A 114,471-nucleotide genomic window follows, 5' to 3' on the forward strand; every position below is an offset into this window, starting at 1 on the left:
AGCTGATTGTTTCCGCTAAAGGGCTTGACCATGACAAAGCGAAAGAGCTTGTTGAGGCTGCACATGAATTCTGTCCATATTCAAAAGCAACAAGAGGAAACATCGAAGTAGAGCTTGAAGTGGCGGAATCATGAAAAGAAAAAAGGGCTAAAATTTAGCCCTTTCTCACTGACACCTGCTGTGGAGCAGGTGTCTTTTTTTAATATTCTTTCTTTTTGTCGTATGTGTCCCATGCTTCAAATGGAGCATGGGTTTTTTGAAGGGTCAGCTGGTAAAATGGAATGTTTCTTGATTCGTATTCTTTGTTGATTTCTTCATAAATAAAGGAGTCATCAAAACCAGAAGTCGCTGCATCCTTGTGTCCAGCGGCAAAATATACGGCCTTTGGTCTAGCCCAATAGATAGCACCAAGACACATTGGACAAGGCTCACAGCTTGTATACAAAATACAGTCTTCTAATTGATATGTATGTAGTGTTTGGCACGCCTTTCGAATAGCTGTCACTTCTGCATGTGCAGTTGGATCATTACTCGTTGTGACATTGTTGCTTCCCTCTGCAATAATCTGACCGTCTTTGACAATGACCGCTCCAAAAGGGCCGCCTGTGCCACTATTTACTCCTTCTACTGCAAGATCAATTGCGCGTTGTAAAAAAGCTTCGTGATTCATTGTCTTCCTCCCTTTGTTCGACTGACTTCTCTAGTATAAACGAATCATGATAGAAAAGGAATCATTGTAGGAGGAGATCGAACAGGACAATTTACGCATAAAAAACCCCTGCCAAATGTTCAGCAGGGGAAGAGTGAGTCCATTATGCGTGCTGCGCTAGCTTTTTACGAGCGACTTCAGCAGCTGTCACCATGTTTTTCAAAGCAGCAATGGTTTCAGGCTCTTGTCTTGTTTTCAGTCCACAGTCAGGGTTGACCCAGAAGCGATCTGTCGGACATACGTTCAGTGCATCATCAATGATTTTACTCATTTCTTCAACAGATGGAACGCGCGGGCTGTGGATGTCATATACCCCAAGTCCAAGACCTTTCAAATACGGGTGTTTTTCTAAATAATCGAGGAACCCGCCATGACTGCGTGAATGTTCAATCGTAATCACGTCTGCATCAAGGTCTTCAATCGTATCAACAATATCCTCGAAGTTGCTGTAGCACATATGTGTATGAATTTGCGTTTCATTTTGAACAGACGATGTCGATAGACGGAATGACTCTGCTGCCCAGTTTAAGTATGCTGCCCAATCACTCTCTTTTAAAGGAAGACCTTCTCTTAGCGCAGGTTCATCCACTTGAATCACTTGAATACCCGCTGCTTCTAACGCTTCTACCTCTTTGCGTAAAGCAAAAGCGATTTGGAAGGCAATGTCTTTACGAGAGATATCTGTTCTTGGGAAAGACCAGTTTAAGATCGTGACAGGCCCTGTCAGCATTCCTTTGACTTTTTTCTCTGTTAAGCTTTGAGCGTAAACCGTCTCTTTCACTGTCATTGGCTCTGTAAATTCTACATCTCCATAAATGATCGGCGGCTTCACGCAGCGTGATCCATAAGATTGAACCCAAGCGAATTTTGTAAAGGCAAATCCAGCGAGTTTTTCACCGAAGTATTCAACCATGTCTGTACGTTCAAATTCTCCATGAACGAGTACATCTAGGCCAATCTCTTCTTGAATATCAATCCATCTTTTTGTTTCTTTTTTAATAAATTCATCATACTCTGCATCTGTCCACTCATTTTTGCGCCATTTTTGACGAGCACTGCGCACCTCAGCTGACTGAGGGAAGCTTCCGATTGTTGTGGTTGGAAGAAGCGGCAGTTCAAGAGATTCATTTTGAATGCGTAGTCGTTCTTCAAAAGCAACTGGACGTTTAAAATCTTTTGATGAAAGATTATTGCGTTCTGCTGTCAGGTCCGCATTCGTTCCTTTCGCGAATTCTTTTAACGTCAGAAGTGCTTCATTTGCTGCATGGATGTCTGCATCAATGGCAGCCGCTCCTTTTGATAAGCCTTCTTTTAATAGCGTTAATTCAGCCAGTTTTTCAGTGGCATAAGAAAGTCCGTTTAATAGTTTTTCTTCAAGCTGTTCGCTTGGATGTTTTGCAACTGGGACATGTAGCAGGCTGCTTGAAGGCTGCAGCCATACTTCTTTTGGCTGCACGTCAGCAATCACTTCAGAAATAAACGATAATCTTTCTCCTAGATCTGATCTCCAAATATTTCTGCCGTCGATGATACCGGCTGCTAAAATTTTATCTTTTGGGAAGCCGTGTTTTTTCAATTGTTCAAGGTTTCGTCCTTGATCATGGACAAAATCAAGACCGATGGCTTCAACAGGATACGTCACAAGCTCTTCATAGGCATCTACTGAGTCAAAGTATGTTTGAAGGAGAACGTTTAAGGCAGGTACAGCTTCTTTAATCGTTTGATAGATGGCTTTTACTGCTTTCACGTCTTCACTTGAAGCTGTGACTAAAGCAGGCTCATCAATTTGAACCCATTTTACACCGGCTTCTTCAAGCTCTTTTAACAACTGAGTATAAAGCGGCACTAGGCGTTGCTGAATCTCTTTCACTTCATTGGCTTCATAGCCTTTAGAAAGAGAAACAAATGTATAAAGACCGAGAACGACAGGTTTTGTTTCAACACCAAACGCTTTTTTCACCTTTTCGTATGCTTCAAGCGGTTTGTTATGTGTGAGTTTGAATTCTGTGCTTTTTTCATATTCTGGAACGATGTAGTGATAGTTTGTATTAAACCATTTTGTCATTTCACTTGAGACAGCATCTTTTGTTCCTCTTGCTATCGCAAAGTATGTATCTAGCGGGTCTTTCAAGCTGCGGAAGCGCTCTGGAATCCAATTGAACATAACGGCAGTATCCAGCACATGATCATAGAAGGTGAAGTCGCCAGAAGGAACAACGTCAATTTGTTGATCAATTTGAGTTTTAATAGCGGCTAAAAATTGTTCATCGAGTGTGCTTAAGAGGGTTTCTCGGTCAGTTTGACCTTTCCAATAAGACTCAAGTGCTTTTTTCCATTCTCTGTTTAAACCAATTCGCGGGAAACCTAGATTACTTGTTTTAACAATTGTCAATTCCAATTCCTCCTCTAAATATAAAAAGACACTTACACTCATGGTCAAGATTGATGAGGGCAAATGTCTGGTTTAAAAAGACAAAATGTGTGTGCGAAAGAAGGCGTAAGTATCAATGACGAACGCTTTTCCGACATCTCCTATCAACCGTAGGGGGTTTGATGTGATAGAGCGGCTGGTATCCTGGCTCGTGAATCTGCAAGCTTTTCATCCTTCCCATCTTTACGACAGTGGATGATTAACGAAAAGCTCTCCTCACTTACAGTGGCGGGACCGCGCCGGATTTTCACCGGTCTTCCCAATTAAAATTCGACGTGTGATCGAATTACCGACTCTCAAACTATGAATTTATTGTGTTCGATTATATAACGTTCACTTCATTTCGTCAAAGTAAATTTTGAATAATTTTAATTAAAAAAATCCTGAGAAAATTCTATCTTTTCTCAGGACCTAACATGTACCTATAGAGACAAAAGTTCTGCTTCCAATGTTTTCTCAAGAAGCACATCTGGTGCAGTTAAATATAAAAACCCGTTTCCTACAAGGGTTTTTGATTGTTTTAGCGGAAGGGTTCTCCGTACGAGCTGAGCATATACCTCAGGTTCTGTCAGCTTACGCTGGAACGCTTCTTCTTCGGCATTTTTAATAATGGCGAGTGCACCGCTCACATGAGGGGCAGCCATGGAAGTGCCTGTTAGTCTTCCGTATTTATGGTTAGGGAGAGTGGATAAAATGTCTTCACCTGGAGCGACGAGGTCGATTTCTTTATTCGCATTGGAGAATTCAGAGGATTCTCTTGCAAGAGAGACAGAGCCGACGGCAATGACCTCATTGTATGCAGCTGGGTAGGAGAACTCTTCAGTACGCTCGTCTCCGTCACCTTCATTTCCTGCTGCGCAGACAACAAGCACACCGCTGCTTACCGCATGTTGGATGGCCTTTTGCAGTTCTGGTTCATTGCTTGGCCCACCGAGAGACATGGAAATGATATCAACCTTCTGCTCAACCGCATAGTTAATGCCATTGATAATCCATTCGTATTTCCCGCTGCCATTTTTCCCTCCAAGAACTTTTACGATCAACAGCTTGGCTTCAGGTGCAACACCTAAAATGCCGCCATTTTGATCCGTTGCTGCAATCGTTCCTGATACATGGGTACCATGCCCGTTGTAGTCTTTTACATTCTCAGCATCTCCATTGTCATCATCGGTAAAGTTTTTTCCTCCGATAATCTGATCTTTTAAATCGGGATGCTCCGTGTCGCAACCTGTATCAAGGACAGCAATGGTTATGCCTTTTCCTTTGAAGCCACTTGACCAAAGTTCGGGTGCTTTAATCTCCTGAATACTTTCCGGCGTCTCTTTCGCTTCCATCACATTGGCTTTTACTTCATACGGAATTAAGCGAATTTCACCTTTCATAAGAAAGCCCTCCTTATTTTGTTTTCAAAGTAGATTCAGGTTGCGTAATGTTATTGTATAAAACAAATGTTTGATCGGAAAGGGTCAATTGTAATAATTTTTCAAATAATCAAATAATTATTTATTGTGCAGTTCTCCTCATATCTTGCCGAAAGAAGTCACCTTTTGAAGAAAACTCTTAGTATCATATGAAAAAGAATGAAATGCTGCATAGTGAGCTTGCACCTGTACAGATGAAAATGGGTGAAAAGAACTAAAAAAGGCAGATCGAAAAAAACATCATATAAAGAGATAGAGGATGACAGAAAAGAAAAAGGTACATGCCATGTGCAGATGATTGTTTTTTCATTATAATGATCGAAAGAATATAGAATGTAAAAAGTATTTGACATTTTTTAAGCGGATGATATGATTAAAATGTAAAAAGTATTTGACATTTTGATTGGGAGGGGACTAACCGTTGGATGTTGTCAAAGTTGTGTATTCAGTCATCTTATTAGTGGTCGGACTATTCATCTTTATCGCGCCTATGATTCTAAAGGGTGATGAAAGAAAGAGATTTATCTACTCAAAGGCTCAATCGTATGCATTTATGGTGGTCATTGGTATGCTTTTATTAGAAGTCGCACAGTCCATATTTTTAACGACCCAAGGGAACAATTCTGATAAGGGGTTTGGGATTTCTCCCATCATGTTCCTAACTGTAATTTCGGTCATATATTTAGTTACATTACTCATATACAGAAAAAAATATGGTGATTAAATTGCAAAATCATATAAGAGAACTAAGGAAATCCATTAAATTATCCCAAGAAGAACTTGCTAAACGGTGTAAGGTCTCGAGACAAACCATCAATGCCATTGAAAACGATAAGTACGACCCTACTTTACAATTAGCCTTTGACATCGCCTCTGTTTTGAATACGACTGTAGATGAGCTTTTTGTCAGTCAACCTAAAAAGAAGTAAAGGACCAGCCTCAGAAAAGAGGCTTTTTTTGTTGATTTGTGTAATGTGAAAGGATCAGCTGAAAATAAAAATCAACCATATTACATAACAATTCCTCATTCATGAAAAATAAGATATGAAGATTGTGACTGTTCCAATGGAGAAAGGCAACATATAATAATGGAAAGACAAGCTTGCCTTTCAGATAGGAGAGATAGAGATGAACAAAGGGAAGATACTCGTGGTCGAAGATGAAAAGAAAATTGCAAGAGTGCTGTCATTAGAACTTGAATATGAAGGATATGAGGTCACAGTCCAAGATACAGGGATGAAAGGGCTCCAGGCGCTCGAGGAGGAGAGTTTTGATTTAGTGCTTCTAGATGTCATGCTTCCAGAATTAAGCGGACTTGAAGTGCTTAGAAGGGTTCGAAAGACAAATACGGCAACACCGATCATTTTGATTACCGCAAGAGGAAGTGTTCCCGATAAGGTCAGTGGTCTTGATCTTGGGGCAAACGATTATATTACAAAACCCTTTGACATAGAAGAATTATTAGCGCGAATTCGTGCACAGCTGAGGTTCAATCACAATGCGCAAGAGGAAAAGGACATTGAGCTAAGTATTGCAGATTTAACGGTGAATGAGAAAACAAGAGAAATTCAAAGAGGCGGTCAGACGCTTGAGCTGACACCGAGAGAATATGACCTGCTTGTTCATTTATTGAAACATCAGCAGCAAGTGCTCACAAGAGATCAGCTTTTAACAGCTGTTTGGGGTTTTGATTATTTTGGTGACACGAACGTGGTTGATGTCTATATTCGCTATTTAAGGAAAAAAATCGATTACCCGTTTGAAAAACAATTGATTCACACAGTGAGAGGTGTGGGTTATGTGATGAAAGGATAAAGCATGAGATTAAAAAATAAGATCCAGCTTTATACATCGTTGTCCTTGTTTTTAATGGTGCTGCTGTTTCATACAGCGATTTATTTTATTTTTTCGATGACCTTGACGCAAAAAGATATGTCCAGACTGTCGGAAGTAGCTGAAAATATTGCGATTGCACTAAAGAAGTCAGAAGAAGAGGGCCTTCCATCTTCAGAGCTTCTGAAAGCGTATCTGCCTCAAAATGGTATGATCCGTGTCGTCACAGAGAAAGGTGAATCAAAGCTGACCGTCACGAAGGAATCTACGTTCAGCTCACTTCCTTTTACATACGAATCTGGTCAGACAGCAGAAATTCAAGAATACAATAAGCATATGATTGCGTTTGCGGCTATCCCTGTCATTTGGACAAATGGGGACATTGTGTCGCTGCAAGTATATGAAGAAATTGAAAATACAGAAGAGAACTTGGCGTTATTAAAAATGATTTTAATCACTACTGGCGTTTTGTTTATTGTGCTTTCTTATTTTGCAGGCCACATTTTAACGAAACAAATTGTCCGCCCAATTAGCCGAATGACCAATACGATGAAAGCAAGTATGAGAGAAAAGGCATTTAAACGAATTGAATTAACAGGCGATTCAAAGGATGAACTGTATCAAATGGGTCAAACCTTTAATGAAATGGCCGAAATTCTCGAGAAACATTATGAGAAAGAGCAGCAATTTTTACACGATGCTTCTCATGAATTGAAAACACCCATTACCGTCATCATGAGCTACAGCAATTTACTAAAACGCTGGGGGCAAAGCCGACCAGAGGTCGTAGAAGAATCCTCTCAAGCCATTCATGATGAGGCAAAAAAAATGAAAAGGCTGACAGATCAACTACTCACACTGGCGAAAAATGGGCAGCCGCTTTACTTGGACATGAAGCCGGTTGATCTTGGTCAATTGTGTAGCCAAGTCGGCCATACACTTGAAGTGGCAACCAATCGAACCATCCTTACTCATATACAAACCGATCAGCCTGTGATTGCTGAAGGAGACGAAGAGAAGATCAAACAGCTTTTGACCATCTTGATTGATAATGCGGTTAAATATAGTGCAGAGCCAGTTGATGTGAACTGCGGACGAGCAGGAGAGAAACCGTTTATTTCGGTTGTTGACAAAGGAATTGGCATAAAAGAAGAGGATCTGCCGAAAATCTTTGACCGCTTTTTCCGTGTGGATGAAGCGAGAAACAGTGAGACGGGCGGGACTGGACTTGGCCTGTCAATTGCGAAGCAAATTGCTGAAGAGCATGGGGCTGAGCTAAAGGTAGACAGCCGTATCGGTGAAGGAACCGTGATGACCATTCTTTTTCAGAAATAAGTAGGTCTTTTCTCATCAATTTCTCATTTCCTCCTTATAAAATAGGAAATAGGAAGGAGGCGCTGCATGTCTAAAAAAATGAAAATGCTGCTTACGCTCGCAGGATGTCTTTTCATTCTTGCGGCCTTTGCAATGCTCATGATTCAAACCATTGACCAAAAAATATTAAGCGAAGCAGACATTAAAAAAATCATCGCAAAAGACTACAATGGAAACATCACAAACATTGATCTGATCAATCATAAACAGGACTATACATTGACGCTTGAAAATTCAAATGGCATCTATCAAATCATTGCATCTTCCTCAAGCGGTCAAATGAAAGAGATGAAACAGTTAAAGAGCTATCAAAAACCAAATGAGAAAAATGCCGAACTTCAAGCAGAAGAAGCGGCAGTGAAAAAAGTGAAGGGTACTGTGATTCAAAAGAAAGAAAAATCGGATCGCTTTATCTTTACGATTCAATCAAAAAAAGAACTGTATCAAGTGGATGTTGAGAAAGACACGTTCAAGGTGATTGAAGCAGAAAAGAAAAAGCCAACCTCTAAAGAAAAGAAGCTCACAAAAATAACGGTAGAAGAAGCCATTCAGATTGCCGTAAAAGAAGTGGGCGGCACAGTGGATGATGCAGATCTTGAAACTTTTAGCGGAATGCTGGTGTTTGAGGTAGAGCTCGATTTGCCGGATGGAAGAGAGGCAGAGGTGTTAGTGAATGCCTATACAGGAGATATTGAAGGCATTACGTACGAAAACTAATCATTTTCTCATGATTTTCTCATGTTCCTTTCCTTCCTTTATCATCTTGTTTTTTTAAGATAAAGGAGAAATCAAACAGAGGAGGAATTAAGCATGATAAAAAAAGTACTAGTCGCTACAGCATTCACAGGAGCACTTGTCGCAGGTGGTTTCACCCTTCAAGCGCAAAATACAAATCAAACGGCAAATGCCGAACAAGTGGTGCAAAAGAAATCTTCATTTGTCTCAAAGAAACAGGCTGAAAAAGCAGCATTAAAAGTTGTGAAAGGCTATGTAGATGATGTAGATCTTGAGCGTAAAAAAGGAAAATGGGTATATGAGGTCGAGATTAAAAAAGGCGGCTTTGAATATAAAGTATATGTCGATGCCAAAACAGGCAAAGCGCTCAATGATCCAGTCAAAGAAAAGAAACAAAATGTAAAAATCACCAAAAAACAGGCTGAACAAATTGCCCTTGCAAAAGTAAAAGGAACAGTCACAGATTCAGAATTAGATAAAGAAAATGGTGTGTACTTGTATGAAATCGAAATTACGACACCAAGCGGCGAAGAAGTTGATTTTGAGATTTCCGCTAAAACAGGCAAAATCCTCAAGCAAGAATGGGACGATTAAGCCATAAACGAACCTTTGAGCGGGATAGAAAACCTTTGCAGCCCTAGGAAGGACGAGTACTGGTGCGGAGCGAATTTGACATTCGTGAGCACCAGCACGCACACGCTGAACCTTACACTTTTATGTGTAAGGTTTTTTCATTGGGACAAACTACTTGAAAGGAGGCGAGAGAATATGATGAAGAAAAAAGAAGAAGAACAGACGATGGATCGTGCGGAATATGTTCCCCATCCTGATGGAGAAGGATATGCTTTGTTTTTGCATGATTCCTTTCATCTCCTCTCCCAAGAGGATATGAATCAGCCGGAAGAAGAATAAAAGACATGAAAGGGCGATGGTCAACTTGTCGATCGCTCTTTTTTTGAAAAGAAAGCGAATACATCAGGAAACTTGGCATCTTGCTTATTGACATCATTGCGCTTTTTCTGTAATCTCAGTGTGTCAACAATATGAGACTTCGTTAGGTGAGGCTCCTGTATGGAGATACGCTGCTGCCCAAAAATGTCCAAAGACGCCAATGGGTCAACAGGAATCATCGACATAAGGTGATTTTTAATGCAGCTGGATGAATCCTATGCCATACAGTGCTAAAGCTCTACGATTGAAGGAGCAAGTGTTTATTTGTCATGCTTACAAAGCGCCTTCATTCGGTTGAAGGTGCTTTTTTATGAGAAAAGGAGGTGTGGGGATGGATCATCCCGATTCGAGACACATAGAGAGTATGTCAAAAGATCAGATTGACGCATCAGATAGAGGAGATCCTGACCCCCGCACAATCTAAGGGATTCGGGTATCTCCTGATTTTGGGGAGGTAACAGCGATGATACAGAACATTACGTACGATGAACTCATTTTACGCATCATTATTTTACTAAGAGATGGAAAACGTAAAGAATTTAAAAACATTATGGAAGAACTTCAGCCTTATGATATGGCCTACTTATTCAAGGAGCTTCCAGAAAAACACCGCGGCCGCTTTCTCAGCTTTTTAACAGTCGATGACGTGACGGAAATGATGGGTGAACTGGAGCGGGAATATCAAGAGATTGTTCTTGAAAAAGTAGGGAAAGACAAAGCCACCTTCGTCACAAACAAAATGGATAACGATGATCTAGCCAACTTGTTTGATGAGATGGAGGATGAGCTGAAGGATCAGCTTTTATCTAACATGGAAGCAGAGGAATCCAAGGCCGTCCAGCTTCTCATGAATTATCCTGCTGAGACAGCAGGTCGGATCATGACCAATCGGTACGTTTGGATTCCGCAGCATTATACGGTTCAGGATGCCGTGGTGAAGCTGAAAAGCTTTGCTGAAATTGCCGAATCGATCAACTACTTATATGTCATAAATGATCAAAAACAGCTTGTAGGGGTACTCTCATACAGGGATCTTATTTTAGGTGAGCCAGATGAAAAAGTGCAGGATCTTATGTTTACAAGAGTCATTGCCGTTGGTGCCTTTCAAGACCAGGAAGAAATCGCAAAGCTCATTGAACGATATGATTTCCTTGCCATCCCTGTTGTAGAAGAGAACAATGTCCTAGTCGGAATTGTGACAGTCGATGATATCATTGATGTTGTGATTCAAGAGGCAGGAGAAGACTATGAAAAGTTTGCTGCCTCTGGTAAAGATATCACGTTCGACACACCGGCATTTGTGGCGGCATACCGTCGTCTTCCGTGGCTTATTTTACTCTTATTCATTGGGCTGATTTCAGGCAGTATCTTGAATTATTTTGAAGATACTTTGCAACAAGTCGTTGCTTTAGCGTTCTTCATGCCGATGATTGCAGGTATGACAGGGAATACAGGGACACAGTCTCTAGCGGTTGTCATTAGAGGATTGTCAAAAGAAGAATTAACGAAAAAAACCATTATGCGCTTGATTTTCAGAGAGCTGAGAACAAGTATTTATATTGGGATTGTTTGTTCAATCATTATTACGGTCGTTGCCATGGTATGGCAGGGCAATATGATTTTAGGTTTTGTTGTTGGTTCCTCGCTTCTTGCAACACTGATTATTGGGACAATGGCAGGTACGGTCGTGCCGATTATTTTACACAGATTAAACGTGGACCCAGCCATTGCATCTGGACCACTGATCACAACATTGAATGATATTTTATCCTTACTCATCTATTTTGGAATTGCAACAGCATTTCTTCATACACTGATGTAGTCAAAAGACTGTAAAATGTAACGTTTTACAGTCTTTTTTGAATAAAGATTGCATATAGCGCTTCCATCCTTTACATTTTAAGGAGAAGGTGGGAGAGAAAAATGAAGAAGTTTTTATTCATTTTCATGTGCATTGTTTTGCTAAGTGCATGTTCAAGAGAAGACGAGGGGAAAGACAGAAGACTGGTGGCATCAGAGCATATGCTTGAAGCGATAACTGAAGGAAATAAACGAAAAATGGACAATGTCTATGTCGAAGGCGCAGTCCCAAGCCCAAATGACATTCTTAAATCGAAAAAGGAATGGGGAATTGAGACGCTTTCTTATGAAGATTTTCAAATGGAAGAAGCCAGCATCCACGTCTTTCATGCAAATTATAAAGATGCAAACACTGGAGAAAAAAAGGCGCTTGCCTTTCGGGTGAAAGAAGATCCTGAAAAAGGCGGCGTACGAATTGACTTTGTAGGGGTTGTTGAAGGAACTGACGCTTCATCTAAATAAAAAGAATCGTTCATATGCTTTATGATCAGTCAGGCATAAGAAGGATAGAAGAGCTGAAAGAATGTCGCTCTATCTATCCTCTTTTTTTATCACACATGATCTTATTTATGAAACAATGATCTGTCTCAGATCACTTATTCGTGATGCCCATTAACTCCATAAATTGTGACAGGGCACTGGTCATGTACGAATCACGTCGCCTGATCAACACAGTGGGCACGATTCGATGTGGTTCTGGTAATGGATGACAGGTAAATTTGCCTTGTCCCCGAGATTCAACCATAGATTTTGGTAATACGGTCACTCCCAGCCCGCTTTCAACACATTTAAGGACGCCCTCTAACGTACCATATTCCATGACCTTCATAGGAGGATAGCCGTTGTTCTCTAGCCACTTTTGCCATCGTCCTAAATAAATACAATGGGCGAATGACGAGAGCAACGGCTCATGTAAAATAGATTCTACCTGGAATTGCTCCGTGGAGTAGCTTGTAATGAGAACGAGGGATTCTTCCAATACAGGATACTCGATGATTTCTGGATGAAGAATTGGCCCATCTACCAAGGCGCCGTCTACTTTGTAGTTGAGGATAGCGCTAACTTGATCGACTGTAGGTGCCATATACAAGCTCAATTCTACTTGTGGAAATTTTTTGTGATATTCTGTGAAAATGCTGGGCAATCTTGTAGATGCGGTGGACTCTATAGATCCAATGTGTAAAGATCCCCGCGGAGTAGAGGAAAGCTTTACTGCTTCTATCGCTTCTTCGTAATCGTATAGTAATTTATTTACATAGGGAAGCAATTCACGTCCTGCAGGCGTTAAAGATATTTTCTTATGATATCGATAGAGAAGAGGTACACCTAACTCTTGTTCAAGACGTTGGATTCTTGCGGTGACATTGGACTGCACATAATTTAATTTTTGAGCAGCTTTTGTGATGCTTTGTTCAATGGCAACGGCTTTAAATACTTCCAAAGATTTAATATCCAAACTAACTCTCCTTTTTTGCATCACAAATTGAGATGATCTATATGCTATTTTTTGATTTTACGTGATCCAATGAAGTATGTAAACTGAATGATAGAAGAGGTTGATGCTCATTGCGTCCCTTTTATTTGATCGAGAGGAGAAAATGAGAATTTTTTAGCTGTGGCAATTAAAACAGACGTTTCCATTTAATAAGGAGGGGAATCGATTGATTTCAAAGGTAAATATCGAAGAAAAATTTTCGCAAATAAATGATTATTGGAATCCTAGAATAAGTGGAGAGTTGAACGACTCATACATGAAAATGGTGAAAATTAAGGGTGAATTCATTTGGCATCACCATGATGATGAGGATGAAATGTTCTTTGTGTGGAAAGGCAATCTAGTCATCCGTTTTAGGGATAGGGAAATAACGCTTCATGAAGGAGAATTTCTTGTGATTCCAAAAGGAGTTGAACATCAGCCAATTGCTGAAGAAGAAGTTCACTTGCTCTTAATTGAACCCAAAACGACGCTAAACACGGGGAATGTGCTCAATGAACGAACTGTTTCGATTCCTGAACAAATTTGAAAAACTAAATCGTTAAAGATCAAGCATCTTAGGTGATAAATAGTTGAATGGTTGTTTTAGCTAATAACGAGGCTGCAATTGCTGCCTCGTTTTGCTGTTTCAATGATTCATTGGCTTTCGTTGTCTGAAATAGACTCTTCTGCAAGAATCGGTCTTTGGGTAAGTTCGTGCTTTCATCGTTCCATATTCAGGTGCTAAGTCAATTTTGCCGAGTAAGCGATTTTTATTTAGTTCATCGATTCTTGTACCGGAAGTGCGCGTTAATTTGACCTTCCAGCATCTTTTTCTTATATTGTCCGCTTTTTAATGCCTGTTCTTTTTTCTTCATGTCTTTCAAAATCTCCGCTGTCTGCACACCATCTTCCCGTTTATTGGCGATATCCATTAAACGTTCTACATCAGAAAAAGAATATTTCCGTGTGCCTCTTGTTGAGCGCTGGGGATAGATGAGTTTACGTTCCTCATAATATCGGATTTGCCTGACGGAAAGTCCTGTTAATTCACTGACAATCCCGATTGAAATGACTTTTTTATCTTTATAAGATACATCTTCCTGCGTCATATCCTCACCCCTGCAAGTCTTTTCTTCATATTATATCCAACAGTCAGTAAAAAAACCTAACGTTTGTTAGATAATATAACACAAAAATGAATAAAGTGAAAAACAATGGAAGGAAAATTGACATATAAAGTGCAAATCATATCACGTGAACATATGATAAGAAAAAGAAAAAATAAGGAGGGGGCGCACTTGATGGAGAAAACACAGATCATCCGTATGGCAAAAGAAATCATCGCATTAGATGTGAAGAGGGATGAACTGCTGGAGCAGTTCATGCAGGTTGCGGGTCAGAATGCACATGCTCTTCTTAGAGCCGTACAAAATGATTTGTATAAAAAGTCCTCATAAGCACCCGATCCATATCCATTGATAGGAGGGGAGATGTCGTGCGGCGTATATTAAAAGAAGCTTTAGCGAAAGAAAGACATTATTATACGAAGCAGCTTTGCTCACTTGGGGTGTATAGCCCTGATATGACCAAGAACATGACAATTAGTGACTTAAAAAAAGAGTATCATTTCTTTTTCAACAAAACCGATCGCTATCTTTAACATCCCTTATCATGTGCACTGTCACATGAAGGGTTCTTTTTTTGTGTGTTTAATATTATAGCAATATTGAATTTTGTAGAAATTTGACGAATCAAATGTAAGAAAATATAGAGTCTTTACAGATTATGTTAAAATTTGTCGTAACATGATGGTTTGCTGGAAAAGCTTTTTTTCGAGATGATTGTGAAAAATAAGAAGGATTTTAAAAGTTTATATCGAAATCTTATACATAACACGAATGGAGTCACTTATGTGGTTGAAAGGGTTTTCAAAAACGTACTTCTATTTTTTACGAAAGGCTCCAACTGCACCGCAAGAAAGCCTTGAAGTTAAAAAAATATTATAAGAGGTAGATATGTGATGAGACTATCGTTTAATGAAGAAGAAGTAGAACGTTCAATGACGCTTTACAAAGTTTTTGCAAGGGCATTTAAAAGCGTTTCCGAACACAGTATTAGAGACAGCAAGGAGCATGGATTCAATCCAACTGAATTTGCCGTTCTCGAATTACTGTATACGAGAGGTGCTCAAAAACTTCAGCAAATCGGCTCAAGACTCCTGCTTGTCAGCGGGAATGTGACGTACGTAATTGACAAGTTAGAACGAAATGGTTTCATTGAAAGAGAACAGGACCCAAAGGATAAGCGGTCAGTTTATGCCCATTTAACGGATAAAGGGCGCAGTTATCTGGATAAAATTTATCCAATCCATTCTCTTCGAATTGCGCGGGCGTTTTCTGGTCTTTCGCGTGAAGAACAGGAGCAATTAATTAGTCTGCTGAAAAAAGCAGGTATTCACAGTCAGCATTTGTTATTTAGATAAAACGAAAAGGTGCCATGGTTGGCACCTTTTAGATTGTTGACAAAGGGCTAAAATGAAATTGATTTTAGCCCTTTGTCTTCTTTTCAGCCCAGCGTGATAGAAAACCTTTGCAGTCTAGGAAGGACGAGTACTGGCGCGGAGCGAATTTGTCATTCGTGAGCACCAGCACGCAGGACTGACAAAGAATGCGAGGGTTTGTCTACACGCTGAAAGGTGCCATGGTTGGCACCTTTTTTATGTATCCAGCTGATGAGCAGGATAGGCGATAAATTTTTCAATATCACTAGCTGGAAGTGGCTTGGCATAATAAAAGCCTTGTAGATCGTCACAGCCCTGCGCAGATAAAAGTTGTGCTTGTGCAAAAGTTTCAACACCTTCAGCAATGACTTCTAGAGATAGCTGGTGCCCCATTGCAATAATAGCCCCTGTGATTTGCTCAGACTTTGAATCACTCAAAATATCCTCGATAAATGATTTATCAATTTTCAGACGGTGAATCGGCAAATCCTTCAAATAGCTTAAAGAGCTGTGGCCTGTACCAAAATCATCAATACTAATGCGGACGCCAAGTTGTTTTAAAGACGTCAGTACTTGTTTTGACTGCTTGATGTTGTCCATTGTCATGCTTTCTGTCACTTCAAGCTCAAGAAGTGATGGTTGAAGGTCGTATTTTTTTAGCGTTAGTTTGATCAAATCAATTAAGTCTTCAGAGTTAAACTGCTTAGCAGATAAATTGACTGCTACAGGGATTTTCAATTGCTTGTCATACCACAATTTTGCCTGCTTACATGCCGTGTCAATGACCCACCTTCCAATATCGATGATCAGGCCGGATTCTTCAGCAAGTTCAATGAAAGCCTCGGGTGATTTTAGAGAACCGTCTGGTGCTTTCATTCTTAAAAGGGCTTCAACACCTGTCATCTGTCTTGTTTTGGCGCTGATTTGCGGCTGATAATGAAGCACAAACTGCTTTCTTTGAATGGCATCTCGTAGCTCCAGTTCGCGATTAAGTCTGTCCTCACTCAATCTCTCCATAGATTCAGTAAAGAATTCATAGCGGCTTTGTTTATGTTTCTTTGATAAGTACATGGCCATATCTGCTTTTCTCATCAATTCCATGCCATTCTTTCCGTTTTGCGGAGAGATGGCGATTCCAATACTAATGGATGTAATGAGCTGATGGTTTTGAATGAAAAAAGGTCGTTCAAATTGGCGAATGATGTTTTTCGAAAGCTGTTCAATTTTATGTGTACCATGCTCCAGGTGAGGAAAGATCATTAAAAATTCATCCCCGCCAATTCTTGCAATAAAGCCATTGTCAGGCAAACATTTGGTTAATCTGTTTGCGGCGGCTTTCAACAGCAGATCGCCTATGTTATGACCAAGGGCATCATTAATAATTTTAAACCGATTTAAATCAAGAAAAAGAACTGCCGTTGACGTTTTTGTCTCTTCTTGAGCGGATAAAACATCATTTAAATGATTAATTCCATGACGACGGTTGGGCAGTTCAGTTAGTGCATCATAATGTGCCATCACATGAATTTCTTTTTCAGCAATCTTCTGCTGGGTTAAATCCTTTAAAACGAGATAAATGCTGTCAAGTGTATGGTTGACGTGTACGGGTATGTATGTAACATGATAATAATAAAAACGATCTGCTGCTTTCAGTTCTGCTTCACGCGTAATTGCTTTTTTTGATTGATCAATAAAGTCTTCCCACATCTCAGTCGGCATGACGTATTGACTCACATCATCACCAATCCAGGAATTGCACATTTTCAAAATGTGTTTGCCTGGGTCATTCGCAGATATCACTTTTCGATCAACAGATAACACGATAATCCCATCTATATTATGTTTGATCAGTGATTGGAACCGCTGTTCATTTTCTTTTAGCTGATCGGATTGTGACATAATCCGGTGATCAATATAGGCGCCGAAAATCATAAGTGATTGGACGATAAGCGTCATCAGGCCGATGAAAATGGACAGGCTAAATGGTGACATTTCAAGAGAACCACCCGCAGCGGCATGACCATCTGAATGAAAAAACATCGTCGAAGACGCCATGCCAGTGTAATGCATGCCCGCAACAGCACCGCCCATCATCAGTGCACCCGCTATTTTTAACAGCTGATCCTCCCGCCTTTTCTCAGAGCGATGGAGCCGGAAAAAAAGGTGTAATGAAAAGAATGAAGCGAGCGCACCAATAAAAAACGAAAGAAAAAAGAGAACAGGGTCATAGCTGATGGTGACATTCGCCATTGATTCCAATCCGAGGTAGTGCATGCTGCAAATAGCTGAGCCCATCGTGATCGAACTAATCAAAAGTCGTCTTGTAGAAAGTTGCTGCTGAATACATATTGAAAATGCAATGAAAGAACCGATAAAAGAGGCCAAAATCGATAAAATGAGTAAGGGTGTTTCATATGTGATACCAGAGCGTAGATGAAACGCCATCATGCCAATAAAATGCATTGACCATATTCCCATCCCCATGATCATCGCACCAATGATCAACCATACTCTTTTCTTTGCGCCGCTCGACTGGATCACCCGGCTGGCTAATTGAAGAGCTGAGTAGGAGGCGACAGCGGCGACAGCGACTGACAGAAAGACAAGCCATCCGTTGTAGCTTCCTGTTAAATGTGTCATGTAAGAAAACCTCCTGTATCTAAAAACAGACATATACTTAATATATCGGATCAAGTGGCGCCTGTGTTCACTTTTCCTTTACTTAAAAAGGGCATTTAGCATTTTTTTTGAACATTTTTTATAGTAAAATCAAATTTAATGTAAAAAAACGAAGAAAAGTGAATCGTTTTTGGTTTTTTATTCGTTTAATAGGTGGCACGGTACGATTTGCAAGCATAGCCTGTCAAACTGATTATGTGTGAAAGGGATTGATAAACATCGAAGATTTTATTATTTCATTAGCTGATGCCTTTAAGAATTTGTCGTACTTCGGCATCTTTCTTGCATTATGCATTGAATTTGTTCCTGCTGAAGTGGTGTTGCCTCTTGCAGGTTACTGGGTTTCAAAAGGGGACATGGCCTTCATCGGTGTTGTGGCTGCCGGTTCTATTGGCGGTGTTGCAGGCCCCTTGACCTTGTACTGGTTAGGGCGTTATGGAGGGAGACCCTTTTTAAATAAATATGGGAAATATTTCTTTGTGAAACCTGAGTCACTTGATAAATCGGATGCCTTTTTTGAAAAACATGGCGGATTTGTTGCGTTTAGTGGCCGGTTTATTCCAGGGATCAGAACCCTTATTTCCATTCCGTGCGGGATTGCGAAGATGAATGTGTGGGTTTTTTGCCTGTATACGTTTTTGGCGATTACGCCAATTACATTTGTATATGTGTACCTAGGATTTGTCCTTGGGGAGAACTGGCAAGAGGTTGGAACCATTTTAGAACCATATGTATTGCCGATTGGAATTGGTATGCTCTTATTGTTTGTTCTCTACGTGTGGCTGAAACGAAGAAAAAGAAAAACAGAAACACCAACGGCTTAATCAATGGGTGGAGATAAAAAGTCACCTGTTGACAATCCGGGGTCTGTTGATTATGATATAAGTAATCTAAATATTCTTAATCCCACCAAAGGGGAGTAGCGTCCGGTTTTTACCGGAAACAAAGTCGTCATTACATGGAACCTCATTCCATCGGCTTTGTTGGCATGATTTACATATCACATGTCTAGCAAGACCTTTGCCATTACAGGCAAAGGTCTTTTTTGCATTCATAAGCCTTTGTCTGTTGTGGGACAATAGATAAAAAATAAGGAGGAATGATGATGGATGCAGCAATTATTTTAGAGTACGGGTGGGTTCTTCTCGTATTGATTGGGTTAGAAGGGATTTTAGCAGCTGATAATGCGCTGGTTATGGCTGTGATGGTCAAACACCTTCCTGAAAAACAAAGAAAAAAGGCATTGTTTTACGGACTTGCGGGAGCATTTGTCATGCGATTTGGTTCTCTTTTTCTTATTTCGTTTTTAGTAGATGTGTGGCAAGTTCAAGCCATTGGCGCAATTTATCTTCTATATATTTCGATTCACCATATTTTAAAATCGCACGTATTTAAGAAAAAGGAAGCAGACACAAACATGAAACAAAGCGGCTTTTGGGCAACCGTCGTGAAAGTTGAGCTTGCTGACATTGCATTTGCAGTAGATTCTATTTTAGCAGCTGTTGCATTAGCTGTGACTCTGCCAGCAACAAACCTTCCACAAATTGGCGGGCTTGATGGCGGTCAATTTATTGTCATTCTATTGGGCGGTATCATTGGTCTAGTGATCATGAGGTTTGCGGCGACTGTATTTGTGAAACTGCTTAAAACGAGACCAAGCCTAGAAACAGCGGCATTTGTCATTGTCGGATGGGTTGGCGTGAAGCTGACGCTCTATACACTTTCTCATCCAGCCATTGGGGTCGTGTCCTCTCATTTCATTCATTCAACATTATGGAAAATCATTTTCTGGACGGTCCTTCTCGCAATTGCAGCATTTGGTTGGTTTTTATCAAGTCCATCAAGAAAAGGCAGCCAGCAAAGCGAGGAAAAACAAGAGATGCGGCTGGAAGAGTAGGTTTTTTGAAAGAAATATCATTTCATTTTCATAACACGTATATTACAAAAAAGGGGGGGGTACCCCCTTATTTCTTTGCTTTTAAACGAAACGTTGTAAAGTAGATAGAGAAATACATGTCACAATTGAGTAACAGGAAATGAATTCCTCATTTCTTCCTTTGCGCTTCCCTCATAAATTAGCTATCATAAATGAGTAATATAGGGAGAACTGAGGTGAAACCATTGCTTAGCCTTTTGTTTAAAAAGGGAAAGAAAAAGCAAACATTAGAGCAGTCGGCAATCAACATCCAACAGGGTGATACCGAGCTGCAAAATGCATTAATAGAGCAATACAAACCATTTGTCGCTAAGACGGTTTCATCCGTTTGTAAACGATATATAGATGAAAAAGATGATGAATTTAGCGTAGGCTTAATTGCCTTTAATGAAGCGATAGAAAAATACTCTGCCGAAAAAGGCAACTCACTCCTTGCATTTGCGGAGTTAATTATTAAAAGAAAAGTAATCGACTATATTCGAAAAGAAGCAAGAAACGCGCCAACGGTTCAAATGGACCTTCAAGAAAGTGAGAATGGCGAATACTCGCAAAGCATGATTGAAGCAGAGCTTTCTGCAAATGAATATAGGCGTTTAATTGAACAAGAACATAGAAGAGAAGAGATTGAACATTTTAAAGAACGATTGAAAGTATATGGTCTTACGTTTCAAGAACTGCTTGAGCATTCACCAAAGCATGCGGATGCGAGACAAAATGCCATTAAAGTGGCCCATACACTCGTGAAGCACGATGAACTGAGAACCATTTTATTTCAGAAAAAACAATTGCCAGTCAAACAGCTGGAAAAGCTAGTGGAAGTCAGCCGCAAAACGATTGAGAGAAATAGAAAATATATTATTGCGATGGCGATCATTATGACAGGTGATTATGTGTATTTGAAAGATTACCTTAAAGGGGTGCTTAATTCATGAGAAGAGGCATTATAGTAGAGAAAAACAAAAAATATGTCACACTGCTGACCCCTGATGGACAATTTCTGCGGACAAAGTATGAACAGCAAGACTATGAAATCGGTCAAGAAGTGACGTTTCCGAATGAATCACGTCTCGAAAGAAAAAGAGCCGGTTTTTTTGACCTGCTTCGTTTACGTCCGTTAAATGCAGGAATTCTATCAATTGCAGCAATTATTGTCGTGATTTTCACTATGATGCCATCTTTCTCAAGTCAAAAAGCATATGCATATATGACGATTGACATTAACCCAAGCTTTGAGCTGAAACTCGATCACAATTATCAAGTGATCGGTGTCACTCCGCTGAATAAAGATGCGAAGCAAGTACTGGCCAGTATGAAAGATTTAGAAAAAAACGACATGACCAAAGTCGTGCAGGAAATCATCGATGATTGTGATAAAAAGGGATACGTGAACCACTCTAAAAGCATTTATATTTCAACTGTTTATGAAAACAAGCAGGATCATACATACAAAACAAACGTAAAAAGTAAAATCAGCACCATCTCGGGGGAATATCAAAAGCGCAATTATAAGCTAGAAACTGTGGAAGGTGACCTGGAAACAAGAGAAAAGGCACAAAAAGCAGGCATTTCAACAGGAACTTATATTAGAAATCAAGAAATGCAAGAAAACGAACAAGAGGACGTTAAAAAAGAAGATGAAGATCCAGCAGATGACGAGGCTGTCAAAGAAGAAGAGCCGAAAAATGCTGATGAAGATCAAAAAGACGAAGACAAAAAAGAAGACATCAAGACAGACGATAGCGATGAAATGCAGCCTGATAAAGAAGCTCCTGAAGGCGAAGACAAAGAGCAGAAGGAAGTTGAGAGGGAAGAGCAAGGAGCTGTTCAAAAGCCTCACCAAACAAGCCCTAATCTTGATAACAAAGAGAAAAAGGGAAAAGAAGAAAAGGATCGCTCTTTTGAAAAAGACAAAGAGCAAAAAAAAAATCACTCGACTGATCCAGATGAAAAAAAACATCCAAACGGCACATCACGTGGTGATACTAAAAAGCATGTAAAAAAAAACGACAGTGGTCAGAATCGTCCGTACGACGAACGTAACAGAGATGGCGTCAAACAAAAAGGAAAAAACACACCGCCCTCATACCGTGAAAACCGGGATGAGCCTACATATGAACAGTAAAAAAACGCCAGAATAGATCCGGCGTATTTCACCATGTCTTTATTTAGTTGAATGGCCCATTTGAGATTGCGCCTGCTGTACGAGTCTTTTTGTCATCTCGCCGCCAACAGAACCGTTTGAACGTGCGACTGTATCTGAACCGAGATTCACGCCAAATTCTTGAGCGATCTCGTATTTAAATTGATCTAAAGCTTGTTCTACTCCAGGAACAAGAAGTTGATTTCGATTTGCCATCACATATTCCTCCTTTCACCTCATGTTTGTTGCGCCTTCTTATTTTGAAAAAAACAGCCTGCAATTATGCTGGCAATTGCTGCACAAAAAAGCCGAGGTGATGAAGGTCACCTCGGGCTCAGTTTTAAGCCTTTTTCAGCTGAAGCGTATTCAACATCATTTCTTGCGCTGTGCTTTGCAAGTGAGAAGTGAAAACGGAGAACACGGTAGAACTGATAATGCCTTTAATCAAATGCCATTGCGGCTTCGTCAATTCTGTAAACTCTTCGTGGAGTTTGTCCGTCTGCTCTTCTGTCATTTCTCGTAAATTCGTTTCCTTTAATGGAAAATGTGTATGGTGATAAATAAAATCAAGGACGTGCGCATATGCTTCATAAAAACGGATGGGGCTGATAATATCATCCGTTCGATCTGTGATCGTATTAAATAAGGCAGATAAGATCGTACGAATAGAATCAAAATCAAATACTGATTTTAAATCCCGGACAATTAATAAAATAACGACTTGATCAATGGAGTACTTCTTGCCAAGCTCTGGATGGCCGATCATATCTTTAATATCGCGCTTGATCCAGTTTTGAATGGCTGTCGATTTAAGAGAAGTCAGTTCACACAAGTTGCCAAGCTCAACGATTTCGTTCGTTGAAAGCCCGTGCTCTGATTTTTGCTTCCGCCGTTCGAGTTTTTCAAAAAACGAAGGGATTCTTAATTCATCATATTCATGTTCCTTATCGCTTTTTACAGATAAATTCAAAAGCTGAAGCGGAGTCAGATCTCCCTCGCCTTTTAGAGAATACAGAAGTCTCGTCATGTCAATTCTCGTTAATTTAAAAGTCACCATGTTCCACCTCATTTTGTACGTCAAAAACGTGATTATTGATCTAATTCAACATCATAATCTCTTTTTAATGAAAATGCAAAATAAACTAAAATAGGACCGGTGCGTCACAATTTGTTCACTTGTTTGCGGATGCAAGTAGCGTAATCATTGAAATGACGAGGTTTTAGCCAGTATGATAAACATAGAAAACGATTCCTTTTTCCTTGCAATTTGAGACGTTTATTTTTATAATTTTATTAATAAGTTCAAATGAACTTAATATGACAGCGGAGGTTATGTATGGGTAAAAGAATATTTCTGTTTATATTAACGAACATTCTTGTTATCACTACGATTGGTATTGTCCTATCGGTTATTAGTGCAGCAACTGGTGTTGGTTCTTATATAGGAGCAGACGGAAGACTTAATATCCTTTATCTTCTTGTATTCAGTGCAGTTGTTGGTTTTGTAGGCTCGTTTATGTCACTAGCGATGTCTCGCTGGATGGCAAAAATGATGATGGGTGTGCGTGTGTTAAATCCAGAAAAGGATTCTTTAACATATGATGAGCAGCAGCTTGTTGACCGCGTTCACAGACTATCAAGAGCAGCAGGCCTTTCTAAAATGCCTGAGGTCGGTATTTACCAATCATCTGAAGTAAATGCATTTGCGACAGGTCCTTCTAAAAGAAGATCGCTTGTTGCCGTATCAACTGGATTGCTTCATGAAATGGATGATGCAGCAGTTGAAGGGGTTATCGCTCACGAAGTCGCTCACGTAGCGAACGGTGACATGGTTACAATGACGTTACTTCAAGGAATCGTCAACACGTTTGTTGTCTTCCTTTCAAGAATTGCGGCATGGATCGCAAGCCGTTTCGTTCCACGTGAAGAGCTTGTGCCGATTGTTCACTTTATCGCTGTGATCGTCTTCCAAATTATTTTCTCTATCTTAGGAAGCCTTGTCGTATTTGCTTACTCTAGACATCGCGAATTCCATGCAGACCGCGGCGGTGCGGACCTTGCAGGAAAAGATAAAATGATTCATGCGCTCCGTTCACTAGAGGCGTATACATCAAGAATTAAAGATGATGATCAAACAGCTGTTGCTACACTGAAAATCAGTGGTAAAAGAAAAGCTTCTCTTTTCTCAACACACCCTGATTTAAACGAAAGAATTAGAAGACTCGAAGCAAAATAAGAAAGATCAAAAGACATTCTGCGTAAGGATGTCTTTTTCTTTTTGATGAAAAAGTAAATAAAGCACAAAATACCTTTAAAATCTTCTCTCTTTTCATTAAAATGATAAAGTATTCGAAAAGAAAGATAAAAGAAGGAATAACCATGAATCCAATGAAAAAACTAATCGACCGGCTGTCGGCTTTTCAGCTGATTGCCCTTTATTATTTTCTTGCTGTGACCGTGTCGTTCATTCTACTCAGTCTGCCAGTGGCTCACCAAGAAGGAGTCAAATGGACATTTATTGATGCGCTATTTACAGCTGTGAGTGCTGTCAGTGTCACGGGTCTGACTGTTGTCGATACGTCACAAACATTTAGTGTGACCGGGATGTGGATCCTTGCATTTGTTTTGCAAATCGGTGGTATCGGCATTATGACACTTGGTACATTCGTCTGGCTGGTTATGCGAAAAAGGATCGGCATTAAAGAAAGAAAATTAATTATGGCAGACCAAAACCAGAGCAACTTATCAGGAATTGTAAAACTCATGAAGCAGGTCTTATATTTAATCTTGCTGATTGAGTTTGTAGGCGGTCTGATTTTAAGTATGTATTTTCTAAAGTATTACGATGTGCAAGGCGCTTTTTTACACGGATTTTTCTCTAGTATCAGTGCCACAACCAATGGAGGCTTTGATATTACAGGGAATTCGTTAATTCCTTATAAAGATGACTATTTCGTCCAATTTATCACGATGCTGCTCATCATTTTTGGCGCTATTGGTTTTCCGGTGCTTGTCGAAGTAAAGGATTATTTATTCAATCAAGACCGAAAACATGCATCGTTTTCATTGTTTACGAAAATTACAACAATCACGTTTGGCCTCCTTGTTGTCGTTGGGGCAATTGGGATTTATGCACTTGAAGCTCGGTTTACTTTTCTAGGGAAGAGCTGGCATGAAATCTTGTTTTATTCTTTGTTTCAATCAACAGCTACCAGAAGTGGCGGGCTTTCGACATTAGATATTACGCAATTGACAGAGCCGACACTGTTATTTTTATGTTTGCTGATGTTTATCGGGGCATCTCCAAGCTCGGTAGGGGGCGGAATTCGGACAACCACGTTTGCCCTTAATTTACTTGCTTTGTTTCATTTTGCGAGAGGAAATAAGTCCATTAAAATCTTTAAAAGAGAGCTTCATCAAGCGGACATTAATAAATCCCTCATGGTGACGATGATGGCCTTTATTTTAGTGTTTGGTGCTACGTTTCTGTTAACTTTATCAGACCATCATACACTTCTTGAAACTTTATTTGAAGTTTGTTCTGCCTTCGGAACAACAGGACTGTCGCTCGGAATTACGTCTGACTTGTCCGTATTTGGTAAGTGTATTATTATGGTCGTCATGTTTATAGGACGGATTGGAATTCCAAGCTTCTTGTATTTAATTGGCCGCCGGGAAAGTGAAGCGAATTATCATTATCCGAAAGAGCGTGTGATCATCGGCTAACCAGCATTCCTACTGAATACTGGTTTCAGCGTGTAGACCAAACCCTCGCATTCGTTGTCAAATCTGTGCTCCGGTGCTCACGAATGTCAAATTCGCTCCGCTCCGGTGCTCGACTTTCCTAGACTGCAAAGGTTTTCTATCACGCTGAAAAGAAGAAGAGCTAAAATAAAGATCATTTTAACTCTTTATCAACAATCAGACCAGCATTCCTACTGAATGCTGGTTTTTTATTTCCATTATATAACTGGCTAAATCACAAAGGATGTTCGCAATCTATAGGTAAGAGGTGAAAGAGACGTGCTGGATGTGTTATGGAAAGCAATTGTAATGCTGCTCGTTGGTACTTTGCTGCTGAGAATAGCAGGGCCTAAATCCATTAGTCAATTAACGGTTCAACAGACAGTCATCATGATTTCGATTGGATCGATTATTATCCAACCCTTTATTGAGCATAATTTACTTGAAACCATTTATGCGGCCGCCATTTTTATTGTGGCGCTTGTGATTATGGAAAAGCTGTCGATTCAATTTGATTTTTTTGAAAAATTGGTTTCAGGGAAGTCTGTGGTGATTTTAGAGGATGGAGAAATGCTTGATCACAAGCTGAAAAAAACGCGGCTGACAAGGGACCAATTCAAAATGCGCTTAAAGCAGCAGGGCATCACAGACATCAGCAGTCTCAAAAAAGCAACGCTAGAAGCGAATGGGCAAATTGGATATGAGTTAAAGCCTGAGGAAAAACCAGTGACAGTCAAACAAATGAAAGAGTTATTTGATCAATTGAGCGAAGAACTAAACATGTTAAAAAGGAATGATGACAAATGAAAAGAAAAACAGCAAAAAATGAAGCACTCACGAATAATATGACGCCTACAGAAAGCATGGCACACGATCAAGGACAAACACAATTTGACGAGCAATCAGAAGACCGCCAGGCGAACCGAAATTCTCATCAAGGGAAACAGGGGGGAGCATCTCGTGACTAAAAAGCATGTGAAAAGTAAAGATATGAAAGACCATAAAAAACCGATGAACCCCGATATGTTAGAAGAGGAATTTGGCAGCGAGCTAGGAGATATAAACAGCAGTAAATGGATTGATACTTTAATGAAGCCTAAAAAAAACGATGGATGTCACACTGAACAGAAAAACAAAAAATAAATAGAAAAAAAACGATCCTCACAGGATCGTTTTTCCTATTTAATATAACTGTTTTGTCTGCCAGTAATGGTTCGCATCAGACTGGTCATTTTGAGCTCGATGACTGGTTGTGCAACAGTTTTAACAAATGTACTAGATAGGGTAAAGGTTAAGAGGACCGTAAGTAGCAATAGAATCAATACACTTGCCGTATTTAGAGCCCAATCATCAAACCAAGTCGTTCTTAAAAGCTTAATCACAAAGCCATGAAGTAAATAGACATAAAGCGTTCTTGTGCCCCATTTGGTAAAGAAGAACCGGCGTGTTGGGACTAATGCAAAGAAACTAAAGGTAGCAGCAAATGCAAGTAAATACCATACCATTCGTTTCATAGCTGCAATGAGTCCTTCATCTCCAAGAGAAGCGTAAGACTGTGACCCAAATAAAAAGGAATAATCGAATTCATAAAAATAGCAAAACATGAACACGGCCATTAGTACAAGGAGTGCAGTCAGTTTCCCTTTGCTTGTTCGGATAAATTCAAAGTGCTGCTTTTTTAAATAAAAGCCAGCTAAAAACATCGGCAAAAAGACAAATGTACGAGATAGGCTGAGTGTATCGCTAATGCTGTCCACGTAACCGACAAGTAACGCCATCGATAAACTGACGATCATTGCCCAGTGGAATGGCAGTTTTGAAAAAGGAATGAGTAGTAAGTTCCAAAAGAATAAACTGATTAAAAACCATAAAGACCACTGCGGATCAATCGGATTTAAGTTAGAGATGCTTTGATCCTGTAAGAAATAATAATACACAGAATAGATGACCTGAAAAATCAAATATGGGATGATCAGCTTAACTGCGACTTTTTTCATAAAACCTGGTTTTCTAAAACCTTTGGCAAAGAAGCCAGACACCAATATAAAAGCGGGCATATGGAATGTATAAATAAATTTATATAAGTAGAGTATCCAGTCATTATCATGTATGAATGACCGTAACAAATGACCAAAAACAACTAGAAAAATCAGAAGAAATTTTGCATTATCAAAATAACTGTCTCTCGTTGACGTCATAACATCACCTTTCCTGCTTCTTTTCGAACATAAACGTTCTAAGTGCACTGTTCCCTCATTTGCCCCATTTTAAAATACAAATTGGCTCATTTCGCTATTTGATGTGAAATTGTAGAACGGTTGTAAAAGAAGCGTAAGAAAAGAGAATCGTTATACAATCGTGTCATCCAAATGAAACAAATGAAGCAAGCCTCGTGTAAAAAGTTCTCTTTTTTTATGAGTCGAATGAAGGAACAATGAAAATCTTGTAGAAATATTGTAGAGGAATGAGGCTGGAAAAGGAGTGTAAGAGAATGACTGAAACGCTCGATGGTGCGAAAAATATCAGAAAATTAGAAAAAGAGAACGAATATTTGCGAAATGAATTGATACAGCACAAAATGCTGTTAAATAAGACGTTAGATGCGATTTTTATATTTGATCAGCACCTCAACATTATCCAAGCCAATGAAGCGACATGCAGGCTTGTGCAAACACCGAAAGAAGACCTCCTCAATAAATCCGTTCTAGATTTCCTATACGGCATCCCGAAAAACAAAATTGACTGCTCGCTTGAGATTTTTTTTCGAAAAGGAACGTTAAAAAGAGAGATCTCCATTCAACTTGAAAATGGAGAGACAAAATATATTGAATTTGTGGCGGAGCACGACGTGGTGAATCAACAATATATTGTCGTCATGCGTGATATTTCTTCAAAGAAAATATTAGAGCGAGAACGTTCGATGAATGAGCAGCTGTTTAAAGATTTATTTGATCGAGCGATTGACGGTATGGTCATTTTTGATCAGGATGGTTGTATGATTGACGCCAATCACTCTTTTTGCCAGAGCTTTGAACTTCAAAAAACAGATTTAACAGACCGCTACTTAAATGAATTTGTTGAAGAAGAAAACCTTCCAGCGCTCCAGCAGCTCTTAACTTCATTGAAAGAAACAGGGAAAGCAAAGGGAGAACTTCCTGTTACCCTTCAATCTGGGCAGCACAAATTATTCGAACTGACCATCACATCCAATGTGATGAGCGGTTTTTACATGTCCATCATGCGTGATATTACAGAAAAAAGATTAATGGAAGAAAAGCTGCTAAAAAGTGAAGAACGTTTTAGAGAAATATTCGAAAATGCGATGGATGCCATCATCATTTGGGCGGATGATGGAGAAATTGTCAGGGCAAATGAATCAGCCTGCCGAATTTTTGAATTACCGATGCATCAGCTGATTGGCAAGAAACTCATGGATTTTCTAGTCAAATCTGATCGCAGATACCGGCCGACAAGAAGACGGTATATCAGGAATCTTGAAATCAGAGAAGAACTTCTCTTTAGAATGGCGAATGGCCAATTCAAAGAGCTTGAGTTCACCTCTAAGCATGCGGTATTAGAAGGACAGCACTTAACCATTCTACGGAATGTCAGTGACAGAAAGCGAATGGAAGAGGAGCTGCGAGAAAGTGAGCTCAAATTCCGTAAAGTATTTAATGGCTCTATGGATGGCATTGTTCTTTTCGATAATCAATACCGGATTATTGATGTGAATCCATCCGCAAGTGAACTGCTTGGCCTCAAAGATGATCACTTAACGGAAATGAATCTTTTTCATATCCTTGCGCCATATCAAATTGAAAATTTGGCGCAGCCAGCTCAGGCGATGTCATTAGATGAGATGGACAATGAAGTTCCATTTGTGCTGAACCATCCAGATCAACGTATTTTGGAGTTTTCTTTTAAACGAAATATTATTCATAACATGAATTTGGCCATCTTTAGAGATGTGACTGAACGCAAGGAATTAGAGGAGCGGGTAAGAAAATCGGATACGCTTCATGTTGTCGGAGAGCTTGCTGCTGGAATTGCCCATGAAATTAGAAATCCAATGACGGCTTTAAAAGGCTTCATTCAGCTGCTCAAAGGAAACATTGAAGGGGAGTATTCGCTCTATTTTAATGTCATCACATCAGAGCTAAAAAGAATCGAATCCATCATTACAGAATTTTTGATTTTAGCGAAACCGCAGGCCATCATCTATGAAGAAAAAAATGTCGTGCAAATTGTCAAAGACACGATGGACCTTCTTCACGCACAGGCCAATCTTGGCAATGTACAAATGCATTTAGATGTGCTGGATGATATTCCGCTCATCTACTGTGAACAAAATCAATTGAAGCAAGTTTTTATTAACATTTTGAAAAATGCGATTGAAGTAATGCCTCAGAAAGGAAATGTATACGTGAGCATTCAAAGGAAGGGGGAGGAGCACATTGTGATTTCTCTTCGTGATGAAGGCTGCGGCATGACAGAGGATAAACTAAAGCGTCTCGGAGAACCATTTTATACAACAAAAGAAAGAGGCACTGGACTTGGGTTAATGGTTAGTTATAAAATTATTGAAGAGCATCAAGGAACCATTGAAGTAGAGAGTGAAGAAGGGGTCGGAACAGTGTTCCATCTCACGCTTCCACTCCGGCAGCAGAAACAAGAAGGGGAGCTTTAATGTGTATTATACAGTCTATACCGCACCAATCGGGGCATTATACATACTAGAGAAAGATGGTGCCATCATTGAAGTGAAGTTTGATGATGAATCGTTTTTGGTCAAAGAGCAGAGAGACCGTTTTAAACAAGAAGACACGCCTGTATTAAAAGAAGCGAAAAAACAGCTGGATGAATATTTTAAGGGCGATCGGAAAGTGTTCGATCTCCCGCTCAAGCAAGCAGGTTCTCCGTTTCAAGAGCAAGTGTGGGAGGCACTTTCTACTATTCCGTATGGTGAATCAAAAAGCTATGCTGATATTGCAGAAGCGATCGGCAATCCAAAGGCTGTCAGAGCCATTGGACAGGCTAATAGACGCAATGCATTGCCTATTTTTATCCCGTGTCACCGGGTCATTGGAAAAGACATGACTCTGACTGGTTATGCAGGGACGAAGACAGGGATGAAAGCGATCTTGTTAGAATTAGAAGGCATCCCATTTGTTCAAAAATAAATGAATTGACCTGTTCCAAATGTTTAGTGAGCGACATATCCTTTTATTAAGCTAAAAAAGTTGGTCTAGGGAAAAAGGAGGCTGCTAACATGTTATGGGGCAAAAAAGATAAAATGTACGCTGTCACATCACTATGTGTCAAAATGAACGTGTTGACAGAAGAACAGAAAAAAGAAATATTAGCAAAAACGAACGAAACAAAAAAGCGCGGTGCTCTTAAATGATAAGAACTCCGCGCTTTTGTTTGATTAAAGTGACACGCTTTCGGTGAATAGTGCATCAATCTCTTCTGTATAGTTGGAAGTGATAATGCCTTTTTCTGTAATGATTCCGGAAATGAGGTGATGAGGAGTGACATCAAAGGCAGGGTTAAATACCTGCACGTCAGGAGGCGCAATTTGGATGCCGTTTAATTCCTTTACTTCCTGCGGGTCGCGTTCTTCAATCGGAATATCTGACCCATCCTGAGTTGACACATCAAAGGTCGAAAGAGGCGCAGCCACAAAAAATGGAATTTGAAAGTGTTTAGCTAAAATAGCCAGACTTAACGTTCCAATTTTATTTGCTGTATCACCGTTTCTAGCGATTCGATCTGCACCAACAATAACGGCAGAAATTTGTTTTTCTTTCATCGTATGGGCTGCCATATTATCCGTGATAAGCGTCACATCTACGCCGCCCTGCATCAATTCCCATGTCGTCAGACGAGCGCCTTGAAGGACAGGACGTGTTTCACATGCGTAAATGTGAAGATCGAGGTTTTTCTTTTTCGCTAAATAAAAGGGTGCAAGCGCTGTTCCGTACCGGCTTGTGGCAATGGAGCCTGCGTTGCAAATGGTCATAATTCGATCACCAGATTTAAAGAGCTGAAGAGCATTTTGGCCGATTTGCCGGCATGTTTCTTCATCTTCGATTTGAATTTGTATGGCTTCATGGACAAGATCAGTTTTGGCTGCATTCACCGAAGCAGCACGCTGAGTGCGCTGATAAAGCCGGTCTAATGCCCAGGCAAGATTCACAGCGGTTGGACGAGCACTGTTTAAATATTCTTTCAGGCGAGCGACTTCTCGCTTAAAGAGATCAATGTCTTCTGTATCAATCTCTTGTGCACTGAGTGCGAGCCCAAAAGCCGCTGTAATGCCAATAGCAGGTGCTCCGCGCACTTTTAGCGTCACAATGGCATCATACACATCTTCTTTTGTATATAAATGCTCAAACACGGTTTCAGCGGGTAATTTTTGCTGATTCAAAATGTTGATACGGTTTTCTTCCCATTCGACGGAACGGGGAACTTCAAATTCTTTAGACAAAACTCGTCACTCCTTTACAGTTTGCTGGAATAATGCGACGAGGTCAGACGCTGTTTCCACTGCTTGATATTGTTTGATGAATGTTTTTCCTAGTGTAAGTGCTGCTTTTTTCTGCTGAAGCCTTCTAGAATGTGATGGAATCGCATCGAGATCAGCCGCATGCGCAAGACCGATGGTTCGGCGAACAAGCTCACAGCCAGCAAAGCCGGTGGCTTCTTTTAAAATACGGTCAAACGTTGTTTCTAAAAAGCTGTCCGATACACTAAACGCTTCAATACTGTCTTCTTTCCATGCTTTTGTGAACACTTCTTTGAATGTTGCCCACACATTGACGACATGATCAAAAAGGTGCTGCTGATCCTGCTCATTCTCATGAGATAAAGCATTTATGAACAGATTGGCAATAAAGTGACCGATATCGAATCCGAAAGGACCGTAAAAAGCGAACTCTGGATCAATGATTTTCGTTTCCGTTTCGTTTGCAAAAATACTGCCTGTATGAAGATCTCCATGTACCAGTGTTTCAGCAGAGGTTAAGAAGATCCGTTTCAATTCGGCTGCTTTTGCTTGCAGTTCAAGATCAGCCCATAGTGCTTGTGCTTCTTCTCTTAATTCCTCTTCGAAGTCATTCGTTTCGCTGTCAAAGAAAGGATCTGTGAAGACGAGTTTTTCTGTAATGTCACAAAGATCAGGGTTCGTAAACTGCTTCACGAATTGTTTTTTGATTTTAGGATTTGTGGCAAAGTCAGACGTGTAAAATAGTGTTTTGCCTAAAAATTCTCCGACATGATCTGATAAATACGGATAATGTTTTCCGGCAATTAGCCCTTTTCTGACGATTTCAAGGTGTGATAGATCCTCCATTGCCGTCACTGCAAGAGCTGTATCCGAATAATAGACGGCTGGTACAAGATGAGGTGCATACTCTGACTGCTTGATGAGTGCTGCACTTTCAATTCTTGCACGATCTAATGTCAGCGGCCAGCTTTCTCCAACGACTTTTGCGTAAGGAAGGGCCTGCTTGATAATCAGTCCTTTTGCTTGTTTGTGATCATAAATATGAAAGACGTAATTTAAATTTCCGTCACCGATTTCAGTGCATGTTAAATGACTGCTCTCCTGAATCAATCCAAGTCTAATGGCAAGTGCAACTGCCGAACTTTCTGTTAATTCTTCATATGATGCCGTAAGTGTAACCAATTGCTTCCCCTCCAAATCATATAAAAAAGCCTCTTTCTCCTGAGAGAAAGAGGCTTGATGGCGTGTATGCTCGAAGCCTCTCTTATCTCTCAGCACATACGTCTGATGGAATTAGCACCGTGCCCTATAAGACAATGAATTGTCTTGGCGCTGTTCTTGCTGCGCCCCACTTCACAGTGGTATTAACGGTCGGTTGCTGTTGGGGTCAAAAGGCCAAATCCCTCGCCCAACTCTCGATAAGAGAAATCAATATGTAATTGTTTCATGTCTGCTTGCATTTCTTAATTCTAGATATTATCAGAGCTGCAGTTCACATGTCAATCTTTTTTCAAAATTGCTTTACAATTCATAAAACAATCCATTACAGTGATTGTATTGTCATGTAACTTGAATAGAAGGTGAAAAAATGGAATTCCAGCAATCGGATGTATTGAAACATTTACCGAAACAATTTTTTGCGTCGCTTGTACAAAAAGTACAGAAAAAAGTGCAGGAAGGAGCAGATGTGATTAATTTAGGTCAAGGAAATCCTGATCAGCCCACTCCTCCACATATTGTGAAAGCGATGCAGGAAGCGGTAGCAAAACCTGAAAATCATCAATACTCCTCATTCCGCGGGACAGCGAAACTAAAAAAGGCCGCAGCTGCTTTTTATGAAAGAGAATATGGCGTCACGCTTGATCCAAAGACAGAGATTGCCATCTTATTTGGAGGAAAAGCGGGACTAGTCGAATTGCCGCAATGTTTACTGAATCCAGGTGATACGCTGCTTGTTCCAGACCCAGGATATCCTGATTACTGGTCAGGCGCTGTGCTTGCCGGAGCTCGCATGGTCACAATGCCTCTTCTTGAACAAAATAACTTTTTGCCTGACTACCACCAACTGTCTGAGGAAGATAAGAATCAAGCAAAATTGATGTACTTAAATTATCCAAATAATCCAACTGGTGCGACTGCAACCCGGACATTTTTTGAAGATACTGTTGCGTTTGCGAGTGAAAATAAGATGTGTGTTGTCCATGATTTTGCATATGGCGGCATAGGGTTTGACGGCGAAAAGCCCCTTAGTTTCCTGCAAATAGACGGAGCAAAAGAGACGGGTATTGAAATCTATACATTGTCCAAAACGTATAATATGGCTGGCTGGAGAGTCGGTTTTGCAGCAGGGAATGCCTCTGTTATCGAAGCCATTGAGCTTTATCAGGATCACCTGTTTGTGTCACTGTTTAAAGCAACTCAAGATGCAGCAGCAGAAGCACTTTTAAGCGATCAAACGTGTGTTCAATTACAAAATGATCGGTACGAAAAAAGACGGAATACTTGGATTGATGCATGCAAAGAGATTGGCTGGGACGTCAGTGCGCCAAAGGGCTCGTTTTTTGCTTGGTTAAAGGTGCCTGAAGGGTATACATCTGAAACCTTTTCTGATGTATTGTTAGAAAAAGCACATGTTGTTGTTGCACCCGGGAATGGCTTTGGTGCTCACGGTGAAGGCTACGTCAGAGTCGGACTTTTAACAAGTGAGGAGCGGCTAAAGGAAGCAGCTGATCGTATCGCTGCCTTGCAGTTATTTGAAAAAAAGCCATTGACAACGTAAAAAAATGGTGCGATAATTCAGGCAATATTTAAGAAAATTGAATATTCTTATCAAGAGTAGGCAGAGGGACTAGCCCAATGAAGCCCGGCAACCGACTTCCATGAAGCACGGTGCTAATTCTTGCAGCAAGCGCTGAGAGATAAGATTCGGATGAATGAGACGAAACCTCTTTAACGCGCTGATCAAGCACTTAAAGAGGTTTTTTTATTGACCATATACAGGACGCAATCGAAAGGGGATTCCTAGTGAGTGAACTACTGGCAACATACGTACTAACACATCGAGAGGATGAACAAATAGACCGAAAAGCAGAGCAGATCGCACTTGGGTTAACGGTCGGGTCATGGACGGACTTGCCGCAGCTCAAAAAGGAGCAGCTGAAAAAACATAAAGGCCGTGTGGTGAGCGTAAAAGAACAGTCTCCCTCAATTGGTGGTCTGTATCAATCAGAGGTGACCATTGCTTATCCTGAGGCGAACTTTTCAGCTGATATACCAGCGGTGTTGACGACGATTTTTGGAAAGCTTTCACTGGATGGGAAAGTAAAGCTCGTCGATATCGAATTTTCGGAAAGGTTTAAAAGCTGTCTGCCAGGACCGGTATTTGGCATTGAGGGGATACGAAAGAAAGTAGGCGTGTTTGATCGGCCGCTATTGATGAGTATATTTAAAGGCGTGATCGGTCGTGATATGGAGGATTTAAAAGAACAGCTCCGCTTACAGGCTTTAGGTGGAGTAGACTTCATCAAAGATGATGAGATTTTATTTGAAAGCCCATTAGCCCCTTTTGAAGATCGAATCAAGGAAGGAAAAAAGATATTAAAAGAAACATATGAAGAGACAGGACATCGCACGCTTTATGCTGTTAATTTAACTGGTAGAACTTTTGATTTGAAAGATCGAGCAAGAAAGGCAGCCGAACTCGGGGCTGATGCGCTATTATTCAACGTTTTTGCCTATGGACTTGATGTCATGCAAAGCTTGGCTGAAGATCCAGAGATCCCATTGCCGATCATGGCACATCCGGCAGTGAGCGGTGCAATGACATCCTCTCCAGACTATGGATTCTCGCATTCTCTTCTTTTAGGCAAATTAAATCGATATGCTGGCGCTGATTTAAGTCTTTTTCCCTCTCCTTATGGATCAGTCGCCCTTCCGAAAAAAGATGCCATTGGCATTTTCGAAGCATGTGTGAAAGAGGATACAGTTCAACAAACATTTCCTGTCCCTTCAGCAGGCATTCACCCGGGAATGGTGCCGATCTTAGTCAAAGATTTTGGACTTGATCATGTCATTAATGCAGGCGGGGGAATTCACGGACATCCGCGGGGAGCAATTGGAGGAGGGAAAGCCTTTCGTTCGATCATTGATGCGGTAGTCAAAAAAGAGTCTATCGAAGAAAAAGCGTCAACTTGTCAAGACTTACAAGCAGCACTTGATCTTTGGGGAAGGGTAGCAGAATAAATGAAAAAACCAATTGTATGTTGTGATTTTGATGGCACGATTACGAAAAATGATAATATCATTCGCATCATGAAGCAGTTTGCTCCAAAAGAATGGACGAAATGGAAGGATGGTGTTCTAGCAAAAGAAATCACGATCCAAGAAGGCGTCGGACAGATGTTTCAGTTACTGACGAGTGATCAGAAAGAAGCCATTCGGTCATTTATTTTAGAGGATACAGAGATTCGTGAAGGATTTGAACAGTTTGTCGATGATGTCACAAAAGCAGACATTCCTTTCTATGTACTCAGCGGCGGTATGGACTTTTTTGTCTATCCCATCCTTGAAGGGATTGTCGAACAAGAGAATATTTATTGTAACCATGCATCATTTAAAGAAGACCATATTCAAATTGAATGGCCGCATGCTTGTGATTCAGAATGCCAAAATGGCTGTGGCTGCTGCAAGCCTTCCATTATTCGAGAGCTGACGCAGGAAGATGATTTTATTATCATGATTGGTGATTCAGTGACTGATATTGAGGCAGCGAAACATGCGGATCTCACGTTTGCGCGTGATTATTTACTGAACGAATGTAAAGAGCTAGGGCTCGTACATAAAGAGTATGAAACATTTGTTGATCTAAAAGCGCAATTTGATCAAATAAAGGAAGTGAAGGAATGGCAGACGAGAAGAGTAAACGCTGGAAGGAACTAGCAGACGTCAAACGTGAATTGGCACAAAGAGACTGGTTTTACGGAACGAGCGGCAATTTATCGATAAAAGTGTCGGATGATCCCATCACGTTTTTGGTGACGGCAAGCGGCAAAGATAAAAGAAAAGAAACCGACGAAGATTTTGTTCTTGTTGATGCAGCAGGTCAGCCGGTTCATCCGAATCAGCCGCTCAGGCCATCAGCTGAAACACTGCTTCACACATACGTTTATGAGCGGACGAAAGCAGGATGTTGTCTTCACGTCCACACGATCGATAACAATGTCATTTCTGAGCTGTATGGCGATAAAGGAGAAATTCGTTTTAAAGGCAACGAAATCATCAAAGCGCTTGGTTATTGGGAAGAGGATGCAGAAGTTACTGTTCCTATTATTGAAAACCCAGCTCATATTCCGCACCTTGCAGAGCAATTTGCAGTGCACCTGACGGACGATGCTGGTGCTGTACTCATTCGTAATCATGGCATCACCGTTTGGGGGAAAACCGCATTTGAAGCCAAACGAGTCTTAGAGGCTTATGAATTTTTATTTACCTATCATTTGAAAGTAGCGCTTTATCAAAAGCAGCTTGTTAAATAAAAAGGAGGAAACACACATGGCGACCATTTACATTCATAATGAAGAGAACACGTTACTTGAGAACGAACAAGAGGTCCAGGCGTATTTAGAACAGCAAGGGGTCATTTATGAACATTGGGATATTGAAAAACTACCAAAACAGTTATCAGAAAAGTACGATTTAACAGATGATGAAAAGGAAGAAATTTTAACTGTGTTTCAAGAGGAAATAAAGAGTATTTCCGAGCGAAGAGGATACAAAGCGCAGGATGTGATTTCATTATCAGATGCGACTCCTAACCTGGATGAACTGCTTCAAAACTTTAAACGTGAGCATCATCATACGGATGATGAAGTCAGATTTATCGTGAGCGGTCATGGAATCTTTGCCATTCAAGGCAAAGACGGCGTCTTTTTTGATGTGAGACTGAATCCAGGTGATTTAATTTCTGTGCCTCCGAATATTCGTCACTACTTTACACTTCAAGAAGATCGTCAAGTCGTCGCCGTTCGCATATTTGTCACAACTGAGGGCTGGGTGCCAATTTACGAAGAAGAAACGGTTTAATAGTGGGAGCTGATCATTTCGCATGAGGCGGAAGATCAGCTTTTTTTTAGGAAAATAGACATAAAATGAGAGAGAAAATAGTTGATTTTGGTCTTCTGCATAGGATAAAATTCTGTTTAATCAATGTGTCAGTCCTGTCCAATTTTGAAGTTTACCCCCAGAATTCATTGGGTAAAAGGTCTTTAGGCTGTAAAAAATTAAATAAAATAAGCATATTTAATTTAATTTACAAATAAAGTATAATTTTGGTGTCGGATCATTTAGAGCGTAGACAGACGAATTCAGAGCGGGAGCTGAGATCATGAATATTTATGTACGGAAAGAACAGCTATTAATGTCAATTGATGAAAAGAGAAGACAAATGGTAGAAGCTGCTCAAGTAGAAGGCTATACAGGTGAGACGACAATTAAATATAGTCAAGAACTGGACAACCTGATGAATGAGTATCAGTATCTTCTTTTTCATGAACAACAATCTGTTGCTTCCTTTCATGATCTTGTATCACAAATGAGTCTCCTTTCTGTCAATCGTCCTTCTTATTGACATCAAAAAAACCGGTCTTGCCATTAGCAAAACCGGCTGAATGTTTCAGCTATTAGTGTGCAGAAGGGAGCATGATGATCACGGTTGTTCCTTTATTCACTTCGCTCTCAATATCGATTGTCCCCCCATACATCGAAATGATCCGTTTACACACAACAAGCCCAAGACCTGTTCCTTTTTCCTTCGACGTAATAAAAGGGAGGAAGATATGTTTCAGCATCTCTTCTGGTATACCTTCACCTGTATCTTTCACTTTTATGATGACCTGTTCTTTTTCAGCCTCAATGACAATCTTCAAATGACCGCCATTTGGCATCGCTTCTAACGAGTTTTTCGCTACATTCAATACCACTTGTTTAATGTGATCCTTCGTGCAATACACGCCAACATCTTGAATGGTATTAATTTGCAAATCAACCTCGACATTATAAAGGTTCGCCTCAGAAAATACAATTGGCATGATCTCGCTCACAATTTCTTTCACAGAATTATTTTGCCACTTTTCAGCCGTTGGTTTTCCTAGCACAAGAAACTCACTGACGATTTGGTTAATCCGTTTAATTTCTTCCTCGATGACAGAAAAATAAAGCTGATCCTCTTCTGAACGATACTTCTTTTGCAAAAGTTGAATAAACCCGCTAATGCCTGTTAATGGATTGCGAATTTCATGCGCTGTACTTGCCGCAAGTGTTCCAATGAGTTCAAGCTTTTGTGCTTCATTTTGGTGGCGTTCCTGCTGGGTTTGTCGTCTTAAAATGATATATTGGACGAGTGTGAATAAGATATTTAAGAGAATAAATGCACTGGATAAAGGAAACAGCATCACAGACAGGACTTCACTTGTTGTCGCACGCTGCGGAAAAACCTCCAGCTTCCAGCTGTTTTCATCTAAATATGTAGACACGGTACTATCACTTTCAGATGCTGGCTGTGGACCACTTGTAAACACAACGTCTCCATTTTGATTCAGCATCTTAAAATGAAGCTCTGGGTTTAATACATTCATAATATTTCTTAAATAATCAATTTGAATCGCAGCGACTAGCACATTCGTGACTTCTTCGTTTTCATTCAAAACAGGGACACAAATGGAGAGAATCCGCTGCTTAGTAATGCGGCTTACATAGTTATCTGTGATGACGGTCTGTTTTGTGACTTGAATACGTTTAAAGTAATCTCTAAATGACAGGTTGATTTTTTCCTTTAATGGTGTGGTGCTGGCTGTGACATTTCCTTTTTGGTCTAGGAGATACAGGCCTGAAAAACGAGGTTCTTGTTTATAGATTTTCTCTAGGATGTTTTGTACTCTTTTCGTTTCAAGCGGCTGGTCAAATCCCATGGCAAGGGAAGTTAATCTTGCTTCTGTTTCACTGATTAAATAATTCATTTGGTTTTTGTGAATATTTAACATAAGTGTAGCGGTTTGTTTGTTTTTTACATCAATTTTCTCAGTTTCTTTTTCGTAGATAAAATAACTAATGATGAGGGTTGGAATCACGACCAAAATAAGGTAAAGCTTGATCTTCTTCCAAAACCCTTTCAGTATACTCATGATTCATCGCTCCAACGTATTACCTAATAGACTTATTATAGCATTGAACCTATCTTTATTACGATGACTTGTGAGATTTTTAAAAAATTAGGTGATTCGTTCTGGTCTCTTTTTCATGCTAAAAATGGTTCAACATGTTGACATTTTACTTATTGTTTATTAATGTCACATTAGTGGGTTGCATTTCATAAAGGATGATAAAAAATGGAAAATCATAATGTTGAGAAATCTTTGAAATTATTTATTGTACTATCACGTGCCTATCGCTCCATTAACCACCACATGAACAAACATATTGTGAAGCACGGTCTGAATCCAACTGAATTTGCTGTATTAGAATTGCTTTATCATAAAGGTGATCAGCCGCTTCAGCAAATAGGTGATAAGATCTTACTCGCAAGCGGAAGTATCACGTATGTGGTTGATAAATTGGAGAAAAAAGAACTCCTTAGCCGGAAAGCTTGTGCAGAAGACCGCAGGGTGACATTTGCACATATTACGGAGCAGGGAAGAGCTTTGCTTGATGACATCTTCCCAGATCATGCAAAAGAGATTCACGAGATGATCAGTGTGCTTAGTGAAGAGGAAAAGGATGCCTGCATCGATATGCTCAAACATGTAGGGCTGCGTGCCAAGCATTTATATGATCATAAAGAATAAACACATAAAAAAGGAAGCCGCTGGCTTCCTTTTTAGTATGTAGACTAATCCTCGCATATGGTGTCAGTCCTGCGCACCGATAAACGACAAGCGCTTTCAATCGCGCTCATAAGAAAAACAAAGGACTAAAATAAACATCATTTTAGCCCTTTGTCATGATCTGAAAGGAAGCTGCTGGCTTCCTATTTATTTTGCTTTTTTCTCAATTGGCAAAATAAGAACTTCGACGCGTCTGTTTTTACTTCTGCCTTCTGCGGTATCGTTAGAGGCAATCGGTTTAAATTCACCGTAACCTTTTGTGCTAAAGTTCTCTTGGTCTAGGTTGCTGTTTTCAAGGAGAATATTTAAAAAGTTGACCGCACGAATGGCGCTTAAATACCAGTTGGATTCAAATTCAGAATTCCGAATCGGAACGTTATCTGTATGTCCGCTAATGACGATATCACGAGCAGGGTTAATGACGAGCAGTTTTGATATTTCTTTGGCTAACGGAACATCCTGCGAGCGGATCACCGCTCGCCCAGAATCAAAGAAGATGCTGTCTTCAATTGTAATAAGCAGACCTTCATCCGTCAGCTTTGTTTCAAGCTTCGAACCAAGTTTTTTATCCGCAATGAATGAATCTACTTGCTTTTTAACCTTTGTTAAAACCGCTTGGTCACGAGCTTTCGCTTTTGCTTCTTCTTCTTCATCTTCTGCGGATTTTTTGGTTTGATTGCTGTTTTCTGTTTCTTCGGTGCTCTGCATGCTTGATTGGTCCATTACGCCAGTGCCGCCAGTAAAGACAACATTAAACGATTTAGCCATCTGTTCATATTTTGCCGCATCAATGGAGCTAGATGCAAACAGCACAATGAAGAGGGCGAGAAGAAGCGTAAGAAGATCGGCGTAAGGGATCAGCCAAGACTCATCTACATGGTCTTCATGATCATGGTTTTTACGTTTCCTAGCCATTCTGTTTTTCTCCTTCTTCAATGACAAGATTTGCACGTTCTTTTGCTGGTAAGTACATCAGAAGTTTTTGCTCAATGACCTTTGGAGACTGGCCTTCAAGGACAGAAAGAATCCCTTCAATCATAATGAGACGAAGCTTTACTTCTTCCTTTGATTTACGCTTCAGCTTGTTGGCAAATGGATGCCACAACACATACCCTGTAAAAATCCCAAGCAGTGTGGCGACGAAGGCAGCACTGATCGCATGTCCAAGTGCTTCAATGTCTCCCATATTTGCAAGTGCGGCAATAAGTCCGACAACGGCACCAAGTACCCCTAGAGTCGGAGCGTATGTACCAGCTTGTGTAAAGATTAATGCGCCTGACTGATGTCTCTCCGACATGGCATCGACTTCTTCTGTTAAGACGTCGCGAATAAATTCAGCACTTTGACCGTCAACCGCCATACTTAAGCCGTTCTTTAGAAAATCGTCATCGACTTCCTCAAGATTTGCCTCTAATGCCAAAAGACCTTCACGACGAGCAATTTGTGCCCAGTTTGAAAATAGAGGAATCATCTCTTGTATCGTTGGAAGTTTGCTATCTTTGAAAATTTTGCCGAATAATTTTGGTGTTTTCTTAATTTCACTAGATGGGAAGGCAATGACAACAGCTGAAATTGTCCCAACCACAATGATCAATATAGCCGCCGGGTTGATAAGAGCGGTTAGACTCACACCTTTCAAAACCATACCGACACTCAGTGCAATAAATGCTAAAATAATACCAATTAACGATGTTTTGTCCATTATCTCACCAAATCCTTTAACTATCTTTTTCTATAGTTAATATCGGTGTCTTCTAGAAGGGTTTTAGTCAGAATATAAAATTAAGACAGTTTATGTGAAGAAATTTTGACGAAAGCGCTTTCTGTGAGCCTTAAAAAAAGAAACTCCCTCATATAAAAGGGAGTTTTCAGCGTGTAGACAAACCCTGCATTCTTTGTCAGTCCTGCGTGCTAGTGCTCACGAATGTTACATTCGATCCGCGCCAGTACTCGTCCTACCTAGACTGCAAAGGTTTTCTATCACGCTGAAAAGAAGACACAGGGCTAAAATCAAGTTCATTTTAGCCCTGTGTCAACAATCTGGAAACTTCATCTTTTTTGAGCTGTTTCATCTAAGAGCAATTCTTTTAATTTTTCTTCATGTATGATTTTAATCAAATCGTAGTTCCAATTGATCATGTGATCCATGTGTTCCACCTCTTTTTCTTTTATCGTAAAGGAAAAGAGGCGGGGGAGCGTCGGCGCTCAGATGGAATTTAGACACTGCCACATGATGGAGCTGAAGATCCTCCTTAGGATGTACTTAGCTCTTTTTCACAACAATTTCGTCATGTTCAACATCGACTGTAAATCCAGTAAGTTGTTCTTCTTCAAGCAACATGTCCGTCATTTGATCCTCAACATGCTCTTGAATCGTTCTTCGTAACGGACGAGCCCCAAATGCTGGATGGTAACCAAGTTCAGCGATTTTTTCTTTCGCTTCGTTTGTGACGTGAACAGTTAGATTTTGTTCTTTTAACTGCTCTGACAAATCTTTGAGCAGAAGATCCACAATTTTGACTAAATCGTCTTTATCTAATGAATCAAACTGAATGATGCTGTCAAAACGGTTCAAGAATTCCGGTTTGAAATAAGCGCTCAGTGAATCAATCAATGATTGTTCTTCGATGGCTTCTTCTTGTTCAGACTGGAACCCGACTTTGACCGCTTTTTTATCTGTGCTGCCAGCGTTACTTGTCATAATGATGACCGTGTCTTTAAAGCTGACGGTTCTGCCTTGGCTGTCTGTTAGCCGGCCATCTTCCATGATTTGAAGGAACATATGCTGGACATCAGGGTGCGCTTTTTCGATTTCATCGAGCAAAATGATGCTGTATGGTTTTCTGCGAACCTTTTCCGTGAGCTGTCCGGCTTCATCATGTCCAACGTAACCAGGAGGAGAACCGATGATTTTGGACACGGAGTGTTTCTCCATGTATTCACTCATATCTAAACGAATGATCGCTTCTTTTGAGCCAAATAATTCTTCCGCTAATGTTTTAGACAATTCGGTTTTCCCGACGCCTGTTGGCCCAACGAAAAGGAAGGAGCCAGTTGGTCTGTGTTTTGATTTTAAGCCGGCTCTGCTTCTTTTTACGGCTTTCGCCACTTTTTCAACCGCATGTTCCTGACCAATGACGCGGGCTTTTAAGCGGACATCAATTTCTTTCATTTTTGTTTGTTCGTCTGCTTGTAGTTTGCCGACAGGGATACCTGTTTTTTGTTCTACAATCGACTGAATGTCCTCAGCTGTGACGACATGTTCTTTGTCATTTGTTTTGTTTTGCAATCTCGCTTCAATCGCTTCTTCTTCGTCTCGAAGCTTCGCTGCTTTTTCATAGCGTTCTTCATTTAAAGCGGCTTGTTTTTCAGCGGCAATTTGCGCAAGACGGTTTGTTAATTCATCTTCACTTGCTGCATCAATGGAGAGATTCGCTTTTGAACCTGCTTCATCCATTAAATCAATGGCTTTATCTGGCAAGTGGCGGTCTTGAATATACCGCGAAGATAATTGAACACACGCTTTAATGGCTTCGTCAGAATAGGTGACGCCATGATAGGCTTCATACTTATCCTGAATGCCTTTTAAGATCTCGAATGCTTCATCCTGTGTTGGCTCATCAACGATGACGGGCTGGAACCTGCGTTCAAGGGCAGCATCTTTTTCAATTTGACGATACTCTTTTAATGTTGTCGCACCTACTAGCTGCAGTTCCCCTCGAGCTAGAGCTGGTTTCAAAATGTTTCCGGCATCCATTGACCCTTCGGCAGAGCCTGCGCCTACAAGAAGATGAATTTCATCAACGAATAAGATGATATTTTTACGGCTTTGCAATTCTTTGATTAATTGCTTCATCCGTTCCTCAAATTGACCACGTACACCTGTGTTTGCCACAAGTGAAGAAACATCTAATAAATAAACTTGTTTGTTCTTTAATTTATTTGGTACATCTCCATTTGCAATTTTTAGTGCTAGTCCTTCGGCTATGGCCGTTTTACCAACACCAGGTTCACCAATGAGGACAGGATTGTTTTTATTTCTTCTATTTAAAATCTCAATGACTCTTGTGACTTCTTCATCACGGCCAATGACAGGATCGATTAAACCAGCATGTGCGCCATCCGTTAAATTCCGGCCAAGCTCGTCTAGCAAGCCTTTTTGTTTAGGCCGCTCTTGGCTCGTCGCATGTCCTGCTTGCTCAGAGAAGAATGAACCGCCTCCGAACAGGTTAGGACCCATTTTCATTTTTGACTGTTCCATCAAAGAGGTATAGCAGTCTTCACATAAAACCATTTGGCTACGGGACGAATTTACTTGCATATTCAGGCGAATCGTTGCTTCATTCACTTGACAATGTTGACAACGCATGAGCCATGACCTCCTTAAAATAAAGTTTGACTTTATTTGACCAATGAATGTTAAATAAAATGGTCTGTTGTTTGACCATCTTTGACTATAGTATACTCTGACCTATTTTGACTTTCAACTGTTTTGCTCATAGCTGAATGAAAAATCCTTTTTTGCATTTAATCATGGTTTGTCCTTCTTTTCAAGGAACTTGTCTCATAGGATAAAAAAGAGACAATCGAAAGTGATGGGTGCGGAGGGGTCATATGAAACGTTCAAATGAATCCGCTTTTCAGCTTGCCTTTGTATATGTAGGAACAGTGGTTGGAGCTGGGTTTGCGACAGGAAAAGAAATCGTAGAATTTTTTGTTCGTTTTGGCTGGATTGGATTGATCGGGATTTTGATTAGCGGTGTTATTTTTACCGGCCTTGGCGCAAAAATGATGCTGATTTCCAAACGAATTGAAGCGGAGTCTTATCAAGATATGAATCGGTTTTTATTTGGAGCTGCTGCGAGTCGATATATTAACATCGTCATGTTTTTTATATTACTAGGTGTGACGTCAGTGATGATTTCTGGAGCAGGCGCTATTTTTGAAGAACAACTTGGCATCTCAAAAGAATATGGTATTTTTTTAACGATTATTTTAAGTGTCATTGTCCTTTTTAAAGGGTCAAAAGGGTTATTTGGTGTCAATGTACTTGTCGTTCCAATGCTGATTTTCTTTTCGCTGATTGTGTTTCTAGACTCATTTGTGTTTAGTAGCGGTGAAAGCCACGTTCTGGGGCTGCAAATGGGAGAGGGCGAATGGATGTTGTCTGCGATTTCATATGGTGCATTTAATTTAGCGCTGTCTCAAGCCGTATTAGTGCCGGTCGCAAACGAAATGACATCCGAAGCCGTTATAAAAAAGGGAGCGGTGCTTGGAGGTCTGATGTTGACACTCATTCTGCTCGCCTGCTTTTTATCCCTTTCTTCATTAGAAATGCTGGAGGCGTATGATATCCCGATGGCTCAAGTGGTGTATCAAGTCGCAAACTCCATTCATCTCATCTATTTATTCGTGATCTTCGGTGAAGTCTTTACATCCGTTATAGGGAATTTATACGGTCTCGAAAGACAAGTGAGGGTGTATATCCGATTGAACAGTACGTATACGATATCCTTTATTCTTCTTTGCTGTTATGTGATCAGTAAAATTGGATACGGCACACTCATTTCAACGGTTTACCCTGTTTTTGGCTATGTCAGTATCTTTTTTATCCTCTTCCTTTGTCTGAAAAAAGTGCCTGCATCAGGTGATAAGTAAAGAAGGGATAGCTTGTACACCAATTATGTGGTACACTATCCTCTGTGAAAATTGAACAAAAATCCGTGAAAACGGGAGAGGTTCTAGCAAAACCCTCTATAAAAAACTAAGGACTTGCCGTATCCTTGGATGTGGCATTTTTTATTTTTTATGGCTGGGACACCTCATACACATGTAAAGGTGTCTTTTCTTTTGAGAAAATAGGGGTTTTCATGAACCTTTCAGATGCAGCTTTGTGCGGTGGTACGGGTCTGCAAAAGGAGGAAAAGGAAAAATGAAAAATGAAAAAGCGGTCGTTGTCTTTAGCGGGGGACAGGACAGTACGACATGTTTACTATGGGCACTTCAACAATTTAAAGAGGTTGAAACGGTAACCTTTCATTATAATCAGCGTCATCAAGAAGAAATTGATGTCGCCAAAAGAATTGCTGACAAGCTAGGTGTGAAAAATCATCTATTAGATATGTCTCTTTTAAATCAGCTTGCACCCAATGCCTTAACAAGAGATGACATTGATATTGAAGAAAAAGAAGGAGAACTGCCTTCCACATTTGTTCCGGGGAGAAACTTAGTTTTCTTATCCTTTGCATCCATTCTTGCGTATCAAATTGGAGCACGTCATATTATCACGGGTGTGTGCGAGACAGACTTTAGCGGCTACCCAGATTGCCGAGATGAGTTTGTGAAATCTTGTAACGTCACGGTGAATTTGGCAATGGAAAAACCATTTGTCATCCATACGCCGCTCATGTGGCTGAATAAAGCTGAAACGTGGAAGCTGGCTGATGAACTGAATGCGCTAGATTTTGTGAAAAATGAAACGCTCACTTGCTATAATGGCATCATTTCTGATGGCTGCGGGGAATGTCCTGCATGTAAGCTTCGGAAAAATGGCTATGACACTTATATGGACATGAAGGAGGCGAACTAAATGCTTTCTCAAATCTATCCACAGACGAATCATCCATTTTCGTTTGAATTAAATAAAGATATGCATGTATCGGCAGCCCATTTTATCCCGAGAGAAGATGCTGGCGCTTGTAGCCGCGTACATGGTCATACGTATACAATTAACATTACAATTGCAGGAGATCATCTAGATGATTCAGGTTTCCTTGTGAATTTTAGCACGCTAAAAAAACTCATTCATGGACAGTACGACCATACACTGCTCAATGACCATGAAGAATTCTCATCGAATGATCCATATGCGATGCCAACCACTGAGGTTGTCGCAAAGACTGTGTATGATAAAGTGGCCGCATATTTAACGACTTTAGCGAACAATCCAGTATGTGTTCAAGTTTTTGTCAGAGAGACACCAACAAGCTACTGCATTTACCGTCCGAAACGAGTTGAGCTCAATGACTAAAGCGATTCCTGTCTTAGAAATCTTTGGTCCAACCATTCAAGGAGAAGGAATGGTTATTGGCCAAAAAACCATGTTTGTCAGAACGGCTGGCTGTGACTACTCTTGCAGCTGGTGTGATTCATCTTTTACATGGGATGGATCAGCTAAGCATGATATTCAGTGGCTTCAGGCAGAGGACATTGTAAAAGAGCTGAAGAGAATAGGTGGAAAGGCTTTTTCTCATGTCACCATTTCAGGTGGGAATCCTGCGCTTTTAAAACAAATGGAATCACTTATTGATTTATTGCATGAAGAAGGAATTGATACGGCGCTTGAAACGCAGGGAACGATGTATCAAGATTGGTTTTTGAAGATAGATGATTTAACCATTTCTCCAAAACCACCAAGTTCAAATATGAAAACCGATTTTACGAAACTTACACGTATCATAGATGAATTGAAAAATGGAAACAGATTGCAACATGCAAGCCTGAAGGTCGTGATCTTTGATGATCTTGATCTAGCCTATGCAAAGGATGTTCATGCGAAATACCCAGAACTCCCCTTTTATTTGCAAGTTGGAAATGATGATACGACGACAGCTGATGATGCGTACTTATTAACGCACTTATTAAAGAAATACGAAATGCTTGTAGATCAAGTAGCGCAAGATCCTGATTTGAATCGTGTGAGAGTCTTACCACAGCTGCACACGCTATTGTGGGGAAATAAACGAGGCGTATAGAAAGGAAGAGACAAAATGACGACAAGAAAACCAGAAGAATTAGAAGGTGTCACTTTACTAGGAAATCAAGGGACCAATTACTTGTTTGACTATGCACCACAAGTGCTTGAAACGTTCCCGAATAAACATACGAATAGAGATTATTTTGTGAAATTCAACTGCCCAGAATTCACATCACTTTGCCCGCAAACAGGGCAGCCAGATTTTGCGACCGTGTATATCAGCTACATCCCAAATGAAATCATGGTCGAAAGTAAATCATTAAAATTATATTTGTTCAGCTTCCGTAACCACGGTGACTTCCATGAGGATTGTATGAATATTATCATGAACGACCTCATTGAATTAATGGACCCAAGATATATCGAAGTATGGGGCAAATTTACACCAAGAGGCGGTATTTCAATTGATCCGTATACGAACTACGGAAAACCTGGAACAAAGTATGAAGAGATGGCATCGTATCGTATGATGAATCACGATATGTATCCAGAAACGATTGATAATCGCTAATAAATAAGAAAAGACATGTGGATGACATGTCTTTTTTTATGGAATAGATCATGATGACACATAAAAAAAGAGAAGAGTCATGTCACTCTTCTCATACCAATAGGAATAGAACTTGCTAGGACGGCTGGGGGCTACCAGCTCGTATGTATAGTATACACGACAGAACGTATGTTTGTAAAGGTGTATCATACTTTTATTCTTCATATATTTACTTTAAGATAAAATTGAAACGAGCGAATGAAAATGGAGGCGTTTGTGTTGGCAAACAAAGAAGACAAAACAGAGAAGCTGCTAATGGAATTAAGGGAAGAGCTTCAGATGCTTGAACATCAAAACAAAGAACGATATAAATGGAGTGCCTCCACATTACTTGGAGTGATCGCCCTTTTAATTGATAAAGGCGTGATAACACCTGAAGAAGTTGATATGTACAAAACAAAAGCGGAAATGCAAACCTTTCACGCGCAAAAAGACTGACGCCTTCATCAAATGATGTAAGAGAAAATAAGAAAAAGACATAATAAATTGATGATTCAATTTATTATGTCTTTATTTCTGCAATTCTTTTTCATCGTATTAAACGAGCTTATACATTAATACATCATCCCAGTATTCATGATCATTTATTTTAAATTCATTGATTTTACGCCCTTCTTCTAAAAAGCCCATCTTTTTATACAAAGAAATAGCTTTTTGGTTTGTGGAGAAAACGGCTAAACTAACCTTTTCAATTGAAGGGTTCTTTTCTGCCCAATTTAATAATGCTGTTAGTAAGATTTCCCCTATGCCTAAACCTCTATAGCTCTTATCAACCATCAAGCCGAAAGAACCAACGTGAGAAGTTCTTTTTCTATTTGATGATTGTTCAAAGGCTATCCATCCAATGACTTGATCGCCAGTTTGGGCAACTATGTACGTCTCATTTTCGTTTTCTATTCTTTTCTGTATCCATTCCTTGTGTTCTAAAAAGGTTTTTTTGTATTCTTCCGGCGTTGTCAGTAAATAATCTGACTCAGCAATCACTGATTTTTGAATTTCTAAAGTAGTTTCAGCATCTTCTATTTTTCCAAAACGTACAATGATATCATTTGAATGTTGCATATTAGTTTCTCCTATCTAGAGCTAATATTGCATCAGATCACTTTTTTTACATAAAACATAAAAAGTAAGGTATTGTTATCAGCTCTGCTTCGTATATCCTTATGTAACGGTAGGCTGAATTGAGGATTGCAAATTAATGTACGGAGTCTTTGATGATTTTATAGTTTTTATGATTAACGACTGTTAGTGAATCCAGTTCTAAATCTCTATAGTTGTCCATAATGGTGACATCCACAATAACAGAGTTTTCATTCACTTTTTCAACTACACCTGTTAAACCATTTCTAAATTCGATCACATTCCCAATTTTTGCAATCTTCAACCGATCCCTCTCCTTTAAAAACAGATTTCATTCCCTATTAAAAAGTATTTTGCAATATTTTCATACCAATGTAAAGGATAAAGACGTTTTTCTTTCGTTTTCGTTGTACGCTTTGAAAACGAATGGTATATTTAATATTTGATCAAGGCTGAAAAGGAGCGGTTTTTTTGACTGAAGAACACATCAACACAATACTAGAATCATTACGGAATGGTACTGAAAAACAAGTGACCATTCAAAAGGATGATTTTTTAACATTTCGTTCTGTATTGGTCAATCAAGATGATTTTAAACATTTTCGCGGAATCGCCAAGCATGGTGGAGATGTTATTTTTGAATATCTTAAAGAAGCAAGAAGCTAAAGCTTTTTCTCATGAATGAGAAAAAGCTTTTTATTTTGGTTCTTTTGTCATACTTCAAACCAGCTTGATACATATGAAAAGAAAATGTAATAACCCATAATCAGGAGCATAAGGATGATTATAGGCTAAAAAGAGACTGTATTAAACGCTTACATTACCAGTTCATGCGTATTTCAACTAGGACATGCCATTTAATGACGGAATTTGGACAGGCATGAAAATCTTTGTGCGTGAAAATAGAAGAAGCTCTTGTTAGAGTGGACAAGTATCTTACAGCCTACATTGATTAAAGGAGGAATGAGGCGAATGATCAAAATTCATACAGCTCTTTTTGCCATCCTTATGCTCATCTCAGCGATCAAGATGGACAATATACAAGAGCAAGAAGGCACATTAAGTCAGAAACTTGAACAAGCACCTGTAAAGCATCAGTTTTCATATATAGATCAAGATGAAAAGCATACTGTGATCCCAGCGTTTTCAGAGGAGAAACATCAGCCGAAAGTGAAAATGCTAAGCACGTCAACAGAGGAGAAGGCATCAAAACCGAAGCCGAAGCCGAAGAAAAAGGAAACGGCAAAGCCAGCAAGCTCAAGAAATCAATCACACTATTCTAATGAAGAAATGGACTTGCTTTCTCGGTTGGTACATGCCGAAGCAAAAGGTGAATCTTACGCCGGGAAAAAAGCGGTAGCAAGCGTCGTCTTAAACCGCGTAGAACACCGCTCTTTTCCTGACAGTGTCAGAGGTGTGATTTATCAGCGAAATGCCTTCCAGCCCGTATCGAATGGAAGTATCAATGATAAGGCAGACCAGGATTCCGTAAAAGCTGTGAAGCAGGTTGTCAAAGAAGATGACAGAACAACAAAGGCGATTTATTTTTATAATCCAAAAACGGCGACAGATAACTGGATTCGTTCTCGTAAAATTGTAGAACGCATTGGCCGTCATGTGTTTGCAGTGTAAAGAAAAGCAGCGATCAATCAGTCGCTGTTTTTTTGTCTTCAATTATTAAAATATTTTCAGGACTTGTCTCATAGAATGTGAAAAGAATTTGCTTTTAGACAAGGGGAGGCTACATGAATCGATTTGTAAAAGGGGTCATTCTGCTATCTGTCGCAGCTTTCATTGCTGAGTGTATCGAGTTTTTAGTCAATATGATTTTAGCGAGAGAGCTTGGAGAACATGGAATGGGTTTATATATGAGCATCCTTCCCATCATCATGCTTGTGCTTGTGATCGCCAGCTTAGAGCTGCCAGTCTCCATTTCTAAATTCATTGCAGAATCGCATGAGCGGCTTCATAAAAGTATGCTTCGCCATGCATTTAAAATGACGCTTGTGGTGACATGCACAACAACGGCAATAGCAGCCATTGTACTGCCTTTCATTCCTGTATTTCAATCGTATCATCCGCTGATGAAGGGCTTGGTTCTGTCACTTATTCCGATCATCGCATTTACTTCCATTGCACGCGGCTATTTTATGGGCAAGCAGCAAATGGGCAGAATTGCTCTAGCCAATATGCTGAAAAAAACAATCCAGCTTATCTGTTTGTTTTTGTTTTTTCATTGGTATTCGTTTGATATTGAAACAGCGGTGCTTATCGCGATTGGTGTGATTGTTGCAAGTGATCTCGTCGTCTTTATCTATTTATATTCCCAATACGTCATGGCGAAAAATGCTGTGAATGTCAGATCGGTTGAGTTAAGAGGGATTGACGTCAGAAAACGTTTGTTAGCAGTCTCCATTCCGACAACAGGTATGCGTATCTTTCATGCCATTGCCAATGCGATTGAACCGTTTTTAATCAAAGGAGCCCTCGTTGCAGCGGGCATTTCTGGTACGCTTGCTGTAGATCATTACGGAATGCTTGCTGGCGTAGCGATGTCGATCGGTTTTTTTCCGGCGTTTATCGCTCATTCCATTATGATTGTGATGATTCCGAATGTATCAGAAGCCTATGCCTTGGGGCAGTATGATCTCGTGAAAAAACGTGTCAGACAAGCGATTCTCATTACGTTTGGATATGGGGTGCCAGCCGTGATGATCATGTATTATTTCGCTTATCCGCTCACGCAGCTCTTTTTTGACTCACCTCAAGCAGCCGTTTACTTGCAGCTGCTATGGCCTTACTTCTTATGCCACCTGTTCGTGATGCCGTTTCAAGCTTGCTTAATTGGTATGGGTCTTATTAAAGATGTGTTCCTACATAATATATGGGTGCACGTGGTGTCGTTCTCTATGGTGTATTTCCTAGGATCCATCGAATCCTTAAATATGATGGGTGTTATCTTAGGAATGAACACGGGGATGCTGCTATTAACGGCTTTGCATTATGCGACGATTTGCAAGGAACTCGGCGTCTCCATGTTTCTTACATTGAAAAAAGCTTGAATGTCATGTGCAGCTAGCGGGCAAGCTATAGGAAAATCAGGAAGGAAGATGCTGATGAATCGTAAATATCTACCCGCCAGTCTTCTCATGATGACCCTTCTTTTATTTCTGATGAACATAGAGGCTGAAGCAAAAGAGCCTGTCATGGCGCCGAGGATAGAAGCTCCTACATTAACAGGTGAAACGCAGGTGATCCCGGTGAAAGGGAAGCGGACCATTCTGCATTTTTGGACAACGTGGTGCCCATCCTGCAAAATGGAGCTTCCAGCCTTTGAACAGATTGTGAAAGAAAATCAAAGTGATGTAGACATACTGACTGTTAATTTACTTGGTGCTGAGCAAAGCAAGCATGCTGTTGCCCAATTTGTGAAAGACAGAAAGTTTACATTTCCGATCGTTCTCGATGAGCACGGCGAAATGATGAAGAAATACCAAATCATGACGATCCCGACGACTTTTTTCATCAATGAAAAGGGTGAAGTGGTCAAAAACCATGTAGGTCCGCTGACGAAAAAACAAATCAAAGAGTGGACAAATTCTTAGAACACAAGCTTTCTGTAAAGAACCAATGGTCGATCCGTTGGTTCTTTTTTGTGTTCAATTACCTTTCAGATGAATAAAATGTGCTCAGAAAGAGGAAGAAATGTCGGGTGCTAATAATGATAATTATTATCAAAAAGAAATTATAATAATTATTAATTGAAAATTGATCAGAACCTGTTATAATGAGTTACAGACCTATAAAAAGCTTGAAATAGCAGAAAATATAGATGATAAACGGAACGGGCAACGATTGATAATGTGAAAATCATTATCAATTAGAGAGGAGAAAGTAATCATGAATGAGAATACAGCACTTTATCAAACGACAGATCAAAAGGGATCTAACTCGCTCTTTCATAAATGGGCACAGCACGGAGAATTAATCGCAGCAGGCATTTCGGGGATTCTCATCTTGATTGGATGGTTTCTAAAGGATGAAACGATGTGGAGTATTCCTCTTTTCATTCTTGCTTTTGTTATTGGTGGTTTTGCAAAGGCAAAGGAAGGTATTGAAGAAACCATTTCATCCAAGACATTAAATGTAGAACTTTTAATGATATTTGCTGCGATAGGCTCAGCGATCATTGGCTACTGGGCAGAGGGCGCCATTTTAATTTTTATTTTTTCGCTCAGCGGTGCGCTAGAAACGTATACGTCAAATAAAAGTAAAAAAGACTTAACGGCCTTAATGAGTATCGCTCCAGATGAAGCCACTTTAATTGAAGAAGATGGCACCACCATCCAAATCGCTGCTTCTTCACTTACGCCAGGCGACCGTATTTTAATCAAAGCGGGCGAACGAATTGCAGCAGATGGTGTGATCATGAGCGGAAGAACAAGTGTAGACGAATCTGCCTTAACGGGTGAATCGGTGCCTCAGGAAAAAGGGCAAGGGGAAGATGTGTTTGCAGGAACAGTGAATTTAAATGGTTCATTAACAGTAGAAGTAACAAAACATAATGAAGAAACACTTTTTCATAAAATCATTAAGCTTGTGGAATCTGCACAAGAAAGTGTATCGCCAAGCCAAGCATTTATTGAAAAATTTGAAGGTGCATATGTAAAAGGTGTGCTCATCACTGTGGCGATTTTAATGTTCCTGCCTCATTTTGTACTTGGCTGGAGCATGAGTGAAACGTTTTACCGTGCGATGGTGTTTATGGTGGTTGCCTCGCCTTGTGCACTTGTTGCCTCAATTATGCCAGCAGCTCTTTCACTCATCTCAAACGGTGCAAGAAACGGTATGCTTGTAAAAGGAAGTGTCTTTTTAGAAAAACTGGGCACAAGTACGATGATTGCATTTGATAAAACGGGTACGATTACAAGTGGAAAACCAGCTGTTGAAAAAGTGGTCTTGGCAAAAGGGCAGGATGAATCGACCTTTTATCAAACGCTCTATCAAATTGAAAGTCAGTCAAACCATCCATTAGCTAAAGCCATTTCTGATATGGCAAAAGAGCATCATACAGGGCGGTCAGCCCACGTAACCATTGAAGAAACATCAGGTTTTGGTGTGGAAGCACAATTAAATGAGGACACATGGCGGATTGGGAAGAAAGATTTTGCCGGAAAAGCTTCAATGGATCGTGACATTGAAGAGAATGGTGATGTTCTTTCATCCAAAGGATATACAGTTGTCTATGTTCAAAAAAATCAAGAAGTTGTCGGCTGTCTCGGTTTGAAGGATCAAATCAGACCTGAAGCCAAAAAAATGATTCAGGAGCTGAATGATTTAGGCATCCAAACCGTCATGCTCACAGGGGATCAGCAAAAAACAGCTGAAGCGATTGCAGAGGAAGCAGGCATCCAAACCGTTGTCGCTGAATGTCTTCCAGATGAAAAGGTACATGAAGTCAATCAACTGAAAAAACAAGGTGATTCGATCATTATGGTCGGAGATGGAATCAATGATGCACCTGCACTCGCCACAGCAGATGTTGGCGTCGCAATGGGCGGAGGCACAGATGTTGCTTTAGAAACAGCAGATCTCATTTTAATGAAAAATAACTTAAACAACTTGACAAAGATGATCCGTCTTTCAAGAAAGATGAACCGAATCATTAAACAAAACATCATCTTTTCATTAACTGTTATTTGTTTGTTAATCTGTGCGAATTTCTTACAAGTTCTTGATTTACCTTTTGGTGTCATTGGACATGAAGGCAGTACGATTTTGGTTATTTTAAACGGACTTCGTTTGCTTCGTGCTTCTTAAGCAAATCACAAAAGCGCACTGGCTTTAGGTCAGTGTGCTTTTGTGCGAAATACAGTGAAAACTGATACAATAGATCAGTAGTCAAACGTGTGAGGAGGATCACGATGAATCGAATGAAAAACTTGTCTTCTTGGCTTAAGAAAAAAGACATTCAAGGTGCATTTATACATACAAAGGAGAATGTATTCTATCTATCTGGATACTTCACAGAGCCGCATGAAAGAGTGATGGGGCTGTTTGTTTTTCAGGAAGCAGATCCATTTTTCATTTTGCCTAAGATGGAAGTTGAGCAAGCAAAAAATGCGGGATGGGCTGGAGATCTCATTGGATATGAAGACCATGAAAACCCCTTTGATTTCATACAAAAGGCACTAGAAAAACGAGGAGTAAAAGCGACTCGCCTAGCGATTGAAAAAGAATCCATTCCTTTGCAAAGAGCAGAGCAGCTTCAAGCTATCACTGGGGCAGAAACATTCGTCCGGGCAGAAGATGTGCTCAATCAGCTAAGACTAATTAAAGACGAAGCTGAAATTGAAACATTGAAAAAAGCTGCTCAATTGGCAGACGAAGGCGTCAAAATTGGGGTTCATGCTTTAAAAGAAGGGGTGACGGAAACCGAAGTTCTTGCTGTCATCGAATATGAACTGAAGAAAAAAGGCATTCAGGGCATGTCCTTTTCAACCATGGTACTATTTGGAGAAAAATCAGGAGAACCTCATGGGAATCCGGGACAGGCAGCCTTGAAAAAAGGTGATTTTGTTTTATTTGACCTTGGCGTGATTGTGGATGGCTACTGTTCAGATATTACAAGAACCTTCATCTATCAAGAAGCGTCTGAACAACAAAAGGATATTTACAACACCGTCTTGAAAGCCGAATTGGCAGCACTTGATATGAGCCAGCCGGGTGTGAGAATTGGTGACCTTGACTTAAAAGCAAGAGGGCTGATCGCAGAAGCAGGATATGGCGAATACTTCCCTCACCGTCTAGGGCATGGACTCGGGGTTTCTGTTCATGAGTTCCCTTCTATGAGTCAAGCAAATGATGACCTTCTAAAAGAAGGGATGGTCTATACGATCGAGCCGGGTATTTATGTACCAGGAGTCGGCGGGGTTAGAATTGAAGACGATGTTCTCATTACAAAAGATGGCCCAGTCACCTTAACCAATTATCCAAAAGAGTTGACGATCATCAAGTAATGAAATAAATCACGATGAACGTCCAAGTATTGGGAGCGTCATCGTGATTTTTTTGTCACTCTTTGCGATCCTTATCAACAAAAAAATCATCAATTGATTGAAACGGCTTGATTTTATGTTCTTTTCCTAAAGGATGTAGTGCGAATCGAGCAGAAAACAAAATAGTCAAACATAATATGATCCATATGATAATACCCATCTTGAATTCCCCTTTCCACCCAGTGATTTGTTCAGCTCACATACATCTTAAAGTATGAAACGCTTACCATATCAAGAGAAAGTAGGAGAAAAAATGCCTAACATAAGGGATATTGCGAAAAGAGCGGGTGTATCTGTTACCACCGTATCACGAGTGATGAATGATCATCCTTATGTCAAAGAAGAAAAGCGAGAGCGCGTACTTAGTGCGATGAAAGAGCTCAAATATACACGGAATATTCAGGCAGTGCATTTAGCAAAGGGCTATTCCAATATGCTTGGAATTGTGCTTCCGACAATTGATCACTCCTATTTCAGCGGAATTGTCACAGGGATTGCAGAGAAAGCACAGGAGCGCGGAATGCATTTTGCCTTGTTTCAAACAGGATATGACCCATTAAAGGAAAAAGAAGCATTAATGAGCTTAAAAGAGCAGCGTGTGGATGGTTTAATCTTTTGCTCAAATGCGTTAAGTGATCGAGACATTTTAAAGTGGCAGGAATCTGGTCCTATTATTTTTTGTCATCCTACTCCGCATGATACATGTTCATCGGTATCGATTGCGCATGATCAGGCTTTTAAGGAAGGGCTTGAACACTTAGCGGCATGCGGTCATGAGCGAATCGCAATCGTTCTTGCTAGAACAGAAGGGGAGAATAGCCAAGTTCGCATTCAGACTTATCAAGAAATGATGCGGTCGCTTGGGCAGGACATTGATGAGGAATGGATCATTGAAGGAAAACTGACCATTTTTGATGGCAAGCAATTATTTACAGAATGGAAAGAGATGAAAAATCGTCCGACAGCCTTACTGATTACAAACGATGATGTCTCAGCAGGTTTTTTACTAGAAGCACAGCGTCACCAAATAAACGTTGGAGAATCACCAGCCATACTTGGCTTTCAAAACGATCAATTGAGTGAAGCATTGGGGATTTCTAGTATAGACATTCCCCTCAAACAAATGGGGCAGGAAGCATTTGACTTGTTCAATCGAGCGTTACAAGGAGAGGCACCAGAAAAAAGGGTGCTGTCATATCGACTCGTTGAGCGCACAACGACTATTTTAAAAAACAATCGTTGACGCACGTTTCATCTGTTTTGTACGATAAGAAGGATTGAATAAGAAGGAGGTGGGGATGTTCATGGAATCCTTCACCGTTGATAAAGCGTTAAATAATAATGTCATCATCGCAAAACACCCTTCTTTAGGCGAAGTGGTCCTGATTGATAAAGGGATCGGCTTTGGGAAAAAATCGGGTGACGTTCTCGATCAAGCGGCATTTGAGAAAATGTTTGTGTTAAAGAACACAAAAGAGCAAACAGAATACAAACAATTGCTGCACCACATTAATGAGGACATGATTGAGCTTGCCAATGACGTCATTTATCATATACGAGAAAAAATGGGGCATCGCTTAAATGAGCATATTCACATTGCTCTGACAGATCATATTGCCTTTAGTTTTAAGCGAGTTAAGCAAGGCTATGATATCACCAATCCTTTTATGCTTGAAACGAAATCCTTATACCCGAAAGAATACGAGGTCGCAAAGGAAGTCGTGGAACTGATAAATGCGCGACCAGATGTTGAAACAAAGCTGCCCGAAGGAGAGATTGGGTTTATTGCGCTCCACATTCACTCTGCTTTAACGAACCGGCCTTTATCCGAGGTCAACCGTCATTCGCAGCTCATGACACAAATGGTCCAAGTCATAGAAGATGCATTTCATATGAAAGTAGATAGAGAAAGTATTCATTATTTACGCTTACTGCGCCATATTACGTTTTCGATTGAGCGTATTAAACGGGAAGAATCATTAGAGGAGCCAGAAAAGTTGCTTCATCTATTGAAAAATGAATATCCTTTATGCTACAATACTGCTTGGAAAATGATCAAAATTTTGCAACATGCATTGAAAAAGCCTGTACAAGATGCTGAAGCTGTCTATTTGACACTTCACCTGTACAGATTGACGAATAAAATTTCATAGTTTCCTTGAAACGTGTAACTGATTCGATCAGGCATGAGTGACTTAAGGTAAATACAGGATAAGATCCTGTTATTTGCGCAACCTTATATCACCATGCCTTTTTTGTGTTCTGAAAGTGAAATGTAAACGGTTAATTATGAAATGTACGTCAATATGTGATTGAAATGTATGTTGTAAGCGAAAACAAAAGGAGGTTCAACCAGTGTTTAAATCACTTTTTGGTGTGTTGCAAAAAATTGGACGAGCACTTATGCTTCCAGTTGCGATCCTTCCTGCTGCTGGTATTTTACTAGCACTCGGAAATGCGATGCAAAATCCGCAGTTGATTGATGTCGCTCAATTTTTAAGCAATGATACAATTCAGCTTGTTGCTAGTGTTATGGAGAATGCGGGGAATATTGTCTTCTCGAATCTTCCACTCCTATTTGCTGTAGGGGTTGCCATCGGTCTTGCCAATGGAGACGGTGTGGCAGGGATTGCCGCGATCATCGGTTACCTTGTCATGAACGTGACGATGAGCGCCGTATTAATGGCCAACGGTTCTATTCCATCCGATTCAGTCAAATTGGCTAAGTTCTTTAAGGAAAGTCATCCAGCATATGTGAATATGCTCGGCATACCGACCTTGTCTACCGGCGTTTTTGGCGGAATTATTGTCGGGGTATTAGCGGCTTATATGTTTAATAAATTTTACAAAATTGAGCTCCCGCAATATCTTGGCTTCTTTGCTGGTAAGCGTTTTGTTCCAATCGTTACGTCGATTTCAGCACTTATTTTAGGGCTTTTGATGCTCGTCATTTGGCCGCCAATCCAAGGTGCATTGAACTCATTTTCAACAGGACTGCTTGCAGCGAATGAGCCGCTGGCTGCCTTTGTATTCGGTGTCATTGAACGCTCATTAATTCCGTTTGGTCTGCACCACATATTCTACGCACCATTCTGGTATGAATTTTTTAGCTATAAGAGCTTATCAGGAGATATTATCCGTGGTGACCAGCGTATTTTCATGGCGCAAATCAAAGATGGTGTTCAGCTGACAGCCGGGACATTCATGACAGGGAAATATCCGTTCATGATGTTTGGACTTCCAGCAGCAGCACTTGCGATTTACCATGAAGCCAAACCTAAGAATAAAAAGCTTGTAGCAGGAATTATGGGATCAGCGGCCCTTACTTCTTTCCTAACAGGGATCACTGAACCGCTTGAATTCTCATTCTTGTTTGTTGCACCGATATTATTTGCGATTCACTGTGTATTTGCTGGATTGTCCTTTATGATAATGGATATTCTAAACGTGAAAATCGGGATGACCTTCTCAGGAGGGTTAATCGACTTCTTCCTATTTGGTATCCTGCCGAATAGAACCGCTTGGTGGCTTGTCATTCCAGTCGGTCTCGTACTGGCTGTCATTTACTACTTCGGATTCAGATTTGCGATTCGCAAGTTTAATCTGAAAACGCCAGGACGAGAAGATGAAGCAGCTGACGGTGCAAGCAGCGCTCAATCTGGAAAAGGCGATGACTTACCTTATGAAATTCTTGAAGCAATGGGTGACCAAGAAAACATTAAACACCTAGATGCTTGTATTACACGTTTACGTGTCACTGTAAATGATCAGAAAAAAGTGGATAAAGACCGTTTGAAAAAGCTTGGCGCTTCAGGTGTCCTTGAAGTAGGGAATAACATCCAGGCCATCTTTGGTCCACGCTCTGATAATTTAAAAACACAAATGCAAGACATTATTGCAGGGCGCACACCTCGACCAGCGAAAGACCCTTCTGCAAAAGAAGAAGTTAGCCAGCAGGTTGAAGAAGTCATTGCAAAACCGCTTCAAAACGAACAAGGGGAAGAAATGTTTGCTTCACCAATTACAGGGGAGCTGCATCCAATTACAGATGTGCCAGATCAAGTATTCTCAGGGAAAATGATGGGTGACGGTTTTGCTATCTTGCCAAAAGAGGGAACAGTGGTTTCACCAGTAAGAGGAAAAATCTTAAATGTGTTCCCAACAAAACACGCCATCGGCCTCCAGTCTGATGGTGGACTTGAAATCTTGATTCACTTCGGGATTGATACAGTCAGCCTCAAAGGAGAAGGATTTGAAGCATTTGTACAAGAGGGAGATCAAGTAGAAATCGGTCAGAAACTTTTAGAGGTTGATATTGATAAAATTAAGTCAGAAGTACCATCTTTAATGACACCAATTGTATTTACAAACTTAAGTGAAGGACAATTTATTGACCTTCAAGAATCCGGTGAAATCAAAGCTGGCCAAGAAAACATCATGAAAATTTCAAAATAATTTTCATAACTGCCGTTCTTGTTAGATGACAAGCTCGGCAGTATGATATAATATTGTGGATGTATGAAATGTATAAAAAGGAGATTGATAAAAATGGCTCAACAAACATTCAAAGTAACTGCAGATTCTGGAATTCACGCACGTCCTGCAACAGTTCTTGTACAAACTGCTAGTAAATATGATGCTGATATCAACTTAGAATATAATGGTAAAACAGTGAACCTGAAATCTATTATGGGTGTAATGTCTCTAGGAATTGCGAAAGGTGCTACAATCACAATCTCTGCTTCTGGTTCTGATGAAAATGATGCACTTGCTGCACTAAAAGACACAATGAAAAGTGAAGGCCTAGGCGAGTAATGCAACAACTGAAAGGAATCGGTGCTTCAGCAGGCGTTGCGATTGCAAAAGCATATCGTCTAGAAGAACCAGATTTAACAGTTCACCAAAAAGACATCAATGATCCAGAGACAGAAGTGAAACGCTTTGAAGAAGCAATTCATGTTTCAAAGCAAGAACTTGAAGCAATTAAAGAGCATGCGCTAAAAGAACTTGGCCAAGATAAAGCGGATATTTTTTCTGCACACCTTCTTGTGTTAAGTGATCCAGAGCTGCTCAACCCAGTGAAGGATAAAATCACATCGGATAAAGTAAATGCTGAATTTGCTTTAAAAGAAACAGCAACAATGTTTGTTACAATGTTTGAAGCAATGGACAATGAATACATGAAGGAGCGTGCAGCGGATATTCGCGACGTTACAAAACGTGTCACTGGTCATTTGCTAGGCGTTGACATTCCAAACCCAAGTATGATTTCTGAAGAAGTCATTATCATTGCTGAAGATTTAACACCTTCTGATACAGCTCAGCTGAACAGACAATTCGTCAAAGGTTTTGCGACAGATATCGGTGGTCGTACTTCTCACTCAGCGATTATGGCAAGATCAATGGAAATTCCAGCAGTTGTTGGGACAAAAGAAGCAACAAAAACGGTGAAAAACAATGATCTGATCATTGTTGATGGTATTAGCGGAGACGTCATCATTCAGCCTTCTGAAGATGAAGTGAAAGCGTATCAAAAAAAGCATGAAGACTACTTAGCTCAAAAAGCGGAATGGGCGAAACTTGTTGACCAGCCAACGGTCACAAAAGACGGCGTTCACGTAGAGTTAGCTGCGAATATTGGAACACCTGAAGATGTGAAAGGTGTACTTGAAAATGGCGGCGAAGCAGTTGGATTGTACCGTACAGAATTTTTATACATGGGCAGAGATCAGCTCCCAACAGAAGAAGAGCAGTTCGATGCGTATAAAACCGTTTTAGAGAAGATGGAAGGCAAAGCTGTGGTTGTCCGCACACTAGATATTGGTGGCGATAAAGAACTTCCTTACTTGCAGCTTCCAAAAGAAATGAACCCGTTCCTTGGCTATAGAGCGATCCGCCTTTGCCTTGAAGAGCAGGAGATTTTCAGAACACAGCTACGCGCGTTACTTCGTGCAAGTACATATGGAAACTTGAAAATCATGTTCCCTATGATCGCGACGTTATCAGAATTTAGAGAAGCAAAAGCTATTTTACTTGAAGAAAAAGAAGCATTGGTTGCTGCTGGTACAGAAGTATCTGATTCCATTGAAATCGGAATGATGGTAGAAATTCCATCAACAGCTGTTATCGCAGATCAATTTGCAAAAGAAGTAGATTTCTTCAGTATTGGAACAAATGATTTGATTCAATACACAATGGCTGCTGATCGAATGAACGAACGAGTGTCTTATCTTTACCAGCCATACAATCCAGCTATTTTACGCCTCATAACGCTTGTGATTGAAGCAGCGCATAAAGAAGGTAAATGGGTTGGCATGTGCGGTGAGATGGCAGGAGATGAAATCGCAATCCCGCTCCTACTTGGATTAGGATTAGATGAATTTTCAATGAGCGCAACATCGATTCTTCCAGCAAGAACGCAGTTAAGCAAGCTTTCTAAGGAAGAAGCTGCATCATTTAAAGAGCATATCTTATCACTGAGCACAACTGAAGAAGTGGTTGATTTCGTGAAAAAAACGTTTCAACATAACTAGGTGATGTAAACCAGACAGGTCAAACTGTCTGGTTTTTTTGTCGAATTTTATCATAATCAGTCATATCGCTTGCAGAGAAGGGCATCCTAACATAAAAAATGGAGGTGACCAGTTTGTCTTTCTCTAACTATAAGCCAGGTGATCAAGTATATGTGATTTATCGAAATCCACATGCAGCCAATGTCGCACAAATTAAAGAAGCGGAAATCGTTTCACACCCTTACAATGAACAAGAGCTTGCACTATTTCTACTTGAAACATATCACCCATTAGCCCCTGATGATGCCGTATTTCCAACATACGAAGAAGCAGAAGCCCTTTATCAAGATCTGTTTGAATAAGGGAGATTTTAGAAAGGATAGAAGCCATCCTGAGAGGTTAAAGTAACGGTATGAACCTATAAGGTAAGGATGTGCTAAATATGATCAAACCGTTCGTTCCTCAGCTTGTGTATATTGAACCTCGGGCGCTAGAGTACCCATTAGGACAAGAGCTGAAAGAAAAGTTTGAAGGTATGGGAATTGAAATTAGAGAAACAACGTCACACAACCAAGTGAGAAATATTCCGGGGAAAAATGATTTGCAAAAGTACCGTAATGCAAAATCGACGCTCGTTATCGGCGTGAGAAAAACCTTAAAATTTGATACATCTAAACCATCTGCAGAGTATGCCATTCCGTTTGCGACAGGATGCATGGGGCATTGCCATTATTGCTACCTACAAACGACGATGGGGAGTAAGCCGTACATTCGCACATATGTCAATGTAGAAGAGATATTAGATCAGGCTGAACAGTACATGAACGAGCGTGCACCTGATATCACGCGATTTGAAGCTTCATGTACATCCGATATCGTAGGAATTGACCATTTGACACACACACTCAAACGAGCGATTGAATACTTTGGTCAAACCGATCTTGGCAAACTGCGCTTTGTTACGAAATTTCATCATGTAGATCATTTGTTAGATGCAAAGCACAATGGGCGAACAAGATTCCGCTTTAGTATCAATGCCGATTATGTCATTAAATATTTCGAACCTGGAACATCACCACTCGATCAGCGGATTGAAGCGGCTGTAAAGGTAGCAAAAGCAGGCTATCCACTTGGCTTTATTATTGCCCCTATTTACATTCATGAAGGGTGGCAAGAGGGCTATAAAGTCCTATTTGAAAAACTCGATGCAGCTCTCCCTGAAGAAGTGAGACATGATATCACCTTTGAAATGATTCAGCACCGTTTTACAAAACCGGCGAAGCGTGTCATCCAAAAAAACTATCCGAAAACAAAACTAGAACTAGATGAAGAAAAGAGAAGATATAAGTGGGGTAGATATGGAATTGGAAAATATATCTATCAAAAAGATGAAGAACAAGAACTTAGACAGACATTAGAATCATATATCGAACAGTACTTTCCGTCTGCAAAAATTGAATATTTTACTTAAAACAAGTCATTATGGCTTGTTTTTTCTATTTAAATTTTCTTACAACTATTGAATGCGGTACCAATTTTGCCGATATACACATTAAGATGCGAAAGTAGGATGTAGGGGTGATGAGATGTTTAAGAAACTTCAAGTGAGAATAGCTGTTTTCATCTCAGTTATTTTAATTTTAACCGTTGTCGCAGTTCAAGTGGGTTCCAATTTAGTATTAAGACCATTGATTGAAAGAGATGCGAAAACAACGACAGCAGCAACGGCAGAAAGCATGAGAGACATCATAGCACTAAAGCTTGAGAATTACGGTGATACGATTAACAAATTGGCAACAAGTACACTTACTGAAGATTTTGCACAGAAACAAACAAAGCAGACATTGGCATTTGAAAACGATGAATTAAAAGGATTGCAGGAGCAGGATGAACTCATCTCGCTTGCCTATATAGGAACAAGTGATGGTAAAATGTTCGCTTTCCCGGAGTCCGATTTTGGTGAAGGGTATGATCCGTCTAAACGAGACTGGTATATTCAAGCAGCTGAAAAGCCTGACGAAGTCCTATGGACAGATCCGTACATTGATAAAGCAACAAATGAAATGGTCGTTTCAGCCACGAAGGCGATCGTACGAAACGGGAAAGTAGTCGGTGTCGCTGGACTTGACTTGAAACTGGCTTCCATTCAGTCTTATATAAAAGAACAAAAGATTCCTTATATGGGAACGGCTTTCTTAGTTGACGGCACAGGGACCATTTTGGCACATCCAACAGAGCAAGGAAAAAATATCTCAAAAGTCGCTTCTGTGAAAAAAGCGATCGACAACTCGGGTATTGATGATGACAAACAACTGACCGTCATCTCAAAAATTAAAGAGGCAAACTGGACGATCGGTGTGAGCTTCGAGAAAAAGAAACTTCTTTGGATCACTGAACAAATGAATCAGACAAGTATCATTATTTCTGTCATTGCCATTATACTTGCCATGATTCTAAGCTACTTATTGGCTAGAAGCATTACAACACCAATTAAACGCCTCATCGAGCATGTTCGTAAAGTGTCTGAAGGCGATTTAACCAGCTCGCTTGAGTCGAAGTCTCAGGATGAGATAGGTTTCCTCACGAAAAGCTTTAATCAAATGACTGAAGGCATCAGGGATTTAATTGAAAAAGTGAAAGAGTCTTCAGATCAGGTTGTGAAATCAACGGATGAAGTGACACAAATTTCAAACGAGACCTTGCTATCTAGTGAACAGATTGCAACGGCTATTCAAGAGGTCGCTGTAGGAGCGACGAAACAAGCATCAGAAGCGGAAACCATTAATGAAAAATCAGAGCATTTGTATGAAAAAGTTCGTCATATGGGTGAGCTTGCCACGCAAATGCAAACCAACTCAAAATCATCGGAAGATGCAAGCTATAGAGGACTTGATGCTCTTGGTCTGCTCGTCCAAAAATCAACACAAGCGAATGAAGAATCGAAGAAGGTAGAGCAAATGCTGCTTGACCTTGAGCATAAAACGAAAAATATTGAAAACGTCGTAACAGCGATCTCTGAAATCTCAGATCAAACGAATTTACTCGCACTGAATGCAAGTATTGAAGCAGCGAGAGCAGGAGAAAGCGGAAGAGGATTTGCTGTTGTTGCAGAAGAAGTCAGAAAGCTGGCTGAACAATCTGCAGAATCAACGAAACATATTAGTGAAACCGTAAAACTCATTCAAGATGAATCGAAAAAGGCAGCTGAAGCGATGACAGCAGCAAGCAAAATGAATGAAGAACAAGGTGATGCCATCAATTCAACAGGAGAGGCACTCAGCAGTATCACAATGGAAATGCAGGCACTTGTCGGCTCCATTGACAGCATTCATACACAAATCAATGAAATGACTGAAGAACAACAGAAAATGAATGATTCCATTCAAAGTATAGCGGCCATTTCACAAGAATCCGCCGCTTCAGCTGAGGAAGTACATGCTTCCACAGACGAACAAGTACAAGCTTTAGAAAGAACGAAAACATCAACAGAAATGTTGAACGAATCAAGTCAGGCACTGCGTCAGGCAGTCAATCGGTTTAAACTATAATCTTGCAGAAAAGAACCTTGCCATGTGAGCAAGGTTCTTTTTGTATGATAAAATATGAACAGAGGAGGGTGCCAACATGCATGTTAATCTATCTGGAAAAAAAGCATTGGTCGCTGCAAGCAGTCAAGGTATCGGTAAAGCCATTGCCTTTCATCTTGCAAAAGAGGGAGCAGATGTGATGCTCTCGGGAAGACATGAGCACACGCTGCAAGAAGCGGTCAAAGAATTCTCCCCGCTTGTAAAAGGGAAGCTGACTTATCAAGTATGTGATGTATCTGACGCCGAGCAAATTAAAGCGCTTGTCGTCGCAGCAGCAGGTGATGAAAAACGCCTTGATATACTCGTGAACAATACAGGCGGTCCTCAAACAGGAACACTTGAAACCTTAACGGATGAAGATTGGATGGAATCATTTCAGCTTCATTTACTCAGCTATATTCGGTTATTAAAAGAAGCCTTGCCGTATTTAAAAAAACAAGGTGCACGAGTGTTGAATATTGCATCTATGTCGGTCAAAGAACCGATCCCAGGCTTGATGCTGTCGAATACATTTAGACCGGCCATTACCGGCTGGACAAAAACAGCTGCCCAGGAGCTTGCCAAAGATGGCATTTTGATCAATACCTTAGCCCCTGGGAAAATTGAAACAGAGCGCGTGAAACAGTTAGACAAACACCGTGCACAAGAGGAGCAACAATCGGTTGAAGAGATCAAAGCACAAGCTGAACGTATGATTCCGCTGGGCCGTTACGGGCAGCCAGAGGAATTTGCAGCATATGCGGCTTTTCTTTTATCTGAAGCCAATACATATATGACAGGTCAAACCCTCATCATTGATGGTGGATTGACAAAGTCTCTATAAGGAGGAATTCTTGATGGCACAAATCAAAACAGTTGGTTTTATTGGAATCGGTGTAATGGGGCGTAGTATGGCAGGGCATTTAATGAATGCTGGCTACGAAGTTCTCGTTTATACAAGAACAAAAGCAAAGGCAGACACATTGATTCAAAAAGGTGCTCTTTGGAAATCGACCGTAAAGGAGATCGCAAAGGAGGCAGATGCCGTCATCACAATGGTCGGGTATCCATCAGATGTAGAAGAAGTCTATTTAGGAGAAGATGGACTCGTGGCACATGCTGCGCCTGGTACACACCTCATTGATATGACCACATCGAAACCTCAACTGGCAAAAGAAATTGAAGCGAAAGCGAAGGAAAAAGGACTATTTGCATTAGATGCGCCGGTCTCTGGCGGAGACGTTGGAGCCCAAAATGGCACGCTGGCCATTATGATTGGTGGAGAAAAAGCAGCCTATGAAGCGTGCCTGCCGCTATTTCAGCAAATGGGAGAAAATATACAATATCAAGGACCTGCAGGAAGTGGTCAGCATACAAAAATGTGTAACCAAATCGCTATCGCAGCAGGGATGGTAGGTGTGGCAGAGGCAATGGCTTATGCGGAAAAATCAGGACTTGATCCAGAGCAGGTACTTAAAAGCATCACAACAGGAGCAGCTGGCAGTTGGTCTTTGTCAAACCTTGCACCAAGAATGCTGAAAGGTGATTTCGAGCCAGGATTTTATGTGAAGCATTTTATTAAGGATATGGGCATTGCACTTGAAGAAGCAGAGCTGATGGGAGAAGAGATGCCAGGCCTTTCACTAGCGAAGTCATTATATGAAAAGCTCAGCGAACAGGGCGAAGAAAACAGCGGAACACAAAGCATCTATAAATTATGGGTGAAATAAAAAAACTGCCCCGCCTAGGTGGAACAGTTTGTAGCGTGTAAACAAGCCCTCACATGGCTGAAAAAAGAAGACAAACTAAAAACCTGTCCCAAATAGAGACAGGTTTTTTTGATCTTATTTTCCGATGAATTGCTGCGTCCAGTAGTTACCAGATTTCACATAACCTACACCGATATGTGTATAGTTTTTGTTTAAAATGTTCGCTCTGTGACCTTCACTGTTCATCCAAGCTGTTACTACTTCTTGAGGTGATCTTTGACCTTGCGCAATGTTTTCACCTGCTGTTTTGTACGTGATACCAAATTGCTTCATTTGATCAAATGGAGATCCGTAAGTTGGGCTTGTATGAGAGAAATAGTTTTTATCTTTCATATCTTGTGATTTAGCGCGAGCAGATTTGCTTAATTTAGAATCAACAGAAAGAGCTTTTAAGCCTTGTTTTGCACGCTCTTTATTTGTCAGTTCAACCACTTCTTGTTCAAATGCATTTAAGCTGCTGTCTGCTTTTGTTGCAGTTGTGTCTTTTTGATCAGATTTTGAGCTGTTGTTCGTTGTGTTTTGTTTTGCTGGTGTGCTTGGTTTAGAAGTAGCTGGTTTTTTCACTGATTCTTGTTTTTGCTCATTTTTTGCTTTGTTTACTTCTTTCACCACTTTTGTACCAGTAACAGGTTGACCACTTTTGATCAGCTTGTTTAATAGAGCTTCGATCTCTTTTTGATTTGAAGTGCTTAGCTTGTTTACATCTGAAGAGATATGTAATTTTGCAGCTAATGTATGAAGATCAATGGCTTGATGCTGTACGTTTATGACTTGTTTCAGGTTAAGCTCTTTCGCATCAGCTGAATGCCCTCCAGTGAACGTGATCAATGCAGCAGCTGTCAGCGCTGAAAAAATGAATGATTTCTTTTTCATTTTGTAACTCCTCCTAAAATCTTTGTTTTGTTTTCTCACAGAAAATCATAACATGGACTTTTTGTTATAAACGTACCAGCATCCTCCATTGACAACGCCCGTTTGTCATTTTTGTTAAAGTCATAGAAAGAGTCTCTTCATATCAATGAATGGAGAATCTTTCTATTTAAAGAAAACGACATAAACATACCAATATTTTAAAGTGTTAGTATATTTTTTTGCAGAATAGGGATTGACAGCTTTTTTTCACTTGTTTCGCTGTAACAACTATTACAAAAGTGTTACAATAGTGAGTGGTAATTGTAAAAGATTGAAAGGATGAGAGGAGCTACATAAGTGGGAGAGAAACAGCATCAAGGTGCTGCCGAGCAGAAAAAAATGAAGCGCCGGAACGCCTGGAGAATTAATCTCTTTTTCTTCGCTGTATTTAGTTTATTTGCTGGACTTGTCATCAAGCTCGGTGTGCTGCAAATCGTCAATGGTGAGGATTATAAAAAGCAAGCCAACCGAACTGAGGTCAAAACAGCATCATACCCGTCTCCAAGAGGAAAAATGTATGACGCGAGAGGAAGAGTCGTTGTTGATAACGAAAGTGTACCTGCCATCGTTTATACATCAGAAAGCGGTGTGAAAGCGGAGGATAAGATTAAAGTAGCAAGAAAACTTGCGACTTATATAAAAATGGATACAGATTTTTTGAGAGAGCGTGACATTCGAGATTTTTGGCTGGCCAGCCACCCGAAAGAAGCGGATAAGCTCATTTCAAAAGCAGAGCAAAAGAATCTTAAAGCAAAAGATGTCTATCCACTTCAAGTAGAGCGTGTGCCTAAGAAAGAAGTCAAGGCGATCGAAAAAGATGATGAGGAAAAAGCAGTTGCAGCGATCTACCGCAGGTTTACAGGCGGATATGCCTTTGAACCTCAAATCGTGAAAGCGATGGACCCGAACGAAGAGAAAAAAGGGGACGAAAAAGTTGCGCTGCTTGATGAAACAAAAGAATCAAAACAGACATCATCCGTAAGTTTGACATACGAAGAGATCTCACTTGTATCAGAGCATCTTGATGAACTGCCTGGTGTAAATGTCATCAATGACTGGACAAGGAAATATCCGTATGAAAAAACCCTTTATAATGTCCTTGGCGGTGTCACCACCCCAGAGCAAGGCATTATAAAAGAGCGTGAAGATTACTATATGGCAAGAGGTTACTCGAGAAATGACCGAGTAGGAAAAAGTTATTTAGAATATCAATATGAGGATTTTCTCAATCCAGAAAAAGCAACTGTTCAATATACACAGGTCGGCGGCAAACTGCTTGATGAAATCAAGCGGACAGAAGGACGAAGAGGACTTGACCTTGCACTCACATTTGATATGGAGCTGCAAAAGGAAGTCGACAAAATCGTTGAATCAGAGCTAAGATCCGCTAGTGCAAGAAACTATATGATGGACCGTGCCTTTGTTGTGATGATGGACCCTAACACAGGTGATGTTCTCGCGATGTCAGGGAAGAAAATGGACGGCAGGGACGTCACAGATTATGCGATCGGAACATTTACGACACAGTATGAAATGGGCTCTGTTGTCAAAGGAGCTACTGTCCTCTCTGGTTATCAAGATGGTATGTCACACAATCAATCCTATTTGGATACACCGCTGTATTTTGCGGGAAGTGGAGGAAAGCCTAAACAGTCTTACAAAGTTCTTGGATGGGTTAACGACCTTCAGGCACTCCAAAAAAGTTCCAACGTTTACATGTTCCAAGTGGCGATGAGAATGGCAGGGATCACCTATCAAAAAGATGGCCCGTTACGGGCAAGACCTGAACACTTACAAAAAATGAGAAACTACTATGCGCAATTCGGTCTTGGCGTGAAAACAGGCATCGACTTGCCGCAGGAATCAAGCGGAATGCAGACGCATCCTCAGACAGTCGGCGGACTCTTGCTTGATGAAGCGATTGGTCAGTATGACACGTATACACCACTTCAAGTCGCACAATACATGTCGACCATCGCAAATGGAGGTAACCGTATTCAGCCAAGAGTGGTGAAAAGTGTTCACTTTCCAACGAATAAGGAAGAAGTAGGTCCTGTTGTGAAGAAATATGAGCCGAAGGTGCTGAACACCATTAACAACTCGAAAGCAGATATTGACCGCGTCAAAATGGGACTAAAAATGGTCACATCAACAGGCGGGACTGCCGCTGGCCGGTTCGGTCAGCATGATGTCGCAGGGAAAACGGGTACAGCCCAAACCTTCTACTATGGTGCCAACCGGAGCTGGTGGGGGAATGCCACGTACAACTTAACCTTTGGAGGATATTATCCTTCTTCCAATCCGAAAGTGGCATTTAGTGTCGTCACACCGTATGTATCAGATAAAGATCCTGTCATTAAAACCATTCCAAGTAAAATTGTTGATAAGTACGTTGAATTACAAAAGAAATATGAAAAGCAATAAACAGCAGGGAGCACAGCGAGAGAAAGTGCTCCCTTTTTGCTGAAAATATGGACGTTTCACAAGAGATTGGGAGGAAAATACGGTTTTTCTAGCGAATCCTTTTTATACATCAAACTAAGGACAACCCTAAAAAAATTAAAGGAGGGTCGGACGACGATGGAACAAAAAATGAAAGATTCGAATCAGCTGTACTCGAATATTGATTTACATGCCGTTCTTTCTTCTAATGGCCGCTTTCTCTACATTTCTTCCAATTGTAAGCAGCTTTTGCTCTATGAACAAAAGGATTTACTAGGGTGTTTTTTGAAAGACTTTGTTCATACCGAAGATCAATTTCTCGTCGAAAGTTATTTCTATAATCAGCACATGCTAGAGATTTGCCACTTTAGACTGCTTAGAAGTGATCTTACAGCTGTATGGGTAGAAGCAAGCATTGATTTTGTTGCTTGTGATGGGTTAGACAACGATTTGAGTAGAGAAATGATCCTGAAAATGAGGGTAATGAATACAGAGCCTCAAAAAGCAGCATTTCAACCAACAGAAGTGTCAGAACAGTCATTAGGCAGTCTACCGGCTTTCCAAGATGTCAGTGAAGCTGAAAATCTGATTGCCATGCTGCCAAATCCGTTATGTATTACGGCGCTTGGGAAAATTGTGTATGCCAACGATGCGATGCTGCAATTAATGGGTGTATGTACAAAAGATGAAATGATCGGCAAGTCTGCGTTTGATTTTATTGCCGAGGAGTACCATGACATTGTGAGAAGCCGAATCAAAAGACTGCAGCAAGGCCTTCCAGTCGGAATGATTGAACAAATATGGAAAAGACAAGACGGGAGCATGATTCATATTGAGGTGAAGTCATCTCCGGCAATTTATCAAAATCAACGGGCAGAACTTTTACTCTTAGTGGACATCTCTTCCCGTAAAAAATTTCAAACCGTTCTTCAAAAAAGCAGAGAGCGGTATCAACTGCTTATCCAAAATTCGATTGATACCATTGCCGTCATCCACGATCATAAATGGGTATTTATGAATGAATCAGGTATTAAATTATTTGAAGCCGAACATTACGATAAATTAATCGGAAAAGATATCTTTCATCAAATCCATTCATGTGATCAGCAAAAAGTCAAAAAGAGCTTATCACGTATTATCGAAAGAGCATCAGATTCTGAGATTGTGACGATGAGCTGCCATACGTTTAAACACCGGTTGATTTATACAGAAATGGTTTGTATCCCTACCACATTTTTTGGTGAAACAGCCGTTCAAATTATTTTAAGAGATATATCTGAACGAAAACAGACAGAAGAACTCATGCTGCGCTCTGAAAAATTATCAATCGCAGGTCAATTGGCAGCAGGCATTGCACATGAAATAAGGAATCCACTGACGGCGATTAAGGGCTTTTTACAGCTCATTAAACCAAAAACAAAAGACCGTGATCAATATTTTGAAATTGTCTTCTCTGAGCTGAGCCGGATTGAAATCATCTTAAGTGAGCTACTAATGCTTGCGAAGCCGCAGCAAACGGCATCAATGCAGACGCTTGATTTGAAAAAAATCATTAGCGAAGTCACCGCTCTGTTAGAAACACAGGCGAACTTAAATGGAATTTTGATGAACACAAGTGATATTGAGGAGGATCTCCTGATGAATGGGGATCAAAACCAGCTGAAGCAGGTATTTATCAATTTAATCAAGAATGCCGTCGAATCCATGCCGGATGGAGGGAAGGTAGACATTACTGCCAAAGCCGAAAAAGAAGGGATACTTGTCACGATTAGAGATGAAGGAATTGGTATTCCTGAATCGGTCATGAAGCGGATCGGTGAACCTTTTTTAACGACAAAAGAAAAGGGAACAGGGCTTGGGCTCATGGTGACATTTAATATTTTAGAAAATCACAACGGAACCATCCGGGTAGATAGCCACCCTGAAAAAGGGACTGTGTTTCACATCATGTTTCCCGCAAAATAAAAACAACGGCAAGAGAGCCGTTGTTTCATCCGTCTGTTGATTGTATGGAACGCTTTTCAAGTACAAATTGTTCGAGACGGTCAAGTCCTTCTTTTAACGTTTCAAGTGAATATGCATAGGAAAGGCGCACATATCCTTCTCCGAGTGAAGAGAAAGCAGAACCAGGTACGACCGCAAGTTTTGTGCTTTCTAACAACTCCATGCAAAAATCAAAAGAACTCATCCCAAACGATTCAATGGAAGGGAAAATATAAAAAGCGCCGGAAGGCTTAATGACCGGAAGCCCCATAGAAATGAGTCGATCATATACATAGTCGAGCCTTTTCTTATATTGCTCTCTCATGATCAGTGCATCATCTACACCATTTGTCACTGCTTCAAGTGCCGCCTTTTGTGAGATAGCCGAGGCACAAGACACGTTATATTGATGTACTTTTAATACATGTTTAGCAATAGGAGCGGAAGCAAATAAAAAGCCGATTCTCCATCCGGTCATGCTATGAGATTTTGACAGTCCATTGATGACAATCGTCTGTTCCTTTAAGAAAGAAGCAATGGAATGATGCGGACGATCAAATGTCAGCTCACTATAAATTTCATCAGATAGAATAAAAATATCCTTTCCTTCAAGAAGCTGTGCAATTTCTTTCAATTCTTCTTCTAATAGCGTGACCCCAGTTGGATTTGAAGGGTATGGAAGGACAACACACTTTGTCTTTTCCGTTAATGCATCTTCAATCAGCTTGGCATTTAATTTAAAACCGGCATTTGTTGTGTCGATATGCACGGGCACCGCACCGCACATCCGAATGATCGGTTCATAGCCAGGGTACACAGGGCCGGGCAGGATGACCTCATCGCCTTCAGTCAAAATAGTTCGAAACGCAGCATCAATTGCTTGACTCGCACCTGTTGTCACAATGATTTCTGTCTCTGCATCATAATCAAGATGGACTTTCTTTTTGATGTATTGCTGGATCGCTTGTCTTAGCTCTAAAAATCCAGCATTATGAGTATACGAGGTGAAATTCTCGTCAATGGCTGTTTTGGCAGCTGTTTTGACATGATGCGGCGTATAAAAATCGGGCTGACCTATGGTCAATGAAACGACATCCTCATATGAAGATACGAGATTTGAAAATGTTCGAATGCCTGAAATTTCAATATCCTTTACTCTTGGATTCAGCAAATGCTCCATTTCTCATCACCTTAAAAATTTATGTTTTTATCCTATTTTACCATTCACTGCATAAATGTCACCTGCGGAAAGGCTTCGGATATCGTTATATGTAGTCTATTCTCCTATCCATCACAGCATGAGTGATAGATGAAGAAAGAGCAACATTTATTATAGCGTAACCTGCTCGGAAAATACAGCTCTGCTTAAGATGATTAGAATAAGGCAAAACGGTATAAACTGAAAGAACGAGAGAATCAAGTCATGGGAATTGCTTTCACAGGCATACGATCTCCTGAAGGAGGACGATAATAGATGGATCAATCAGCAAAGACATCGAAAATAGCCTTTTTATCCGTCATGAGTAATACGTTTGTTGTGGTCCTTAAAATCATTGTAGGGGTGTTAACTGGATCTGTTGCGGTTTTATCAGAAGCCATTCACTCTTTTCTCGATTTAATGGCCTCTTTTATTGCATTTATCTCTGTTCGTATTTCAAGAAAGCCGGCAGATTCAAAACATCCTTATGGACATGGGAAAGTTGAGAATATTTCTGGAACGATTGAAACTTTGTTGATTTTTGTTGCTGGGATTTGGATCATTTATGAATGTGTTCATAAATTAATGCATCCAGAGCCGGTTAAACTGCCGGTACTTGGTATTGTGGTCATGCTGATCGGCGCACTTATCAATTTTGTTGTGTCAAGAGTTGTGAACAAAGAGGCAGAGCGAGTACATTCTGTTGCCATGAAATCGAATGCACTGCATCTTTTAACAGATGTGTTTACGTCACTAGGGGTTGCCATTAGTTTATTGCTTGTTGCATTAACGGACTGGTATTTCCTCGATCCGATTATTGGAATGGTGCTAGCGCTCTATATTATGCGTGAAGCATTTAAACTCATGAAGGAAGCCTTCCCGCCGCTTGTCGACGCCCGGTTAACCCCGGAAGAAGAACAAGCGATAGAGGCCATCATTCAAACATTCAGCCAAGAATTCATTGAATATCATGACTTTCGAACAAGACGATCCGGTGCTGAAGAATATATTGATTTTCATTTGATTGTTCATGGAAAAACAACCATTGAAGATGTTCACCAATTATGTGATCGAATTGAAGAGAACATTCAGCAGGCGTTTCCGCATGCACAAATCTTTATTCATGTAGAACCTGAAAGTGAAAGAAGCACACAAACGTAAAAAGGCGATACCACCTCTTTGAAGGTTGTATCGCCTTTTTTTACGCTTCATCTATGAAATGAAATCAATATCCATAAGCAGTATCGTAATCTTCATACCAAGAGATATAAGCAGCATCTTCATTTGATAAACCATGTTTCATATCTAAAAAATCAGCTTCGCAAATATCTTCAATCACAGTCATTTCGTTGTTCTTTAATAGTACGACAGTTCCCATCATGAACACCTTTCTTTAAAAAATCCTTGACTATTGTACCATGTGAAACGTGATTGTCAACAGAAGAATCGAAATGAGAGGAAAATATCACAAAATGTTAAAAAATCAGGCGTTGAAAGAACTAGATGTGCCATAATTTTCGTGAATTTTCAGTATTTATTCACATAAATCATCATTTAAAAATGATCTAAAATTCATGTAAAAATGTAAAGCTCCATTGATCTTGCGATATTCATAAGATATAATAACGAATGATTATAAGAAATTTATAGAAAACATACATAATAAAGGAGAAATAGGATGGAAACAAACATGTCAGAAGCACCTATTCAAGAAGAAAAACATCCTGAACTAGCTGGAGTAGGTTACCGTTTTCTTGCTCATCTTTTAGACGGTGTCATTATTAGTGTACCATTTTCAATCATTGTATTTATTCTCGCAACACTCTTTTTTGTCTCAAGCCCTGAGGCGGCATTTTTAATGTATGATGATAGCTATTACTATTCTTCAACGGTGATCACGGATGAAGAATGGGCAGTCATTGTGGGCCTTCTCTTTTTCTATGGCGTAACGACCTTAATCGGTATCGCGGTGACTTGGCTTTATTATGCGATCATGGAATCATCAAAGTTGCAAGGAACTCTTGGCAAGATGGCTCTTGGCATCAAAGTGACAAAAGTAACGGGTGGAAAAATAACATTCGGGCGCGCGACAGGCCGCTTTTTTGCAAAAGGCTTTTTGTCTCCAATCTTATTCATTGGCTACATCATTGCGTTTTTCACAGAAAAAAAACAAGCACTTCACGACTTGATTGCAAGTACCATTGTCGTAAAGAAATAATGAAAAGAAGCACCTCTGCTAAATAGTAAGGGGTGTTTTTTGTATAGATTGCTTGTATGGAAGAGGGAAACGTCACATAAAGTAGAATGATAGTGAAAATAAAAGCAGAGAAGGGAGTCAATCTATTGAAAAGAGGGAAAATGACCGTTCAGAAAAAAGGGGCAAGCTTCGGGCTCTTTTTCACAGCACCTGTTTTGGCCTGGGCATTGTATGATTTTGCAAATACGATATTTTCATCGAATATGATCACCATTTTCTTCCCGTTTTACTTGCAGGAGACGATAGGCGACAGTGCGAGGATGGATCAAATCGCTAGTACATTTATTTCTTATGCGAACGCACTTGCAAGCTTTTTCCTCGTCATTTTTACGCCTTTATATGGTGTGCTGATTGATCGTACAGGGAAAAAGAAGCGGTATATCACGGTGTTTACCCTGATTTGTATTGCCTGTACCTTTATGATGGGGATCTTTGCTGGGATTGATTTCTCAAGCGAATGGTTTGGTCTTCCTGTCTCCTTATTGGTGGTGGTTACCTTGTTTGTTATCGCCAAATTTTTCTATCACTCTAGTCTTGTTTTTTATGACACCATTTTGCCCGATCTTGGGACAAAGGATGAAATCCCCCTCATTTCTGGATTCGGTATTGCTGTCGGCTATTTAGGTACACTTGTCGGCCTTTCTGTTTATTTACTTGTAGGAAATGACCAGTTTCATGAAGCATTTATTCCGACAGCCCTTTTATTCTTTCTCTTTTTTCTGCCCTTTCTCTTTATTATAAAAGATCCTCAACCTCTCCCGCAGCAAGAGAAAAAGTCGTCTTTTTTCAGCGGGTATAAAGAGATTATTCGTACATTTAAAGAGATGAAGCAGTACAAACCGGCCTTTATTTTTATGATCGCTTTCTTTTTTATGAATGATGCGTTGCAGACAGCGATTGCGATGATGGCTGTTTATGCAAAAATTATCATTGGTTTTACCGCAGGTCAATTTATTTTGCTTTATCTTGTGTCCACGATTTCAAGTATCATTGGCTCGTTTCTATTCGGATATGTCACAAAGGCCATCGGGGCAAAGCGCTCGATTACAGTCGTGTATGTCATTTTAATTGTGGCGCTCATTCTAGCTGTGACAGCGACAACGGAATGGGTCTTCTGGGTAGCAGGCAGTTTATTTGGCATTTCACTTGGCGCGAGCTGGGGATCATCACGAATCCTCATTATTGAGCTGACGCCTAAAGAAAAACGAGGACAATTTTTTGGTCTCTTTGCGTTTTCGGGAAAGGTGTCTTCAATTGTTGGTCCCATCATTTATGGCTCCGTCACACTTCTATTTGCATCACATGGGAATCTCGCAAGCCGTCTTGCATTAGGGTCTTTGCTCATCCTTGCAGCCATAGGACTTGTGATTCATCAATTCGTGCGAGAGAAAGCGTAAAGAAACGTCAACTTTTTACCCATGCTGCCGATATAAAAAGTACAATCTTATATTGAAGAATAGAGGGATTTCCGTGGCTTTAAACAAACAAGAAATTTTACTTGACTCTGGTACTAATGAATTGGAAATTGTGAAGTTTGAAATTGGTTCAAATCAATTCGGCATTAACGTCATGAAAGTAAGAGAAATTATTCAGCCAGTTGAGGTGACAGTTGTACCGCACTCTCACCAAGATGTAGAAGGGATGATTAGTTTACGAGGCGAGATTTTACCAGTCATCAATCTATTTTCCTTTTTTAATGTCGAGTCAGATCAGTCAGAACAAGAGAAATACATTGTGACTGAATTCAACCAACGGAAATTTGTGTTCCATACAGGAACGGTATCACAAATTCACCGCGTCAGCTGGGAAGAGATTGAAAAACCAACTGCACTCAATCAAGGAATGGACCGTCATTTAACAGGGATCATCAAGCTTGACGAGAAAATGATTTTCCTTCCAGATTACGAAAAAATCATCTATGATATTGAATCTGCATCTGGTGTAGACACATATCATATGTTTGACGGTGAGAAAGACGAGAGAAGAACAGGGAAGAAGCTGTATGTTGTTGAAGATTCTCCGCTTCTTATGCGCTTATTAACAAATGAATTAACCGAGGCAGGCTATAAAAACATTGTGACCTTTGAAGATGGAAAACAAGCATATGACCATGTCATGGATCTTGTCAGTAAAGGCATTAGTGTGACAGAAGAAATTGATATGATTATTACAGATATAGAAATGCCAAAAATGGATGGACATCGATTAACAAAGCTGCTGAAGGACAATCCTTTAACACAGTCCATTCCAATTCTCATTTTCTCTTCATTAATTACGGACGATCTGCGTCATAAAGGGGAAACCATCGGTGCAGATGATCAAATTAGTAAACCAGAAATTCATCAGCTGATTGAAAAAGTAGATCATTTTATTATCTAAAGAAAAAACCACTCGCTTTGAGTGGTTTTTCAGCGTGTAGACAAACCCTCGCATTCTTTGTCAGTCCTGCGCTCTGGTGCTCACGAATGCCAAATTCGCTCCGCGCCAGTACTCGTCCTTCCTAGACTGCAAAGGTTTTCTTTCACGCTGAAAAGAAGACAAAGAGCTAAAATAAACAACATTTTAGCCCTTTGTCCATAATCTGAAAAACCACTCGCTTTGAGTGGTTTTTCTGTTTAAAAATAACTTTCCCCGAGCCGTTTGAAGACGGGTTTTGTATAATGTGATTTTTGTTTTGTGGCGGCAGGTTTTTCTTTTAAACCGACATACGTTTGAAGTATTTGTTTCGCTCGATTTAATGACATATTCGCTTTTGGATTGCGATATGATTGATTTAAATTTCCTAAGTGTGGCAAAAATTCGAAGTCTTCTTTGGTTGGTGGCAGATGAAAATAATAATCTCCAATTTCAATCAGCACGTCGGACTGTTGTTGACTATATCTGGGATTGTTAGAGAAATGTAGGCCCACTTTTCTTCCTTTACCTTCTTGCAATAGTTTTTGCAGCGCACGTTTTTTCAAAAGATAAAGAAACTTGGGATTTGGTGCGGTTTTAGCATGGCGGTTAACAGTATAAATGGCTTTTGCGATGTTTTCTGCTGTAGGTTCTATGTCTTTAGTATGAGCATAATCGTCCATTTTTTCTCTCCTTTGTCTTTCGTCTTCCTGTGCTTAGTATAAATTATACGTTTTTATTAGTAAATTGCAAATAGTCTTATTGTAAAAAGCAATGAGATTACATGGTTATTATTTAAAATAGCCAAAAATCATAATGTTGAAACCTTGCTGAAATTTGAAGAGGTCGACACATCTTTCTATCACTTTTATGATGAATGTCTCGCTGTTTTAGATGAAAAGCATACCATTATGTTAAATATTCAAGTGGTAGGAATTGGCTGAGCATTGGTAGAAGATGCAGTAGGGGTGCATAAGTTAAAAGATCGTTTGTTTTCGATCATTAGAGTATGTAGTGAAATGTATACAAAGTGAACTATCATAACAAGATAACTACCTATTTGAATCAATGGGTAGTTTATCAATGTATAGATGGTTCATCGTGTAAAATTTACCATATGCAAGACAATCAAAGTCGAACATATGGCTTAAAAACATGGACTATTTCGTATGGCTAGAATAAGCACAGTAAAAACAGCCGTTAAAATCAGTTTCACTCGTCATTTTTTTGGCTTCATCCATGGCGCTTTCACTGTTCATGTGTAGACCAATCAATGTACGACTTGCTGCATCACCTAAAAATGCGCAGTCTTCTGTATGTACAACGTATTGTCCTTGATCATTTTTTGTATGAATAAAATAATAGCTTTTTAGCATACCCCTCACCTCCAACCTGACTATATTACTATAAAACTTCCAATATTGTAAAGAATTTTTATTAAAAATGTTGCATTTATAAACATTCCTTTTATTTCATAAAAAGGAAAATTGATTGTAAGATAAGAAGATCAAAGTCAATGAGAACAGAAAGGACGGTTTAGATTGAAAGATATTTTAACGCCTTTATTGGTCGCTTTTGTCGTTGGAGGCATTGTGTACATGGTAGATGATCGGCCGATTCATCCTTTTCTTCTTTTTATCATCTTATTTATCAGCATTTATACAGTCGATAGAATCGTTCATTTTGCTTCGAATCATTTCCATGAGCAGAAAAAATAATCGTCGTTTATGTTACACCCATGAAAAAAGGACTTTCTATAGAAGAAAGTCCTTTCAGCGTGTAGACAAACCCTCGCAATCTTTGTCAGTCCTGCGTGCTGGTGCTCACGAATGTGAAATTCGCTCCGCGCCATTACTCGTCCTTCCTAGACTGCAAAGGTTTTCTATCACGCTGAAAAGAAGAAAAAGGGCTAAAATAATGTATATTTTAGCCCTTTTTGCTTCATCTATTGTACTCCTTGCCCTTTTAATTCACGCTGTACATCTAAGTCGGCAGCTTCTCTGCTGAACTTTGGCAGTGTAATGAAGTAAAAAAGGAAAACGAGTAAAATAATAATACCCATTCCGTAATAAATGTAAGAAACATTGGTGATGAGCTTTGGAAATAACACGGCAATTAAACCTAGCGTCATTGATTGTGCAAACATGGTGAGCGGATCAACCCACCCTGATACGCGTCCCATCAGACGAGGGTGAACAATTCTTGGGAGCCAGCCTCCAATGACAATGTTGACTGGACCAATACATGTACCAATGACAAATGATGTGACATAAAATAACCATAATGTATGGGTAGAACCAAGGACAAAAATTAAAATACCTGCAACTAGAATTGGAATCGACATGAGATATTGCATTTTTACCTTTTTCGCAAGAATAGAGCCAAGTAAGCTTCCAACTAGAAGTCCGGCACCAATCGCGATTGTAAAAAAGGATGTATGCAGTTCAAAATGGTCCGGTGAAAGACCGTATTTCATTGTAAACATCGGAAGAACGGCAAATGCGCCATTCACAAGACCGAAAACAAAAAAGCCGAAAATTAAAGAAGCCAATAATTTATTTTTTAAAATATAGAGAATGCCTTCTTTAAAATCTTTTAGAGACGTTTTAACGGTCATGCCTTTCCAGCCTGCTTGTCCATTTGGCTGTCGTGCTTCAATTGGAATATTGCATGATCGAATGAGAATACCAGAAACAATAAAACTGACCAAATCAATGGTAATGGCACCGTGAAGTCCAATCGTTTTATACATAATGGCACCAATTCCAACACCAAATACCATAAATAAACTAAACAGCATTTGATTTAAACCAGCCGCTTTTGCATATTGATCTTTATTTAAAATGGCCTGAACGAGAGAGGCTTCAGCTGGATAGAAGAACTTCGTAATGGCACTTCGTATAAACAAGATCAAGAAAATAAGCGGCAATGAATTAAAATAAATGACGATAAATAAAACGATCGTCAGCCCAGCTCGTATCCAATCACAATTCTCTGCGACTTTTTTACGATCAAAACGGTCTGCAACCACACCGACCATAAAAAAGACAAAGATCGTAGGCAGTGAATACATTAACTCTGCTAAAGTGGCGTAAGCGGGCTGATGACTAAAATGGTCGAGCAAATAAAAGGCAAACGCCATATTGCCTACTGTTGTCCCCATTTGCGAGGCAAGTGCTGCAAAAAAGAGACGAACAAAATTTCTGTTTTTAAAAATATCCATAAATACGCTCCTTAACCTGAAGATCCCACTTTCTATCATATAAAATTTTAACCATTCGTACAATTGATTTCTCCTACTGGCTAATGGTCACAGGTGTTCCATTTGGAACAATTGAAGCAAGTTCGATGACATTCTGATTGTACATGCGAATGCACCCTCTAGACACAGCTTTACCAATTGAAGACGGGTTATTCGTTCCATGGATGCCATAATGAACTTTTGAAAGGCTCAGCCAATAGGCGCCAAAGGGACCTCCTGGGTTTGGCTGTCTGTTGACAATATAATAAGAACCTGTCGGTGTCATGTTTAATATTCTGCCGGTTGCAATCGGGTATGAGCGCAAGAGCTGTGATCCAGAAAACAGTACGAGACGTTTCGCTGAAATTGACACAGATATGCGGTAAGGGATCGTGTTAGGATCCGGTAACCCAGGGATGATGATGACTTCATTTTGTTCTGGCTCGCGGGCTTGAAGTGACGGATTTGCAGCCTTTAAAGCATCTGTCGTTGTTCGAAAATCAAGTGCTATAGAAGCAAGTGTTTCTCCACTTTTTACCGTGTATCGCAGCACGAAAGGACACTCCTTTTACTCAAATAAAAGAAGCCGTGATCCCCGTCTCACATATACTATATGGACGGGATCAGGCCCAGTAAGGTTTCTCCTAACATTTGTCATGAGAATGATCTTTGTTTATACATATGCAGGAAAAGGTGATTTGGCTTCTCTTTACACGTAAGATGTTAAGGTGAAAAAGGTGATTTCAGGTTTGGCTAAAAACCGAAGCGGCAGTCTAGTTGTCCCAAGCCCGCGGTTGACATAGATACGGTGCTGATAGCTACCGTATAAGCCTTCGACATATGTACGCCCAAAAGGTGCTGTGAGAATCGGTCCATAGAAAGGAAGCTGTATTTGACCGCCATGCGTATGCCCAGAAAGCTGTAAGTTAATAGGTGTTGTTTCAAGCTCTAGTGCGGCATCAGGCTCATGCACAAGCAATAACGTAAAGAGATCAGAAGAGACTTCTCGTTTGATGAAATGGTAATCAGGCATACTCATCATGAGATCATCCAGTGTAGCGATCTGTATGCGTCCGCCTTCTTTTTCTAAGTGAAACACTTCATTTTTACATAATGTAAAACCGCAAGCTTTCATCGTTTCCTCATATAGATCAATGCCAAATGGTCCGTAGTCATGATTTCCGCATATGGCAAACTTTCCAAACGGAGCATCAAGCTTAGACAAAGAGGCTTTGGCTTTTTCATGTTCTTCAATCGATGCTTCAAAATCAACAAGGTCACCTGTAAACACAATGAGATCTGGAGATTCATCGTTGATCTTTTGGACAACAGTCTCTAAATCTTTTGCCGGAAATGTATCACTTAAATGAACATCACTAAATTGAGCAATTTTAAACTGGTTAAACGAAGCCGGTAGCTGAGCATCATGAATAGTGAGTGATACGGCGTCGATCATGCGCGGCTCAATGTACCGAGCATAGCCATAACCGGATGTGGTCGCCAAAAGTCCGAGAATACTCGCACCAGCTGCTCCTTTTAAAAACTGCCTGCGGGAAAGTTGCTTCATATAAGACTCCTTTAAAAATAAAATTAAGTATAGCATGATTTTTGATGAATCTCCTATATGGTGCATGGAGGGGAAATCATGATATGATAGACGAATAATGAATGAATAGTCATTCAAAATACACAAAGGGGGAGAACAAATGACGAAGCAAACAGTGATTGTCACAGGGGGATCAAGCGGAATGGGAAAGGCGATGGCGACTCATTTGGCACTCGGGGGCTGGAATGTTTTGATTACTGGAAGAACAGAAGAGACCCTTGAAACAACGGCAAATGAAATCAAACAGAAAGGTGGTTCGATCGCTTATTTTCAAATGGATGTGCGACATCCAGAAGATGCTGATCAAATGGTAAAGTTTGCGGTAGATACATTTGGTGATGTGGATGCACTTATTAATAACGCAGCAGGCAACTTTTTAGTTCCAGCAGAAAAACTGTCTCCTAACGGCTGGAAAGCGGTCATTGATATTGTGCTAAATGGCACCTTTTTTTGCAGCCATGCAGTGGGCAACTATTGGATTCGTCAAAAGAAAAGCGGAAGTATGATCAACATGGTCGCCACATATGCATGGGGGGCTGGTGTTGGTGTAGCGCATTCAGCAGCCGCAAAAGCAGGCGTACTGTCGCTTACCCGAACGCTTGCTGTGGAATGGGGAAAGCAATATCGCATTCGCGTAAATGCCATTGCGCCGGGGCCAATTGAAAGAACAGGTGGTGCTGATAAACTGTGGGAATCTGAAGAGGCTGCCCAAAGAACATTAGATAGTGTTCCGCTCGGTAGACTAGGCACACCAGAAGAAATTGCAGAACTTGCGAGTTTCTTATTATCTGAGCATGCATCTTATATGAATGGAGATTGTATCACGATGGATGGGGGGCAATGGCTCAACCAATCACCATTTTGAATGACCGTGTAAGACCTGCTTTTGATATGGTATAATCACACAAAGAGAGAAGCAGGTGATGAAAATGGTCGATCCATTGGATATTTTAACGAATATTGAAGATGTTTTCCCGCACTATCAAGCGATCTTCAGTGCGGAGGAACAAAAAGTGATAGGCTATGAGATTCTTGGAAGAATGAAGCTTGAGTCGGGAACAGTTAGTCTAGGCTCCTTCTTTACGGATTCATCTATTCCTGACGAATATAAATTGGAAGTAGATCAAAAAGTATTAAGTCAAGCACTTGATCTCTTCACGACCGCAGATGAAGATTTGCTCATCTTTATTAATCATGATGCGAATGTCCTCATGCTCGATCATGGCGAAAGTTTTTTAGAACTTTTAAAAGAATATGAAGCAAGGGGTATTCAGCTTAGCCGGTTTGTCATTGAAATTACTGAACATACGTTTAGCGGCGACATTGAACAGCTTTACCATACGTTAACGTATTATCGTACATATGGGATCAAAATCGCCGTATCTAATATAGGGAAAGAAAGCAGCAATCTTGACCGGATTGCTCTGCTTTCACCTGATCTATTAAAAATAGATCTACAAGCTTTAAGAGCTTCGTCTCCATCTCCTTCCTATGAATATGTGTTATACAGCATTTCACTTCTTGCAAGAAAAATAGGAGCGGCTTTAATCTATGAAGACATTGAAGCGAATTTTCAGCTGCAATATGCATGGAGAAATGGCGGAAGATATTTTCAAGGCTTCTACCTTCACGAGCCTGCGGCACAATTAATTGAGCGGAACAAACGAAAAGAGCGGCTTAAAGAAGAATTTCAACAATTCATTGCTCATGAGAAAAAGAAACTCCAAGCTGTCTATGAACATTCTGAAACCTTTTATAAGCGAATTCATCAAGCCGTCAGTACGTTAAAAAAATCATGCAGCACAAATGATGAACTTATACAAAAACTGGCACTTGAACTAACCGATTGTAGCTTTCGCATTTATATGTGTAATGAAGAAGGGTTTCAAATCACTGGGAATGTGTTTAAGAAAGAGAAAGAATGGCTGTTTCAGCCAGAGTATATAGAGAAAAACTGGAGCTGGCGCCCTTATTTTCTAGCGAATATTCTTCAAATGAGAATTAGCGGAAAAGGATTTTTCAGCGATATCTACAGTGATTTAGAAACTGGAGAACGAATACGAACGTTTTCTTATCCGTTAGAGGGAGACGTGTATTTGTTTGTAGATCTTCCGTATGCTTATCTATATGAGCAGGAAGGATTAATTTAAAAGCAGCCGTCATGGCTGTTTTTTTATTAGAAAAAAGATAGAAAAAATGGTTGACAATGAAACTGATAATCATTATCATTTAGTTATAGAGAGAAGCTACTCTCTGTTCCCCAACCCCTCTATCAGATCAAGATCCAAAAAACTTGGCGCTACCCCCGCCAAGTTTTTTTTGTGCGCCAATCATTCCCTTCATGCATAGGACATCCCAATTCATCCATACACCTTAAATGATGATAGTTAGACAGTAGGAGGGAAAAGTCATGATCAAACGTGACAAACGGCTGCTGATTGATTTACCAATGCCAGATCACCCAGATGCAAATGGTGCAGCGGCTGTGCAAGAATTACTCGGCGGAAAATTTGGTGAAATGTCCACATTAAACAACTACATGTTTCAATCGTTTAACTTTAGAGGGAAACGAAAGCTCAAACCATTTTATGATCTTGTATCAAGTATTACAGCTGAAGAATTCGGTCATGTAGAGCTTGTGACAACTGCAGTCAATCTCATGATTACGGGAACCACCCATGGGGGCGATCCAGATACGACCCCGATGAAAGCGGCTGTTGATAAACGAAATACGCAGCATTTTATCCAAACGGCACAAACAGGCTATCCGTTTGACTCCATGGCAAAGCCGTGGACAGGTGAGAATGTGTTCTCAAGTGGTAATCTGATTCTGGATCTTCTTCATAACTTCTTCCTAGAGTGCGGAGCTCGTACGCATAAAATGCGCGTATATGAAATGACGGATCACCCTACGGCAAGAGAAATGATCGGTTATTTACTTGTCAGAGGCGGCGTACATGTTGTGGCGTATGCAAAAGCCCTTGAGGTAGCGACAGGAGTAGATGTTGGGAAGATGCTGCCGATTCCAAATCTCGACAATAAATACTTTGATTCTGCAAGAAAGTTTGAAGATCAAAATGTTCATACAAAACTGTATACATTTAGTGACACGGATTATAAGGATATCAATCAAATTTGGAAAGGAAACCATCCGATTGATGGAAAGCCGCTGACAGTTATTGAGGGCACGCCAAAAGGTGCACCCGTGCCAGATTATAGAGATTTGCCGGAAGAGTTTGCTCCAGGTATTTCAAAAGAAGATTTTGACGAAATTGCAAAACGCCTGATGAGATCGGCCGGTTTATAAAAAACAAGATGCATGAGATAAGAAAAAAGACTCAAAATAAAAAAACAGATTCTTTTTCTTTTTTTGAATTCAAGAGGAAAAATATCATCTGAGAACACTTTATGGTATGATGCTTTGTAGGACTTGTGTATAATCAATACGGGTTCATCTTGAGTTGTTTTTTTGAAAGGAGTCTTTTTTTAGAATGTCACAATTAATGGGTATCATTACAAGGCTGCAAAGTCTTCAAGAGACAGCAGAAGCTGCAAACGAGCCGGCACAGCGTTATTTCGAAGTGAACGGTGAGAAAATCTGTAGTGTTAAGTATTTCGAAAAGAATCAAACGTTTGAATTGACTGTTTTTCAACAAGGGGATAAGCCAAACACTTTCCCATTTGACAACATTGATATGATTTCGATTGAGATTTTTGAGCTTCTACAATCCTAAGCTGAATCGTATGAAATGTTTTTTCTAAGAATTCCTTCGTTGATTGCGGAAGCATACACTTCATAGGTGATAAGCAAAAGGAAGATGATCATTCAGTGCAATATTCGGATAAGAGACCATTAAAAAGGAGTTCCTTTCTGTGAGTGATTCTTTTTTCTTTAATCTTTCTGAAGAGCATTTAGCGTTTTCTGATGTTGTCATGAGAATGAAAGACTTTATTCAAAAAGACCCGAGATCTGTTTATGTACTATCAATTGGTACGGACTCTCAGGTCAATCAGAATGTCACAACATTTATGACTGCAATTCATCTTCACCGGATCGGCAAAGGAGCTTGGGGCTGTCTCACGCAGCAAGTGTTGAATCGGCCTGTACAAAGTCTTAGAGAAAAAATTTCATTAGAGACAGCGTTTAGCCAAAAGGTATGTGCAGACATCCTTGAGGGACCTTTAACAGAACTGATGGATTTGCTTCTTCCGTTTGCTGAGGAAGGGGCAGACCTTCGTTTTGAAGTCCATCTAGATATTGGCAAAAAAGGAAGTACAAAAGAGCTGATCCAGGAAATGACCGGAATGATCACAGCCATGGGAATTGAAGCAAAAATAAAACCCGACTCATACGCAGCATTTTGCTACGCCAATCGATACACAAAATAAATTCCGTCATTTTTCTCCAAACGTTGTCGAAACGTGCGGTTGACGATTCGATTCTAGTTCCTTATTCTAGCTGTATAGAGAGGAAGCAGACATTCAAACGCCTGCTAATCAATATAAAAGCATATATGAAACAGGGGGCCTGATGTTGAATGAGCGTCATCGAAAATCGTTTTAATGAAGAAGAGAAAAAGCTATTATTAAACGTATTACTGAATCAGGAATATGCTGTCGAATTACTAAGCAGTGAGATCAATGATATAGAATGTGGAACAAAAAATGTCGACGACAATACGTATAAGAAATTGATCACATTGTATGACAGAGTAAGGTTTGAGAATTAATATCGATTGAACATTCTATTAGATACTCTACGCTGAGTATCTTTTTTATGCAGAAAAAAATCTTTCGACAAAATTCGTTTTAGTTTATGCTTAATGTTAAAGGGGAATGTATGATTGATGATTGAGAGAAAAGGGGTCGAAGAAACATGATAGAGATAGAACCGGCTCAATTACTTGAGTCAACAGTAGCTGAGCATATGATTGATGCAGATAAAGTGGCACACGTTCAAATTGGAAATAATCTTGAGCACGCCCTATTGGTCCTGACAAAAACAGGATATACAGCCATACCTGTTCTGGATGCTTCTTATCACCTTCATGGGTTAATTGGAACAAATATGATCATGGATAAAATCTTTGGCTTAGAACGAATTGAATTTGAAAAGCTCGACCAATTGAAGGTAGAAGAGGTCATGCTATCAGATATTCCAAGACTGAAAACGACGGATCCTGTTTTAAAAGGCGTTCACGCTGTGACGAATAATGGATTTGTTTGTGTGGAAAATGAAGAGCAAGTATTCGAAGGGATTTTCACTCGGCGTGTTGTATTAAAGCGCTTAAATGAAGTCATTCATTCCGCAAAAAAATGAGCTGCAGCCCAGCTTATTTTTTTTGCCTTCATAAGCTATTATTTATATAATGACTATATAAAATAAGAAAAACTTATCGAGAGAAGGAGGGCGCCCATGCAGCTTCAAGAGTTACATATGCTTGTTGTACTTAGTGAGGAATTGAATATGAGAAAGGCTTCAGAGCGGCTCTTTGTCTCTCAGCCTGCCTTATCTCAAAGGCTGCAAACGATTGAAAAAGAGTGGGGAACCAAAATCTTTTTTCGTTCACAAAAAGGCTTGACAGTCACTTCAGCTGGCGAACAGATTATTCAATTCGCCAAAGAGGTCACGACTGAGCAGGATCGAGTGCGAGAGAGAATTGACGAGCTTGAAGGAGACATTCACGGTACACTCAAGCTTGCAGTTGCGTCCATTATTGGTCAGCACTGGCTGCCAAAGGTGTTGAAGCGGTATGTCGAGAAATACCCAAATGCCAAAGTATCTCTCGTGACAGGCTGGAGCAGTGAGATGCTTAAAAGTCTGTATGAAGACCATGTCCACATCGGCATCATTCGCGGGAATCCTGATTGGAAGGGCACAAAGGAATACTTAATGACCGATCATTTATATTTAGTCGATTCTGTCATCAAGGACGTGGATGAGTTAATTGAGACAGAACGCCCGTTTATTCAATTTAAAAGTGATAGCACCTATTATCAAGAAATTCAGCACTGGTGGCATCAAAAGTTTAAAGTGTCGCCAAAACAGACGATTCTTGTGGACCAGATTGAGACATGTAAACAAATGGCCTATCACGGTATCGGCTACGCCATTTTGCCTTCGGTCACCCTATATGATCATGAGAAAAGCGTACACAAAACCCCGCTCGTAGACGCAAATGGAGAGCAAATCGGACGTGACACGTGGCTGTTAGGATATGAAGCCTCTTTTCAGTTAAAACAAGTTCAAGCATTTGTTGGTGTGGTGAAAGAAATGCTTGAAAGTGAGGCAGTGTAAGTACTTTTGGAAGAGGAGGTGCTTTTTTAGGATATTGGGTTTTTAATAGATTTACATGTTTCATACTGAAAAAGCAGAAAGCTGGAAGAAATGATGAGAAATCAACAAAAAAAGAAGATGGATATACCGAAGTGGGGAACTTATTTACGCGAGAGATGGCGTGGACGTTTTGCAAGTCATCTTTCTTTAGAAGAACAAAAAGAGATTGGGATGGATGGCTTCCTATGGCACTTATGTAGCTGGGGAAAAGTTGAATGCCTTGAAAAAGAGGCAGCGATCAACGCCTTTCATCAGCAATCAAAGCATACATGTACTCTTTTTTATCAATTTGCTCAAGAAGCGTATCTGTTTGAAAACGCCGCTGACCTGTCAGTAAAGGAATTTCCGTATACAGACGGACACATGGACTATAGTGATCTGTATGTCATGGATTGGGAAGAAAATTGGACATTTGTGATGACGCACGAAACCGATTGCGGTCCATATTTTATTCAGAAATAAAAAAACGAGTGACATAGGGTCACGATCAATTAGAGCCGCCTTCCAATTGGAATGAGCGGTTTTTTGATGTACGTCATGTGTATTTTGAACAGCACCTTTTCATAAAACATTTGACAATGAAAATCATTATCATTTAAAGTGTACATATAATAATTGAAAATGATTATCATTTAGATGAGGTGACCAATAGATGAAAGCACTAATTGCATTTGCGAGTATGTCTGGCAATACGGAAGATATGGCAGCGATCTTAAAACAAACGCTTGAAGGAAAAGGGATAGAGACAGAGATGATGGAATTTGACGACACAAGCGCAGAAGATCTTTCTTCATACGATTATGTCATGATCGGCTCTTACACATGGGGTGACGGTGATTTACCTTATGAAGCTGAAGATTTTTATGAAGAGGTCTCATCCCTTGAACTTTCTCACATCAAAGCGGCGGTATTTGGATCAGGCGATTACAGTTATCCGAAGTTTTGCGAGGCTGTTCATACCTTTCATGACATGCTGAAATCGACAGGTGCATCCGTATTTCCTGAAACATTGAAAATGGAACTTGCGCCAGATACAGATGAAGATGTGGCGTGCTGTGAGGAGTTTGCAACGAGCTTTTTAACGTGGGCATCATTGTCTGAGAAAAGAGTTGAAAATCATGTTTCATAAAGGTGCGACAGCTGTTGCTGCGTCTAAAAGTGGCGGTTACTTTGTTGCTGTCAAACGAGAAGGTATTTTCCATTACAGTGTAGAGGGCGGATGGCAGCAGCTTTTTAAGCTCAAGCATAAAATCCACGCTATCAGTTATATTGGTCCGTATTTGTTCGGAGTTGGTGAAAATGGAACTGTCATACGATCAGGAGATGAGGGCCATACGTGGGCGCTATCATCTTTTCCGACAAATGCAGTTGTTTGGTCTATTACAGGACGCAAAGATGGGTTTGTATGCGCACATGGAAAGCATAGTATTTATGTGTCAACCGATTTCGGAATTTCCTGGGAAATTATGAAGCCATTTGCTCATGTAAATCAGCCCCCTGTGATTCGCTCATTATGTGTAGCCGGTGATTATCTTTATATTGGAACACAGATTCATGAGGTGCATGGAGGAATATGGGTGTATGACTTGCAAAGTGAACAGATTTTTCTCCTAAACAGAGAAGAGCACCGAATGACTGCTTCTATGTTGCTTTGCGGGGAACACCTCCTTGTCTGTGCGATGGGCTCTAAAAAAGGGAAAAGAGGATCTGTTCAAATTTTAGACTTACATACAAATATGCTGCATGATATTCAATCACAAGCTTTTGCGCGAGAGGAATCATTTTTGGATGTGTCAGAGGATAACGGCATTGTGTACGTGACCACCTCACAGGACGAGCATGGATTTTCTAAGGTGTATCAGCTTGATATAGAGCAAAAAGAGCTCAAGTGGTTTGATACGATCAAAGGGCATGGTTTTCGTGTCGCCAATCAAAAGGAGAATTTTTTCTGTGCGGGTTTATATGAAAGTAAGTTTGTCAGGCCTTATGAGGAACCTGCACTGATTCATTAATAAGGAGGAAGAAAAAGTGACGAAAAAAGTTTTATTGGTGTATGCCACAATGTCAGGAAATACAGAAGCAATGGCTGATTTAATCGAAAAAGGGTTAAAGGAAGCTGGGGCTAGCGTGGACCGGCATGAAGCGATGGATATTGATGCTGAACTTCTTCATGATTACTCGCACATTCTGTTAGGTGCATATACTTGGGGAGATGGTGATCTTCCAGATGATTTTATTGATCTATATGAGGAAATGGAAGAGCTTGATTTGACGGGTAAAGCATTTGCTGTATTCGGTTCTGGAGATACATCTTATGAACATTTTTGTGGAGCTGTGGATTTAATTGAAGAAAAAGTGAAGGAGCTGGGCGGTGATATCGTCCTGCCATCCATCAAAATTGAGCTGAATCCAGAAGGAATCGAGGAAGAGGAATTGATTTCTTTTGGTAGACAATTTGTTCATCTTCACCAGCAAGAAGCGGGATAAAGAGGCCCGCTTGTTTTATTTGCCAAGGCGCAGACGATTCTTTCACTTGTCATTAAAACTCTCCTTTGGTACAGTAATGAAGTATAAATTAAGAGGAGGACATACATACATGAAACAAATGGACGCTAATGAAATTATTTCATTTATTCAAAATAGTACAAAATCAACACCTGTGAAAGTCTACATTAAAGGGGACTTAGAAGGTATTGAATTTGGTGAACATGCAAAAACATTTATCACAGGTAACACTGGTGTTGTCTTCGGTGAGTGGAGCGAAATTCAAGAAGCTCTAGCATCAAACAAAGACAAAATTGAAGATGTTGTCGTGGAAAATGACCGTCGTAACTCTGCGATTCCTATGTTGGATTTGAAAAACATCAAAGCACGTATTGAGCCAGGTGCAATCATTCGTGATCAAGTGGAAATTGGCGATAATGCAGTCATCATGATGGGTGCTTCCATTAATATCGGTTCAGTCATCGGTGAAGGTACGATGATTGATATGAACGTTGTTCTTGGCGGCCGTGCGACAGTAGGTAAGAACTGTCATATCGGTGCGGGATCTGTTCTTGCAGGTGTCATTGAGCCGCCTTCTGCTAAGCCAGTTGTAGTAGAAGATGATGTTGTCATTGGTGCAAACGCTGTTGTTTTAGAAGGTGTGACAATTGGGAAAGGTGCGGTTGTAGCAGCTGGAGCGATCGTTGTGAACGATGTCGAGCCTTACACGGTTGTAGCAGGTACACCTGCAAAGAAAATTAAAGACATTGATGAAAAAACAAAAGGTAAAACTGAAATCAAACAAGAACTGCGTCAGCTTTAATTGACACAATTCGCAGCTGAAGACATAGACGTGGATGATATATCCACGTCTTATTCGTATAGAGGAAAGGAAGCGAGTTCACTTGTTAAATCGTGAGCAATTAATATCCATTCGAAGAGATTTGCACCAAATTCCTGAGCTTGGTTTTAAGGAATTTAAAACACAAGCTTACCTCATCAAGCATCTCGAATCGTACCCAACAGATCGAATTGAGATGGAAACATGGCGGACTGGACTTTTTGTGAAAGTAAAAGGGACAAATCCTGCGCGTGTCTTTGCGTATCGTGCAGATATGGACGGATTATCTATCCCTGAAGAAACGGGCTACCCATTTCAATCGGTACATGAAGGCTACATGCATGCATGTGGACATGATCTTCATATGACCATTGCTCTTGGTATCATTGATCATTTCGTGCATCAGCCAATCAAAGAAGATCTGCTATTTATTTTCCAACCGGCAGAAGAAGGACCAGGCGGAGCTGAACCAATGCTTACAAGTGATGTTCTAAAAAAGTGGACGCCAGACTTTATTACAGCGCTGCATATTGCACCTGAATATCCAGTCGGCACGATTGCAACAAAGCCGGGCCTATTATTTGCTAATACGAGTGAGCTTGTGATCGATCTTGAAGGAAAAGGCGGGCATGCCGCATACCCTCATTTAGCAAATGATATGGTGGTGGCTGCAAGTGCACTAGTAGGGCAGCTGCAATCGGTGATTTCACGAAATGTGGACCCTCTTGATAGTGCCGTCATTACAGTTGGCACGATTACAGGTGGCACTGCTCAAAATATCATTGCGCAGCATGCAAAGCTTGATGGAACCATTCGCACGCTCTCGCCAGAGTCTATGGAAAAGGTGAGAAAACGAATTGAAGCACTTGCAAAGGGAATTGAAATTGGCTATGAATGCAAGGTGACAGTTCGATACCCTTCATCTTATTACGAAGTGGACAATTCAAAGGATTTGACAGAAGAATTTATGTCATATGTAGCCGAAGAAGGTCTTGCGAACGTCATTGAATGCAGAGAAGCGATGACAGGAGAAGATTTCGGCTACATGCTGAAAAAATACCCTGGGTTCATGTTTTGGCTAGGGGTAGATTCAGAATATGGTCTGCACCATGCAAAACTCACGCCTGACGAAAATGCGATTGAAACAGCTGTGAACGTCATGACGGCTTATTTTAAAAAGCAAGCAGGTGAATGAATAATCAAATGGTCTCCTGTACACCTTATGAACAGGAGGTGTTCTTGATTATGACAAGAATTGGTGTAGAACCATCTTTATCCGATGTAGAAGAACTTTTGAAGCAAAAAGGGTATGATGTCGTACGTATTCAAAATGAACAGCAAATGGATCAGTGTGACTGTTATGTGGTCACAGGGTTAGATTCAAATGTTCTTGGCATTTCAGACACAACGACAAAGGCATCTGTCATTACAGCGTCAGGTATGACGGCTGATGAAATTTGTCAAGAAGTAGAACAGCGTGTTCAATAAAACTAACAAAAAAGAACCAGGATATTATGATCCTGGTTCTTTTTGCTCTTTGGCTAGATCGAGTGCTTCTTTCATTTTTTTGCGTAGAATTCGTTCGACACGCCACTGCTCCATCGTTTCAGTTTTTGCAATGATGCGAAGGACGAGGGATGAGGAGCCAAATGATTCCACTCCAACGACTTGAGGACCTTCGATGATTTGCGGCATGCTCTCACGAACTTCATCACAGGCTACTTGCAAAGTGGTGATCATCTGATCCACATTTTCATCTGGGGATAATTCGATATCAACGAGTGCCTGCATCGTCCCTCGTGAATGATTGCTTACATTCAATATACTTCGGTTCGGAATGAAATGAAGAGTGCCATCAAAGCTTCTAAGCTGTGTTGTTCTCAGTCCAATTTGTTCAACGATCCCATCGAAACCAGCAACCGTTATATACTCGCCGACATCAAATTGTTTTTCCAGCAGTATGAAGAAGCCTGTCACAATATCACTCACTAATCCCTGAGCGCCAAATCCAATGGCAAGTCCTACAACACCTGCGCCGGCCAATAAGGCGGTTGGGTTATAATGAAATAAGTCGAGGATCATCACAACTAGAATAAAAATTAGCAAGTAGGCGAAAATATTTAAGGTAAGACTTTGCAGCGTTTGAGCTCGTGATAAAGAGACATCGTGCTTCTCAGAGAATGCTGAATAGGCACGCTTAATCATCTTATTTCCAATCGCTCTGATGATAAAATAAATCACAAAAATAGCAATGAGTTTTAGCAAAATCATACTGATATTCATGATGATGGAAACCCAATCTACTTGTTCAAGTGCTTTCATGATCTTCAAAACCTTTCTATGTATGTGCGAAATGAGAAGCTAATCATTTGTTCCCTTAAGCAAGTCATGTTAAACTTTTAATAGTTGGAGCGAGAGATTGTGACAAATCGTTAATTAAATTTATTATTAATTAATATTGACTAAAAATCGCTTAAGTATTATAATTATATTTGTGAAGTTATTAACTAAATGAGAATTCAACCTATTGATTCTCATTTTATATACAGCTAAGAAGTCTGTATAAAGATATTATTTTTGGAGGGATTTACATATGGCAGAGCGTTTTGTAGGAAAACAAGCTCCACGTTTTGAAATGGAAGCAGTACTTGCTAATAAGGAATTTGGTAAAGTGAGTTTAGAGGAAAACATCAAGAATGACAAATGGACAGTTCTTTTCTTCTATCCAATGGATTTCACTTTTGTTTGTCCAACTGAAATTACAGCAATGAGCGATCGTTATGATGAGTTTGAAGATTTAGATGCAGAAATCATCGGTGTATCTACTGATACAATCCATACGCATCTTGCTTGGATCAACACAGATCGTAAAGACAATGGTCTTGGTGAATTAAAATATCCACTAGCTGCTGACACAAACCACACAGTATCTAGAGAATACGGTGTTTTAATTGAAGAAGAAGGAATTGCACTTCGTGGTCTATTCATCATTAACCCAGAAGGCGAACTTCAATATCAAACAGTATTCCACAACAATATCGGTCGTGATGTAGATGAGACACTACGTGTTCTTCAAGCATTACAAACTGGTGGACTTTGCCCAGCGAACTGGAAACCTGGTCAAAAAACACTTTAATTGATAGTTGAAGAAACAGTCTAACGGGTGTTAGACCTTCAGATTGTTGACAAAGGGCTAAAATGAACTTGATTTTAGCCCTTTGTCTTCTTTTCAGCGTGATAGAAAACCTTTGAAGTCTAGGAAGAACGAGTACTGGCGCGAAGCGAATGTGACATTCGTGAGTACCAGCACGCAGGACCGAAAAAGAATGCGAGGGTTTGTCTACATGCTGGGGTCTAACTGATGTTAGACTTTTTTGTTTCGAGACATACAATGGATGGAGGCGCTTCAAAATGAAATTACGTCAACCAATGCCGGAACTAACTGGTGCAAAAGAATGGTTAAATGGAGAAGTAACAAGAGAAGAATTAATTGGTGATAAACCAACATTGATCCACTTCTGGTCAGTTAGCTGTCACCTTTGTAAAGAGGCGATGCCGCAAGTGAACCAATTCCGTGATGAATACAAAGATCAACTAAACGTGATCGCAGTTCACATGCCACGTTCAGAGGATGACCTTGATCTAGAAAAAATCAAAGAGGTTGCAAATGAGCATGAAATCACACAGCCAATCTTTGTAGACAGCGACCATAAATTAACAGAAGCATTTGAGAACGAATATGTACCAGCTTACTATGTATTCGATAAAACAGGTGCTTTACGCCACTTCCAAGCTGGCGGAAGCGGTATGAAAATGCTTGAAAAACGTGTCAATCGAGTTCTTTCTGAGTCTGAAAAGGCTGCAGAATAGGCTTTCCCCCCATGAATGGGGGTTTTTTCATGGGGAAAAATAGGAGACATATTGCACTGGATGAATATGATTGTAGGTGGAATGCCTAAGAAAAGAGAAAATGAGGGATTTCATTAAAAAAATTTCCTAAAATAAAAAGGTATTACGACCTATTTACATTTTTATTTTGAAATGAAAATGTAAAGATTTTAACTTTTTACTATTCAGAACGTTTTTGCACAAAAGAAATTTCAGTTTGGTAAATAACTATATAAATCAAGTAGTATAAGCATTTATTCAAAATTTTTACAATATTTTAAAGGTGGTCAAAAGCCTATAGTGGCAATGAAATGGGTGCCGATTTTTCTTCTTTGGCAAAATTTTAGTTGGAAATACCTATCTGATAGCAAACTGTAAAATGATAAAAAAATAGTTGATAAAATTAGTTTTCTAATCTAATATTTACTATAGAATATTTTTTATATGATGAGGGGGAAATCCATTGTTTAATGAGAGGGAAGCGTTACGTTTACGATTGGAACAATTAAATGAAGCAGAAGTAAAGGTCATCCGTGAATATCAAATTGAACGAGATGCGATTTACGCAAAACTAAGAGAATTAGACCGTCAAGGTACAGGTCTCGTCACAGATACAAAAAAAGAAGTACGTACAGAGAGAAAAACAGATTCACTGCCTGTATTAGCTGAGCTGGCTGCACAAGAAATGAGAAGCTACAATCAGCCTGCGCAAACGCAGTCAAACGTTACATCATCTTTAGGAACAGGTCAGCTAAATGGTGCACCTGTAGGTATTCCTGAAGGATCTACAAGACGCAGAAGAGGCACAGCTAGACCTGGATCAAAGGCAGCTAAGCTTCGTGAAGCTGCAATCAAAACATTAAAGCGTCATAATGCGGCGATTAAAAGCTCTGAACTTCAAAAAGAGATTGAAAAAGAGAGCGGTCTTGAAATTCCAAATATGACAACGTTTATGCAAAGCTTAATTAAAATGTACCCAGAAGTGAAGAAACCTTATCGCGGACAGTATATTTTAGAAGGCGACATTCAAACAGAAGACGAATAAATAAAAAAGAAACTGCTGGGCGTAAATGCCAGCAGTTTTTTCTTGCGTACGTGATGAATGGATCACTTTTTTTGATCAACTGTATAGACAATCTTTCGTTCTTTGGGCATGTTGTCGCGCTGTTTTTTAAATCCATCGATCTTCACTGTCATGACCTCTCCACTCCGCTGCACAGCATCAACTTTTGCCTGGAGCGTTTCTACTTGTTCGTTTAGTTTCTTCAAAATCGGTCCTATTTCTTCGGTTGTTTGCAAAATAGGGTCTTGTGAGAACGGCTCGGCATTTGTTTGGGGTGACTGGTCGATATCAGCAAAATGAGAAGCGATCCATTCCTCGCTTTCGGCTAACTGTTTTTGGTAGCTCGTGAGCGTTTCATAAAAAATGGCTTCTTTTGCTTTTTCGATTTGCAGTAATTTTTCTTGTGTTTCATAAAAACGCTCCTGTAGATGCCGGACGCCTTCTTGTAATAAATGAAGCTCTGCGTTTTTATCGCCTAGAGTTTGCTGCAGTTTTTCAATCACAGCGGATAAAGTATTTCCTTTTTTCTCCTCTTTTGCAAGCTGTTTATCTTGGGCTAGTAATCGCTCCTGTAGTTGCTGAGACATTTCCTTATATTTTACAACCTTCAAATGCAATCGGTGCTTTTCCTCTGTTTCTTTTCGTCTATGATAGGTTTCCTTTTGCAGCATTTCATGAAGAAGGACGATTTTATGTAATAATTCCGATTTGCTATAAGAGAGATCCTGTATTTTAGATGATGCTTCGTCTTGGTCAATGGTCATTTCATCCAATTGCTGTTTTAATTGAGTGAAATCCTTTTTCATCTCATGATATTCTTGAGATAGCTTCTTGTTTTTAGCATAGGTATACGTGGACTGTAAATCTGAAATCATCTGTTGATATTTGGCCGTTTCAGCTTTTAAAAATAGATTTTCTTGAGACAGATCATGGAATAGGGGAGAAGCATGGCGCCGGTTCATAGGTAGACCCTCCTTATTCATGTTATCAATAAAGTATGCGAAATGAGTGCGATTAGAACAACCATATCAAAGGGGATGAGATGATGAGAATAGTGAATGTGATACTAGCCGGAGGTGCTTCTAGGCGTTTTGGAGAGCCAAAGGCAAGTCATGTCTATCAGGGGAAACCACTATATGAACATGTGAAAGAGCAACTTTTGAAAGGGGAAACCGTCATCATCAGTCACCCTAAGCTTCTGCCTTTTTTCAAAGCAAGAGGGGAACAAGCTGTTTGGTTAGATGATGAACAGGTGCGTGGGTATGGCCCGCTTGCAGGTATATATACCGCTATGCAAAAGCAAGAAGCAGAGTGGTATTTAGTGACGGCATGTGATATGCCATTCATACGAAAAGAGACAGCCGTCGCTTTATCTTCTTATTGCCATAAGCATGTAGATGCTGTGGTTCCGATGGTGCAGGGAAGATTACAGCCGTTATTTGCGCTTTATCACCGCCGCAGTCTTCCGTTTATTTCTGCGTGTTTAAAAGAGAATCAATTAGCTATCAAAGACTTATTACAAAAACTTCACGTCCAGGTTGTTCCAGCCGACGAACTGAACGTGGCACCAAATGAATTTCATAATATCAATAAAAGAAGCGATTTACCTGAAAACGGTATGATATGATACATAAAAACGAGAAGGAGAGAACAATATTGAACGAGCGATATTCAAGGCAAATCTTGTTCCCTCCGGTAGGCGAAAAAGGGCAGTCTGCACTTGCCGAAAGTCATGTCCTTATTGTTGGAGCGGGTGCACTTGGAACAGCATCTGCTGAAGGGCTTGTCCGATCTGGAATTGGTACTTTGACGATTGTAGATCGTGATTATGTCGAATTCTCAAATTTACAGCGGCAGCAGCTGTACACTGAACACGATGCAAAGATGCATGTGCCAAAAGCGGCAGCAGCTAAAAAACGTCTCCAAGAGATCAACCATGAAGTGACCATTCACGCTCTTATTGAAGATGCAGGAGTAGAGCTGTTAAGACCTTTATTCCGAAAAGCAAATATCGTCATTGATGCGACTGATAATTTTGAGACAAGAATGGTGATGAATGACTTATCATTAGAAACAAATACGCCTTGGATTTACGGTGCCTGTGTGAGCAGTCAGGGAATGTATATGACCATTTTGCCAGGCAAAACACCTTGCTTATCATGTGTATTTACCTCAGTGCCTGTTGGGGGTTTGACATGTGATACAGCTGGTATTATTTCTCCGGCTGTCCAAATGGTGTCGGCTTATCAGCAAACAGAGGCATTAAAATATTTAACAGGGCATGAAGAGCAAATGGAGCGAAAGTTTGTCACGTTTGATTTGTGGCAGCCGTCTTCGTTTAAAATGGATGTATCTCGTACGAAGCAGGAAAGTTGTCCATCTTGCGGCACAAATAGAACGTATCCATATTTACAGGAACAGCGCAAAAAAACAGCGATTCTTTGCGGGCGAGACACCGTTCAAATCATATCGAAGGATTTAGAAAACCTTTCATTTCAGCATGTAAAAGAGCGTCTGTCATCTATTTGTGAGGTGGAAGTGAACGATTTTTTAATTCATATACGCTATGAAAGACACCGTATCGTTTGTTTTAAAGGAGGACGTGTATTAATCCATGGGACAAATGATGAAAAAGTAGCCAATTCATTACTAGCAAGACTGCTAGGCATATAGGAGTGAGAAGTGATGGAAAGACGACAGCCAATTCCAGTAGAAGAGGCAGTAAAGAAAGTCCACCAATTTCAAAAACATGGACAAGTCGAATGGGTTCCTTTAAAGAACAGCCTTGGAAGATGGATTGCAGAGGATATTTTAGCAGATCACGATGTTCCTGCCTTTGATCGTTCTCCGTATGATGGTTTTGCACTTCGAGCAGAAGATACAAAGGAAGCATCGAGCGAGCATCCGATTGAATTTGAGGTCATTGATCATATAGGGGCAGGTATTGTTTCTGCAAAAACGATCGGTCCTTTTCAAGCGATTCGCATCATGACAGGAGCGAAGATTCCAAAAGGAGCAAATGTTGTGATCATGCTCGAATTGACGAAAACGTTTGAAAAAGACGGTAAATCAATGATGTCACTTAAAAGACCGCTGAAAAAGGGGGACAATATTTCTCGGCAAGGAGAAGAGACCCTCAAAGGGAACGTCATGATCAAAAAAGGCTCAAAAGTTACCCCAGGCGTGACGGCGATATTGGCAACGTTCGGGTATGCGGTTGTGCCAGTCGTCAAAAAACCGGTGATCGGTATCATCTCAACAGGTACCGAGCTCCTACAAGTAAGTGATGCCATGGTGGACGGTAAAATTAGAAATAGTAACCTAAGCATGGTATACGCTCAGGTTCTTGAAGCTGGAGGAGAACCGCTTGATTTAGGCGGTGTATCCGATGATTTTGATCAAAGCTATGAAGCCGTAAAAGCAGCCTTAAGCAAAGTTGATATGCTCATCACAACAGGTGGTGTATCGGTAGGTGATTTTGACTTTTTACCTGCTATTTATGAAAAACTAGGTGCAGAGGTGTTGTTTAATAAAGTCGCCATGAGACCTGGAAGTGTGACGACCGTTGCTGCGTTGTCAAATGGTCAATTGCTTTATGGGCTGTCAGGAAATCCGGCTGCCTGTTTTGTTGGCTTTGAACTATTTGTCAAACCGATCATTTATAAATGGTGTTTGAAAGAAAATCCATTTCCCGTTTTTGCTGAGGCGAAGCTGACACATGATTTTCCAAAAGCCAATCCATTCACACGATTTGTTAGAGCATCACTTGATTTCGCTGGCAGCCAGCTGAGTGTGACGCCAACCGGTCTTGATAAATCTAGTGCGGTGACATCTATTGCTCATGCTGATTGTTTCATTGTTTTGCCTGGAGGAACAAGAGGGTTTTGTGCAGGTGACCAGGTCAGCGTTCTGCTATTTCACCACGAAGGCGGTGCTCCATGTTGGATGACAAATTAAACATTCTACAAGTCGTGGGCTATCAAAATAGTGGTAAAACGACGCTGATCGAAAAATTATGTCAGCTGGCGGATGAAGAAGAAATGCAGCTAGGCTGCTTCAAACATCACGGACATGGCGGAAAGCCAGACCGTCTGTTCAAACAAAAAGATACGGATCGATATGTTCAAGCGGGTGCATTTGCCTCAGGTGTGGAGGGAGAAGGTGAATGTCACTTTTTCATACGGCACATGACATTCACACAACTAATCAACATGTGTCAGCATCTTCCTTTAGATGCCGTCTTGATCGAAGGATACAAACAAGCGCCTTACCGCAAAATCCTGTGTGTCAAAGACGAACAGGAACTCATTGATCTTTCGACACTTTCTCATATACAAGCAGCCATTTATTTCGATAAAGAAATACAATTCACTGAGAAATACCCGTTTCCTGTGTTTTCAGCATTTGACAAGCGCGGGATCACATTTGCTTTTAATTTATTGAAGGGGGAAGCCTCGTATGAATGAACTTTTTAAGATCACAAAAGAGCCGATTGATGTGAATGAATTGATTCAGCATGTCACAAGACGCAAAGCGGGAGCCATTACGACATTCATAGGCACGGTAAGAGAATGGACAAATGGCAAAAAAACGCTGCGTTTAACATATGAAGCATACATACCAATGGCGGAAAATATGTTGAGTCAAATTGGACAAGAAATTAAAAAACGCTGGCCCGATACAGAAGCTGCTATTGTGCATCGTATTGGCACTCTTGAGATATGTGACATTGCAGTGGCAATAGCTGTTTCATCACCTCATCGGAAAGCTGCATACGAAGCCAATGAATATGCGATTGAACGAATAAAGGAAATAGTTCCTATTTGGAAAAAGGAATACTGGGAAGATGGAGAGGCTTGGATAGGTGATCAGCTTGAAACCGTTTCATACCCGGAAGGAAAACCTAGTACTCTCCAACTTAACGAGAAAGAAGGGAAGCGGCATGATTAGCGTATTATTGTTCGCCGGCCTTGCTGAGAAGGCCGGTAAACAACAAATCATCATTCAAAAAGATCAAACAACGGTTGATGAGATTAAAATAGAATTACAGGAGGTATATGGTGTTGATACTGCACAAAACGTGATGGTTGCAGTCAACGAAATATATACGAGGGGAAATGCTGAAGTGCGTAGCGGGGACACTGTTGCACTCATTCCTCCTGTAAGTGGTGGATAATAGATATTAGAGGATTTGGTTATGGCCAGCGGCTGTAACCAATTTTTTTATGTGTGAAAAGATTGTAGAGGTACTTGGGTATGATCTTCGTAAATAAAACATCCCCGGCGTGCTTTAGAAATGTGAGGATCGAGCTGTTGAATGAGATCATACAATTCGCTGATTCGTCTCACATTGAAATCTGTTTGAGCTTGAAGCTGTTCTTTTAGTTCTTTTGTGCTCACGATGCTTCCCTTTTTTTCTTTAATAATATCTACACACCTTGCTGCGTAGTATATTTTGTCATTAGAAGGTCTGCTCTCTTTCATATCAAGTAATTTGAGCTCATGATAAATCAGTTCTCTTTCCTTTCGAAAGTATTGCCATGCTTCTTGTTCCTTTTCATAAAGTAAAATCAATTGCATTTTCAATTTTTCTCTTAACATTCACTTGACTCCATTTCCACTATCATTTAACCTACCTCTATTTTACATTATATGAAAAAATAACATTTGATCAAGTAAAATCCTTTTATTTTTATTTTTTTAATATGAAAGTATTGATACTAAAGGCTCATCTGTTCTATAAAAGGCGCTAAACATAGTCCTATAAAGCCGGGATTCATTGAAATTACTAGGAATATTTTAACAAAAAATTGTTGTGTCTAACTGAGACCATCTGAATCCAAAGGAAAAGGATATTTATTCCGAAAGACATGTTGTTTACTTCATAAACTGTTTTTCAGTCAGTAAAATCATGATTTTTTCATATGAATATGGTCGGATCAAGGTATCATTTGAAGGATGTCGTTCATGAAAATAGAATAATAGATTCAATCCTATCACTATGAAAATAAGAAAATCAAATGATCTATCACTTATTGGCAATCTTTTGATAAAATAGAAACAACAAGAGTATGAAAAAACGATTCCATACTTACAGCACATGGAGAGGATGACCTTTGATGAAAGAAACAACTCAAAAACCCACAATAATAGGCGTAAGCACAAGACCATCAGAGCATTTAAAAAGAGTGTGGGAGCAGCCATTCGTTTGGTGGCCTTTATCATGTGTGCTTGTATTAACAGTTGTTGTCACTTATTTGTCTCAGCTAGTGAATGAAGGATTGTGGGCAGATTTAATTTTACCAATCCCTTTCGTTTATGTGATCACGCTCATTGGTCTGGTCATTGGGATTGTCATTAATACTGCCGTATACAAGTTCATCGTCTTTTTAGCAAAAGGTGATGCAACGTTTCAGCAGCTATTTTCAGGTGTACTGTATATCACGCCTATTACGATCATTGGTACGATTATTTCTCATTTGGCGATCATTTTTTTTCATGTGCCAAAAGATATCACGGTTACCTCATTAAACGCATTCATTCGAATGTCTGGTCCATGGCATGCTGTGTTAGGAAATATTGACCTTTTTGTGATCTGGAATCTTGTTTTAACAGGCTTTTTATTGATCAAGGTCGGCCGCACTTCGCCAAGAATATCTTGGATTATTGTGAGTGTCTTTTATGTATTATCTTTAATTTTTCAATATGTAGGAACCACAATCACCATTAACATGTCATTAAGCTGGGGGTAGAATGTTTTTATGAGAAAGAAAATCATCATCGGATCCATTATCATTATTGTGATTGGTCTATTTATTGGATTTAATATTGCAAAAAACCAATCAAAGCCTGCCTCTACGGCATCATTTAAAACAGTCCAACTTGCATCAAAAGAAATAACTTCTACGGTGATGACGCCTGGAACACTTTCATTCTCGGAGGAGCAATTCATTTATACAGAAGAGGAGAAGGGAAGCCTGAATCATATCGCTGTGAAAGAAGGAGAAAAGGTGAAAGTTGGAACACCGCTCCTAACATATGAAAATAAGGAACTGGAGCTTGAAGAACAGCAGCAAGCACTTGCGGCTGAATCAAGTACACTAAAGCTTGAACAATTACAAAATAGACTCAATACATTAGATGAAAATCAGGGAAAAAAGGTGGGCTCTGATTCGAAAAACGAGCGAGATCAGCTTGAACTCGAACTCAAAGCTGCTGAATTAGAACAAAAACAAGCGGAGCTTAACCAAGAAAAAGTAAAGGCACAAATAGAAGATTTAACGATACATAGCAAAATTGAAGGAACAGTCATCTCCATCGAGCAAGATGCTGGCGCAGGGAAGCTAGAAGAGAGACAGCCGGTGATCCATATTGGCAATGAGAAAAAAATGATCGTACGAGGCTTAATCACTGAGTATGACGCTATGAAAGTCAAAAAGAAACAAAAAGTAAAGGTAACGTCTGATGTCATTCGCGGAAAGAGCTGGCAAGGAGTGGTGAAAAAAGTGGGCGCTGTGCCTGCCCAGTCAACAGCAGAAACAGCTGCAAGTGATCAAACGGTACAATATCCAGTCGAAATTGAAATAAAAGGGAAAAAACCGGATGCAAAACCAGGCTTTAAAATGATCATGGAAATTGAAACGGACAAGCGTCAAGTGCTCACAATTCCTGAAACAGCCGTGAAAAAAGAGAAAGATGGTTCATACGTTTATGTTGTTGAAAAGAATGCATTGAAGAAAGTAAGAGTGACATTAGGTGAAACGTCAGGTCATGATCTTGAAGTGACGAAAGGTTTAACAAAAGAAGATCAAATCATTGCAGAGCCATCAGATGAGATGTATGACGGAATGGAAGTGAATGCTGAATGATTCAGCTTTCAAACGTGACAAAAAGCTACGAAGTCGCTGAGGAGACATTTGATGTATTAAGTGATGTGGACCTTGTCATTGGTAAAGGCGAGTATATGTCCATTATGGGCCCGTCCGGCTCTGGAAAATCAACGTTAATGAATATCATCGGCTGTTTGGACCACCCGACCTCCGGACAGTACCATTTTCAAGGTATGGAGCTGTCGGCAGCAAAGGATCAAGAACTGGCAGTGATTCGAAATCGATCCATTGGTTTTGTTTTTCAACAATTTTATTTACTGCCTAGATTAAATGCGAGGCGAAATGTTGAACTTCCAATGATTTATGCTGGTATCAGTCAAAAGGAAAGAAAAGAACGTGCGGAAATGGCACTTGAAAAGGTTGGTTTGGCAGATCGAATGAAGCATATGCCAAACGAGTTGTCAGGGGGTCAAAAGCAAAGAGTAGCCATCGCACGTGCGATTGTCAATGAGCCGAAGCTCATCTTGGCAGATGAACCAACAGGCGCTCTTGATTCAAAAACGAGCGGCTCGATTATGGAACAGTTTACAAAGCTCAATGAGGAAGGAACAACGGTTGTGCTCGTTACTCATGAAGAAGAAATAGCTGCGTATACAAACCGGATAGTCGTTGTAAGAGATGGACGCCTCGTTCAAGATAGATTGATACAAGGAGACGCAATGAATGAAACTCTTTGAAAATATCAAAATAGCGCTGAATTCTGTCTTAGCTCATAAATTGCGGTCTATTTTAACAATGCTTGGCATTATTATTGGGGTTGGATCAGTGATTGCAGTCGTTGCCATCGGTCAAGGCGGAGAGCAAATGCTGAAAGAATCAATTTCAGGGCCAAACAATACCATTGATATGACCTATACACCCTCTGATGAGGAGTTAAATGCGAATCCTAATGCGTTATTTGAAGCCACATTTACTGAAGAAGACATTCAAAGTGTTCAAGCATTGAATGGGGTTAAACAGGTTGCCTCCTCCACTGCACAAGGCATGCAATTAAGATTCCAAGATACAACAATAGATGCAACGGTCAATGGGATTAATGAAGGCTACACGAATGTACACTCATTACATATAGCAGAAGGACAGGACTTACGTGAAATCGATTTTAGGAGCGGAAGAAGGGCAGCTGTTATTTCAGAAGGGATACAAAAAGAATTGTTTAATGGAGAGAAGGCAGTAGGCGAGTTGATTTGGATGAATGGACAGCCGGTTGAGGTGATCGGAGTTTTAGCAAAACAGGAAGGGCTGTTTTCATTTGATATGAATGAAATATATGTCCCTTTTGCAATGCTGACAACTGCATTTGGTGTGAAAGAATATGATAAGTTGTCTATTCAAGTCGCACATGCTGATCAAATGAAAGAAGTGGGAAAGAGTGCGGCTGCACGCTTAAATGAAAATCACCATACAGAAGATGCTTACGAAATGATCAATCTGGAAGAGATTGCAGCAGGCATTGGTCAAATTACGTCAGTCATGACAACAATCATTGGCTCAATTGCTGGAATCTCATTACTTGTTGGCGGCATTGGTGTCATGAATATTATGCTCGTATCTGTCACAGAAAGAACAAGAGAAATCGGAATTCGAAAGGCACTTGGGGCAACTAGGGCTCAAATACTCGTTCAGTTTTTAATTGAGTCTGTCGTCCTTACACTGATCGGTGGGTTACTTGGAATTGCGCTTGGCTTCGGAGGTGCTTCACTTGTGTCACTGTTTGCAGGGTGGCCTTCTCTTGTATCGTGGCAAATCGTATGTGGAGGCGTCCTATTTAGTATGCTCATTGGTATTATTTTTGGACTGATTCCTGCCAATAAAGCAGCGAGGCTCGATCCGATTGAATCACTTAGATATGAATAATCCTAAAGTTAACTTTCAAAGTGCTGACAAGAAGGTAGAACGAGATATATTGCCTGCTGCTCCACACCTGAAGCTTTTATGCAAAACGCATAAAGGCTTTTTTTCGTTCAATTGAATGAAATGAAAAATGATAGAAATGCTAATATCATGACTTTCTTCTCAATGTCACATATTTTTCAGTTTACAAATGGTACATATAAAGGTAAGATGACCATTGTGAAAGATTTTGATAGTTATTGAATGTATTTGATTGTTTTGTATTGATAATGTTGAAAAAAGCGATTACAATAAAGGTGCGCGCAAAATGAATACGTTTTCAAAAGGGGGTGTTTTCAATGCTCACACCAGAAAGACATCAACTCATTATCGACTATTTAGAAGAAAACGATGTCATCAAAATACAGGACTTAACGATTATGACGGATGCGTCTGAATCTACAATTAGAAGAGATTTATCAGCCCTCGAAGAAAAAGGCTTTCTTAAAAGAGTTCACGGAGGAGCTGCTAAAATATCTAGTATTCGTCTTGAACCAGATGTGTTTGAGAAATCTGCCAAAAACCTTCATGAAAAGTCATTGATTGCAGAGGCAGCTGCATCACTTTTAAAACAAGGCGATTGTATTTACTTAGATGCTGGTACGACAACACAGCAAATGATTGACTTTATCGATCCAGATCAAGATATCGTGGTGGTGACAAATGGTGTCATGCACATTGAAGCACTCATGAGAAAAGGCATTTCTTTTTACCTGATAGGCGGATCAGTGAAACATCGAACAGGAGCCATGGTGGGAGCCGCAGCTTTGACAGCTATGGAAAATTACCGTTTTGACAAAAGCTTTGTTGGGACGAACGGCATTCATCCCGAGGCAGGGTTTACAACACCTGATCCAGAAGAAGCGCTCATTAAAAAAAGAGCCATGAAGCAGGCGAAAAAAACCTACATCTTAACAGATGCCTCAAAGTTTGGCGAAATATCGTTTTCAACCTTTGCTAGTTTACAGGAAGCCACCATTATCACAAACGACGCAAAAGAGGATTCATTCGATAATTACCATGAAAAAACGGTTATAAAGGTAGTGAAAACATGATTTATACAGTTACTTTAAACCCATCAGTTGATTACATCGTACACGTGGAGGATTTTGCGGTCGGCGGTTTAAATCGTTCAACCTATGACAAAAAATATCCAGGTGGTAAAGGAATCAATGTCTCAAGGCTTTTAAAACGGCACGGTGTTGAATCAAAAGCACTTGGATTCATTGGCGGTTTTACAGGCAAATATATTCAAGACTTTTTACAAAACGAACAATTACAAACAGCCTTTCATGAGGTGTCAGAAGATACACGTATCAATGTGAAACTAAAAACAGGCGAAGAAACAGAAATCAACGGGCTCGGTCCAAGTATTACTGAAGCACAGTTCGATTCGTTTTTATCCCAATTCACTTCATTAACAGAAGGCGATGTCGTTGTATTAGCAGGTAGCATTCCTTCTTCACTGCCTCATAACACATATGAGCGCATTGCTGAGGTATGTGCGAAGCAAGGGGTAAGAATAGTACTTGATATTTCTGGAGAAGCCTTAAAAAAAGCAGCAGATCTGAAACCATTCTTAATGAAACCAAACCATCATGAGTTAGGTGAAATGTTTGAAACCAGTATTTCATCTGCAGAAGAAGCCATTCCTTATGGGAAAAAGCTGTTGGAACAAGGTGCTGAACATGTCATTGTATCTATGGCTGGAGACGGCGCTCTCTTATTCAGTAAGGAAGGGATCTTTCAATCTAATGTTCCAAAAGGCAAGCTGATCAACTCAGTTGGTGCAGGGGATTCAGTCGTTGCAGGATTCTTAGCTGGCGTTTCTAAAGGCCTTTCCATAGAAGAATCATTTAAGCTTGGCGTCACATCAGGAAGTGCTACAGCATTTTCTGAGGAACTTGGAACAAAAGAGCTTGTCGATACATTATTGCCACAAGTAAAAGTCACACGCATTTAAAGGAGGAGTCATCATGAAAATTACAGAACTACTCACGAAGCATACGATTAAGCTTCAATTAGACAGCCAGCAAAAAGAAGCCGTTATTGAAGAACTGGTCACTGTATTAGATACAGCTGGTAAATTAAATGATAAAGAAGGCTACAAAGCAGCTGTTGTTAATCGTGAAAAACAAAGCTCTACGGGAATTGGAGAAGGAATTGCGATTCCTCATGCGAAAACAGCAAGTGTGAAAGAACCTGCCATTGCATTTGGCCGTTCAACAGCTGGTGTAGACTATGAATCATTAGACGGACAGCCAAGTCATCTTGTCTTTATGATTGCAGCAACTGAAGGCGCAAACAACACGCATTTAGAAGCACTTTCTCGTTTATCCACACTTCTCATGCGTGAAGAGATCCGAAAGCAGCTTCTTGAAGCGGCTACTGAAGATGAAATCATTGAAATTATCAATACACATGATAAAGACGATGAAGAAGAAGAGGAAGTCAAAGAGGAACCGGCTGCACCGGGAAAACCTGCTAAAATTTTAGCGGTGACAGCTTGTCCAACAGGCATCGCGCATACATTTATGGCCGCAGATGCTTTGAAAGAAAAAGCAAAAGAAATGGGCGTTGACATTAAAGTTGAGACAAACGGCTCTAGTGGAATTAAACATGCCCTTACAGCAAAAGAAATTGAAGAAGCGCCAGCTATTATTGTGGCAGCTGATAAACAAGTTGAAATGGAACGCTTTAAAGGCAAACATGTCATTGAAGTACCTGTGACAGCTGGAATTCGCCGTCCGCAAGAATTGATCGAAAAAGCCATCAATCAAGATGCGCCGATTTATAAAGGTTCAGGCGGCAGTTCTTCAAAAGATGAAAATGAATCGTCAGGCAAGGGAAGAAGTGGATTCTATAAGCACTTAATGAGCGGTGTAAGCAACATGCTTCCGTTTGTTGTTGGGGGCGGTATCCTCGTTGCGATTTCATTCTTCTGGGGAATTAACTCAGCTGACCCTAAAGATCCTTCTTTCAATTCATTTGCAGCTGTATTAAAAGGGATTGGCGGAGATAATGCACTTGCCTTAATCGTTGCTGTATTAGCTGGATTTATCGCAATGAGTATTGCAGACCGTCCAGGTTTCGCACCAGGTATGGTTGGCGGATTCATGGCCTCTGCAGCAGGTGCTGGATTCTTAGGCGGATTGATTGCTGGTTTCCTTGCTGGTTACATCGTGGTGCTGCTCAAAAAAGTATTCACTTTTGTACCACAGTCGCTCGATGGTATTAAACCAGTTCTGCTCTATCCATTGTTCGGTATTTTCTTTACAGGGATTATCATGCATTACATCGTCAACACACCTGTTAAAATGGTGATGGACGGATTAACACACTGGCTTGAATCACTTGGTACTGGAAACCTTGTATTAATGGGGATTATTTTAGCTGGTATGATGGCCATTGATATGGGTGGTCCGATTAACAAAGCGGCCTACACATTTGGTCTTGCGATGATTGCTGCTGGCAACTATGCACCGCATGCTGCGATTATGGCAGGCGGAATGGTGCCGCCGCTAGGAATTGCCCTAGCGACAACAATCTTTAGAAACAAATTCTCTAAACGTGACCGCGAGGCAGGTATTACATGTTACTTCATGGGAGCTGCGTTCATTACTGAAGGGGCGATCCCGTTTGCAGCGGCAGACCCTCTGCGCGTCATTCCTTCGGCTGTGATTGGTGCAGCAGTTGCAGGTGGATTAACAGAATTCTTTAGAGTGACGCTTCCTGCACCGCACGGCGGACTATTCGTTTTCTGGGTAACAAACCATCCAGTTCTTTACATCATCAGCATCTTAATCGGTGCCATTGTTACAGCGCTACTTCTCGGAATTCTAAAAAAACCAGTCCGACAAGAAGCTTAATTTGAAAAGAAGCATCGTGAAGAGCGGTGCTTCTTTTTGTTTAATCATCAGCAAATTAGGAAAAAATATCTAATTGAATGGTTGTCTTGTGAATTTTTAAATGACATGTGATAAAGTAAAGTTATTCAATTCGCGTTTCAAGTCTTTTAGCAGAAAGTCTTAGGAGGAAGCAGTATTTTGAACGAAGAAAACAAACAAAACGAAAATGACATTCAATCTGATGGGAAACAAGCCAAAAAAGAGAAGAAAAGTTCTCTGTTTGAATGGATCAAAGCTATTTTAATTGCACTTGCCCTCGTCCTCATCATCCGTACGTTTATTTTTGAGCCGTATGTGGTGGAAGGAGAGTCAATGGAACCAACCCTTCATGATGGAGAAAAGCTGTTTGTCAACAAAACCATCAACTATCTCGGTGGAGTCAAACGTGGTGACATCGTGATTATTAATGGAAAAGACGGTCAGAAAATTCATTATGTCAAACGATTGATCGGCCTTCCAGGCGACACGATTGAAATGAAGGATGATACGCTTTACATTAATGGTAAAAAAGTAGATGAGCCTTATTTAAAAGAGAACAAGGCACATGCCAAAGAGTATGAGGTACATTTAACAGGAGATTTTGGTCCAGTGAAAGTACCGAAAAACGATTACTTTGTTATGGGTGACAACAGACTGAATTCTATGGACAGTCGAAATGGACTCGGACTCA

122 protein-coding genes, 1 pseudogene and 5 riboswitches (2 of these 128 cut by a window edge) are annotated in these 114,471 nt (G+C 40.2%); of the genes and pseudogenes, 95 read left to right on the plus strand and 28 right to left on the minus strand.

The window, feature by feature from the left end; genetic code table 11:
- Nucleotides 1-134, plus strand: partial view of an organic hydroperoxide resistance protein OhrB gene (gene ohrB, locus KVT11_RS02400; RefSeq protein ID WP_008346186.1) — the 3' portion only. It extends 286 nt beyond the left edge of the window; only the last 134 of its 420 coding nucleotides appear in the window; the start codon falls outside the window, past its left edge; it ends in the stop codon at nt 132-134.
- Between the two features lie 65 nt (nt 135-199).
- On the opposite strand, the gene guaD is transcribed toward ohrB, so the two are convergent.
- The 3 genes from guaD to KVT11_RS02415 form a co-directional block, all read right to left on the minus strand.
- On the minus strand, nt 200-670 hold the full coding sequence (guaD, locus tag KVT11_RS02405) for a guanine deaminase (RefSeq protein ID WP_050827197.1): 471 nt from the start codon (nt 668-670) through the stop codon (nt 200-202).
- Between the two features lie 142 nt (nt 671-812).
- Nucleotides 813-3,101, minus strand: coding sequence for a 5-methyltetrahydropteroyltriglutamate--homocysteine S-methyltransferase (gene metE / locus KVT11_RS02410; RefSeq protein WP_210552410.1), 2,289 nt, complete (start codon nt 3,099-3,101; stop codon nt 813-815).
- A gap of 156 nt (nt 3,102-3,257) precedes the next feature.
- Nucleotides 3,258-3,450: riboswitch (cobalamin riboswitch) on the minus strand.
- Between the two features lie 112 nt (nt 3,451-3,562).
- Nucleotides 3,563-4,522: a S8 family peptidase gene (locus KVT11_RS02415; RefSeq protein WP_007498796.1), complete on the minus strand. Its 960-nt coding sequence runs from the start codon at nt 4,520-4,522 to the stop codon at nt 3,563-3,565.
- Nucleotides 4,523-4,982: 460 nt separating this feature from the next.
- On the opposite strand from KVT11_RS02415, the gene KVT11_RS02420 reads away from it, so the two are divergent.
- From KVT11_RS02420 to KVT11_RS02460, 9 genes are all read left to right on the plus strand, one after another.
- Nucleotides 4,983-5,285 (plus strand): hypothetical protein, encoded by a 303-nt coding sequence (locus KVT11_RS02420; RefSeq protein WP_046527443.1) that lies wholly within the window; start codon nt 4,983-4,985, stop codon nt 5,283-5,285.
- A gap of 1 nt (nt 5,286) precedes the next feature.
- Entirely contained in the window at nt 5,287-5,490 is a 204-nt protein-coding gene (locus KVT11_RS02425) for a helix-turn-helix transcriptional regulator (RefSeq protein ID WP_008346178.1), read from the plus strand.
- Nucleotides 5,491-5,689: 199 nt separating this feature from the next.
- Nucleotides 5,690-6,376 (plus strand): response regulator transcription factor, encoded by a 687-nt coding sequence (locus KVT11_RS02430; protein ID WP_007498794.1) that lies wholly within the window; start codon nt 5,690-5,692, stop codon nt 6,374-6,376.
- 3 nt (nt 6,377-6,379) lie between these two features.
- A complete protein-coding gene (locus KVT11_RS02435) occupies nt 6,380-7,729 on the plus strand; it encodes an ATP-binding protein (RefSeq protein ID WP_056704869.1) in 1,350 nt (449 codons plus the stop codon).
- A 66-nt stretch (nt 7,730-7,795) separates the two neighbouring features.
- The gene (locus KVT11_RS02440) at nt 7,796-8,485 is read left to right on the plus strand and encodes a PepSY domain-containing protein (RefSeq protein WP_065460251.1); all 690 of its coding nucleotides are present in this window, start codon (nt 7,796-7,798) and stop codon (nt 8,483-8,485) included.
- A gap of 93 nt (nt 8,486-8,578) precedes the next feature.
- On the plus strand, nt 8,579-9,097 hold the full coding sequence (locus tag KVT11_RS02445; protein ID WP_008346169.1) for a PepSY domain-containing protein: 519 nt from the start codon (nt 8,579-8,581) through the stop codon (nt 9,095-9,097).
- A 174-nt stretch (nt 9,098-9,271) separates the two neighbouring features.
- Complete coding sequence (locus KVT11_RS02450; protein WP_008346168.1) at nt 9,272-9,415, plus strand: hypothetical protein; 144 nt, start codon at nt 9,272-9,274, stop codon at nt 9,413-9,415.
- A gap of 131 nt (nt 9,416-9,546) precedes the next feature.
- A riboswitch (M-box (ykoK) riboswitch) is annotated at nt 9,547-9,710 on the plus strand.
- Between the two features lie 207 nt (nt 9,711-9,917).
- The gene (mgtE, locus tag KVT11_RS02455; protein ID WP_007498785.1) at nt 9,918-11,276 is read left to right on the plus strand and encodes a magnesium transporter; all 1,359 of its coding nucleotides are present in this window, start codon (nt 9,918-9,920) and stop codon (nt 11,274-11,276) included.
- 101 nt (nt 11,277-11,377) lie between these two features.
- Nucleotides 11,378-11,776, plus strand: a complete 399-nt coding sequence (locus KVT11_RS02460; protein WP_017367106.1) for a hypothetical protein — start codon at nt 11,378-11,380, stop codon at nt 11,774-11,776.
- Nucleotides 11,777-11,906: 130 nt separating this feature from the next.
- Here KVT11_RS02460 and KVT11_RS02465 read toward each other — a convergent pair whose 3' ends face one another.
- Nucleotides 11,907-12,770: a LysR family transcriptional regulator gene (locus tag KVT11_RS02465; protein ID WP_019743439.1), complete on the minus strand. Its 864-nt coding sequence runs from the start codon at nt 12,768-12,770 to the stop codon at nt 11,907-11,909.
- Nucleotides 12,771-12,975: 205 nt separating this feature from the next.
- On the opposite strand from KVT11_RS02465, the gene KVT11_RS02470 reads away from it, so the two are divergent.
- Entirely contained in the window at nt 12,976-13,338 is a 363-nt protein-coding gene (locus tag KVT11_RS02470; RefSeq protein WP_079919273.1) for a cupin domain-containing protein, read from the plus strand.
- 232 nt (nt 13,339-13,570) lie between these two features.
- On the opposite strand, the gene KVT11_RS02475 is transcribed toward KVT11_RS02470, so the two are convergent.
- Nucleotides 13,571-13,900 carry a MerR family transcriptional regulator gene (locus KVT11_RS02475; protein ID WP_007498778.1) on the minus strand — a complete coding sequence of 110 codons (330 nt, stop codon included), beginning with the start codon at nt 13,898-13,900 and terminating at the stop codon, nt 13,571-13,573.
- Between the two features lie 192 nt (nt 13,901-14,092).
- Here KVT11_RS02475 and KVT11_RS02480 point away from each other — a divergent pair, with 192 nt between their 5' ends.
- The 3 genes from KVT11_RS02480 to KVT11_RS02490 all read left to right on the plus strand — a co-directional run bounded on the left by KVT11_RS02480 (nt 14,093) and on the right by KVT11_RS02490 (nt 15,273).
- On the plus strand, nt 14,093-14,248 hold the full coding sequence (locus KVT11_RS02480; protein ID WP_089374149.1) for a hypothetical protein: 156 nt from the start codon (nt 14,093-14,095) through the stop codon (nt 14,246-14,248).
- A 38-nt stretch (nt 14,249-14,286) separates the two neighbouring features.
- Entirely contained in the window at nt 14,287-14,451 is a 165-nt protein-coding gene (locus KVT11_RS02485; RefSeq protein ID WP_008346148.1) for a hypothetical protein, read from the plus strand.
- Nucleotides 14,452-14,808: 357 nt separating this feature from the next.
- Nucleotides 14,809-15,273: a MarR family winged helix-turn-helix transcriptional regulator gene (locus tag KVT11_RS02490; RefSeq protein WP_088004396.1), complete on the plus strand. Its 465-nt coding sequence runs from the start codon at nt 14,809-14,811 to the stop codon at nt 15,271-15,273.
- Between the two features lie 234 nt (nt 15,274-15,507).
- Here KVT11_RS02490 and KVT11_RS02495 read toward each other — a convergent pair whose 3' ends face one another.
- Nucleotides 15,508-17,931, minus strand: a complete 2,424-nt coding sequence (locus tag KVT11_RS02495; protein ID WP_116306777.1) for a bifunctional diguanylate cyclase/phosphodiesterase — start codon at nt 17,929-17,931, stop codon at nt 15,508-15,510.
- A 248-nt stretch (nt 17,932-18,179) separates the two neighbouring features.
- Here KVT11_RS02495 and KVT11_RS02500 point away from each other — a divergent pair, with 248 nt between their 5' ends.
- The 4 genes from KVT11_RS02500 to KVT11_RS02515 all read left to right on the plus strand — a co-directional run bounded on the left by KVT11_RS02500 (nt 18,180) and on the right by KVT11_RS02515 (nt 22,028).
- Nucleotides 18,180-18,794 (plus strand): DedA family protein, encoded by a 615-nt coding sequence (locus KVT11_RS02500; protein ID WP_116306779.1) that lies wholly within the window; start codon nt 18,180-18,182, stop codon nt 18,792-18,794.
- Between the two features lie 78 nt (nt 18,795-18,872).
- A riboswitch (yybP-ykoY riboswitch) is annotated at nt 18,873-19,043 on the plus strand.
- 32 nt (nt 19,044-19,075) lie between these two features.
- A complete protein-coding gene (locus tag KVT11_RS02505) occupies nt 19,076-19,867 on the plus strand; it encodes a TerC family protein (protein WP_017359112.1) in 792 nt (263 codons plus the stop codon).
- 215 nt (nt 19,868-20,082) lie between these two features.
- Nucleotides 20,083-20,838: an RNA polymerase sigma factor SigI gene (gene sigI / locus KVT11_RS02510; RefSeq protein ID WP_008346139.1), complete on the plus strand. Its 756-nt coding sequence runs from the start codon at nt 20,083-20,085 to the stop codon at nt 20,836-20,838.
- Nucleotides 20,835-22,028 (plus strand): anti-sigma-I factor RsgI family protein, encoded by a 1,194-nt coding sequence (locus tag KVT11_RS02515; protein ID WP_116306781.1) that lies wholly within the window; start codon nt 20,835-20,837, stop codon nt 22,026-22,028. Before sigI ends, KVT11_RS02515 begins: the two co-directional genes overlap by 4 nt.
- A gap of 39 nt (nt 22,029-22,067) precedes the next feature.
- Here KVT11_RS02515 and KVT11_RS02520 read toward each other — a convergent pair whose 3' ends face one another.
- Together KVT11_RS02520 and KVT11_RS02525 are read right to left on the minus strand one after the other, a co-directional pair.
- Complete coding sequence (locus tag KVT11_RS02520) at nt 22,068-22,262, minus strand: alpha/beta-type small acid-soluble spore protein (RefSeq protein ID WP_008346135.1); 195 nt, start codon at nt 22,260-22,262, stop codon at nt 22,068-22,070.
- Between the two features lie 124 nt (nt 22,263-22,386).
- Nucleotides 22,387-23,103, minus strand: coding sequence for a DUF1836 domain-containing protein (locus KVT11_RS02525; protein ID WP_046343373.1), 717 nt, complete (start codon nt 23,101-23,103; stop codon nt 22,387-22,389).
- Nucleotides 23,104-23,382: 279 nt separating this feature from the next.
- On the opposite strand from KVT11_RS02525, the gene htpX reads away from it, so the two are divergent.
- The 5 genes from htpX to KVT11_RS02550 all read left to right on the plus strand — a co-directional run bounded on the left by htpX (nt 23,383) and on the right by KVT11_RS02550 (nt 26,933).
- Nucleotides 23,383-24,282, plus strand: a complete 900-nt coding sequence (gene htpX, locus KVT11_RS02530; RefSeq protein WP_007498762.1) for a protease HtpX — start codon at nt 23,383-23,385, stop codon at nt 24,280-24,282.
- A gap of 143 nt (nt 24,283-24,425) precedes the next feature.
- Nucleotides 24,426-25,772 carry a TrkH family potassium uptake protein gene (locus KVT11_RS02535; protein WP_007498761.1) on the plus strand — a complete coding sequence of 449 codons (1,347 nt, stop codon included), beginning with the start codon at nt 24,426-24,428 and terminating at the stop codon, nt 25,770-25,772.
- Nucleotides 25,773-26,069: 297 nt separating this feature from the next.
- Entirely contained in the window at nt 26,070-26,597 is a 528-nt protein-coding gene (locus KVT11_RS02540) for a DUF421 domain-containing protein (protein WP_017359458.1), read from the plus strand.
- The gene (locus KVT11_RS02545) at nt 26,594-26,758 is read left to right on the plus strand and encodes a hypothetical protein (protein ID WP_008346124.1); all 165 of its coding nucleotides are present in this window, start codon (nt 26,594-26,596) and stop codon (nt 26,756-26,758) included. The genes KVT11_RS02540 and KVT11_RS02545 overlap by 4 nt, the downstream gene beginning before the upstream one ends.
- Nucleotides 26,751-26,933, plus strand: a complete 183-nt coding sequence (locus tag KVT11_RS02550; RefSeq protein ID WP_108611588.1) for a hypothetical protein — start codon at nt 26,751-26,753, stop codon at nt 26,931-26,933. The genes KVT11_RS02545 and KVT11_RS02550 overlap by 8 nt, the downstream gene beginning before the upstream one ends.
- Before the next feature lie 35 nt (nt 26,934-26,968).
- On the opposite strand, the gene KVT11_RS02555 is transcribed toward KVT11_RS02550, so the two are convergent.
- Nucleotides 26,969-27,988: an acyltransferase family protein gene (locus KVT11_RS02555; RefSeq protein ID WP_017367116.1), complete on the minus strand. Its 1,020-nt coding sequence runs from the start codon at nt 27,986-27,988 to the stop codon at nt 26,969-26,971.
- Between the two features lie 293 nt (nt 27,989-28,281).
- Here KVT11_RS02555 and KVT11_RS02560 point away from each other — a divergent pair, with 293 nt between their 5' ends.
- The 3 genes from KVT11_RS02560 to KVT11_RS21245 all read left to right on the plus strand — a co-directional run bounded on the left by KVT11_RS02560 (nt 28,282) and on the right by KVT11_RS21245 (nt 31,194).
- Entirely contained in the window at nt 28,282-30,477 is a 2,196-nt protein-coding gene (locus tag KVT11_RS02560; protein ID WP_024719640.1) for a PAS domain-containing sensor histidine kinase, read from the plus strand.
- Between the two features lies 1 nt (nt 30,478).
- On the plus strand, nt 30,479-30,970 hold the full coding sequence (locus KVT11_RS02565; protein WP_081114183.1) for a methylated-DNA--[protein]-cysteine S-methyltransferase: 492 nt from the start codon (nt 30,479-30,481) through the stop codon (nt 30,968-30,970).
- Between the two features lie 89 nt (nt 30,971-31,059).
- Entirely contained in the window at nt 31,060-31,194 is a 135-nt protein-coding gene (locus tag KVT11_RS21245; protein ID WP_017359454.1) for a hypothetical protein, read from the plus strand.
- Nucleotides 31,195-31,218: 24 nt separating this feature from the next.
- Here KVT11_RS21245 and mtnA read toward each other — a convergent pair whose 3' ends face one another.
- On the minus strand, nt 31,219-32,280 hold the full coding sequence (mtnA, locus tag KVT11_RS02570; protein ID WP_048002458.1) for an S-methyl-5-thioribose-1-phosphate isomerase: 1,062 nt from the start codon (nt 32,278-32,280) through the stop codon (nt 31,219-31,221).
- 6 nt (nt 32,281-32,286) lie between these two features.
- Nucleotides 32,287-33,480, minus strand: a complete 1,194-nt coding sequence (gene mtnK / locus KVT11_RS02575; protein WP_017359452.1) for an S-methyl-5-thioribose kinase — start codon at nt 33,478-33,480, stop codon at nt 32,287-32,289.
- Nucleotides 33,481-33,886: 406 nt separating this feature from the next.
- Here mtnK and KVT11_RS02580 point away from each other — a divergent pair, with 406 nt between their 5' ends.
- From KVT11_RS02580 to KVT11_RS02605, 6 genes are all read left to right on the plus strand, one after another.
- Nucleotides 33,887-35,077: a pyridoxal phosphate-dependent aminotransferase gene (locus KVT11_RS02580; RefSeq protein ID WP_046343376.1), complete on the plus strand. Its 1,191-nt coding sequence runs from the start codon at nt 33,887-33,889 to the stop codon at nt 35,075-35,077.
- Between the two features lie 44 nt (nt 35,078-35,121).
- Nucleotides 35,122-35,223: riboswitch (SAM riboswitch) on the plus strand.
- 99 nt (nt 35,224-35,322) lie between these two features.
- On the plus strand, nt 35,323-36,540 hold the full coding sequence (gene mtnW, locus KVT11_RS02585; protein WP_035392259.1) for a 2,3-diketo-5-methylthiopentyl-1-phosphate enolase: 1,218 nt from the start codon (nt 35,323-35,325) through the stop codon (nt 36,538-36,540).
- The gene (locus KVT11_RS02590; RefSeq protein WP_116306783.1) at nt 36,541-37,236 is read left to right on the plus strand and encodes a 2-hydroxy-3-keto-5-methylthiopentenyl-1-phosphate phosphatase; all 696 of its coding nucleotides are present in this window, start codon (nt 36,541-36,543) and stop codon (nt 37,234-37,236) included.
- On the plus strand, nt 37,200-37,832 hold the full coding sequence (locus KVT11_RS02595; protein WP_025207241.1) for a methylthioribulose 1-phosphate dehydratase: 633 nt from the start codon (nt 37,200-37,202) through the stop codon (nt 37,830-37,832). The genes KVT11_RS02590 and KVT11_RS02595 overlap by 37 nt, the downstream gene beginning before the upstream one ends.
- 16 nt (nt 37,833-37,848) lie before the next feature.
- Nucleotides 37,849-38,379 carry a 1,2-dihydroxy-3-keto-5-methylthiopentene dioxygenase gene (locus KVT11_RS02600; RefSeq protein WP_024719646.1) on the plus strand — a complete coding sequence of 177 codons (531 nt, stop codon included), beginning with the start codon at nt 37,849-37,851 and terminating at the stop codon, nt 38,377-38,379.
- A 301-nt stretch (nt 38,380-38,680) separates the two neighbouring features.
- A complete protein-coding gene (locus KVT11_RS02605; protein ID WP_008346101.1) occupies nt 38,681-38,923 on the plus strand; it encodes an aspartyl-phosphate phosphatase Spo0E family protein in 243 nt (80 codons plus the stop codon).
- A 52-nt stretch (nt 38,924-38,975) separates the two neighbouring features.
- Here the strand turns inward: KVT11_RS02605 and KVT11_RS02610 are convergent, their stop codons facing one another.
- On the minus strand, nt 38,976-40,475 hold the full coding sequence (locus KVT11_RS02610) for a sporulation kinase KinD (protein WP_035392257.1): 1,500 nt from the start codon (nt 40,473-40,475) through the stop codon (nt 38,976-38,978).
- 204 nt (nt 40,476-40,679) lie between these two features.
- Between KVT11_RS02610 and mhqR the strand changes: the two genes are divergently transcribed.
- Nucleotides 40,680-41,135, plus strand: a complete 456-nt coding sequence (gene mhqR / locus KVT11_RS02615) for a MarR family transcriptional regulator MhqR (protein WP_003211701.1) — start codon at nt 40,680-40,682, stop codon at nt 41,133-41,135.
- 186 nt (nt 41,136-41,321) lie between these two features.
- Here mhqR and motB read toward each other — a convergent pair whose 3' ends face one another.
- From motB to KVT11_RS02635, 3 genes are all read right to left on the minus strand, one after another.
- Nucleotides 41,322-42,089: a flagellar motor protein MotB gene (motB, locus tag KVT11_RS02620; RefSeq protein WP_019743067.1), complete on the minus strand. Its 768-nt coding sequence runs from the start codon at nt 42,087-42,089 to the stop codon at nt 41,322-41,324.
- Nucleotides 42,082-42,876 carry a flagellar motor stator protein MotA gene (motA, locus tag KVT11_RS02625; RefSeq protein ID WP_008346088.1) on the minus strand — a complete coding sequence of 265 codons (795 nt, stop codon included), beginning with the start codon at nt 42,874-42,876 and terminating at the stop codon, nt 42,082-42,084. The genes motB and motA overlap by 8 nt, the downstream gene beginning before the upstream one ends.
- Nucleotides 42,877-43,437: 561 nt before the next feature.
- Nucleotides 43,438-45,543, minus strand: a complete 2,106-nt coding sequence (locus KVT11_RS02635) for an ATP-dependent Clp protease ATP-binding subunit (protein WP_210552421.1) — start codon at nt 45,541-45,543, stop codon at nt 43,438-43,440.
- Nucleotides 45,544-45,788: 245 nt separating this feature from the next.
- Here KVT11_RS02635 and KVT11_RS02640 point away from each other — a divergent pair, with 245 nt between their 5' ends.
- From KVT11_RS02640 to KVT11_RS02665, 6 genes are all read left to right on the plus strand, one after another.
- A complete protein-coding gene (locus KVT11_RS02640; protein WP_048003074.1) occupies nt 45,789-46,832 on the plus strand; it encodes a YkvI family membrane protein in 1,044 nt (347 codons plus the stop codon).
- Between the two features lie 71 nt (nt 46,833-46,903).
- A riboswitch (PreQ1 riboswitch) is annotated at nt 46,904-46,948 on the plus strand.
- 158 nt (nt 46,949-47,106) lie between these two features.
- Nucleotides 47,107-47,763: a 7-cyano-7-deazaguanine synthase QueC gene (gene queC / locus KVT11_RS02645; RefSeq protein WP_008348090.1), complete on the plus strand. Its 657-nt coding sequence runs from the start codon at nt 47,107-47,109 to the stop codon at nt 47,761-47,763.
- Nucleotides 47,764-48,204: a 6-carboxytetrahydropterin synthase QueD gene (gene queD, locus KVT11_RS02650; RefSeq protein ID WP_046527711.1), complete on the plus strand. Its 441-nt coding sequence runs from the start codon at nt 47,764-47,766 to the stop codon at nt 48,202-48,204.
- The gene (gene queE / locus KVT11_RS02655) at nt 48,197-48,928 is read left to right on the plus strand and encodes a 7-carboxy-7-deazaguanine synthase QueE (protein ID WP_024719652.1); all 732 of its coding nucleotides are present in this window, start codon (nt 48,197-48,199) and stop codon (nt 48,926-48,928) included. The genes queD and queE overlap by 8 nt, the downstream gene beginning before the upstream one ends.
- Nucleotides 48,929-48,943: 15 nt before the next feature.
- The gene (queF, locus tag KVT11_RS02660; protein WP_003211403.1) at nt 48,944-49,441 is read left to right on the plus strand and encodes a preQ(1) synthase; all 498 of its coding nucleotides are present in this window, start codon (nt 48,944-48,946) and stop codon (nt 49,439-49,441) included.
- 258 nt (nt 49,442-49,699) lie between these two features.
- Nucleotides 49,700-49,918, plus strand: a complete 219-nt coding sequence (locus KVT11_RS02665; protein WP_017367128.1) for a hypothetical protein — start codon at nt 49,700-49,702, stop codon at nt 49,916-49,918.
- Between the two features lie 99 nt (nt 49,919-50,017).
- Here KVT11_RS02665 and KVT11_RS02670 read toward each other — a convergent pair whose 3' ends face one another.
- Both KVT11_RS02670 and KVT11_RS02675 read right to left on the minus strand, forming a co-directional pair.
- On the minus strand, nt 50,018-50,542 hold the full coding sequence (locus KVT11_RS02670; protein ID WP_210552422.1) for a GNAT family N-acetyltransferase: 525 nt from the start codon (nt 50,540-50,542) through the stop codon (nt 50,018-50,020).
- Between the two features lie 133 nt (nt 50,543-50,675).
- Nucleotides 50,676-50,864 (minus strand): YkvS family protein, encoded by a 189-nt coding sequence (locus KVT11_RS02675; RefSeq protein WP_003211747.1) that lies wholly within the window; start codon nt 50,862-50,864, stop codon nt 50,676-50,678.
- A 167-nt stretch (nt 50,865-51,031) separates the two neighbouring features.
- On the opposite strand from KVT11_RS02675, the gene KVT11_RS02680 reads away from it, so the two are divergent.
- From KVT11_RS02680 to KVT11_RS02755, 17 genes and pseudogenes are all read left to right on the plus strand, one after another.
- Complete coding sequence (locus KVT11_RS02680) at nt 51,032-51,226, plus strand: hypothetical protein (protein ID WP_008348081.1); 195 nt, start codon at nt 51,032-51,034, stop codon at nt 51,224-51,226.
- A gap of 306 nt (nt 51,227-51,532) precedes the next feature.
- Complete coding sequence (locus KVT11_RS02685; protein WP_050827216.1) at nt 51,533-52,192, plus strand: cell wall hydrolase; 660 nt, start codon at nt 51,533-51,535, stop codon at nt 52,190-52,192.
- Between the two features lie 113 nt (nt 52,193-52,305).
- Complete coding sequence (locus KVT11_RS02690) at nt 52,306-53,622, plus strand: polysaccharide biosynthesis protein (RefSeq protein ID WP_017359440.1); 1,317 nt, start codon at nt 52,306-52,308, stop codon at nt 53,620-53,622.
- 54 nt (nt 53,623-53,676) lie between these two features.
- Complete coding sequence (gene stoA, locus KVT11_RS02695; RefSeq protein WP_017367131.1) at nt 53,677-54,165, plus strand: endospore biogenesis thiol-disulfide oxidoreductase StoA; 489 nt, start codon at nt 53,677-53,679, stop codon at nt 54,163-54,165.
- A gap of 295 nt (nt 54,166-54,460) precedes the next feature.
- Nucleotides 54,461-56,380, plus strand: coding sequence for a heavy metal translocating P-type ATPase (locus tag KVT11_RS02700; RefSeq protein ID WP_035392241.1), 1,920 nt, complete (start codon nt 54,461-54,463; stop codon nt 56,378-56,380).
- A gap of 104 nt (nt 56,381-56,484) precedes the next feature.
- Nucleotides 56,485-57,579, plus strand: a complete 1,095-nt coding sequence (locus KVT11_RS02705; RefSeq protein ID WP_008348072.1) for a M24 family metallopeptidase — start codon at nt 56,485-56,487, stop codon at nt 57,577-57,579.
- 292 nt (nt 57,580-57,871) lie between these two features.
- Entirely contained in the window at nt 57,872-58,861 is a 990-nt protein-coding gene (locus KVT11_RS02710; RefSeq protein ID WP_039956480.1) for a LacI family DNA-binding transcriptional regulator, read from the plus strand.
- Between the two features lie 55 nt (nt 58,862-58,916).
- Complete coding sequence (glcT, locus tag KVT11_RS02715; RefSeq protein ID WP_017359435.1) at nt 58,917-59,771, plus strand: glucose PTS transporter transcription antiterminator GlcT; 855 nt, start codon at nt 58,917-58,919, stop codon at nt 59,769-59,771.
- Nucleotides 59,772-59,973: 202 nt separating this feature from the next.
- Entirely contained in the window at nt 59,974-62,073 is a 2,100-nt protein-coding gene (ptsG, locus tag KVT11_RS02720; protein WP_017367134.1) for a glucose-specific PTS transporter subunit IIBC, read from the plus strand.
- Nucleotides 62,074-62,166: 93 nt separating this feature from the next.
- On the plus strand, nt 62,167-62,433 hold the full coding sequence (locus KVT11_RS02725; RefSeq protein WP_003211078.1) for a phosphocarrier protein HPr: 267 nt from the start codon (nt 62,167-62,169) through the stop codon (nt 62,431-62,433).
- Nucleotides 62,433-64,151 carry a phosphoenolpyruvate--protein phosphotransferase gene (gene ptsP / locus KVT11_RS02730; RefSeq protein ID WP_008348058.1) on the plus strand — a complete coding sequence of 573 codons (1,719 nt, stop codon included), beginning with the start codon at nt 62,433-62,435 and terminating at the stop codon, nt 64,149-64,151. The genes KVT11_RS02725 and ptsP overlap by 1 nt, the downstream gene beginning before the upstream one ends.
- 98 nt (nt 64,152-64,249) lie before the next feature.
- Nucleotides 64,250-64,492 (plus strand): transcriptional regulator SplA domain-containing protein, encoded by a 243-nt coding sequence (locus KVT11_RS02735; RefSeq protein ID WP_034646394.1) that lies wholly within the window; start codon nt 64,250-64,252, stop codon nt 64,490-64,492.
- Between the two features lie 80 nt (nt 64,493-64,572).
- On the plus strand, nt 64,573-65,601 hold the full coding sequence (gene splB, locus KVT11_RS02740; protein ID WP_116306788.1) for a spore photoproduct lyase: 1,029 nt from the start codon (nt 64,573-64,575) through the stop codon (nt 65,599-65,601).
- Nucleotides 65,602-65,716: 115 nt separating this feature from the next.
- Nucleotides 65,717-66,739, plus strand: a pseudogene (locus tag KVT11_RS21515) (cache domain-containing protein); the annotation flags it as partial.
- Nucleotides 66,731-67,678 (plus strand): methyl-accepting chemotaxis protein, encoded by a 948-nt coding sequence (locus KVT11_RS21520; protein ID WP_370529227.1) that lies wholly within the window; start codon nt 66,731-66,733, stop codon nt 67,676-67,678. The pseudogene KVT11_RS21515 and the gene KVT11_RS21520, both read left to right, overlap by 9 nt.
- Nucleotides 67,679-67,754: 76 nt before the next feature.
- Nucleotides 67,755-68,540, plus strand: a complete 786-nt coding sequence (locus tag KVT11_RS02750; RefSeq protein ID WP_056704837.1) for an SDR family oxidoreductase — start codon at nt 67,755-67,757, stop codon at nt 68,538-68,540.
- A gap of 13 nt (nt 68,541-68,553) precedes the next feature.
- Nucleotides 68,554-69,426, plus strand: coding sequence for an NAD(P)-dependent oxidoreductase (locus KVT11_RS02755; protein ID WP_008348050.1), 873 nt, complete (start codon nt 68,554-68,556; stop codon nt 69,424-69,426).
- A 114-nt stretch (nt 69,427-69,540) separates the two neighbouring features.
- On the opposite strand, the gene KVT11_RS02760 is transcribed toward KVT11_RS02755, so the two are convergent.
- Nucleotides 69,541-70,338, minus strand: a complete 798-nt coding sequence (locus KVT11_RS02760; RefSeq protein ID WP_052320867.1) for a CAP domain-containing protein — start codon at nt 70,336-70,338, stop codon at nt 69,541-69,543.
- A 336-nt stretch (nt 70,339-70,674) separates the two neighbouring features.
- Here KVT11_RS02760 and KVT11_RS02765 point away from each other — a divergent pair, with 336 nt between their 5' ends.
- Both KVT11_RS02765 and KVT11_RS02770 read left to right on the plus strand, forming a co-directional pair.
- The gene (locus KVT11_RS02765) at nt 70,675-72,801 is read left to right on the plus strand and encodes a peptidoglycan D,D-transpeptidase FtsI family protein (RefSeq protein WP_052320868.1); all 2,127 of its coding nucleotides are present in this window, start codon (nt 70,675-70,677) and stop codon (nt 72,799-72,801) included.
- Nucleotides 72,802-72,957: 156 nt separating this feature from the next.
- Nucleotides 72,958-74,784, plus strand: a complete 1,827-nt coding sequence (locus KVT11_RS02770; protein ID WP_076821790.1) for a PAS domain-containing sensor histidine kinase — start codon at nt 72,958-72,960, stop codon at nt 74,782-74,784.
- 25 nt (nt 74,785-74,809) lie between these two features.
- Here KVT11_RS02770 and KVT11_RS02775 read toward each other — a convergent pair whose 3' ends face one another.
- Entirely contained in the window at nt 74,810-75,982 is a 1,173-nt protein-coding gene (locus KVT11_RS02775) for an aminotransferase A (protein WP_019743910.1), read from the minus strand.
- Between the two features lie 294 nt (nt 75,983-76,276).
- On the opposite strand from KVT11_RS02775, the gene KVT11_RS02780 reads away from it, so the two are divergent.
- Nucleotides 76,277-77,161 carry a cation diffusion facilitator family transporter gene (locus tag KVT11_RS02780; RefSeq protein ID WP_017359428.1) on the plus strand — a complete coding sequence of 295 codons (885 nt, stop codon included), beginning with the start codon at nt 76,277-76,279 and terminating at the stop codon, nt 77,159-77,161.
- 64 nt (nt 77,162-77,225) lie between these two features.
- Here KVT11_RS02780 and KVT11_RS02785 read toward each other — a convergent pair whose 3' ends face one another.
- Nucleotides 77,226-77,378, minus strand: a complete 153-nt coding sequence (locus KVT11_RS02785) for a hypothetical protein (protein ID WP_017367142.1) — start codon at nt 77,376-77,378, stop codon at nt 77,226-77,228.
- Nucleotides 77,379-77,678: 300 nt separating this feature from the next.
- Here KVT11_RS02785 and KVT11_RS02790 point away from each other — a divergent pair, with 300 nt between their 5' ends.
- The 3 genes from KVT11_RS02790 (at nt 77,679) to KVT11_RS02800 (ending at nt 80,636) form a co-directional block, all read left to right on the plus strand.
- On the plus strand, nt 77,679-78,218 hold the full coding sequence (locus tag KVT11_RS02790) for an RDD family protein (RefSeq protein ID WP_007498690.1): 540 nt from the start codon (nt 77,679-77,681) through the stop codon (nt 78,216-78,218).
- A gap of 125 nt (nt 78,219-78,343) precedes the next feature.
- Nucleotides 78,344-79,654 carry an MFS transporter gene (locus tag KVT11_RS02795; RefSeq protein WP_035392222.1) on the plus strand — a complete coding sequence of 437 codons (1,311 nt, stop codon included), beginning with the start codon at nt 78,344-78,346 and terminating at the stop codon, nt 79,652-79,654.
- A 73-nt stretch (nt 79,655-79,727) separates the two neighbouring features.
- Nucleotides 79,728-80,636, plus strand: a complete 909-nt coding sequence (locus KVT11_RS02800) for a chemotaxis protein (RefSeq protein ID WP_008348035.1) — start codon at nt 79,728-79,730, stop codon at nt 80,634-80,636.
- A 236-nt stretch (nt 80,637-80,872) separates the two neighbouring features.
- Here KVT11_RS02800 and KVT11_RS02805 read toward each other — a convergent pair whose 3' ends face one another.
- Both KVT11_RS02805 and KVT11_RS02810 read right to left on the minus strand, forming a co-directional pair.
- Nucleotides 80,873-81,334 carry a YkyB family protein gene (locus tag KVT11_RS02805; RefSeq protein WP_007498684.1) on the minus strand — a complete coding sequence of 154 codons (462 nt, stop codon included), beginning with the start codon at nt 81,332-81,334 and terminating at the stop codon, nt 80,873-80,875.
- A gap of 477 nt (nt 81,335-81,811) precedes the next feature.
- A complete protein-coding gene (locus tag KVT11_RS02810) occupies nt 81,812-82,027 on the minus strand; it encodes a hypothetical protein (protein ID WP_008348016.1) in 216 nt (71 codons plus the stop codon).
- A gap of 165 nt (nt 82,028-82,192) precedes the next feature.
- Between KVT11_RS02810 and KVT11_RS02815 the strand changes: the two genes are divergently transcribed.
- Nucleotides 82,193-82,369 carry a hypothetical protein gene (locus tag KVT11_RS02815; RefSeq protein WP_189337190.1) on the plus strand — a complete coding sequence of 59 codons (177 nt, stop codon included), beginning with the start codon at nt 82,193-82,195 and terminating at the stop codon, nt 82,367-82,369.
- A gap of 227 nt (nt 82,370-82,596) precedes the next feature.
- Here the strand turns inward: KVT11_RS02815 and KVT11_RS02820 are convergent, their stop codons facing one another.
- The 3 genes from KVT11_RS02820 to KVT11_RS02830 all read right to left on the minus strand — a co-directional run bounded on the left by KVT11_RS02820 (nt 82,597) and on the right by KVT11_RS02830 (nt 85,459).
- Nucleotides 82,597-83,874, minus strand: coding sequence for an MFS transporter (locus KVT11_RS02820; RefSeq protein ID WP_017367146.1), 1,278 nt, complete (start codon nt 83,872-83,874; stop codon nt 82,597-82,599).
- A 73-nt stretch (nt 83,875-83,947) separates the two neighbouring features.
- A complete protein-coding gene (locus KVT11_RS02825; protein WP_008348009.1) occupies nt 83,948-84,445 on the minus strand; it encodes a L,D-transpeptidase family protein in 498 nt (165 codons plus the stop codon).
- 156 nt (nt 84,446-84,601) lie between these two features.
- Nucleotides 84,602-85,459 carry a metallophosphoesterase gene (locus KVT11_RS02830; RefSeq protein ID WP_057079815.1) on the minus strand — a complete coding sequence of 286 codons (858 nt, stop codon included), beginning with the start codon at nt 85,457-85,459 and terminating at the stop codon, nt 84,602-84,604.
- A 139-nt stretch (nt 85,460-85,598) separates the two neighbouring features.
- Here KVT11_RS02830 and fadH point away from each other — a divergent pair, with 139 nt between their 5' ends.
- The 15 genes from fadH to KVT11_RS02905 all read left to right on the plus strand — a co-directional run bounded on the left by fadH (nt 85,599) and on the right by KVT11_RS02905 (nt 96,648).
- The gene (gene fadH, locus KVT11_RS02835) at nt 85,599-86,363 is read left to right on the plus strand and encodes a 2,4-dienoyl-CoA reductase (protein WP_017367148.1); all 765 of its coding nucleotides are present in this window, start codon (nt 85,599-85,601) and stop codon (nt 86,361-86,363) included.
- Nucleotides 86,364-86,427: 64 nt separating this feature from the next.
- The gene (locus KVT11_RS02840; RefSeq protein ID WP_116306790.1) at nt 86,428-87,648 is read left to right on the plus strand and encodes an EAL domain-containing protein; all 1,221 of its coding nucleotides are present in this window, start codon (nt 86,428-86,430) and stop codon (nt 87,646-87,648) included.
- Nucleotides 87,649-87,908: 260 nt separating this feature from the next.
- Complete coding sequence (locus tag KVT11_RS02845; RefSeq protein WP_007498675.1) at nt 87,909-88,805, plus strand: manganese catalase family protein; 897 nt, start codon at nt 87,909-87,911, stop codon at nt 88,803-88,805.
- Between the two features lie 184 nt (nt 88,806-88,989).
- Nucleotides 88,990-89,232: a YkuJ family protein gene (locus tag KVT11_RS02850; protein ID WP_003212254.1), complete on the plus strand. Its 243-nt coding sequence runs from the start codon at nt 88,990-88,992 to the stop codon at nt 89,230-89,232.
- A gap of 139 nt (nt 89,233-89,371) precedes the next feature.
- On the plus strand, nt 89,372-89,887 hold the full coding sequence (locus KVT11_RS02855; protein WP_008348001.1) for a ribonuclease H-like YkuK family protein: 516 nt from the start codon (nt 89,372-89,374) through the stop codon (nt 89,885-89,887).
- A 149-nt stretch (nt 89,888-90,036) separates the two neighbouring features.
- Complete coding sequence (gene abbA, locus KVT11_RS02860) at nt 90,037-90,228, plus strand: antirepressor AbbA (protein WP_008347999.1); 192 nt, start codon at nt 90,037-90,039, stop codon at nt 90,226-90,228.
- Nucleotides 90,229-90,374: 146 nt separating this feature from the next.
- Nucleotides 90,375-90,818 (plus strand): cyclic-di-AMP-binding protein CbpB, encoded by a 444-nt coding sequence (cbpB, locus tag KVT11_RS02865; RefSeq protein ID WP_007498671.1) that lies wholly within the window; start codon nt 90,375-90,377, stop codon nt 90,816-90,818.
- Between the two features lie 96 nt (nt 90,819-90,914).
- Nucleotides 90,915-91,796: a transcriptional regulator CcpC gene (locus KVT11_RS02870; protein WP_007498669.1), complete on the plus strand. Its 882-nt coding sequence runs from the start codon at nt 90,915-90,917 to the stop codon at nt 91,794-91,796.
- A 93-nt stretch (nt 91,797-91,889) separates the two neighbouring features.
- Nucleotides 91,890-92,297, plus strand: coding sequence for a DUF4275 family protein (locus KVT11_RS02875; RefSeq protein WP_116306792.1), 408 nt, complete (start codon nt 91,890-91,892; stop codon nt 92,295-92,297).
- A gap of 190 nt (nt 92,298-92,487) precedes the next feature.
- On the plus strand, nt 92,488-92,964 hold the full coding sequence (locus KVT11_RS02880; protein ID WP_017367153.1) for a flavodoxin: 477 nt from the start codon (nt 92,488-92,490) through the stop codon (nt 92,962-92,964).
- Nucleotides 92,954-93,847 (plus strand): WD40/YVTN/BNR-like repeat-containing protein, encoded by an 894-nt coding sequence (locus KVT11_RS02885; RefSeq protein WP_008347991.1) that lies wholly within the window; start codon nt 92,954-92,956, stop codon nt 93,845-93,847. Before KVT11_RS02880 ends, KVT11_RS02885 begins: the two co-directional genes overlap by 11 nt.
- Before the next feature lie 16 nt (nt 93,848-93,863).
- Nucleotides 93,864-94,322, plus strand: coding sequence for a flavodoxin (locus tag KVT11_RS02890; RefSeq protein ID WP_116306795.1), 459 nt, complete (start codon nt 93,864-93,866; stop codon nt 94,320-94,322).
- A gap of 109 nt (nt 94,323-94,431) precedes the next feature.
- On the plus strand, nt 94,432-95,142 hold the full coding sequence (gene dapD, locus KVT11_RS02895; RefSeq protein ID WP_008347987.1) for a 2,3,4,5-tetrahydropyridine-2,6-dicarboxylate N-acetyltransferase: 711 nt from the start codon (nt 94,432-94,434) through the stop codon (nt 95,140-95,142).
- Between the two features lie 34 nt (nt 95,143-95,176).
- Nucleotides 95,177-96,355 carry an N-acetyldiaminopimelate deacetylase gene (locus KVT11_RS02900; protein ID WP_060832294.1) on the plus strand — a complete coding sequence of 393 codons (1,179 nt, stop codon included), beginning with the start codon at nt 95,177-95,179 and terminating at the stop codon, nt 96,353-96,355.
- A gap of 50 nt (nt 96,356-96,405) precedes the next feature.
- The gene (locus KVT11_RS02905; protein ID WP_003211408.1) at nt 96,406-96,648 is read left to right on the plus strand and encodes a YkuS family protein; all 243 of its coding nucleotides are present in this window, start codon (nt 96,406-96,408) and stop codon (nt 96,646-96,648) included.
- Between the two features lie 24 nt (nt 96,649-96,672).
- Here the strand turns inward: KVT11_RS02905 and KVT11_RS02910 are convergent, their stop codons facing one another.
- Nucleotides 96,673-97,482 carry a mechanosensitive ion channel family protein gene (locus KVT11_RS02910; protein WP_210552423.1) on the minus strand — a complete coding sequence of 270 codons (810 nt, stop codon included), beginning with the start codon at nt 97,480-97,482 and terminating at the stop codon, nt 96,673-96,675.
- 271 nt (nt 97,483-97,753) lie between these two features.
- On the opposite strand from KVT11_RS02910, the gene ahpA reads away from it, so the two are divergent.
- The 3 genes from ahpA (at nt 97,754) to KVT11_RS02925 (ending at nt 100,093) form a co-directional block, all read left to right on the plus strand.
- Nucleotides 97,754-98,296: a biofilm-specific peroxidase AhpA gene (ahpA, locus tag KVT11_RS02915; protein WP_007498654.1), complete on the plus strand. Its 543-nt coding sequence runs from the start codon at nt 97,754-97,756 to the stop codon at nt 98,294-98,296.
- Between the two features lie 275 nt (nt 98,297-98,571).
- Nucleotides 98,572-99,030 carry a TlpA disulfide reductase family protein gene (locus KVT11_RS02920; protein ID WP_008345174.1) on the plus strand — a complete coding sequence of 153 codons (459 nt, stop codon included), beginning with the start codon at nt 98,572-98,574 and terminating at the stop codon, nt 99,028-99,030.
- Between the two features lie 481 nt (nt 99,031-99,511).
- Nucleotides 99,512-100,093, plus strand: a complete 582-nt coding sequence (locus KVT11_RS02925; RefSeq protein WP_007498648.1) for a Rok-like winged helix domain-containing protein — start codon at nt 99,512-99,514, stop codon at nt 100,091-100,093.
- Nucleotides 100,094-100,155: 62 nt separating this feature from the next.
- Here KVT11_RS02925 and KVT11_RS02930 read toward each other — a convergent pair whose 3' ends face one another.
- Complete coding sequence (locus KVT11_RS02930; protein WP_116306799.1) at nt 100,156-101,073, minus strand: coiled-coil domain-containing protein; 918 nt, start codon at nt 101,071-101,073, stop codon at nt 100,156-100,158.
- A gap of 83 nt (nt 101,074-101,156) precedes the next feature.
- Here KVT11_RS02930 and KVT11_RS02935 point away from each other — a divergent pair, with 83 nt between their 5' ends.
- The 6 genes from KVT11_RS02935 to moaD are packed head-to-tail and all read left to right on the plus strand — an operon-like array spanning nt 101,157 to nt 105,287.
- Nucleotides 101,157-101,738, plus strand: a complete 582-nt coding sequence (locus tag KVT11_RS02935; protein ID WP_017359414.1) for a molybdenum cofactor guanylyltransferase — start codon at nt 101,157-101,159, stop codon at nt 101,736-101,738.
- A 29-nt stretch (nt 101,739-101,767) separates the two neighbouring features.
- Complete coding sequence (locus KVT11_RS02940) at nt 101,768-102,784, plus strand: MoeB/ThiF family adenylyltransferase (RefSeq protein WP_116306801.1); 1,017 nt, start codon at nt 101,768-101,770, stop codon at nt 102,782-102,784.
- Nucleotides 102,785-102,793: 9 nt separating this feature from the next.
- Complete coding sequence (locus KVT11_RS02945; RefSeq protein ID WP_186365189.1) at nt 102,794-104,068, plus strand: molybdopterin molybdotransferase MoeA; 1,275 nt, start codon at nt 102,794-102,796, stop codon at nt 104,066-104,068.
- Complete coding sequence (mobB, locus tag KVT11_RS02950) at nt 104,050-104,577, plus strand: molybdopterin-guanine dinucleotide biosynthesis protein B (RefSeq protein ID WP_017359411.1); 528 nt, start codon at nt 104,050-104,052, stop codon at nt 104,575-104,577. Before KVT11_RS02945 ends, mobB begins: the two co-directional genes overlap by 19 nt.
- On the plus strand, nt 104,570-105,061 hold the full coding sequence (locus KVT11_RS02955) for a molybdenum cofactor biosynthesis protein MoaE (RefSeq protein ID WP_008345161.1): 492 nt from the start codon (nt 104,570-104,572) through the stop codon (nt 105,059-105,061). Before mobB ends, KVT11_RS02955 begins: the two co-directional genes overlap by 8 nt.
- Nucleotides 105,054-105,287: a molybdopterin converting factor subunit 1 gene (gene moaD, locus KVT11_RS02960; RefSeq protein WP_008345159.1), complete on the plus strand. Its 234-nt coding sequence runs from the start codon at nt 105,054-105,056 to the stop codon at nt 105,285-105,287. The genes KVT11_RS02955 and moaD overlap by 8 nt, the downstream gene beginning before the upstream one ends.
- 47 nt (nt 105,288-105,334) lie before the next feature.
- Here the strand turns inward: moaD and KVT11_RS02965 are convergent, their stop codons facing one another.
- Nucleotides 105,335-105,712, minus strand: a complete 378-nt coding sequence (locus tag KVT11_RS02965) for a Rok-like winged helix domain-containing protein (RefSeq protein WP_008345156.1) — start codon at nt 105,710-105,712, stop codon at nt 105,335-105,337.
- A 518-nt stretch (nt 105,713-106,230) separates the two neighbouring features.
- On the opposite strand from KVT11_RS02965, the gene yknW reads away from it, so the two are divergent.
- From yknW to lepB, 8 genes are all read left to right on the plus strand, one after another.
- On the plus strand, nt 106,231-106,863 hold the full coding sequence (yknW, locus tag KVT11_RS02970) for a YknW family membrane protein (RefSeq protein WP_116306805.1): 633 nt from the start codon (nt 106,231-106,233) through the stop codon (nt 106,861-106,863).
- A 9-nt stretch (nt 106,864-106,872) separates the two neighbouring features.
- Complete coding sequence (locus tag KVT11_RS02975) at nt 106,873-107,979, plus strand: efflux RND transporter periplasmic adaptor subunit (RefSeq protein ID WP_116306807.1); 1,107 nt, start codon at nt 106,873-106,875, stop codon at nt 107,977-107,979.
- Nucleotides 107,976-108,677: an ABC transporter ATP-binding protein gene (locus tag KVT11_RS02980; protein ID WP_017367165.1), complete on the plus strand. Its 702-nt coding sequence runs from the start codon at nt 107,976-107,978 to the stop codon at nt 108,675-108,677. The genes KVT11_RS02975 and KVT11_RS02980 overlap by 4 nt, the downstream gene beginning before the upstream one ends.
- Complete coding sequence (locus KVT11_RS02985; RefSeq protein WP_035392183.1) at nt 108,664-109,857, plus strand: ABC transporter permease; 1,194 nt, start codon at nt 108,664-108,666, stop codon at nt 109,855-109,857. Before KVT11_RS02980 ends, KVT11_RS02985 begins: the two co-directional genes overlap by 14 nt.
- A 335-nt stretch (nt 109,858-110,192) precedes the next feature.
- A complete protein-coding gene (locus tag KVT11_RS02990) occupies nt 110,193-110,948 on the plus strand; it encodes a DeoR/GlpR family DNA-binding transcription regulator (protein ID WP_008345143.1) in 756 nt (251 codons plus the stop codon).
- On the plus strand, nt 110,945-111,856 hold the full coding sequence (pfkB, locus tag KVT11_RS02995; protein WP_017367166.1) for a 1-phosphofructokinase: 912 nt from the start codon (nt 110,945-110,947) through the stop codon (nt 111,854-111,856). Before KVT11_RS02990 ends, pfkB begins: the two co-directional genes overlap by 4 nt.
- A 13-nt stretch (nt 111,857-111,869) precedes the next feature.
- Nucleotides 111,870-113,762, plus strand: coding sequence for a PTS fructose transporter subunit IIABC (locus KVT11_RS03000; protein ID WP_008345139.1), 1,893 nt, complete (start codon nt 111,870-111,872; stop codon nt 113,760-113,762).
- 210 nt (nt 113,763-113,972) lie between these two features.
- Nucleotides 113,973-114,471, plus strand: the 5' portion of a protein-coding gene (lepB, locus tag KVT11_RS03005; RefSeq protein WP_034647709.1) for a signal peptidase I. Its footprint extends 74 nt past the window's final position; the window shows 499 of its 573 coding nt (coding positions 1-499); its start codon is at nt 113,973-113,975; the stop codon falls past the right edge of the window.

This window comes from Bacillus sp. GbtcB10 (assembly GCF_019091365.1).
Lineage (GTDB): Bacteria > Bacillota > Bacilli > Bacillales > Bacillaceae > Bacillus > Bacillus altitudinis.

Bases quoted from the DNA above. Each gene is read 5' to 3' on its own strand.
- guaD (WP_050827197.1), bottom strand. From the start codon at position 670: ATGAATCACGAAGCTTTTTTACAACGCGCAATTGATCTTGCAGTAGAA.
- KVT11_RS02415 (WP_007498796.1), bottom strand. From the start codon at position 4,522: ATGAAAGGTGAAATTCGCTTAATTCCGTATGAAGTAAAAGCCAATGTG.
- KVT11_RS02430 (WP_007498794.1), top strand. From the start codon at position 5,690: ATGAACAAAGGGAAGATACTCGTGGTCGAAGATGAAAAGAAAATTGCA.
- KVT11_RS02435 (WP_056704869.1), top strand. From the start codon at position 6,380: ATGAGATTAAAAAATAAGATCCAGCTTTATACATCGTTGTCCTTGTTT.
- KVT11_RS02440 (WP_065460251.1), top strand. From the start codon at position 7,796: ATGTCTAAAAAAATGAAAATGCTGCTTACGCTCGCAGGATGTCTTTTC.
- KVT11_RS02445 (WP_008346169.1), top strand. From the start codon at position 8,579: ATGATAAAAAAAGTACTAGTCGCTACAGCATTCACAGGAGCACTTGTC.
- KVT11_RS02450 (WP_008346168.1), top strand. From the start codon at position 9,272: ATGATGAAGAAAAAAGAAGAAGAACAGACGATGGATCGTGCGGAATAT.
- mgtE (WP_007498785.1), top strand. From the start codon at position 9,918: ATGATACAGAACATTACGTACGATGAACTCATTTTACGCATCATTATT.
- KVT11_RS02460 (WP_017367106.1), top strand. From the start codon at position 11,378: ATGAAGAAGTTTTTATTCATTTTCATGTGCATTGTTTTGCTAAGTGCA.
- KVT11_RS02475 (WP_007498778.1), bottom strand. From the start codon at position 13,900: ATGACGCAGGAAGATGTATCTTATAAAGATAAAAAAGTCATTTCAATC.
- KVT11_RS02480 (WP_089374149.1), top strand. From the start codon at position 14,093: ATGGAGAAAACACAGATCATCCGTATGGCAAAAGAAATCATCGCATTA.
- KVT11_RS02495 (WP_116306777.1), bottom strand. From the start codon at position 17,931: ATGACACATTTAACAGGAAGCTACAACGGATGGCTTGTCTTTCTGTCA.
- KVT11_RS02505 (WP_017359112.1), top strand. From the start codon at position 19,076: ATGGATGCAGCAATTATTTTAGAGTACGGGTGGGTTCTTCTCGTATTG.
- KVT11_RS02515 (WP_116306781.1), top strand. From the start codon at position 20,835: ATGAGAAGAGGCATTATAGTAGAGAAAAACAAAAAATATGTCACACTG.
- KVT11_RS02520 (WP_008346135.1), bottom strand. From the start codon at position 22,262: ATGGCAAATCGAAATCAACTTCTTGTTCCTGGAGTAGAACAAGCTTTA.
- KVT11_RS02525 (WP_046343373.1), bottom strand. From the start codon at position 23,103: ATGGTGACTTTTAAATTAACGAGAATTGACATGACGAGACTTCTGTAT.
- htpX (WP_007498762.1), top strand. From the start codon at position 23,383: ATGGGTAAAAGAATATTTCTGTTTATATTAACGAACATTCTTGTTATC.
- KVT11_RS02535 (WP_007498761.1), top strand. From the start codon at position 24,426: ATGAATCCAATGAAAAAACTAATCGACCGGCTGTCGGCTTTTCAGCTG.
- KVT11_RS02545 (WP_008346124.1), top strand. From the start codon at position 26,594: ATGAAAAGAAAAACAGCAAAAAATGAAGCACTCACGAATAATATGACG.
- KVT11_RS02555 (WP_017367116.1), bottom strand. From the start codon at position 27,988: ATGACGTCAACGAGAGACAGTTATTTTGATAATGCAAAATTTCTTCTG.
- KVT11_RS02560 (WP_024719640.1), top strand. From the start codon at position 28,282: ATGACTGAAACGCTCGATGGTGCGAAAAATATCAGAAAATTAGAAAAA.
- KVT11_RS21245 (WP_017359454.1), top strand. From the start codon at position 31,060: ATGTTATGGGGCAAAAAAGATAAAATGTACGCTGTCACATCACTATGT.
- KVT11_RS02580 (WP_046343376.1), top strand. From the start codon at position 33,887: ATGGAATTCCAGCAATCGGATGTATTGAAACATTTACCGAAACAATTT.
- KVT11_RS02590 (WP_116306783.1), top strand. From the start codon at position 36,541: ATGAAAAAACCAATTGTATGTTGTGATTTTGATGGCACGATTACGAAA.
- KVT11_RS02595 (WP_025207241.1), top strand. From the start codon at position 37,200: ATGGCAGACGAGAAGAGTAAACGCTGGAAGGAACTAGCAGACGTCAAA.
- KVT11_RS02600 (WP_024719646.1), top strand. From the start codon at position 37,849: ATGGCGACCATTTACATTCATAATGAAGAGAACACGTTACTTGAGAAC.
- KVT11_RS02605 (WP_008346101.1), top strand. From the start codon at position 38,681: ATGAATATTTATGTACGGAAAGAACAGCTATTAATGTCAATTGATGAA.
- KVT11_RS02610 (WP_035392257.1), bottom strand. From the start codon at position 40,475: ATGAGTATACTGAAAGGGTTTTGGAAGAAGATCAAGCTTTACCTTATT.
- mhqR (WP_003211701.1), top strand. From the start codon at position 40,680: ATGGAAAATCATAATGTTGAGAAATCTTTGAAATTATTTATTGTACTA.
- motB (WP_019743067.1), bottom strand. From the start codon at position 42,089: ATGGCTAGGAAACGTAAAAACCATGATCATGAAGACCATGTAGATGAG.
- motA (WP_008346088.1), bottom strand. From the start codon at position 42,876: ATGGACAAAACATCGTTAATTGGTATTATTTTAGCATTTATTGCACTG.
- KVT11_RS02635 (WP_210552421.1), bottom strand. From the start codon at position 45,543: ATGCGTTGTCAACATTGTCAAGTGAATGAAGCAACGATTCGCCTGAAT.
- KVT11_RS02640 (WP_048003074.1), top strand. From the start codon at position 45,789: ATGAAACGTTCAAATGAATCCGCTTTTCAGCTTGCCTTTGTATATGTA.
- queC (WP_008348090.1), top strand. From the start codon at position 47,107: ATGAAAAATGAAAAAGCGGTCGTTGTCTTTAGCGGGGGACAGGACAGT.
- queD (WP_046527711.1), top strand. From the start codon at position 47,764: ATGCTTTCTCAAATCTATCCACAGACGAATCATCCATTTTCGTTTGAA.
- queE (WP_024719652.1), top strand. From the start codon at position 48,197: ATGACTAAAGCGATTCCTGTCTTAGAAATCTTTGGTCCAACCATTCAA.
- queF (WP_003211403.1), top strand. From the start codon at position 48,944: ATGACGACAAGAAAACCAGAAGAATTAGAAGGTGTCACTTTACTAGGA.
- KVT11_RS02670 (WP_210552422.1), bottom strand. From the start codon at position 50,542: ATGCAACATTCAAATGATATCATTGTACGTTTTGGAAAAATAGAAGAT.
- KVT11_RS02685 (WP_050827216.1), top strand. From the start codon at position 51,533: ATGATCAAAATTCATACAGCTCTTTTTGCCATCCTTATGCTCATCTCA.
- KVT11_RS02690 (WP_017359440.1), top strand. From the start codon at position 52,306: ATGAATCGATTTGTAAAAGGGGTCATTCTGCTATCTGTCGCAGCTTTC.
- stoA (WP_017367131.1), top strand. From the start codon at position 53,677: ATGAATCGTAAATATCTACCCGCCAGTCTTCTCATGATGACCCTTCTT.
- KVT11_RS02700 (WP_035392241.1), top strand. From the start codon at position 54,461: ATGAATGAGAATACAGCACTTTATCAAACGACAGATCAAAAGGGATCT.
- KVT11_RS02705 (WP_008348072.1), top strand. From the start codon at position 56,485: ATGAATCGAATGAAAAACTTGTCTTCTTGGCTTAAGAAAAAAGACATT.
- KVT11_RS02710 (WP_039956480.1), top strand. From the start codon at position 57,872: ATGCCTAACATAAGGGATATTGCGAAAAGAGCGGGTGTATCTGTTACC.
- glcT (WP_017359435.1), top strand. From the start codon at position 58,917: ATGTTCATGGAATCCTTCACCGTTGATAAAGCGTTAAATAATAATGTC.
- KVT11_RS02725 (WP_003211078.1), top strand. From the start codon at position 62,167: ATGGCTCAACAAACATTCAAAGTAACTGCAGATTCTGGAATTCACGCA.
- ptsP (WP_008348058.1), top strand. From the start codon at position 62,433: ATGCAACAACTGAAAGGAATCGGTGCTTCAGCAGGCGTTGCGATTGCA.
- KVT11_RS02735 (WP_034646394.1), top strand. From the start codon at position 64,250: ATGGAGGTGACCAGTTTGTCTTTCTCTAACTATAAGCCAGGTGATCAA.
- splB (WP_116306788.1), top strand. From the start codon at position 64,573: ATGATCAAACCGTTCGTTCCTCAGCTTGTGTATATTGAACCTCGGGCG.
- KVT11_RS21520 (WP_370529227.1), top strand. From the start codon at position 66,731: ATGACTGAAGGCATCAGGGATTTAATTGAAAAAGTGAAAGAGTCTTCA.
- KVT11_RS02750 (WP_056704837.1), top strand. From the start codon at position 67,755: ATGCATGTTAATCTATCTGGAAAAAAAGCATTGGTCGCTGCAAGCAGT.
- KVT11_RS02755 (WP_008348050.1), top strand. From the start codon at position 68,554: ATGGCACAAATCAAAACAGTTGGTTTTATTGGAATCGGTGTAATGGGG.
- KVT11_RS02760 (WP_052320867.1), bottom strand. From the start codon at position 70,338: ATGAAAAAGAAATCATTCATTTTTTCAGCGCTGACAGCTGCTGCATTG.
- KVT11_RS02770 (WP_076821790.1), top strand. From the start codon at position 72,958: ATGGAACAAAAAATGAAAGATTCGAATCAGCTGTACTCGAATATTGAT.
- KVT11_RS02775 (WP_019743910.1), bottom strand. From the start codon at position 75,982: ATGGAGCATTTGCTGAATCCAAGAGTAAAGGATATTGAAATTTCAGGC.
- KVT11_RS02780 (WP_017359428.1), top strand. From the start codon at position 76,277: ATGGATCAATCAGCAAAGACATCGAAAATAGCCTTTTTATCCGTCATG.
- KVT11_RS02785 (WP_017367142.1), bottom strand. From the start codon at position 77,378: ATGGGAACTGTCGTACTATTAAAGAACAACGAAATGACTGTGATTGAA.
- KVT11_RS02790 (WP_007498690.1), top strand. From the start codon at position 77,679: ATGGAAACAAACATGTCAGAAGCACCTATTCAAGAAGAAAAACATCCT.
- KVT11_RS02805 (WP_007498684.1), bottom strand. From the start codon at position 81,334: ATGGACGATTATGCTCATACTAAAGACATAGAACCTACAGCAGAAAAC.
- KVT11_RS02810 (WP_008348016.1), bottom strand. From the start codon at position 82,027: ATGCTAAAAAGCTATTATTTTATTCATACAAAAAATGATCAAGGACAA.
- KVT11_RS02820 (WP_017367146.1), bottom strand. From the start codon at position 83,874: ATGGATATTTTTAAAAACAGAAATTTTGTTCGTCTCTTTTTTGCAGCA.
- KVT11_RS02830 (WP_057079815.1), bottom strand. From the start codon at position 85,459: ATGAAGCAACTTTCCCGCAGGCAGTTTTTAAAAGGAGCAGCTGGTGCG.
- fadH (WP_017367148.1), top strand. From the start codon at position 85,599: ATGACGAAGCAAACAGTGATTGTCACAGGGGGATCAAGCGGAATGGGA.
- KVT11_RS02840 (WP_116306790.1), top strand. From the start codon at position 86,428: ATGGTCGATCCATTGGATATTTTAACGAATATTGAAGATGTTTTCCCG.
- KVT11_RS02845 (WP_007498675.1), top strand. From the start codon at position 87,909: ATGATCAAACGTGACAAACGGCTGCTGATTGATTTACCAATGCCAGAT.
- KVT11_RS02850 (WP_003212254.1), top strand. From the start codon at position 88,990: ATGTCACAATTAATGGGTATCATTACAAGGCTGCAAAGTCTTCAAGAG.
- abbA (WP_008347999.1), top strand. From the start codon at position 90,037: ATGAGCGTCATCGAAAATCGTTTTAATGAAGAAGAGAAAAAGCTATTA.
- cbpB (WP_007498671.1), top strand. From the start codon at position 90,375: ATGATAGAGATAGAACCGGCTCAATTACTTGAGTCAACAGTAGCTGAG.
- KVT11_RS02870 (WP_007498669.1), top strand. From the start codon at position 90,915: ATGCAGCTTCAAGAGTTACATATGCTTGTTGTACTTAGTGAGGAATTG.
- KVT11_RS02875 (WP_116306792.1), top strand. From the start codon at position 91,890: ATGAGAAATCAACAAAAAAAGAAGATGGATATACCGAAGTGGGGAACT.
- KVT11_RS02880 (WP_017367153.1), top strand. From the start codon at position 92,488: ATGAAAGCACTAATTGCATTTGCGAGTATGTCTGGCAATACGGAAGAT.
- KVT11_RS02885 (WP_008347991.1), top strand. From the start codon at position 92,954: ATGTTTCATAAAGGTGCGACAGCTGTTGCTGCGTCTAAAAGTGGCGGT.
- dapD (WP_008347987.1), top strand. From the start codon at position 94,432: ATGAAACAAATGGACGCTAATGAAATTATTTCATTTATTCAAAATAGT.
- KVT11_RS02900 (WP_060832294.1), top strand. From the start codon at position 95,177: ATGATATATCCACGTCTTATTCGTATAGAGGAAAGGAAGCGAGTTCAC.
- KVT11_RS02905 (WP_003211408.1), top strand. From the start codon at position 96,406: ATGACAAGAATTGGTGTAGAACCATCTTTATCCGATGTAGAAGAACTT.
- KVT11_RS02910 (WP_210552423.1), bottom strand. From the start codon at position 97,482: ATGAAAGCACTTGAACAAGTAGATTGGGTTTCCATCATCATGAATATC.
- ahpA (WP_007498654.1), top strand. From the start codon at position 97,754: ATGGCAGAGCGTTTTGTAGGAAAACAAGCTCCACGTTTTGAAATGGAA.
- KVT11_RS02920 (WP_008345174.1), top strand. From the start codon at position 98,572: ATGAAATTACGTCAACCAATGCCGGAACTAACTGGTGCAAAAGAATGG.
- KVT11_RS02930 (WP_116306799.1), bottom strand. From the start codon at position 101,073: ATGAACCGGCGCCATGCTTCTCCCCTATTCCATGATCTGTCTCAAGAA.
- KVT11_RS02935 (WP_017359414.1), top strand. From the start codon at position 101,157: ATGAGAATAGTGAATGTGATACTAGCCGGAGGTGCTTCTAGGCGTTTT.
- mobB (WP_017359411.1), top strand. From the start codon at position 104,050: ATGTTGGATGACAAATTAAACATTCTACAAGTCGTGGGCTATCAAAAT.
- KVT11_RS02955 (WP_008345161.1), top strand. From the start codon at position 104,570: ATGAATGAACTTTTTAAGATCACAAAAGAGCCGATTGATGTGAATGAA.
- moaD (WP_008345159.1), top strand. From the start codon at position 105,054: ATGATTAGCGTATTATTGTTCGCCGGCCTTGCTGAGAAGGCCGGTAAA.
- KVT11_RS02965 (WP_008345156.1), bottom strand. From the start codon at position 105,712: ATGTTAAGAGAAAAATTGAAAATGCAATTGATTTTACTTTATGAAAAG.
- yknW (WP_116306805.1), top strand. From the start codon at position 106,231: ATGAAAGAAACAACTCAAAAACCCACAATAATAGGCGTAAGCACAAGA.
- KVT11_RS02975 (WP_116306807.1), top strand. From the start codon at position 106,873: ATGAGAAAGAAAATCATCATCGGATCCATTATCATTATTGTGATTGGT.
- KVT11_RS02980 (WP_017367165.1), top strand. From the start codon at position 107,976: ATGATTCAGCTTTCAAACGTGACAAAAAGCTACGAAGTCGCTGAGGAG.
- KVT11_RS02985 (WP_035392183.1), top strand. From the start codon at position 108,664: ATGAAACTCTTTGAAAATATCAAAATAGCGCTGAATTCTGTCTTAGCT.
- KVT11_RS02990 (WP_008345143.1), top strand. From the start codon at position 110,193: ATGCTCACACCAGAAAGACATCAACTCATTATCGACTATTTAGAAGAA.
- pfkB (WP_017367166.1), top strand. From the start codon at position 110,945: ATGATTTATACAGTTACTTTAAACCCATCAGTTGATTACATCGTACAC.
- KVT11_RS03000 (WP_008345139.1), top strand. From the start codon at position 111,870: ATGAAAATTACAGAACTACTCACGAAGCATACGATTAAGCTTCAATTA.